Annotated in this window: 96 protein-coding genes and 1 pseudogene (2 of these 97 running past the window's edge); 53 read left to right on the top strand and 44 right to left on the bottom strand. The window is 68.2% G+C overall.

Going from position 1 to position 115343, the window contains the following annotated elements; genetic code table 11:
• The 4 genes from AC1Q6V_RS11710 to AC1Q6V_RS11695 all read right to left on the bottom strand — a co-directional run.
• Positions 1 to 491, bottom strand: partial view of an amidase family protein gene (locus tag AC1Q6V_RS11710; RefSeq protein ID WP_454749937.1) — the 5' end (the start) only. Its footprint begins 865 nt before the window's first position; the window shows 491 of its 1356 coding nt (coding positions 1-491); the start codon lies at positions 489 to 491; its stop codon lies off the left edge, out of view.
• The gene (locus AC1Q6V_RS11705; protein WP_454749936.1) at positions 481 to 660 is read right to left on the bottom strand and encodes a hypothetical protein; all 180 of its coding nucleotides are present in this window, start codon (positions 658 to 660) and stop codon (positions 481 to 483) included. Before AC1Q6V_RS11705 ends, AC1Q6V_RS11710 begins: the two co-directional genes overlap by 11 nt.
• Before the next feature lie 18 nt (positions 661 to 678).
• Entirely contained in the window at positions 679 to 2004 is a 1326-nt protein-coding gene (locus tag AC1Q6V_RS11700) for an MFS transporter (protein WP_011617665.1), read from the bottom strand.
• Between the two features lie 181 nt (positions 2005 to 2185).
• Positions 2186 to 3274 (bottom strand): helix-turn-helix domain-containing protein, encoded by a 1089-nt coding sequence (locus tag AC1Q6V_RS11695; protein ID WP_454749935.1) that lies wholly within the window; start codon positions 3272 to 3274, stop codon positions 2186 to 2188.
• 235 nt (positions 3275 to 3509) lie between these two features.
• On the opposite strand from AC1Q6V_RS11695, the gene AC1Q6V_RS11690 reads away from it, so the two are divergent.
• From AC1Q6V_RS11690 to AC1Q6V_RS11620, 15 genes are all read left to right on the top strand, one after another.
• Positions 3510 to 4631: an aromatic ring-hydroxylating oxygenase subunit alpha gene (locus tag AC1Q6V_RS11690; RefSeq protein WP_454749934.1), complete on the top strand. Its 1122-nt coding sequence runs from the start codon at positions 3510 to 3512 to the stop codon at positions 4629 to 4631.
• 28 nt (positions 4632 to 4659) lie between these two features.
• On the top strand, positions 4660 to 6126 hold the full coding sequence (locus AC1Q6V_RS11685) for an aldehyde dehydrogenase family protein (RefSeq protein WP_010811006.1): 1467 nt from the start codon (positions 4660 to 4662) through the stop codon (positions 6124 to 6126).
• Positions 6127 to 6211: 85 nt separating this feature from the next.
• Positions 6212 to 7948, top strand: coding sequence for a choline dehydrogenase (betA, locus tag AC1Q6V_RS11680; protein WP_454749933.1), 1737 nt, complete (start codon positions 6212 to 6214; stop codon positions 7946 to 7948).
• A gap of 169 nt (positions 7949 to 8117) precedes the next feature.
• Entirely contained in the window at positions 8118 to 9008 is an 891-nt protein-coding gene (locus tag AC1Q6V_RS11675) for a TorF family putative porin (protein WP_058696601.1), read from the top strand.
• Positions 9009 to 9047: 39 nt separating this feature from the next.
• The gene (locus AC1Q6V_RS11670; protein WP_010811003.1) at positions 9048 to 9350 is read left to right on the top strand and encodes a CBU_0592 family membrane protein; all 303 of its coding nucleotides are present in this window, start codon (positions 9048 to 9050) and stop codon (positions 9348 to 9350) included.
• Between the two features lie 361 nt (positions 9351 to 9711).
• The gene (locus AC1Q6V_RS11665) at positions 9712 to 11334 is read left to right on the top strand and encodes a trimethylamine N-oxide permease (RefSeq protein WP_454749947.1); all 1623 of its coding nucleotides are present in this window, start codon (positions 9712 to 9714) and stop codon (positions 11332 to 11334) included.
• 79 nt (positions 11335 to 11413) lie between these two features.
• Positions 11414 to 12367, top strand: a complete 954-nt coding sequence (locus AC1Q6V_RS11660; RefSeq protein ID WP_454749932.1) for a PDR/VanB family oxidoreductase — start codon at positions 11414 to 11416, stop codon at positions 12365 to 12367.
• Between the two features lie 103 nt (positions 12368 to 12470).
• Positions 12471 to 12935 carry an SRPBCC family protein gene (locus tag AC1Q6V_RS11655; protein WP_010811000.1) on the top strand — a complete coding sequence of 155 codons (465 nt, stop codon included), beginning with the start codon at positions 12471 to 12473 and terminating at the stop codon, positions 12933 to 12935.
• Positions 12916 to 13272, top strand: coding sequence for an ArsR/SmtB family transcription factor (locus tag AC1Q6V_RS11650; protein ID WP_010810999.1), 357 nt, complete (start codon positions 12916 to 12918; stop codon positions 13270 to 13272). The genes AC1Q6V_RS11655 and AC1Q6V_RS11650 overlap by 20 nt, the downstream gene beginning before the upstream one ends.
• Before the next feature lie 107 nt (positions 13273 to 13379).
• A complete protein-coding gene (locus AC1Q6V_RS11645) occupies positions 13380 to 14594 on the top strand; it encodes an efflux RND transporter periplasmic adaptor subunit (protein WP_454749931.1) in 1215 nt (404 codons plus the stop codon).
• A gap of 10 nt (positions 14595 to 14604) precedes the next feature.
• Positions 14605 to 15297 (top strand): ABC transporter ATP-binding protein, encoded by a 693-nt coding sequence (locus tag AC1Q6V_RS11640; RefSeq protein WP_011617668.1) that lies wholly within the window; start codon positions 14605 to 14607, stop codon positions 15295 to 15297.
• Positions 15298 to 15303: 6 nt separating this feature from the next.
• Positions 15304 to 16458, top strand: coding sequence for an ABC transporter permease (locus AC1Q6V_RS11635; protein ID WP_010810996.1), 1155 nt, complete (start codon positions 15304 to 15306; stop codon positions 16456 to 16458).
• A 15-nt stretch (positions 16459 to 16473) separates the two neighbouring features.
• Positions 16474 to 17640 carry an ABC transporter permease gene (locus tag AC1Q6V_RS11630; RefSeq protein WP_010810995.1) on the top strand — a complete coding sequence of 389 codons (1167 nt, stop codon included), beginning with the start codon at positions 16474 to 16476 and terminating at the stop codon, positions 17638 to 17640.
• A gap of 239 nt (positions 17641 to 17879) precedes the next feature.
• Positions 17880 to 19070 (top strand): sodium/glutamate symporter, encoded by a 1191-nt coding sequence (gltS, locus tag AC1Q6V_RS11625; RefSeq protein ID WP_439672098.1) that lies wholly within the window; start codon positions 17880 to 17882, stop codon positions 19068 to 19070.
• Position 19071: 1 nt separating this feature from the next.
• Positions 19072 to 20634 carry a TAXI family TRAP transporter solute-binding subunit gene (locus AC1Q6V_RS11620; protein WP_011617670.1) on the top strand — a complete coding sequence of 521 codons (1563 nt, stop codon included), beginning with the start codon at positions 19072 to 19074 and terminating at the stop codon, positions 20632 to 20634.
• A 22-nt stretch (positions 20635 to 20656) separates the two neighbouring features.
• On the opposite strand, the gene AC1Q6V_RS11615 is transcribed toward AC1Q6V_RS11620, so the two are convergent.
• Positions 20657 to 21466: a CDP-diacylglycerol diphosphatase gene (locus tag AC1Q6V_RS11615; RefSeq protein ID WP_439672099.1), complete on the bottom strand. Its 810-nt coding sequence runs from the start codon at positions 21464 to 21466 to the stop codon at positions 20657 to 20659.
• Positions 21454 to 21687: a hypothetical protein gene (locus AC1Q6V_RS11610; protein ID WP_010810991.1), complete on the bottom strand. Its 234-nt coding sequence runs from the start codon at positions 21685 to 21687 to the stop codon at positions 21454 to 21456. The genes AC1Q6V_RS11615 and AC1Q6V_RS11610 overlap by 13 nt, the downstream gene beginning before the upstream one ends.
• 153 nt (positions 21688 to 21840) lie before the next feature.
• Between AC1Q6V_RS11610 and AC1Q6V_RS11605 the strand changes: the two genes are divergently transcribed.
• A complete protein-coding gene (locus tag AC1Q6V_RS11605) occupies positions 21841 to 22326 on the top strand; it encodes a DM13 domain-containing protein (RefSeq protein ID WP_010810990.1) in 486 nt (161 codons plus the stop codon).
• 210 nt (positions 22327 to 22536) lie between these two features.
• Here the strand turns inward: AC1Q6V_RS11605 and AC1Q6V_RS11600 are convergent, their stop codons facing one another.
• Positions 22537 to 23607 (bottom strand): porin, encoded by a 1071-nt coding sequence (locus AC1Q6V_RS11600; RefSeq protein WP_439672100.1) that lies wholly within the window; start codon positions 23605 to 23607, stop codon positions 22537 to 22539.
• A 310-nt stretch (positions 23608 to 23917) separates the two neighbouring features.
• Here AC1Q6V_RS11600 and AC1Q6V_RS11595 point away from each other — a divergent pair, with 310 nt between their 5' ends.
• Positions 23918 to 26497 (top strand): penicillin-binding protein 1A, encoded by a 2580-nt coding sequence (locus tag AC1Q6V_RS11595; protein WP_454749930.1) that lies wholly within the window; start codon positions 23918 to 23920, stop codon positions 26495 to 26497.
• Between the two features lie 29 nt (positions 26498 to 26526).
• On the opposite strand, the gene AC1Q6V_RS11590 is transcribed toward AC1Q6V_RS11595, so the two are convergent.
• Together AC1Q6V_RS11590 and AC1Q6V_RS11585 are read right to left on the bottom strand one after the other, a co-directional pair.
• Complete coding sequence (locus AC1Q6V_RS11590) at positions 26527 to 27849, bottom strand: DUF1501 domain-containing protein (RefSeq protein WP_058696605.1); 1323 nt, start codon at positions 27847 to 27849, stop codon at positions 26527 to 26529.
• A 13-nt stretch (positions 27850 to 27862) separates the two neighbouring features.
• Positions 27863 to 29452 carry a DUF1800 domain-containing protein gene (locus AC1Q6V_RS11585; RefSeq protein ID WP_454751067.1) on the bottom strand — a complete coding sequence of 530 codons (1590 nt, stop codon included), beginning with the start codon at positions 29450 to 29452 and terminating at the stop codon, positions 27863 to 27865.
• Between the two features lie 198 nt (positions 29453 to 29650).
• On the opposite strand from AC1Q6V_RS11585, the gene AC1Q6V_RS11580 reads away from it, so the two are divergent.
• The 3 genes from AC1Q6V_RS11580 (at position 29651) to AC1Q6V_RS11570 (ending at position 32200) form a co-directional block, all read left to right on the top strand.
• Positions 29651 to 30574 (top strand): DMT family transporter, encoded by a 924-nt coding sequence (locus AC1Q6V_RS11580; protein ID WP_010810985.1) that lies wholly within the window; start codon positions 29651 to 29653, stop codon positions 30572 to 30574.
• Positions 30558 to 31322, top strand: a complete 765-nt coding sequence (locus AC1Q6V_RS11575; protein WP_454751065.1) for a helix-turn-helix domain-containing protein — start codon at positions 30558 to 30560, stop codon at positions 31320 to 31322. Before AC1Q6V_RS11580 ends, AC1Q6V_RS11575 begins: the two co-directional genes overlap by 17 nt.
• 257 nt (positions 31323 to 31579) lie before the next feature.
• Positions 31580 to 32200, top strand: coding sequence for a hemerythrin domain-containing protein (locus tag AC1Q6V_RS11570; RefSeq protein WP_454751064.1), 621 nt, complete (start codon positions 31580 to 31582; stop codon positions 32198 to 32200).
• Between the two features lie 263 nt (positions 32201 to 32463).
• On the opposite strand, the gene AC1Q6V_RS11565 is transcribed toward AC1Q6V_RS11570, so the two are convergent.
• The 5 genes from AC1Q6V_RS11565 to AC1Q6V_RS11545 form a co-directional block, all read right to left on the bottom strand.
• Positions 32464 to 33072: a TetR/AcrR family transcriptional regulator gene (locus AC1Q6V_RS11565; RefSeq protein WP_231881459.1), complete on the bottom strand. Its 609-nt coding sequence runs from the start codon at positions 33070 to 33072 to the stop codon at positions 32464 to 32466.
• A gap of 240 nt (positions 33073 to 33312) precedes the next feature.
• Positions 33313 to 34275, bottom strand: coding sequence for a tripartite tricarboxylate transporter substrate binding protein (locus tag AC1Q6V_RS11560; protein WP_010810981.1), 963 nt, complete (start codon positions 34273 to 34275; stop codon positions 33313 to 33315).
• Positions 34276 to 34320: 45 nt separating this feature from the next.
• A complete protein-coding gene (locus tag AC1Q6V_RS11555; RefSeq protein WP_454751063.1) occupies positions 34321 to 35121 on the bottom strand; it encodes an enoyl-CoA hydratase/isomerase family protein in 801 nt (266 codons plus the stop codon).
• Positions 35093 to 36238, bottom strand: coding sequence for an acyl-CoA dehydrogenase family protein (locus AC1Q6V_RS11550; protein ID WP_231881461.1), 1146 nt, complete (start codon positions 36236 to 36238; stop codon positions 35093 to 35095). Before AC1Q6V_RS11550 ends, AC1Q6V_RS11555 begins: the two co-directional genes overlap by 29 nt.
• A gap of 8 nt (positions 36239 to 36246) precedes the next feature.
• A complete protein-coding gene (locus AC1Q6V_RS11545) occupies positions 36247 to 37386 on the bottom strand; it encodes an acyl-CoA dehydrogenase family protein (protein WP_011617680.1) in 1140 nt (379 codons plus the stop codon).
• 90 nt (positions 37387 to 37476) lie between these two features.
• Here AC1Q6V_RS11545 and AC1Q6V_RS11540 point away from each other — a divergent pair, with 90 nt between their 5' ends.
• The gene (locus tag AC1Q6V_RS11540) at positions 37477 to 38682 is read left to right on the top strand and encodes a CaiB/BaiF CoA transferase family protein (RefSeq protein WP_454751062.1); all 1206 of its coding nucleotides are present in this window, start codon (positions 37477 to 37479) and stop codon (positions 38680 to 38682) included.
• Positions 38683 to 38782: 100 nt separating this feature from the next.
• A complete protein-coding gene (locus AC1Q6V_RS11535) occupies positions 38783 to 42196 on the top strand; it encodes an adenylate/guanylate cyclase domain-containing protein (protein ID WP_454751061.1) in 3414 nt (1137 codons plus the stop codon).
• Between the two features lie 64 nt (positions 42197 to 42260).
• Here AC1Q6V_RS11535 and AC1Q6V_RS11530 read toward each other — a convergent pair whose 3' ends face one another.
• Entirely contained in the window at positions 42261 to 43382 is a 1122-nt protein-coding gene (locus AC1Q6V_RS11530) for an alkene reductase (RefSeq protein ID WP_010810975.1), read from the bottom strand.
• A gap of 7 nt (positions 43383 to 43389) precedes the next feature.
• Positions 43390 to 44193, bottom strand: coding sequence for a 2,5-didehydrogluconate reductase DkgB (gene dkgB / locus AC1Q6V_RS11525; protein WP_010810974.1), 804 nt, complete (start codon positions 44191 to 44193; stop codon positions 43390 to 43392).
• Between the two features lie 103 nt (positions 44194 to 44296).
• Between dkgB and AC1Q6V_RS11520 the strand changes: the two genes are divergently transcribed.
• The 5 genes from AC1Q6V_RS11520 to AC1Q6V_RS11500 all read left to right on the top strand — a co-directional run bounded on the left by AC1Q6V_RS11520 (position 44297) and on the right by AC1Q6V_RS11500 (position 50329).
• Entirely contained in the window at positions 44297 to 45199 is a 903-nt protein-coding gene (locus tag AC1Q6V_RS11520; protein WP_010810973.1) for a LysR family transcriptional regulator, read from the top strand.
• A gap of 108 nt (positions 45200 to 45307) precedes the next feature.
• Positions 45308 to 46417 (top strand): alkene reductase, encoded by a 1110-nt coding sequence (locus AC1Q6V_RS11515; RefSeq protein ID WP_454751060.1) that lies wholly within the window; start codon positions 45308 to 45310, stop codon positions 46415 to 46417.
• Positions 46418 to 46727: 310 nt separating this feature from the next.
• Positions 46728 to 48107 (top strand): amino acid permease, encoded by a 1380-nt coding sequence (locus tag AC1Q6V_RS11510; protein ID WP_010810971.1) that lies wholly within the window; start codon positions 46728 to 46730, stop codon positions 48105 to 48107.
• A gap of 80 nt (positions 48108 to 48187) precedes the next feature.
• On the top strand, positions 48188 to 49177 hold the full coding sequence (locus tag AC1Q6V_RS11505) for a hypothetical protein (RefSeq protein ID WP_011617686.1): 990 nt from the start codon (positions 48188 to 48190) through the stop codon (positions 49175 to 49177).
• A 9-nt stretch (positions 49178 to 49186) separates the two neighbouring features.
• Positions 49187 to 50329, top strand: coding sequence for a glycosyltransferase (locus AC1Q6V_RS11500; protein ID WP_454751059.1), 1143 nt, complete (start codon positions 49187 to 49189; stop codon positions 50327 to 50329).
• Positions 50330 to 50344: 15 nt separating this feature from the next.
• Here the strand turns inward: AC1Q6V_RS11500 and hpnA are convergent, their stop codons facing one another.
• Positions 50345 to 51352: a hopanoid-associated sugar epimerase gene (gene hpnA, locus AC1Q6V_RS11495; protein WP_010810968.1), complete on the bottom strand. Its 1008-nt coding sequence runs from the start codon at positions 51350 to 51352 to the stop codon at positions 50345 to 50347.
• 208 nt (positions 51353 to 51560) lie between these two features.
• Between hpnA and ispH the strand changes: the two genes are divergently transcribed.
• The 6 genes and pseudogenes from ispH to AC1Q6V_RS11465 all read left to right on the top strand — a co-directional run bounded on the left by ispH (position 51561) and on the right by AC1Q6V_RS11465 (position 58406).
• Complete coding sequence (ispH, locus tag AC1Q6V_RS11490) at positions 51561 to 52574, top strand: 4-hydroxy-3-methylbut-2-enyl diphosphate reductase (protein WP_010810967.1); 1014 nt, start codon at positions 51561 to 51563, stop codon at positions 52572 to 52574.
• A gap of 21 nt (positions 52575 to 52595) precedes the next feature.
• Positions 52596 to 53765 carry an adenosyl-hopene transferase HpnH gene (gene hpnH / locus AC1Q6V_RS11485; protein WP_010810966.1) on the top strand — a complete coding sequence of 390 codons (1170 nt, stop codon included), beginning with the start codon at positions 52596 to 52598 and terminating at the stop codon, positions 53763 to 53765.
• A gap of 11 nt (positions 53766 to 53776) precedes the next feature.
• Positions 53777 to 54859 (top strand): annotated as a pseudogene (gene hpnI / locus AC1Q6V_RS11480) (bacteriohopanetetrol glucosamine biosynthesis glycosyltransferase HpnI); the annotation flags it as partial.
• A gap of 266 nt (positions 54860 to 55125) precedes the next feature.
• Positions 55126 to 56550, top strand: coding sequence for a hopanoid biosynthesis associated radical SAM protein HpnJ (gene hpnJ, locus AC1Q6V_RS11475; RefSeq protein WP_010810964.1), 1425 nt, complete (start codon positions 55126 to 55128; stop codon positions 56548 to 56550).
• Positions 56551 to 56588: 38 nt separating this feature from the next.
• Positions 56589 to 57392 carry a hopanoid biosynthesis-associated protein HpnK gene (hpnK, locus tag AC1Q6V_RS11470; protein ID WP_081050141.1) on the top strand — a complete coding sequence of 268 codons (804 nt, stop codon included), beginning with the start codon at positions 56589 to 56591 and terminating at the stop codon, positions 57390 to 57392.
• 9 nt (positions 57393 to 57401) lie between these two features.
• Complete coding sequence (locus AC1Q6V_RS11465; protein ID WP_037024770.1) at positions 57402 to 58406, top strand: lysylphosphatidylglycerol synthase domain-containing protein; 1005 nt, start codon at positions 57402 to 57404, stop codon at positions 58404 to 58406.
• 13 nt (positions 58407 to 58419) lie between these two features.
• Here AC1Q6V_RS11465 and AC1Q6V_RS11460 read toward each other — a convergent pair whose 3' ends face one another.
• Complete coding sequence (locus tag AC1Q6V_RS11460) at positions 58420 to 59064, bottom strand: MlaC/ttg2D family ABC transporter substrate-binding protein (protein WP_011617691.1); 645 nt, start codon at positions 59062 to 59064, stop codon at positions 58420 to 58422.
• A gap of 171 nt (positions 59065 to 59235) precedes the next feature.
• On the opposite strand from AC1Q6V_RS11460, the gene hpnN reads away from it, so the two are divergent.
• Together hpnN and AC1Q6V_RS11450 are read left to right on the top strand one after the other, a co-directional pair.
• Positions 59236 to 61872: a hopanoid transporter HpnN gene (gene hpnN, locus AC1Q6V_RS11455; protein WP_454751058.1), complete on the top strand. Its 2637-nt coding sequence runs from the start codon at positions 59236 to 59238 to the stop codon at positions 61870 to 61872.
• 40 nt (positions 61873 to 61912) lie between these two features.
• Positions 61913 to 62707: an MlaA family lipoprotein gene (locus AC1Q6V_RS11450; RefSeq protein WP_454751057.1), complete on the top strand. Its 795-nt coding sequence runs from the start codon at positions 61913 to 61915 to the stop codon at positions 62705 to 62707.
• Positions 62708 to 62716: 9 nt separating this feature from the next.
• Here the strand turns inward: AC1Q6V_RS11450 and AC1Q6V_RS11445 are convergent, their stop codons facing one another.
• Entirely contained in the window at positions 62717 to 63151 is a 435-nt protein-coding gene (locus AC1Q6V_RS11445) for an FKBP-type peptidyl-prolyl cis-trans isomerase (RefSeq protein WP_010810958.1), read from the bottom strand.
• 217 nt (positions 63152 to 63368) lie between these two features.
• Between AC1Q6V_RS11445 and AC1Q6V_RS11440 the strand changes: the two genes are divergently transcribed.
• From AC1Q6V_RS11440 to AC1Q6V_RS11430, 3 genes are all read left to right on the top strand, one after another.
• Positions 63369 to 64697: a tetratricopeptide repeat protein gene (locus AC1Q6V_RS11440; protein WP_454751056.1), complete on the top strand. Its 1329-nt coding sequence runs from the start codon at positions 63369 to 63371 to the stop codon at positions 64695 to 64697.
• Between the two features lie 61 nt (positions 64698 to 64758).
• Complete coding sequence (locus AC1Q6V_RS11435) at positions 64759 to 65130, top strand: DUF6152 family protein (RefSeq protein WP_454751055.1); 372 nt, start codon at positions 64759 to 64761, stop codon at positions 65128 to 65130.
• 15 nt (positions 65131 to 65145) lie between these two features.
• Entirely contained in the window at positions 65146 to 65658 is a 513-nt protein-coding gene (locus tag AC1Q6V_RS11430) for a DUF6644 family protein (protein WP_010810955.1), read from the top strand.
• A 12-nt stretch (positions 65659 to 65670) separates the two neighbouring features.
• Here AC1Q6V_RS11430 and copD read toward each other — a convergent pair whose 3' ends face one another.
• From copD to AC1Q6V_RS11410, 4 genes are read right to left on the bottom strand one after another with little or no spacing between them, the layout of a single operon-like run.
• The gene (gene copD, locus AC1Q6V_RS11425) at positions 65671 to 66603 is read right to left on the bottom strand and encodes a copper homeostasis membrane protein CopD (protein ID WP_010810954.1); all 933 of its coding nucleotides are present in this window, start codon (positions 66601 to 66603) and stop codon (positions 65671 to 65673) included.
• On the bottom strand, positions 66604 to 66990 hold the full coding sequence (gene copC / locus AC1Q6V_RS11420; protein WP_010810953.1) for a copper homeostasis periplasmic binding protein CopC: 387 nt from the start codon (positions 66988 to 66990) through the stop codon (positions 66604 to 66606).
• Positions 66991 to 67025: 35 nt separating this feature from the next.
• Positions 67026 to 68024, bottom strand: coding sequence for a copper resistance protein B (locus tag AC1Q6V_RS11415; RefSeq protein WP_143010641.1), 999 nt, complete (start codon positions 68022 to 68024; stop codon positions 67026 to 67028).
• A 26-nt stretch (positions 68025 to 68050) separates the two neighbouring features.
• Positions 68051 to 69895 (bottom strand): copper resistance system multicopper oxidase, encoded by a 1845-nt coding sequence (locus AC1Q6V_RS11410; protein WP_454751054.1) that lies wholly within the window; start codon positions 69893 to 69895, stop codon positions 68051 to 68053.
• A gap of 165 nt (positions 69896 to 70060) precedes the next feature.
• Here AC1Q6V_RS11410 and AC1Q6V_RS11405 point away from each other — a divergent pair, with 165 nt between their 5' ends.
• Positions 70061 to 70756 (top strand): heavy metal response regulator transcription factor, encoded by a 696-nt coding sequence (locus AC1Q6V_RS11405; protein WP_010810950.1) that lies wholly within the window; start codon positions 70061 to 70063, stop codon positions 70754 to 70756.
• Positions 70753 to 72132, top strand: a complete 1380-nt coding sequence (locus AC1Q6V_RS11400) for a heavy metal sensor histidine kinase (RefSeq protein ID WP_439669364.1) — start codon at positions 70753 to 70755, stop codon at positions 72130 to 72132. Before AC1Q6V_RS11405 ends, AC1Q6V_RS11400 begins: the two co-directional genes overlap by 4 nt.
• Here the strand turns inward: AC1Q6V_RS11400 and AC1Q6V_RS11395 are convergent.
• Entirely contained in the window at positions 72122 to 73168 is a 1047-nt protein-coding gene (locus AC1Q6V_RS11395; protein WP_439669365.1) for a LysR family transcriptional regulator, read from the bottom strand. The genes AC1Q6V_RS11400 and AC1Q6V_RS11395 overlap by 11 nt on opposite strands.
• Before the next feature lie 144 nt (positions 73169 to 73312).
• Between AC1Q6V_RS11395 and AC1Q6V_RS11390 the strand changes: the two genes are divergently transcribed.
• Positions 73313 to 74497, top strand: a complete 1185-nt coding sequence (locus tag AC1Q6V_RS11390) for an NAD(P)/FAD-dependent oxidoreductase (protein ID WP_058696617.1) — start codon at positions 73313 to 73315, stop codon at positions 74495 to 74497.
• A gap of 43 nt (positions 74498 to 74540) precedes the next feature.
• Here the strand turns inward: AC1Q6V_RS11390 and AC1Q6V_RS11385 are convergent, their stop codons facing one another.
• Positions 74541 to 75155, bottom strand: coding sequence for a helix-turn-helix domain-containing protein (locus AC1Q6V_RS11385; RefSeq protein ID WP_454751053.1), 615 nt, complete (start codon positions 75153 to 75155; stop codon positions 74541 to 74543).
• Positions 75156 to 75305: 150 nt separating this feature from the next.
• On the opposite strand from AC1Q6V_RS11385, the gene glnT reads away from it, so the two are divergent.
• Genes glnT through AC1Q6V_RS11365 form a run of 4 tightly spaced genes read left to right on the top strand, consistent with a single transcriptional unit; the run spans position 75306 to position 79661 of the window.
• Positions 75306 to 76700 carry a type III glutamate--ammonia ligase gene (glnT, locus tag AC1Q6V_RS11380; protein ID WP_454751052.1) on the top strand — a complete coding sequence of 465 codons (1395 nt, stop codon included), beginning with the start codon at positions 75306 to 75308 and terminating at the stop codon, positions 76698 to 76700.
• A 15-nt stretch (positions 76701 to 76715) separates the two neighbouring features.
• Positions 76716 to 77624, top strand: a complete 909-nt coding sequence (locus tag AC1Q6V_RS11375) for a class II glutamine amidotransferase domain-containing protein (RefSeq protein WP_454751051.1) — start codon at positions 76716 to 76718, stop codon at positions 77622 to 77624.
• Positions 77612 to 78304 (top strand): GltB/FmdC/FwdC-like GXGXG domain-containing protein, encoded by a 693-nt coding sequence (locus tag AC1Q6V_RS11370; protein ID WP_010810943.1) that lies wholly within the window; start codon positions 77612 to 77614, stop codon positions 78302 to 78304. Before AC1Q6V_RS11375 ends, AC1Q6V_RS11370 begins: the two co-directional genes overlap by 13 nt.
• Before the next feature lies 1 nt (position 78305).
• Positions 78306 to 79661: an FMN-binding glutamate synthase family protein gene (locus AC1Q6V_RS11365; RefSeq protein ID WP_010810942.1), complete on the top strand. Its 1356-nt coding sequence runs from the start codon at positions 78306 to 78308 to the stop codon at positions 79659 to 79661.
• 181 nt (positions 79662 to 79842) lie between these two features.
• Here the strand turns inward: AC1Q6V_RS11365 and AC1Q6V_RS11360 are convergent, their stop codons facing one another.
• The 10 genes from AC1Q6V_RS11360 to AC1Q6V_RS11315 form a co-directional block, all read right to left on the bottom strand.
• Positions 79843 to 82266: a CHASE2 domain-containing protein gene (locus AC1Q6V_RS11360; RefSeq protein ID WP_454751050.1), complete on the bottom strand. Its 2424-nt coding sequence runs from the start codon at positions 82264 to 82266 to the stop codon at positions 79843 to 79845.
• Entirely contained in the window at positions 82241 to 83932 is a 1692-nt protein-coding gene (locus AC1Q6V_RS11355) for a FecR family protein (protein WP_454751049.1), read from the bottom strand. Before AC1Q6V_RS11355 ends, AC1Q6V_RS11360 begins: the two co-directional genes overlap by 26 nt.
• Positions 83925 to 84653 (bottom strand): response regulator transcription factor, encoded by a 729-nt coding sequence (locus AC1Q6V_RS11350; RefSeq protein ID WP_010810939.1) that lies wholly within the window; start codon positions 84651 to 84653, stop codon positions 83925 to 83927. Before AC1Q6V_RS11350 ends, AC1Q6V_RS11355 begins: the two co-directional genes overlap by 8 nt.
• 309 nt (positions 84654 to 84962) lie before the next feature.
• Positions 84963 to 86333 (bottom strand): exopolysaccharide Pel transporter PelG, encoded by a 1371-nt coding sequence (gene pelG / locus AC1Q6V_RS11345; RefSeq protein WP_010810938.1) that lies wholly within the window; start codon positions 86331 to 86333, stop codon positions 84963 to 84965.
• A gap of 2 nt (positions 86334 to 86335) precedes the next feature.
• A complete protein-coding gene (gene pelF / locus AC1Q6V_RS11340; protein ID WP_010810937.1) occupies positions 86336 to 87934 on the bottom strand; it encodes a GT4 family glycosyltransferase PelF in 1599 nt (532 codons plus the stop codon).
• On the bottom strand, positions 87931 to 88917 hold the full coding sequence (locus tag AC1Q6V_RS11335) for a tetratricopeptide repeat protein (protein WP_010810936.1): 987 nt from the start codon (positions 88915 to 88917) through the stop codon (positions 87931 to 87933). Before AC1Q6V_RS11335 ends, pelF begins: the two co-directional genes overlap by 4 nt.
• Complete coding sequence (locus tag AC1Q6V_RS11330; RefSeq protein WP_454751048.1) at positions 88910 to 90349, bottom strand: PelD GGDEF domain-containing protein; 1440 nt, start codon at positions 90347 to 90349, stop codon at positions 88910 to 88912. Before AC1Q6V_RS11330 ends, AC1Q6V_RS11335 begins: the two co-directional genes overlap by 8 nt.
• 66 nt (positions 90350 to 90415) lie before the next feature.
• Entirely contained in the window at positions 90416 to 90982 is a 567-nt protein-coding gene (locus AC1Q6V_RS11325; protein WP_340530739.1) for a penicillin-binding protein activator LpoB, read from the bottom strand.
• Between the two features lie 59 nt (positions 90983 to 91041).
• Positions 91042 to 95136 (bottom strand): tetratricopeptide repeat protein, encoded by a 4095-nt coding sequence (locus AC1Q6V_RS11320; protein ID WP_439669371.1) that lies wholly within the window; start codon positions 95134 to 95136, stop codon positions 91042 to 91044.
• Positions 95099 to 98005 carry a bifunctional glycoside hydrolase/polysaccharide deacetylase family protein gene (locus AC1Q6V_RS11315; protein ID WP_454751047.1) on the bottom strand — a complete coding sequence of 969 codons (2907 nt, stop codon included), beginning with the start codon at positions 98003 to 98005 and terminating at the stop codon, positions 95099 to 95101. The genes AC1Q6V_RS11320 and AC1Q6V_RS11315 overlap by 38 nt, the downstream gene beginning before the upstream one ends.
• A gap of 1016 nt (positions 98006 to 99021) precedes the next feature.
• Here AC1Q6V_RS11315 and AC1Q6V_RS11310 point away from each other — a divergent pair.
• The 4 genes from AC1Q6V_RS11310 (at position 99022) to AC1Q6V_RS11295 (ending at position 103084) form a co-directional block, all read left to right on the top strand.
• A complete protein-coding gene (locus tag AC1Q6V_RS11310) occupies positions 99022 to 99225 on the top strand; it encodes a cold-shock protein (protein WP_010810931.1) in 204 nt (67 codons plus the stop codon).
• Positions 99226 to 99453: 228 nt separating this feature from the next.
• The gene (hpnD, locus tag AC1Q6V_RS11305; protein WP_041688204.1) at positions 99454 to 100323 is read left to right on the top strand and encodes a presqualene diphosphate synthase HpnD; all 870 of its coding nucleotides are present in this window, start codon (positions 99454 to 99456) and stop codon (positions 100321 to 100323) included.
• A gap of 59 nt (positions 100324 to 100382) precedes the next feature.
• A complete protein-coding gene (gene shc / locus AC1Q6V_RS11300; RefSeq protein ID WP_010810929.1) occupies positions 100383 to 102401 on the top strand; it encodes a squalene--hopene cyclase in 2019 nt (672 codons plus the stop codon).
• A complete protein-coding gene (locus AC1Q6V_RS11295) occupies positions 102398 to 103084 on the top strand; it encodes a phosphorylase (RefSeq protein ID WP_011617714.1) in 687 nt (228 codons plus the stop codon). Before shc ends, AC1Q6V_RS11295 begins: the two co-directional genes overlap by 4 nt.
• A 43-nt stretch (positions 103085 to 103127) precedes the next feature.
• On the opposite strand, the gene AC1Q6V_RS11290 is transcribed toward AC1Q6V_RS11295, so the two are convergent.
• Positions 103128 to 104384 (bottom strand): Hsp70 family protein, encoded by a 1257-nt coding sequence (locus tag AC1Q6V_RS11290; RefSeq protein ID WP_439669373.1) that lies wholly within the window; start codon positions 104382 to 104384, stop codon positions 103128 to 103130.
• Positions 104385 to 104557: 173 nt separating this feature from the next.
• On the opposite strand from AC1Q6V_RS11290, the gene AC1Q6V_RS11285 reads away from it, so the two are divergent.
• Both AC1Q6V_RS11285 and AC1Q6V_RS11280 read left to right on the top strand, forming a co-directional pair.
• Positions 104558 to 105757 (top strand): CaiB/BaiF CoA transferase family protein, encoded by a 1200-nt coding sequence (locus tag AC1Q6V_RS11285; RefSeq protein WP_454751046.1) that lies wholly within the window; start codon positions 104558 to 104560, stop codon positions 105755 to 105757.
• Positions 105754 to 106629 (top strand): citryl-CoA lyase, encoded by an 876-nt coding sequence (locus AC1Q6V_RS11280; RefSeq protein WP_010810925.1) that lies wholly within the window; start codon positions 105754 to 105756, stop codon positions 106627 to 106629. The genes AC1Q6V_RS11285 and AC1Q6V_RS11280 overlap by 4 nt, the downstream gene beginning before the upstream one ends.
• Positions 106630 to 106634: 5 nt before the next feature.
• On the opposite strand, the gene AC1Q6V_RS11275 is transcribed toward AC1Q6V_RS11280, so the two are convergent.
• Positions 106635 to 107888 carry a GGDEF domain-containing protein gene (locus AC1Q6V_RS11275; protein ID WP_454751066.1) on the bottom strand — a complete coding sequence of 418 codons (1254 nt, stop codon included), beginning with the start codon at positions 107886 to 107888 and terminating at the stop codon, positions 106635 to 106637.
• Positions 107889 to 108100: 212 nt separating this feature from the next.
• Positions 108101 to 108850: an IclR family transcriptional regulator gene (locus AC1Q6V_RS11270; RefSeq protein ID WP_011617719.1), complete on the bottom strand. Its 750-nt coding sequence runs from the start codon at positions 108848 to 108850 to the stop codon at positions 108101 to 108103.
• Between the two features lie 447 nt (positions 108851 to 109297).
• Between AC1Q6V_RS11270 and AC1Q6V_RS11265 the strand changes: the two genes are divergently transcribed.
• Together AC1Q6V_RS11265 and AC1Q6V_RS11260 are read left to right on the top strand one after the other, a co-directional pair.
• Positions 109298 to 109531, top strand: coding sequence for a hypothetical protein (locus AC1Q6V_RS11265; RefSeq protein ID WP_010810922.1), 234 nt, complete (start codon positions 109298 to 109300; stop codon positions 109529 to 109531).
• 161 nt (positions 109532 to 109692) lie between these two features.
• Positions 109693 to 110061 carry a helix-turn-helix domain-containing protein gene (locus tag AC1Q6V_RS11260; protein ID WP_454751045.1) on the top strand — a complete coding sequence of 123 codons (369 nt, stop codon included), beginning with the start codon at positions 109693 to 109695 and terminating at the stop codon, positions 110059 to 110061.
• 2 nt (positions 110062 to 110063) lie between these two features.
• Here the strand turns inward: AC1Q6V_RS11260 and AC1Q6V_RS11255 are convergent, their stop codons facing one another.
• From AC1Q6V_RS11255 to AC1Q6V_RS11230, 6 genes are all read right to left on the bottom strand, one after another.
• Positions 110064 to 110834, bottom strand: a complete 771-nt coding sequence (locus tag AC1Q6V_RS11255; RefSeq protein ID WP_454751044.1) for a class I SAM-dependent methyltransferase — start codon at positions 110832 to 110834, stop codon at positions 110064 to 110066.
• 67 nt (positions 110835 to 110901) lie between these two features.
• Entirely contained in the window at positions 110902 to 111783 is an 882-nt protein-coding gene (locus AC1Q6V_RS11250) for an ABC transporter permease (RefSeq protein WP_454751043.1), read from the bottom strand.
• 16 nt (positions 111784 to 111799) lie between these two features.
• The gene (locus tag AC1Q6V_RS11245; protein ID WP_058697305.1) at positions 111800 to 112636 is read right to left on the bottom strand and encodes an ABC transporter ATP-binding protein; all 837 of its coding nucleotides are present in this window, start codon (positions 112634 to 112636) and stop codon (positions 111800 to 111802) included.
• Positions 112637 to 112638: 2 nt separating this feature from the next.
• Positions 112639 to 113649, bottom strand: coding sequence for an ABC transporter substrate-binding protein (locus tag AC1Q6V_RS11240; protein ID WP_010810917.1), 1011 nt, complete (start codon positions 113647 to 113649; stop codon positions 112639 to 112641).
• Between the two features lie 80 nt (positions 113650 to 113729).
• On the bottom strand, positions 113730 to 114659 hold the full coding sequence (locus tag AC1Q6V_RS11235) for a TauD/TfdA dioxygenase family protein (RefSeq protein WP_010810916.1): 930 nt from the start codon (positions 114657 to 114659) through the stop codon (positions 113730 to 113732).
• Between the two features lie 151 nt (positions 114660 to 114810).
• A protein-coding gene (locus AC1Q6V_RS11230) for a c-type cytochrome (protein WP_454751042.1) crosses the window boundary here: on the bottom strand, positions 114811 to 115343 show its 3' portion. 55 nt of this gene lie beyond the right edge of the window; the window shows 533 of its 588 coding nt (coding positions 56-588); its start codon lies beyond the right edge, outside the window; it ends in the stop codon at positions 114811 to 114813.

Below are 115343 nucleotides of genomic sequence, written 5' to 3'. Positions count from 1 at the left end.
GCAGCCACCAGCGCCGCGGTGCCGGCCGACGAGCCGCCGGTGATGCGCGACGGATCGAGCGGATTGCGCACCGGACCGCCGATCACGTTCTCGCCGGTGGCGCCGCACGCGTATTCGTCCATCGCCGCCAGCGCAACGGGCACCGCGCCCGCGGCGACCAGCGCCTCGACCGTATCGGCATGGCGCAGTGCCGGCGGCTCCTGCGCGCGTGGCGCGGCGCCGGCCAGCGTGGCGTGGCCGCGCACGTCCAGCAGGCTCTTCACCACGAACGGCACGCCCGCCAGCGGCGGCAGCGGCCGGCCCTGCGCGCGCAGCCGGTCCAGCGCGGCGGCCTGCGCCAGTGCGCTGTCCGCCAGCAGCGCCGAGCAGGCATTGAGCGGCGCGGCGGCTTCGGCGCGCTGCAGGGCGTCTTGCACCAGGTCGAGGGCAAGCCGCTCGCCGCTGCGTACTTGCGCGGCCATGGCGGCGGCGGTCGGCGTGTCAGCAACCATGCTGCCCCTCCGCTTGCGCCAGCGCCTGGCGCAGGCCCGCCACCATGGCCGCCATGCCGGCCAGCAGCGCGGCGGCCTGCTCGCAATCCTGAGGTGCCACCGGCACCTGCAGGCCCGCGGCGGCTTGTGCCACCAGGCCGGCGGGATCGTCATCGCTTGCTTGTGCCATGGTTGCTTGCGCCATCCCTCAGCTCCGCGATTGCATCAGCTGGCGTGGAATCGCCAGGATCAGCACCGCCGCGGCCAGCATCAGCCCGGCCAGCGCCAGCACGCCCAGCGAGATGCTGCCGGTGCTCTGCTTGATGCCGCCCATCAGCACCGGGCCGATCAGGCCGGCCAGGCTGGCCGCGCTGTTGATCATGGCAATGCCGCCAGCCGCGGCGGTGCCGGCCAGCACGCGGCCCGGCAGGCCCCAGAACATCGACAGCGTGGCCATCAGGCCGGAAATGCCGATAGTCAGGAACACCATCGCCATCACCGTGTTGTGCGGGAACAGCGTGCTCGCCCACATGCCGACGGCGGCCACCAGCAGCGGCAGCGCGGAGTGCAGGCGGCGCTCGCCGGTGCGCTCGGCGTGCGCGGCGTTGACGTTCATCGCCACGCACGCGACCGCATACGGGATCGCCGTCAGCATGGCGATCTCAAGCGGCGACGACATCCCGGTCGACTGGATGATGGTGGGCAGCCAGAACACCAGGCCGTAGTTGCCGATATTGAACAGCAGGCAGATCGCCATCAGCATCCACAGGACCGGCGACTTGAGCGCGGCGATGAAGCGGGTGTTCTTCTTCGCGTTCTCGGTGGTCAGCGTGTGGGTGATGGCGCCCGCCTCGGCCGGCGTGAGCCATGGCGCGGCCTCCGGCGACTCGGGCAGCATGCGCAACAGCAGCAGGCCCAGCACGATGGCCGGCAGCGCCTCGATCAGGAACATCCACTGCCAGCCTTGCAGCCCGTGCAGGTCATGCGTGGCTGACATCAGCGCGCCGGAGATCGGGCCGCCCAGCACCATGCCCAGCGGCATCGCCAGGAACAGGATCGACATGATGCGCGACTGCCGGTCGGCCGGGTACCACTTGTTCAGGTACATCACCGCGGCCGGGAAGAAGCCGGCCTCGGTCACGCCCAGCAGGAAGCGCGCCGCGTAGAACTCCATCGGCGTGGTCACGAACATGGTCGCGGCGGATACCAGCCCCCACAGGATCATGATGGCCGCCATGCTGCGGCGCATGCCGAGGCGGTAGATCAGCAGGCTGCTGGGCACCTGGCACAGCATGTAGCCCCAGAAGAAGATGCCCGCGCCCAGGCCATAGACCACGTCGCTCAGCCCCAGCGCCTGCTGCATCTGCAACTTGGCGAAGCCCACGTTGACCCGGTCCAGGTAGCTGAAGAAGTAGCACAGCACGATAAACGGCACGATGCGGCGCGTGACCTTGGCGAACGCGGCGGCGGCGGCGTCCGGCAACACCGCGGCGTGGCCCGGGGACTGCGGGATGGCTGGCTTGGCCAGGGACATGATGGATCTCCTCCTTGTACGGGCGCGCGGTATCCGGCGCCATGGAGATGCCATCATAGCGGAATATGAAACAAACGTTCCACTAACGTTTACACTGAAACAAACGGTTTTATGCCTTCACGTGACGCGGAAGACCCGCCCAATGAAAAAGGGCGGCAATGCATGCCGCCCTGTGGCGCTGTCAGGCTGGTGCGCGCGGCTTGTCCGCCGCACGCTTGCGCGGGGCCTTGCCGCCGCCTCTTGCCGGCGGCGCTGCCGGCCCGGTGACATCCTGCGAGGCGCCGACCATGGTCAGGGCGTTGCCGTGCTCGTCCAGCGTGACCTCGCCTTCCTCATGGATGTCGCGATGGCTGCCGTCGGGCAGCTGGATGCGGTAGTCGACACTGTACGGCGCCTTGTCGACGATGGCCGCGCGGATGGCCGCCTGCACGCGCGCGCGGTCCTCCTCGACGATCGACGCCAGGTAGCGCTCCATGGTCACCTTGAACGCCTGCGGGGCCCAGCCGAAGATGCGGTAGGCCTCGTCGGTCCAGGCGCAGTCGTCGGTCTGGATATTCCAGTACCAGCCGCCCAGGTGGGCAATCTCCTGCGCCTTGGCCAGCAGCGCCTCGTTCTGGCGCAGCGCAGCCTCGGCGCGGCGCCGCTCGGTGATGTCCAGGCTGACGCCGATCATCTTGACCGGGCGCTGGTCGAAGTCGCGCACCAGCGTGGCCCGCGACGAGATCCAGCGCGTGGTGTCCCCGTGCACGACGCGGAACTCCCACTCGTGCATCTCCTGCGCGCCCAGCGTGCGCGCCAGCACCTCGCGCAGGCGCGCGACATCGGCCGGATGCACGCAGGCCCAGAAGTCGTCCATGTTGCGGATGTGGCGGCCGAACAGCGTGACGTCGTTGGACGAGTAGGTCAGGCCATCGGTCAGCACGTTCCATTCCCAGGTGACGATGCCCGAGACCTCCTGCGCGAACTTCATGCGCGCCTCGCTCTCCATGATCTCCGCCAGGTGCTTCTGGCGCAGTTCCTTGATGTGTGGGTCAGAGGCGGTGCTGGCCTCCAGGTCGGCGATGGCCTGCTCGCCGTAGCGCAGCCACAGCCAGTTGACGCCCAGGAAGCGCGCCAGCGCGAGCAGCCGCTCGTATTCGATCTCGCCGCCGCGGGTCCACTTGTGCACCGCCGACGGCGATACCGACAGCGCCTCTGCCACCTGCTTGAGCATGATCCTTTTGCCTTCCAGCACCCCCTTCAGGCGCGTGGCAAAAGTGCCTTCCGTCATGGGCATCCCCTCCACTTTTTTTCAACCGATGGTGAATTGAGTAACTCGAACCTTACACCATCACCGCAAATCGCGCGAATTGATAGCTATGGACCATCAAGCGAGCAGATTTCATCGGTTTTTTGAATTGCAATACCCCTGCGCTCCTCACTAGACTCCACTTCACATCACCAACAGTAATTTAATTAACTGCTAGTGAATCGATAAGGCAACGAGACCAACAAGGAGACAACCCATGCAAGAGACCACCGCCCCCGCCTGCGGCACCACCCCGCCGCTGGCCTATACGCTGCCGGCCCACTACTACACCTCGCAGGAAGTCTTCGAGCAGGAGAAGAAGACCATCTTCGCGCGCAGCTGGGTGTGTGTGATGCACAAGAGCCAGGTGGCCGAGAACAACCAGTACGCCACAGTGAAAGTGGCCGGCGAGAACGCGTTCGTGGTGCGCGGCCGCGACGGCGTGTTGCGCGCGTTCTACAACGTCTGCCCGCACCGCGCCCATGAGCTGTTTGCGGATGGCGCGGGCAAGGCCAAGAATGTGATCACCTGCCCGTATCACGCCTGGTCGTTCGGCCTGGACGGCAAGCTGATCCACGTGCGCAACGCCGAGAACGTGCCGGGCTTCTGCAAGGACAACGCCGGCCTGACGCCGGTGCGCGTGGAAGAATTCTGCGGCCTGGTCTTCGTCAACCTGGACATGGACGCGAAACCGCTGGCCGAGCTGGCAGGCGGCCTCAACGACGAGATCCGCGCGCGCTGCCCGGATGTCGACAAGCTGGTGCCCGCGCACAAGCTCACCTACGAGATGAAGGCCAACTGGAAGGTGGTGGTCGACAACTACCTGGAATGCCTGCACTGCCAGACCGCGCACCCGGCGCTGGTCGAGTCGATCAGGATGGAGACCTACAAGCACGAAGTGCGCGGCCTCTACACCAGCCAGGTCGGCCAGACGCGCTCGGGCAGCGACGCCTTCACCTATGACAGCGACGCCCCCAACACCGACTTCGCCGCCTACTGGCTGTGGCCCAACGTGACGCTGAACGTGCTGCCGGGCGATGGCAACTACGGCGTGTTCTACATGTTCCCGGTGGATGCCGACACCACCATCCAGCACTTCGAGTTCTACTTCCGCGACAGCACGCCCACGGCCGAGCAGGAGCAACTGATCGAGTACTACAAGAACGTGCTCAAGCCCGAAGACCTGAGCATCGTCGAATCGGTGCAGCGCGGCCTGAAGTCGCGCGGCTACCGCAACGGGCAGGGCCCGCTACTGGTCACCGACGACAAGACCTCCGCCATCGGCGAGCACGGCGTGCAGCACTTCCAGCAGATGGTGCTCGACGCCCTGGCCGCCTGAAACGAACCACCGAACCGGAACCGCAGCAATGATCCTGACCCAGCTCTATATCGACGGCCAGTGGCAGTCGCCCATCGACCAAGGCACGCGCGCCATCCTGAGCCCGGCCGACGAGTCCGTGATCGCCCAGGCAGCCGAAGCCACCCGCGCCGACGCGCGCCTGGCCATCGCCGCTGCGCGCAAGGCCTTCGACGGCCCGTGGCGCCAGACGACGATCCGTGACCGCGCCAGGCTGCTGAACAAGATCGCCGAACTGATTGACCGCGATGCCGAGAAGCTCGCCCGACTGGAGTCGCTCAACACCGGCAAGACGCTGACCGAGAGCCGCACCGACATGGGCGATATCGCCGCCACCTTCCGCTACTTTGCGGGGCTGGTCGCATCCGAGTCGGGCGCCGTCAACGAAGCCCCGCACCATGTGATCAGCCGCACCCTGCGCGAGCCGGTTGGCGTGTGCGGCCTGATCACGCCGTGGAACTACCCGCTGCTGCAGGCCGCGTGGAAGATCGCGCCCGCGCTGGGCGCCGGCAATACCGTGGTGATCAAACCCAGCAACCTGACGCCACTGACCACGCACCACTTCACGCAACTGGTGGCCGAGCTGGACCTGCCGCCGGGCGTGTTCAACCTGGTGACCGGCGGCGCCGAAGTCGGTGCCGAGCTGGCCGAGAGCCTGGACGTGGACCTGGTGTCTTTCACCGGCGGCGCCTATGCCGGCGAAAGCATCATGAAGGCCGCCACCGGCAACTTCAAGCGCATCGGCCTGGAGCTGGGCGGCAAGAACCCGAACATCGTGTTTGCCGATGCCGACCTGGACGCAGCGGTCGACTACGCGCTCAATGCCGCGTTCTTCCACGCCGGGCAGGTCTGCTCCGCCGGCTCGCGCCTGATGATCGAGGACGGCATCTATGATGCATTCATCAGCCGGCTGGCCGAGCGCCTGCCGCGCATCGTGATCGGCAACGGCTTCCACGGCGAGACCCAGATGGGCCCGGTGCAGTCGGCGCAACAGCACGAGAAGATCCTGGGCATGGTGCAGGCCGGCATTGCCGAGGGTGCACGGCTGGTCCACGGCGGCAAGCGGCCGGCTGGCGACGTCTTCAAGACGGGCTACTGGCTGGAACCGACGCTGCTGGCCGACGTGACGGCAGACATGAAAATTGCGAAGGAGGAAATTTTCGGGCCGGTGATCACGGCCGAGCGCTTCCGCTCCGAGGAAGAGGTGCTGCGTGCCGCCAACGACACCCCGTACGGCCTGGCCGGCGCGGTCTGGACCCGCGACCTGGACAAGGCCAACCGGATGTCGCGCGGGCTGCGCTTCGGCACGGTGTGGGTCAACGACTACCACCCGTACTTCCCGGAAGCGCCGTGGGGCGGCTACAAGGCGAGCGGCATCGGCCGCGAGCTGGCCCGCATCGGCCTGGACGAGTACACCGAACTCAAGCACAGCTATATCAACCTGGCCCCCAAGGCGATGGGCTGGTTCGGCGCCTGAGCGCAGCTGACTTCGCAATCGCGCGCGCGGCAGGCCCGCCCCCGGGCCGCCACGCACGGCGTCAAGCAAACAAGGAGATTGCACCATGCAGGCAATCCATGAGTACGACTACATCATCGTCGGCGCAGGCTCGGCCGGCTGCGTGCTGGCCGCGCGGCTGACCGAGGATGCCGATGTCTCGGTGCTGCTGCTGGAAGCGGGCGGCCCCGACTGGCGCCTGGACTGGCGCACCCAGATGCCGGCCGCGCTGGCGTATCCGCTGCAGGGCACCACCTATAACTGGGCCTACGTGACCGAGCCCGAGCCGCATATGAACAACCGGCGCATGACGCAGGGCCGCGGCAAGGGGCTGGGCGGTTCGTCGCTGATCAACGGCATGGTCTATATCCGCGGCAACGCGATGGACTACGACGGCTGGGCCGAAAACCGTTCGCTGGAGAACTGGAGCTACGCCGACTGCCTGCCCTATTTCCGCAAGGCCGAGACCTATGACAAGGGCGCCAACGACTACCACGGCGGCAACGGCCCGCTGCACGTGACCACGCCCAAGGCCGATATCAGCCCGCTGTTCCGCGCCTTTATCAAGGCCGGCGAGCAGGCCGGCTATGGCCAGACCGATGACCTGAACGGCTACAAGCAGGAAGGCTTCGGCCCGATGGACCGCACCACCACCGCGCGCGGGCGCCGCTGTAGCACCTCGCTGGCCTATCTGGACCAGGCCAAGGACCGGCCCAACCTGACCGTGCATACGCGCGCGCTGGCGGACCGCATCCTGTTCTCCGGCCAGCGCGCCATCGGCGTCTCGTACATCCAGGGCGACCATGTGCGCGAAGCGCGTGCGCGCCGGGAAGTGATCGTCAGCAACGGCGCGATCGCCTCGCCGCAACTGCTGCTGCGCTCGGGCGTGGGCAATGCGGACGAGCTGCGCGCATTTGGCATCGAGTCGGTGGCAGACCTGAAGGGCGTCGGCGAGAACCTGCAGGACCACCTCGAGATGTACCTGCAGTACGAATGCACCAAGCCCGTATCGCTGTACCCGGCGCTGAAGTGGTGGAACAAGCCCGCGATTGGCGTCGAATGGTACCTGCGCGGCACCGGCACCGCGGCCTCCAACCACTTCGAGGCGGGCGGCTTTATCCGCAGCAGCGATGACTTTGCCTGGCCCAACCTGCAGTACCACTTCATCCCGCTGGCGATGAACTACGACGGCAGCAACCCGGTGCAGTCGCATGGCTTCCAGTGCCACGTGGGCTCGATGCGCTCGCCCAGCACCGGCTTTGTCAAGCTGGCCAGCCGCGACCCGCGCGTGAAGCCGCGCCTGCTGTTCAACTACATGGCGCACGACGTCGACTGGCGCGAGTTCCGCGCCGCGGTGCGCCTGACGCGCGAGATCATCGGCCAGCAGGCGATGGACCAGTTCCGCGGCCGCGAGATCAAGCCCGGCATGATGATCCAGAGCGATGCCGAGATCGACGCCTTCGTGCGCGAGCATGCCGAGACCGCGCTGCACCCGTCCTGCACCTGCAAGATGGGCGACGCTTCCGACCCGATGGCGGTGGTCGACAACCAGGGCCGCGTGCACGGGCTGTCTGGCCTGCGCGTGGTCGATGCCTCGATCATGCCGAAGATCATCACCGGCAACCTGAACGCGCCCACCATCATGATGGCCGAGAAGCTGGCCGACGTGATCCGCGGCCGCGCACCGCTGCAACGCTCGACGGCGCCTTACTACAAGGCCGCCACCGCGCGCGGCGGGGCGCAGGCAGACGCGGTGCGGCATCCGCCAGCCACTGCGCGAATGCCGATGCCGATGCCCGCCTGACCAGGCGGCGCGGCGCGCGGGCTTCCCGCCAGAACCCCTGACCGACGCATGTGCTGCCGGGACTTCGGTCCCCGGCGGGCAGCGTGCGTCCGGTCGGCGCGCCGCGCACCCACACCACAAAGCCGGCTACCCAGAACAAACCCAGACCGGCTGCAAGGAGGAGACTTCCATGCTGCGCAAATGCTTTGATTCAAGACGGGCCCTGCAAGGCGCCCTGCCCCTGCTGCTGTGCCAGGCGCTGAGCGCGCAGGCGCAGACCAGTGCCGAGGCCGAAACCAGGCTGGCCGTGGCGCCGGTGCCGCAGGTCACGGCGACCGTGCCGCCGGCCGAGGCCGCATCGCCAGCGCCGCTGAGCGCCAACCTGACCCTGACATCGCAATACGTATCGCGCGGCTTCCGCCAGACCTGGGGCAGGCCTGCGGTGCAGGGCGGCATCGACTACGCCCACCCGAGCGGCTTTTCCGCGGGCACGTGGATGTCGAGCATCAGCGACAAGTTCATCGAGGGCGGCACCGTCGAATGGGATCTGTATGCCGGCTACACCGGCACCATTGGCGACTTCACCTATGCCGGGCAGGTCTACTACTACCTGTACCCGGGCGCGAAACTGCAGTACGCGCAGACCAAGTACAACTACGGCGAAGCCGTCGCGTCGCTGACGTACAAGTGGTTCAACGTCAAGTACTGGCTGACCTATACGCCCGACTACTTCGGCTACAACAGCGCCTCGCTGCTCGCCGGCAATGACCTGCACAGCCGCGGCTCCGGCTACCTGGATATCAACGGCACCTTCGACCTGGGCCACGGCGTCACGCTGCTGCTGCACTACGGCCAGGAGCGCGTGCGCAACTTTGCCGCCTACAACTTCCGCGACGTGCGCGTGGCGCTGTCCAAGGCCTTCGAGGGCAGCTGGACCGTGACCGGCGCCTATACCCGCGGCTGGGGGCGTACCGACGTCTACGACAAGTACACCACCGGGGCGCTGGATTCGTCCGGCAACCCGTCCGTTTCCAACCCGCTGAAAAGCACGTTCCTGGTCTCGGTGACCAAGACGTTCTGACGGCAATCTTCAACCGCTGTTTTACCGCTTCCTACCACCATGGCCTCCCTGGGTCTTACCGACGCGACCGGACTTGTCGGCGTTGCCGCCTACGTTGCCGCGCATTTTGCCGTGCAGGTCCTGCACAAATCCCCGACCGGCAGGCTGGCCGTCGTCCTCAACGTGATCGGGCCGAGCTGCATCCTGATCTCGCTGACCGGCGCCTTCAACCTGGCGTCGTTCCTGACCCAGTGCTTCTGGCTGGGGCTGACGCTGCTGGGCTGGTGGCGCAACCGGCGGGCGGGGCATGCGGTGGTGGAAACGCTGGGCGGACCGCGCCCGGGACAGCCCGTGCAGCAGTAACGAAGAGACGGCCAGGACGCTTGGCAACGACGATACAAATCTTCCGTTGCCTTGGCTCCCAGCCGTTTCTATACTCACCCCGAAACACTATTGGTAATCTAATTAACCTACAGTGAATCGACAAGAAACCCGAAAGCCTGAGACCCGTAACGGGCCGCATGGCAACCCCGGGATGACAACAGGAGACAAGGATGAGAAACGCCCCCAGAATCCCCGCCAGCCATTCCCGACCGTCGTAACCCCCGGCAGGCAGTACCGCAACGTACCCACCCAGACCGCAGACGGCAGACCGTGACGGAGCGCAGCTCCAGATAAACGGCAACCCGGGAAGCAAGGAGACATCGTGTATTCACAGAAAGACGTGCTGTCGATCGGCGCGCAGGCGCCGATCGCCCCCGCCCAACCGCAGCAAACCCAATCGCATGAACTGCAGCGCACCCTGACCTGGAAGGATGCCTTCTGGGTCACCAGCGGCGTGCCCGCGGGCGTGCTCTTCACCATCGGCGGCGTGTCCGCCACCATCGGCAACCCGGCCTGGGTGATCTGGATCCTCGCCATCCTGGTCGGCTTTGCGCAGTGCTTCGTCTATGCCGAGATCTCGGGCCTGTATCCGCACAAATCCGGCGGCGCCTCGGTGTATGGCGCGCTCGGCTGGGTGCGCTACAGCAAGTTTGTCGCACCGGTCTCGGTGTGGTGCAACTGGGTGGCCTGGTCGCCGATGCTGGCGCTGGGCACCAGCCTCGCCGCCGGCTACATGCTGAGCGCGCTGTTCCCGCCCGATTCGGTCATCAACACCTGGCAACTGACACTGGTGGACCTGGGCTTTGTCAGCAAAGGCCTGACGCTGCGGGTGAACTCCACCTTCATCCTGGCCACCGCCTTCCTGCTGGTCACCTTCAAGCTGCAGCACAGCGGCGCCTCGGCCGCGGCCACCACGCAGCGCATCCTGGGCATTGCCTCGCTGACGCCGCTGGTGCTGATCGCGCTGGTGCCGATGTTCACCGGCGACATGCCGTCCACCAACTTCCTGCCGCTGCTGCCGCTGACCCATGACGGCGCCGGCGCCCCGGTGCTGGGCGGCTGGAACGCCGCCGGCATCAGCACCGCCATGGGCGCGATGTTCCTGGCGTGCTGGTCGACCTTCGGCTTCGAGACCGCGGTCTGCTACACCCGCGAGTTCAAGGATCCGCAGAAGGACACCTTCAAGGCGATCTTCTGGTCCGGCGTGCTGTGCCTGTTCATGTTCATCGCGGTGCCGATCGCCTTCCAGGGCTCGCTGGGCCTGTCGGGCATGCTGGAACCGGCCATCGTCGACGGCTCCGGCGTGGGCGCGGCCATGGCCAAGTTCGTCGGCGGCGGCGCGGTGGTGTTCAACGTGATCGTGGTGATGCTGGTGCTGGCGATCCTGCTGATCGTGATGACCTCGATGATGGGTTCGTCGCGCACGCTGTACCAGGCCTCGGTCGACGGCTGGCTACCGCGCTACCTCTCGCACGTGAACGAGCACGGCTCGCCCACGCGCGCGATGTGGACGGACCTGGTGTTCAACCTGTTCCTGCTGCTGATGTCGAACTACATGGCAGTGCTGTCGATCAGCAACGTCTGCTACATGATCTTCGTGTTCCTGAACCTGCAGTCGGGCTGGATCCACCGCATGGACCGCCCGGACTGGGCCCGCCCGTACAAGTGCAAGAACTGGCTGCTGGCACTGGGCGCGTTCTTCGGCTTCTTCGACCTGGCCTTCGTCGGCGCCGGCGCCAACTTCCAGGGCGAGCACACGCTGCGCAACGGCCTGATCGCCGCGCTGCTGATCGTGCCGGTGTTCGTGTACCGCCACTACATCCAGGACAAGGGCCGCTTCCCCGAGTCGATGCGCCGCGACATGGAGCTGCCCAATGCGCGCGCCGGCGTGCTGCCCTACGTGGCGCTGGTCGTCGGCGGGCTGGTGGTGTGGATCGCTGCCAGGCTGACGGTGATCACCTGACGGCTCCGGCAGGCCGGCCCGGTGCCGGCCTGCCCCCCTTCCCGATTTCCCTGCTTTCCCTGAATTCCGAGGTACCGCCATGACTGACACGCTCCGCGTGCGCGTCGGCCGCGTCGAGCCGCTGGCCGCCGGCATCAAGCGCTTCACCCTGCAACCCTGCGACGGCGGCGCGCTGCCCGCCTTCGACAGCGGCAGCCACGTGGTCGTCCATATGGACGGCGGCCGGCTGCGCAACGCCTATTCGCTGACCAGCACGCTGGGCGAGCCCGGCCACTACCAGATCGCAGTGCGGCTGGAAGAGGCTTCGCGCGGCGGCTCGCGCTATATGCACGAGCAGGTCGGCGAAGGCGACGAACTGCATATCGGCGCGCCCGGCAACCTGTTCAGCCTGGACCACGGCGCCGGCCGCCACCTGCTGATCGCCGGCGGCATCGGCATCACGCCGTTCATGACGCATATCCAGGCGCTGGCCGCGCGCGGCGCGGCGTTCGAACTGCACTACTGCTTCCGCAACGCCAGTTCCACCGCCTTCCTGGACGTGCTGCCCGCCACGCTGCAGCCCGGCCAGCTTCACCTGTACGAGAGCGACAGCGGCACCATGCTCGACCTCGCCGCGCTGATCGCCGCGCAGCCTGCCGACACGCACGTCTATGTCTGCGGCCCGGCGCCGCTGAACGACGCCGTGGTCAACGCCGCGCGCGCTGCGGGCTGGGACGCGGGCCGCATCCACTTCGAGCAGTTCCGCAACGAGGTCGACGCCACCGGCGGCGCCTTCGAGGCCGTGCTGCAGAAAAGCGGGCTGACGCTGCAGGTCGGCGCCGACGAGCCGCTGCTGCGCGCCATCGAGAAGGCGGGCATCAAGGTGGACTGCATGTGCCGCGAAGGCATCTGCGGCTCCTGCGAGACCACCATCCTGGAAGGGCAGGCCGATCACCGCGACCAGTACCTGTCGGATGCCGAAAAGGCTGCGCAGAAGACGATGATGCTGTGCGTGTCGCGCTGCAAGGGCCAGCGGCTGGTGCTGGATCTCTGACCATACTGAGGCCATTCGCAACCTTTCGGTTGCGCTTCCCCGTCCGGTCTCCTAACATGCAACCACAACGTTGCCCATTAATGCCTGAACAAGGAGACCGGACATGGCTTCATCCACCGACCGCATCGAGCGCAGCATCCTGCTGGCCGCCCCCATCGAACGCGTCTGGCATGCACTGGCCGACGCCGACACCTTCGGCAGCTGGTTTGGCGTGAAATTCGACGGCGTGACCTTCGCCCCAGGCCAGCGTGCCGTGGGCAGCATCACCTATCCCGGTTATGAATACCTGAAGTTCGACGTAGAGGTCGAGCGCATGGAACCACCGAGGCTGCTGTCCTGGCGCTGGCATCCGGCGCCAATGGAGCGCGGCCGCGACTATTCGGCCGAACCGCCCACGCTGGTGGTGTTCGAGTTGAAGGAAGCCGAAGGCGGCACGCTGCTGACCGTGGTCGAATCCGGCTTCGACCAGATCCCGCCCGAACGCCGCATGGAAGCCTTCCGCATGAACAGCGGCGGCTGGGACGGTCAGATGGAAAACATCCGCAAGCATGTCAGCAGCGCAGCCTGAAACCCCGCCCGCGCTCGAACTGCGCGATGCGGCGACCGTCTTCGCCGCGCTTGGCGACGAAACCCGGCTGCGGCTGGTGGCAGCGCTGTGCGCGGGCGGCGCGCTGTCGATCGCGCAGCTGACCGCGGGCAGCGCCATGACGCGCCAGGCGGTCACCAAGCACCTGCAGGTGCTGGCGCAGGCCGGGCTGGTGCGCGACAGCCGCGCCGGCCGCGAGCGCCTGTGGCAGTTCGAGCCCGGCCAGGTCGAAGCCGCGCGCCGGTCGCTGGAAGCGATCGGGCGGCAATGGGATTTTGCGCTGGCAAAGCTGAAGCTGGCGGTGGAAGCCGAGCATTGACCTCCCCCCGCACGCCAGCGGTTTGCTCCCCTCTCGCAAGCAATGGACACCCTTTCACTCGCCGCTATACTGGGAGCCCCGCCCATCACAGCGAGAGGAAGCGCGCAGTGGCTGACCACGACCTGTCCAGGCTGAAAATCGACCGGAGCGCCGCCGCGGCCGGCGCCGGCATCCGCCCCCGGCGCAGGTGGCTGCGCTATGCAGTGATCGCGCTGGCCGCGCTGGCCCTGGCCGGCATCGCCATGAAGCTGGCCGGGCCGCAGGCGGTGCAGACCGCCACCGTCACCTCCGCCTATCCCACGCAGAATTTCACCGTGCTCAATGCCACCGGCTATGTCGTGCCGCAGCGCAAGGCGGCGGTCGCGTCCAAGGCGCAGGGCCGGCTGGAATGGCTGGGCGTGCTGGAAGGCTCGCGCGTGAAGAAGGACGAGATCATCGCGCGGCTGGAGAGCAAGGACGTCGCCGCCTCGTTCGCCCAGGCCCAGGCACAGGTCCAGGTGGCGCAGGCCAACCTGGCGCTGCAGCAGGCCGAGCTGAAGGACGCCGAGGTGAACCTGCGCCGCTCGAAGATCCTGATCGTGCCGAACGCCATCTCGCGCACCCAGTACGACGCCGACGTGGCGCGCTTTGACAAGGCGCGGGCCTCGGTCAACAGTTCGCGCGCGGCGATCGCCTCGGCCCAGGCCAATGCCCGCGCGGCCGAGGTCGCGGTGGAGCAGACCGTGGTGCGCGCGCCCTTCGATGGCGTGGTGCTGGTCAAGCATGCCAACGTGGGCGACAACATCACGCCCTTCTCTGCCGCCGCCGACACCAAGGGCGCGATCGTGACCATCGCCGACATGGAGACGCTGGAGGTGGAAGCCGATGTCGCCGAATCCAATATCGGCAAGATCCGCGCCAACCAGCCGTGCGAGCTGCTGCTGGATGCGCTGCCGGGATTGCGGCTGGCGGGGCAAGTGTCGCGCATCGTGCCGACGGTGGACCGCTCCAAGGCCACCGTGCTGGTCAAGGTGCGCTTTGTCGACCGCGATGCGCGCGTGCTGCCGGACATGAGCGCCAAGATCGCCTTCCTGTCGCGCACCGCCTCGGCGCAGGACCGCCAGCCGGTGGTGGCGGTGCAGCCCGCCGCCGTGGTCACGCGCCAGGGCCGGGAGCTGGCCTATGTGGTGAAGGACGGCCGTGCGCATGAGGTGCAGGTCAAGACCGGCGACAAGCTGGGCGAACTGGTGGCCGTGCAGGGCGTCAAGCCCGGCGACGTGCTGGTGCTGTCGCCGGCCGACAATCTCGGCGACGGCGACCGCATCACCGTGGCCAAGCCGTAGAGAGGACCACATGAGCGCAGCACCGCTGGTGCAGATCAGCCACCTCGCCAAATCCTACCGGCGCGGCGTGCAGACCGTGCCGGTGCTGACCGATATTTCGCTCGATATCGGCGAAGGCGAATTTGTTGCGCTGATGGGACCGTCGGGCTCGGGCAAGAGCACGCTGCTGAACCTGATCGCCGGCATCGACCGGCCCGACAGCGGCACGCTGCACGTGGCGGGGCTGGACATCACGCGGCTGCCGGAGGCCGAGCTGGCCGACTGGCGCGCCGCCAATGTCGGCTTTATCTTCCAGTTCTATAACCTGATGCCGGTGCTGACCGCGTTCGAGAACGTGGAGCTGCCGCTGATGCTGACCAGCCTGCCACGTGCGGAGCGTCGTGCGCGCGTGGAACTGGTGCTGGACATGGTCAACCTGGCCGACCGCATGAGCCACTACCCGTCGGAGCTGTCGGGCGGCCAGCAGCAGCGCGTGGCGATTGCGCGCGCGCTGATCACCGACCCCGCGCTGATCGTCGCCGACGAGCCCACCGGCGACCTCGACCGCACCTCCGCCGCCGAGATCCTGGCGATGATGCAGCGGCTCAATGCCGATGCCGGCAAGACCATCATCATGGTCACGCACGATGCCCACGCCGCGGCCGCGGCCGGGTCGCTGGTGCACCTGGAGAAGGGAGAGTTGATCCGTGGCGAGATTGCCTAAGTCGTCATGTACGCACTCAAGCTGATCACCCGCAACGCGCTGCGGCACAAGCTGCGCACCACGCTGACGGTGTTCGGGCTGGTGATCGCGGTACTGGCGTTCGGGCTGCTGCAGACGGTGATCGATGCCTGGTATGCGGGCGCGTCTGCAGCATCCAGCGCGCGGCTGGTCACGCGCAATGCGATCTCGCTGGTGTTTCCGCTGCCGCTGAGCTACGAAAGCCGCATCAGGGGCGTCGACGGCGTGACCTCGGTGGCGCGCTCCAACTGGTTCGGCGGCGTCTACCGCGATCCCAAGAACTTCTTCGCGCAGTTCGCGGTATCCGATAACTACCTCGACCTCTATCCGGAATTCATCGTGCCCGACCAGCAGCGCGCCGACTACCAGCGCGACCGCAAGGGCGCGCTGGTCGGGCGCCAGCTGGCCGACCAGTTCGGCTTCAAGCTTGGCGACGTGGTCCCGATCAAGGGCACCATCTACCCCGGCACCTGGGAGTTCGTGGTGCGCGGCATCATGGAAGGGCGCGACGAGAGCACCATCACGCGCCAGATGGTGTTCCACTGGGAATACCTGAACGAGACCGTGCGCAAGCGCACCCCGCGCCAGGCCGACCAGGTCGGCGTCTTTGTGCTGGGCGTGGACAACCCCGACAACACCGCCGCGATCTCGCGCAATGTCGATGCGGTGTTCCGCAATTCACTGGCGGAGACGCTGACCGAGACCGAGCAGGCCTTCCAGCTGGGCTTTGTCGCCATGTCCAACCAGATCATCGCGGCGATCCGCGTGGTGTCCTACGTGGTGATCGTGATCATCATGGCGGTGATGGCCAATGCCATGGCGATGAGCGCACGCGAGCGCACCGTGGAATACGCCACGCTCAAGGCGCTGGGCTTCGGCCCCGGCTTCCTGGCGCTGCTGGTGTTCGGCGAGTCGCTGGCGATCTGCGTGGCCGGCGGCGCGCTCGGCATGCTGGCGACGCCGCCGGTGGCAAGCGTCTTCAAGCAGGCCGTTGGCGGCGTGTTCCCGGTCTTCACCGTGTCGCCCCAGACCATGCAGCTGCAGGCGGCCTGCGCGCTGGCGGTGGGCGTCTTTGCCGGCATCGTGCCGGCGGTGCAGGCTGCGCGCGTGCGCATCGTCGAGGGCCTGCGGGCCATCGGCTAGCGCGCGGAGGCTGATGTGGCGATCCCGCTGACCTATATCGCGCGCAACCTGTGGGCCAGGCGCCTGACCACCGCGCTGACCGCGGGCGGGCTGGCGCTGGTGGTGTTCGTCTTTGCCACCATGCTGATGCTGGACGCCGGCCTGAAGAAGACCCTGGTCACCACCGGCGAGCAGAACAACGTGGTGCTGATCCGCAAGGGCGCCGAGACCGAGATCCAGAGCTCGGTCAACCGCGACCAAGCCAGCATCATGGAGATGCACCCGGCCGTGGCCATGAGCGGCGCTGGCCGGCCGCTGGCCTCGCGCGAGGCGGTGGTGCTGATCTCGCTTACCAAGACCAGCACCGGGCAGCCGTCCAACGTGGTGATCCGCGGCATCTCGCCGCCGGGCATGGACCTGCGCCCGCAGGTGCGGCTGGTGACCGGACGCATGTTCCGGCCGGGCTCGTCCGAGATCATCGTCGGCAGCAGCATCGCCGGCGGCTTTGCCGGGGTGCAGATCGGCGAGCACCTGCGCTTTGCCCAGCGCGACTGGACCGTGGTCGGCCACTTCGACGCCGGCGGCAGCGGCTTCGACTCCGAGATCTGGGGCGACGTGGACCAGCTGATGCAGTCGTTCCGGCGCAATGCGTATTCGTCGATGGTGGTGCGGCTGGCGGATTCGGCGCTGTTCGACCGCTTTCGCGCCGATATCGACGTCGACCCGCGGCTGGCCGACGAGGCCAAGCGCGAGCAGGCCTTCTACAGCGACCAGTCCAAGGCGCTGTCCAGCTTTATCAAGATCCTCGGCTTCACGCTGTCCACCATCTTTTCGGTCGCGGCGATGATCGGCGCCATGATCACCATGTACGCCTCGGTGGCCAACCGCGTGGCGGAGATCGGCACGCTGCGCGCGCTGGGTTTCAAGCGCGTCAACGTGCTGACCGCCTTCCTGATCGAAGCCGCGCTGCTGGGGCTGGTGGGCGGCATCGCGGGCCTTGCGTGCGCCACGCTGATGCAGTTCGCGTCGTTCTCGACCACCAACTTCCAGACCTTCGCGGACCTCTCGTTCCGCTTCATCCTGACCCCGGCTATCGCGCTGCAGACGCTGGCGTTCTCGATGGTGATGGGGCTGGCGGGCGGATTCCTGCCGGCGGTGCGGGCGGCGCGAATGAATATCGTGGACGCGTTGCGGGCGCGCTGAGCGAGGGTTCGCTCCCCTCTCCCGCAAGCGGGAGAGGGAGCACGGCATCGGCATTCACGGCCCGGTAGTCGCTGCGCCCCACCCCCAACCTTTCCTTGCCTTATTCCACCCGCGCGTCTACAACCCGTAGTGATGCATGCTCCCCGTCAGGCATTGCCGGCGGCCAGTGCACCCCCGGCACGGCCAGCGGCGCCCGATGGCAAGGTACCCCCGCAACCCTCTCCGCCAGGACGCCCCCGATGAACCTCGACCTGCTGGGCTCGCTGCTGACTGCCGTCGTGGTGCTGCTGATCGGCACGCTGGTCAACCGCAGCGTCGGCGTGCTGTCGCGCTACAACATTCCCGACCCTGTCACCGGCGGCCTGCTGTTCGCGATCATCGCCTCGGTGGCGCTGGCGGCAGCGAACTTCCGCGTGGTGATCGATCCCGGCATGAAGCCGGTGCTGCTGCTGATGTTCTTCGGCGGCGTCGGGCTCTGCGCCGACCTGCGCATGCTCAGGCGCGGCGGCAAGGCGCTGGTGATCTTCCTCATCATCCTGCTGCCCTACATCCTGGTGCAGAACGTGGTGGGCGTGGCCATGGCCAGGACGCTGGACCTGCATCCCATCTTCGGGCTGGTGAGCGGCTCGATCACGCTGGTGGGCGGCCACGGCACCGGCGCCGCCTATGCCGAGCGTTTTGCCGAGGTCAACAACCTGCAGGCGGTGATGGACCTGTCGATGACGGTGGCCACCATCGGCCTGATTGTGGGCGGCATCATCGGCGGCCCGGTGGCGCAGTACCTGATCTCGCGCTACAAGCTGCGCTCGACCGCGCGCGAGGCCGGCGACACCGAGGAAGAAGCCGCCGCGGTTTCCCCCATCACCACCGTGGGCGCGCTGGCCTCGCTGGCCGGCATCCTGGCCGCGGTGATCGGCGGGCGCTGGATCGCCGCGCAGATGCCCACCGGCGCCATCACCATCCCCGGCTTCCTGTGGTGCATGATGCTCGGCATCGCCATCCGCAACCTGCTGCCCTTTGCCGGCGCGCGCTTTGACGACCGCGCCACCGACCTGATCACCAATATCTGCCTGTCGCTGTTCCTGGTGATGACCATGATGGCGCTGGACCTGGCCGAGGTGGCGCTGTCCGCCGGCCCCTTCCTGCTGATCATCGCCATGCAGGTGGTCTTCATCATCCTGTATGTGGTGCTGGTGTGCTTCCGCTTCATGGGGGGCGATTACGAGGCCGCGGTCACCTCGGCCGCCTTTATCGGCTTCAACATGGGGTCGACCGCCACCGCCATGGCCAATATGCGCGCCATCACGTCCCGCTACGGGCCGGCACCCACCAGCTATTTGATCACGCCGCTGGCCGGCGCGTTCTTCGTCGACCTGATGAACGCCTTCGTGCTGACCATGCTGCTGGCGTTGCCGCTGATCGGAGGCTGACATGCGCCGCGCCCTCTTCACCCTCCTCATTGCCTTGGTGGCCAGCGCCTGGCTGGCAGGCTGCGGCGGCGGCCCGCCCGCCGACGGCATCCGCGCCGGCATCAACGAGCGGCTGGCGCAGGCGCTGCCGCCGGGCACGGTGGAACTGGCCGGCCTGGACCGGCGCGGCTCGCAGGCAGACACCAAGGCCCCGGCCGGTGAAACCCGCCGCGTGGTGTACTTCGATGCGGAACTGAAACTGCTGCGCGACTACGACTTCGGCGCCTGGGACTCGCCCGGCGTGGCCGGGCTGGTGTCGGCGCTGGGCGCGGGCCCGCGCGGCATCACCGGCATCACCAGCGGCGGCAACAAGGCCGGCGACATCATCCGCGCGCATGGCACGGCGCTGTACCGGCGCGACGGCGAGCGCTGGGTCGGCGTGCTGCCGGCCGGCTACCGCCCCGCTGAAGCCCCGACCGTCGCCACCGATGCGCAAAGGGGCCCGGCGGCGATCCTGGACGCGATGCGCAAGGTGATCGAGTCCGTGCAGAAGGATGCCTCGCCGGCGCAGCGCGCCGTGATCGAGCAGGAGCTGACCACCGCGCACGCCAACATCCGCGCGCGGCTGGCACGGGTCAACGAGGGCTATGCCATTGCCGCCGGCGCCGAACACGGCCAGTACCTGCGCTTCGCGAAGGCGCTGGTGGACGGGGCACGCGTGCGCGCGATGCCGCTGGTCACGCACGGCGGAGAAGAGAACCTGCGGCTGCTGCGCGCCGGCAAGGTCTCGGTGGCGCTGGCGCAGGGCGATGCGGCGCTGGAAGCCTACGAGGGCAAGGGCGTGTTTGCCGCCGACGGCCCGCAAGCCTCGCTGCGCGCCATCGGCAGCCTCTACCCCGAGCCCGTGCACGTGCTGGTGCGCGACGCCGATCCCGCCCGCTCGGTGTCAGAGCTGCGCGGCAAGCGCATCGCCGTGGGCGAGCGCGGCTCAGCCTCGCGCGTGACCGCGCTGCGCGTGCTGGCTGCGCATGGCCTGACCGACAAGGACTTCAAGGCCGAGGAAGTTGGGCTGGGCACCGGGCTGGTGGCGCTGCGCCAGAAGCAGGTCGACGCGGTGATCCAGGTGATCGGCGTGCCGGCCGACAGCATCCGCGACGCGCTCGGCGAAATGCCGCTGCGGCTGCTGCCGCTGGACGAACGGGTCATCACCGCGATGGTCGGGCAGAAGGCGGGCTATTTCCGCGCCACCATCGCGCCGGGCACCTATCCCGGCCTGCACACGCCGGTGCGCACCATCGCCACGGCGGCGATCCTGGTGACCGGGCCGGACCTGTCCGATACCGAAGTGGCCGAGCTGACGCGGCTGGTCTACCGCCACGGGCGCGACTTTGTCGCCCGCGGCAGCGCCCAGGGCGCGCAGATCGCCGTGGCAACGGCGCGTGAAGGGCTGATGATCCCGCAGCATCTGGCGGCGGCCAAGGCGCTGGACGCGCTGGCGACACCCGGCATTCCGCCCGCCAAGCCCGGCGGAACGCCCGCGAAGCCCGTTGCAACGCCTGCGGCTTCGGGCGCCCGTGCGCAGTAAGGCCCGGCGGGCGGGCCGCCGATCAGCCCGCCGCGCTCGCCAGGCCTTCAGCCAGCCGGCAGCGCCGGTCCAGGAAATCGCTGGCGTGGCCGTTGCTGCCGGCCACGCTGTCGACGGGCTGGTCGATCACGACAAAGCCTGCCCCGCCCTGCCGCTCCCGCACATAGGTGACAAAGATGCCGCGGTCCGGCGGCGCTGCGGCGGCGCCCCCCTTGGTGCCGTCACGCACGAGCTGGAAAGGGTCGACCGCCAGCACCGGCGCGCTGGCTGGCACAAAGATCGCGCGCACCGGCTTGTCCTCGAGCCGCAGCGTGGTCCAGCCGGTGCCGATCGGCCCGGCCGCGCCATTGACCACGGCGCGCGCGGCCGAGCTGATGCAATCGAGATGGATATGCAGCTGGTCCTGGCTGCGCGAGGCGCGGGAATTGATCGCGAGGCCTAGCATGTCGTCGGGCACGGCCTTGCCAAGCGAACGGCCAACGATGCCGCGCGCGGCCCAGCCGAAGGCCCAGGGGTTGGCGCCTGCGCCGTCCCAGGCTCTGGCGTCGTCGATGCCGGTCATCGTCCGTGCCGGGATCACCAGGTAATGCGACTTGCCGATCGCGTCCTTGTAGAGCACCAGTCCCTGGGACCGATCCACTTGCGCGCAATCGGGATGAGCCGCCGCGGTACTGCCAAGGCAGCGCTGCTGCACGTTGCGCCACAAGCCATCGCGGCCGCCCGACAGGACGCCGACGACGCTTTCGGCGGTGCAGCCGGCCAGGGCCAGGATGGCCGCCAGCCACAACGCGGGGGCACCGCGCCAACCGCGGGCCGGCTTCAGCGCCGGCACGAAACTCCGTAGAAAGTCCCGGCGCGTGGATTAGACACCACATAGGCGTGGCGCTGCGCCCAGAACTGCGCGGTACGGAAGGCTTCGGCCTCGCGCTCGCTCCAGTCCGTTGCAAGCAACGGCAGGGCTTCGGCATCGGTGGTGAGATAAACCCGCGCCTGATAGCGGGCGGATTGCAGCGTGCCGGTACGGATGGTGCGGATCGTGACGTGGAGGGTCATAGGCAGCTTCTCGACTAGGCGACTACCAAATCATAACCACTTCCGTGTGTTGGATTGGTGAAACCGTTGAGAATGTGCTAAGGCACCACAGATCTGTCAGGATCCGGCCCCGGCACCGACATACCCGCATCCTCATGCCTTCGGGAGAAAAACATGCCGCCCAACCCGCTCCGCAAGTCCGCCATCCTTGTGCTGACCCACCTTGCCGCGCTGGCCGTGGGCTTTGCCGCGGGCATCTATGTCCTGCCGATCCTGACGGAGCAGGCCGGTGCCAGTGCCGAGCAAGTGCAGGCTGTGTCACAACAGGCGCGCTATACCGGCACCTTTCGCAAGGACCTGGCGGGTAGCGACGCACTGCACTGGGCCAGCGGCCGGCTCCATGTTTCGCCGCAGGCGCTTGCCTTTGAAGGCAGCGTTGCGCCGGGGCCGGACTATCGGATCTACCTGGCGCCGGAGTTTGTCGACAACAAGGAGGCCTTCCTTCGGATCAAGGACCGGTCGCTGCAGGTTGGTGAGCTGAAGACCTTTGGCAACTTCACCGTGGCGTTGCCGGCTGGCGTGGATCCGGCACGGTATGGGGCGGTGGTGATTTGGTGTGAGAGGTTTGGGCAGTTTATCGGGGCGGCGGGGTATCGGTAGTCATCGCCATGCCGCCGGATATCGCGATGTCGCGCTTGGCAACAACAAGAACACCCCGCAACCAAAGGGCGAAGACCAGAGAAAAAGAGGCCGATCAAATCAACCGGCCCAACGACCCCCCGCAATACCAGCCGCAGGTGTCGATATGACAGTCAAGCGCCCGCCCATGCAGGCATCACAACCTGCCAGGCGGGCATCAGGCAGTTACGCTCAGAAGCGATGACGCAGGCCAACGGTAGCACCGGTCTGGTTCTCACCAGCCACCACCGTGCCAACCCCATTCAGGCCCAACGCCGAACCCGACTTGTTCTTCGAGTACCCAACATTCAGGTACACATCCGTACGCTTGGACAGCGAGTAGTCCGCCGACAGCACGAACATCCACGGATCCGCATCGCTATTGCGGGTGTCGTTGTAGTAGGCCGCGCCGGTCAGCTGGAAGGCAGGCGTGAAGCGGTACTGCGCGCCAGCCCAGTACACGTTGCTGCGGGTCGAAATGGCGCTGGCGCTCGACACGCCGTCGTCCTTCAGCCAGCGGTAGCCGGCAAACACCTTGGCGCCGCCAAAGGCATAGGCCGTACCCACCGCGGCGCGCTTGGCGGCACGGTCCTGCAACGCCACGGTGGCGCCCTGGTACTGGTCGTAGGCAGCGCCGACCGAGAAGCCGCCCGCGGCGTACGACAGGCCGCCGCCGAAGTTGCGCGCGACCTTGGGCTCGCCCGGGACTTCGCCGTTGTTGTCGCGACCGAAGCTGTAGAAGCCGGTGGCGGTCAGGCCGCCGAACTTGCCGGTGTACTTGATGGCGTTGTCGGCGCGGCCATTGAAGGCCGAGTCAACGCTGTTCAGCGAGTAGCGCGGGCCCACGCCCATCGGGTCGAAGGCGCCGAACAGGTCGTACAGCGCGTTCTGCTGGCGGCCCAGCGTGACCGCGCCCCAGCCGCCCTGCAGGCCGACGTAGGCCTGGCGGCCGAACAGGCGGTTGCCCTGGCCCGAGGTGCCGGTATCGATGTCGAACCCGCTCTCCAGCACGAAGATACCCTTCAGGCCGCCGCCCAGGTCTTCGGTGCCGCGCAGGCCCCAGCGCGAGCCGGACAGGTTGCCAGAGTTCAGGCGCGTTGCCGTACCCTGGGCGCCGTTGCTGCCCGGCACGTGGCTGATCACTTCGACGCCGGCATCGACGATGCCGTAGAGCGTCACGTTCGACGCGGACTGGGCCGACGCCACCCCGGATACGGCCGACGCGGCCGCTGCTGCCGTCATTGCAAGGAGAGCTTTCTTCACTGTAATTTCTCTGTGTTCTGTTTGAGGCACGACACCGCGCCGGACCCAGGCCGGGTCGGCAAGGCCAACCAGGTCCAGCCGGGCAACCCGGCAACGGCGCATCGTCCGCACAAGTTGCGGCCTCGGCATTGTCGCGGCGCAATATGTAACCTTTGTGACCCATGCTTCGTAGCAGGAAGTGACGGATAGCCCCAAATGGGGGTTTTCCCTGTAACCAAGGGGAACGTTTTGGTACGATGCATGCTTTTCCGACGACGGTAATGCCAGTGCCCCGTGCCGCCATGTGCCTGTGCCTCGACCGCTTCGCCTCATGAGGCTGGCTGAGATCAAGACCCGGCTTGCCCCGCTGCTCGCCTCGCTGCAGGCTTCATTGCCTGCCCCCCTCCAGCAACGCCTGTCAGGCATGGCCGCGCGCCTTGCACGCGCCGGCCTGACCCGGCCCGGGTCGCTGCGCCCCACGCGGCGCGGCGTGCTGGTGGGCCTGGCCGCCATCCCGGCGGCCCTCCTGCTCTATGTGCTGGTCCTGATCCCGTTCACGCCGGGCATCAGCGATATCCGCAAGGCCAAGTCCGAGCAGCCGGCCCAGGTGCTGTCCGCCGACGGCAAGGAGCTGGCGGTGTTCAAGTGGGCCAACCGCGACTGGGTGCCGCTGTCGCAGATTTCACCCAATGTGGTGGCTGCGCTGATCTCCACCGAAGACCACCGCTTCTACCAGCACCACGGGCTGGATTGGCGCAGGCTGGCCTCGGCCGCGGTGCATACCTTCTCCGGCGACCGCCAGGGCGGGTCCACCATCACCCAGCAGCTGGCCCGCAACCTCTATCCCGATGAAATCGGCCGCGCGCCCACGCTGACGCGCAAGCTCAAGGAAGCCATCACCGCGCTGAAGATCGAGGCGCTCTATACCAAGGACGAGATCCTCGAGACCTATCTCAACACCGTGCCGTTCCTGTACAACGCGTTCGGCATCGAGATGGCGGCGCGCACCTACTTCGACCGCCCGGCGCGCTCGCTCGACGTGCTGCAGAGCGCCACGCTGATCGGCATGCTCAAGGGCAACAGCTACTACAACCCGGTGCTCAACCCCGAGCGCGCGCTCGACCGGCGCAATATCGTGCTGGCCCAGATGGTCAAGCGCGGCAAGCTGGATGCGGCGCGCTACGAGCAGCTGAAGAAGCGCCCGCTGCGCATCGACTTCGAGCGCCAGACCGAGCCGCCAGGCCCCGCGCCACATTTCGCGCAGCAGCTGCGCAAGTGGCTGATCGGCTGGGCCGACCGCAATGGCTACGACATCTACGCCGACGGCCTGGTGGTGCATACCACCATCGACGCCCGCCTGCAGGCCATGGCCACGCAGGCCGTGGTGCAGCAGGGCAACCGGCTGCAGGCCATCGCCAACGCGGCCTGGGCGCCGCGCGCGGGCTGGGCCGCCAACCTGCCGCTGGTGCAGGCCTTCGTGCGCGAAACCCCGGAGTACCGTGCCGCCATCGCCGCCGGCACCGCGCCGGAAGAGGCGCTGCGCCATCTGATGTCCGACCATGCCTTCATGCGCGCGCTGCACCAGCAGAAGACGCGCATCCAGGCGGGCTTCATGGCCATCGATCCGCGCAACGGCGAGATCCGCGCCTGGGTCGGCAGCCGCGACTACACCCAGGACGCGTTCGACCACGTGCAGCAGGCGCGCCGCCAGCCGGGCTCGACCTTCAAGCCCTTTGTCTACGGCGCGGCCTTTGAAGAAGGCAAGACCCCCGACGACACGCTGGTGGACCAGCCGGTGGAAATCGAACTGGCTGGCGGCGAGGTCTGGCGCCCCACCGATGAAGGCCGCCCCACCGGCCGCGCCATGACGCTGCGCGACGGCCTGGTCTATTCGCGCAACACCATCACCGCGCAGCTGATGCACGAAGTGGGGCCGACGCGCGTGGCGCGGCTGGCGCGCGACATGGGCGTGCGCGACAGCCAGCTCGACGTGGTGCCGTCGCTGGCGCTGGGCACCAGCCCGGTCACGCTCAAGGAGATGGTGGCCGCCTACGGCACCATCGCCAACGCCGGCGACTACATCGCGCCCACCATGGTGACGCGCATTGAAGACCGCCAGGGCAATGTGCTGCAGGTGTTCCGGCCGGCGCGCGCCGAGCACGCGCTGCCCGCCGCCACCACGCAAACCCTGCTCGACGTGATGCGCGACGTGATCGACCGCGGCACCGGCGCCAGCATCCGCTCGCGCTTCGGCATCCGCGCCGACGTGGCCGGCAAGACCGGCACCACCCAGGACAATGCCGACGGCTGGTTCATCCTGATGCATCCGGAACTGGTGGCGGGCGCCTGGGTCGGCTTCAACGACAGCCGCGTCACGCTGCGCAGCGACTACTGGGGCCAGGGCGCGCACAGCGCGCTGCCGATGGTGGGCGACTTCTACCAGCGCGCGCTGCGCTCGCGCATCGTCGACGGCCGCGCGCGCTTTGCCGAGCACGAAGAGACCAGCCTGTTCGCATCGCTGGGAACGCAGCTGCGCGGCTGGTTCAGCCAGCTGTTCACGCGCGACAAGGCCAGCGAGACCCCGGCGCCGCGCCCGGCACCGCGTCGGCCGGCGCTGCCCACGCCGGAGGCCGAGGTCGCGCCGCCGGCCGGCGCGGCATCGTCTGCCGCGGTGGATGTCGGCCCGGATGAGTCCAGCCTGGCGCTGGATCGGGGGGAGACGGTGATTGCGGTGCCGCAGGACATGAGCGCGGGCAGCGCTCCGGTTGCGCCACCCCCTCAGGCCGAACCAGCGCCTAACGCCGCCCCTGCCTCCCCGGCTTCCGCAAATCCGCCCGCACCGCCTGCGCCCCCAGCGCCCATCACGCCCCTCGCGCCAACCATCATCACCCCAGCCAACGGCAGCAACTGAACGCCCCTCCGGACAGCGCGGCGCGGGGGCTACACCAACCCGATATCCCGCCCCCGCACCCCCGGAAACACCTGCGCCAGCCGCGCCTCATCGAGCCCGTACAGCCTGCGGAAGACCCCGCCCAGCACCGCCCGGTACTCATTGCGCACCGGCCAGTCGCGGTTCTGGTTGAGCGTGGCTTGTTCCACCGCTACCTGCTCACCAATGATGCGGCCGCCACGCACGGTGCCGCCCGCGACCCAGTAGACGGTGCCGTGGCCGTGGTCGGTGCCGCGCGTGCCGTTCTCGCGGAAGGTGCGGCCGAACTCGGACAGCACCACCACGGTGGTCTTGTCCCACACAGGACCCATCTCGGCGGCGAAAGCAGACAGGCCGCGGCCGAGGTTGTCGAGCAGGCCGGCCAGTTGCCCCTGTGCGCCGCCCTGGTTGACGTGGGTGTCCCAGCCACCCACGTCGATAAAGCCCAGGTTGAAGCGCTCGCGCATCAAGCCCGCCATGCGCCGGGCCTCGACCTCGAATCCGCGCGCGCTGAGCGAGCGGCGGTTGGCGGCCTGCATTTCCTGCATGCGCGCGGCCATGGTGCCGGCATCGTTGCCTGACATGCCGGGCTGCGGCTGCGCCTGGCGCGCCACCGTTTCGCGCAGCTCGAAGCCTTCATCGATCAGCGATTCAAAACGCGTGCCACGGTACATCTGCGCCAGCAGCTTCGCCTGGCGCGCATCGAACGGGGTGCGGCCGCTGCCCTTGAGCGAGACATTGGGCACGTCGCGCGGACCGGACAGCACCATCGGCAGGCCGTCGGTGAAGGCCACGGGCGCGGCCTGCCCGCCCATGGCCTGCGCCAGGCGGTTCAGGAAGCCGCTGCCGCGCAGCGCGGCCACGGACTTGCGGTCCTCGCCTTCGCCGGGCAAGCCGGCCTCGATCCCGTCCTGGGTCTCGAAGTGGCTGCGCGACAGGTCGTGCGTGCCGGCGAACGGCACGAAGGCCAACTGGCCGCGCTGCCATAGCGGCAGCATGGTCGCGGCCAATGCCGGGTGCAGCGCCCAGTCGCCGATGCCGCGCGCGGCGCTGTCGGCGGCAAAAGCCGGCGCCAGCGCCACTGCCGCGTTGGGGTCAGCGTCCGCACCGGCCGCGGGCGGGCGGCGAATGGCGATATTGGGCCGCGCGGCGTAATAGAAATCACTGCCGGCCGGCACCAGCGCGCTGGTGCCGTCATAGCCGCCGCGCAGGAACACCAGCAGGAAGCGCGCATCGGCCCGCGCCGGCAGCGCATAGACACGCGAGGCGATGGCGGGCAGGGCCAGCCCCAGCGTGGCGCCGCCCATCGTTTTCAGCCATTGTCGGCGTTGCATGGTCTGCTCCCTGTCAGCGCTGCATCCACTCGGGCGAGCCGAGCAGCACGGTATTCCATTCGGCCTGCGATTCCGCCTGGCCCAGCGCGGCGCGCGTGGCGGGGCCAAGGGTGGCTTCGATGGTGTCGAAGTACAGCTTGTTGCCGATCATCGGAAAGCGCGCGCCGCGCGGCCTCGCGCCATCGCCTGCAAACAATCCCGCCGGCCCCGAGCCGATCGCGCGCGCGATCTCGAAGCGCCGCACCATCTGGCCCGAGCTGGCCCACGCGCTTTCCGACGATGGATAGCCGTCCGGCGCCACGTGGCCGTAGAGCGGCTCGCCGAGCTGGTTCAGCCAGTTCATCACCGGGCGCAGGTTGGTCACGGGACGACCTTCATAGGCGAGCCGCATCGACGACACCACATAGACCATCGGATCCTTGAACTTGCGCGTGGGCGCCGCCAGTTGCCGGTCCAGTTCCGGCGCCAGGAACAAGGTGCGCAGCACCGCGGCGATATCGCCATCGGTGTACGTGAAGGTCTGCGCCATGCGCTCGACCAGCGCCGGCGGCGGGTTGTCGGCGATGAAATAGGCGGCCAGCTTGGCGCTGATAAAGCGCGCGGTGGCCGGCTCGCGCGCCAGGATCGACACCGCTCGCGCCACTTCGTCGAAGCCGGCCGGCTCGATGCGCTGGCCCAGCAGCGTCTTCGCACCGAAGTCATGGCGCGCGGGGTTGAATTCGAACAAACCCTCACTGCGGTACAGCCCCGCGCGCGCCGGCGGCAGCCGCGGCAGCGGCGTGCCGCGCAGGTTGACGCCCACGCCGGTCAGCACGCGCGCCAGCTCCTGCACGTCCTGCTGGGTGTAGCGGGAGCCGCTGGGGCCGCCCGATACGCCCATGGTATGCAGCTCCATCAGCTCGCGCGCGTAGTTCTCGTTGATGCGGTTGGCGCTGCTCTGGGCGTTGTCGAGGTAGACCAGCATGGCCGGCGCGGTCACGCTGGCCATCAGCAGGTCGCTGAAGCGGCCCAGCGCGTGCGGGCGGATGGCGCGCTCTTCGTAGTCGGCCAGCAGCAGCCGGACCTGGCCCTTGCCCGAGTAGACGTTGAAATGGTTCATCCAGAACCACGTCATTTGCTCGCGCAGCTGCGCCGGAGAATACAGCGCGCGCAGCAGGTGGCGCCGCGCGGCAGCGGCCACGATCTCGCGGCCCTGCGCGTTCAGCGCCTGGCGGGCCTGCTGCTTGCTGTCGTCGTCGGGCAGCGCGTCGATGCGCTGGCGGGCGTCGCGTGCGGACTGGATCTGCGCGGCGGCATCGGCCTGCAGGTTGGGCAAGGCTGCGATGACGGCCGCCAGTTCGGGCGGATCGGCCAGCGGCAGCGTCAGTTGCTGGTCGAGGAAGCCCTTGCGGCCCAGCCGGCGCAGGTCGCCAAGGGTGGTCTGGTCAGCGCCGTAGGTGACAGTGTTGAGCCAGCGCAGGTCGGTGGCGGCGGTGCTGCCGCCAGCCTCGGCCGGCACCTGGGCGCAGGCGGCCAGGCACGCTGCCAGTGCCAGTGCCGCGGCGGCCCGCCAGGCGGCGAGCGCGCCCCGGCCGGATTGTCTCGAATGCTGCGCCGGATTCATGCCTTGCTCCTCGCCCTGTTCGATCAACATCACTATGTTACGTGGCAAGCGCACATTGGTTGACCCGGAGGCGCCGCCGGAGTGTTACCAGTGCTTTCAGCACGCCGATTGCCGGAATTGCCAAGACAGCGGCGCGCTGCCTGGCTAGCCTTGCGCTCTGTCCCTCCGATCCCGCCCCCGGCGGAAACGCCTGCTTGCATGTCGCGCCCCCTGTCCGCTGCCGCCTGGCTGCCCACCGTTGGCTTTGTCCTGATCTGGTCCACCGGCTTTATCGTCGGCAAGGCCATCGTGCCGCTGGCCGATACCAGCCTGTTCCTGCTGGGCCGCTTTGCCGTGGCGGCGCTAATGTTCGTGGCCTGGTCGCTGGCGGCGCGCGCGGCCTGGCCGCCGCTGCGCGAGGCGCCGCGCCACCTGCTGGCAGGCGCGCTGATGCAGGGCATCTACCTGTGCGCCGGCTACGGCGCCGTGGCCAGGGGCCTGCCGCCGACGATCATGGCCCTGCTAGGCGCGCTGCAGCCGCTGCTGACCGCGCTGCTTGCCATCCCCCTACTGAAGGAGCTACCTTCCAGGCGGACGTGGCAGGGCCTGGCGCTGGGTGCGCTCGGCGTCGCGCTGGTGGTCGCCCCGGCGATGCAGGCCGGCATTCACCCGGCCGCGTCGGCCCTGTCGCCCTGGATCGTGCTGCTGGGCGTGCTGGCCATTGTCTCCATCACCATGGGAACCCTCTTGCAGAAGCCCGCCATCGCCGCCTGTGACTTGCGCGCCAGTTCCGCCTGGCAAAACCTGGGCGCCATGCTGGTAGCCGCCGCGATGGTGGCGATCCAGGCCGCCGACGCGCCGCTGCACTGGCATGGTGGCGTGGCGCTGTGGGCCGGACTGGCATGGGCGGCGATCGGCCTGTCGGGCGCCGGCACCTGGCTGCTGGTCAGCCTGGTGCGGCGTGGCCAGGCCGCCAATGCCGCGGCGCTGATGTTCCTGGCGCCGCCGCTGGCCGCGCTGCAGGCCTGGCTGCTGTTCGGCGAACGGCTGGATGCGGTGCAGGCGCTGGGCATGGCGGTGGCCGGCGCGGGCGTCTGGCTGTGCCAGACCCCTGGCAGGTTGCGGCATGCCGAAGCCCGCTGAACCCCAAGCCTCGCCGCTGGTCGAGCATCGGCGCTACCGCCCGCAGCCTGACGGCCACCAGCACGGCTACCACCAGTTGCTGTTCGGTCTGGCCGGCGCCACCGAGCTGGAGATCGACGGCCACGTCTATCGCGTGGACGACCGCACCGGCCTGATCGTGCCGGCCGGCAGCCATCATGAATTCCTGGGCTTGGACGGCAACCTGCAGCTGGTGGCGGACTTCCCGGCGCGCTCGGTGGCACTGCCCGCGCGGCTGATGACGCGCCCGCGCACGTTCCCGCTGGACGGCGCCTTCGGCAGCCGCGTGCGCGCGCTGGCGGCATGGCGCGCCGCCGCAGCAGCACGCGGGCCGCAGACCGACTGGCACCTGGCGGCAACGCTGGCCGCGGCGCTGGCGGACTGCCTCGGCATGCCCGGCGACGAGCAGGTATTCCCGCTGATGGCCGTTGATGCCTACCTGCGCGCCAACCTGGCCGCGCCACTGCGCGTGGCGGAAGTCGCCGGGCATTTCGGCTGGAGCGTGCGGCGCTTCCAGACCCTGTTTGCCGAGGCCTTCGGCGATACCCCGCACCGCTACCAGACCCGGCTGCGGCTGGACCGCGCGCTGCAGCTGCTGACGCAATCCACGCTGCCGCTGGCCGAGATCGCGCTGGCGTCAGGCTACCCGGACCAGACCACCTTCACGCGCAGCTTCGCGCGGCGCTTCGGGCAGCCGCCCGGGGCGTGGCGGGCGGCCGCACGCGGCTAGCCTGCCTGCGCGGTAGTCGATTCTGGCACCGGACTAACCGTGGTGACCCTCTCGCGTCGAGGCGAGTTAGAGGGCGGCGCAGGTTGAATGTGCGGCGTATAAGGCTTCCGCCCCTTGCAAGATCCGAGCGCTTAGCGCCGCATTGATCTGCGTCAGACTCAGATCATGCAGGGAAGCTATTGTGTCAATAGGGCCCCGCGAGTCCCGATATCGCATCGGACTCAACGGTCTGCTTCCCAGTTTCCCAGGAGGGCGCCATGGCCACCCCACTAGCCACCTCGCTTCCAACTTCACCTTCCGCCGCGCTTTCCACCCCGGGCCCGACACCGCTTGCCGCCTGGCATACCGACCATATCCATTTCGCCTCAATGCTCGACCTGCTGGAAAAGCAGGTCAGCACCTTCCATCAGGGCGAGCAGCCCGACTACGGCCTGATGGCCACGATCATCCAATACCTGCGCAACTATGGCGATTGCGTGCACCACCCCCGTGAGGATGTTGCCTACGCGCTGCTCGTGGACCGGGATCCCGGCACGCGGATCATCATCAGCCGGTTACTGCAGGAACATCGCGTGATCGCCACAGTCGGCGCGGAATTGCTCGACCGCCTGCGTGAAGCCCAGAGCGAGGTGGTCACCTCGCGAGCGGCACTGGAAGCGGCCGCCGCCATGTACCTGGTGTACTACCGCAACCATCTGTCCACCGAGGAGAAACAGGTCATGCCGCGCGCCGCCCGGTTCCTGACCGAAGCGGACTGGGCGGAGGTCGCCGCCATCGATCCGGCCAGTGCCGATCCGCTATTCGGCGCCAATATGGAGAGGCGCTTCGCGACTTTGCGCAAGCAGATCGACAGTGAAGCGAACGCGTCCATGCACTGAACGTCGGTCGCTTCGCGGCACTGCCGGGCCTCGGCTCAGAACTTATGCCTGCGGCGAGTGTCTTGGCCCTGGCAGAAACCGTCCCGGGCTTTTTAACGGCATCCGGCAACAGCAATGACGGACAGGTATTGCAGCCTATTTGCCGCTCTGGCGGCCCAGCAGCACCGTCTCGCCGGTCTCGCTCGAGTGCCGGCGCAGGGCGTCGCGGACCGAGGCGCCGGTGCCCTCAGCCCACCCTCAGCATCGCCATGACGATGGTTCTTCTATAGCAACCACTCCCCGATCATCCGCAGGATTTCCGCCTTCACGGCTGCAGGGTCCATGGAAGCCCGGTTCAGGCGGTGCACGGAGATACCGCGCAGCAGGCTCATCAGGATGAAGGCCGCGGATTTTGTGTCCACGTCCGCCCGGATCTGCCCAAGGGTCTTCGCCTCGTTGAGCTTGTACTCGACGTAGGCCATGTTCTTTTCGTTGTAGTCGTGGACAAAGCCATGCAGCGGCGAGTCGGCAACGGACGAGTCAAGCACGATGAAAAACATCGCGCGGATACTGTTGACCGCGTTTTCCGGCCGCTGGGTGTAGGCGTCCACCAGCGAATAGATGCCGTGAATGCCGCGGGTATCGCTGCCGTCCTTCTTGCGCTGGGCATTGAATTCACGCGAGAGCTGTTCCAGACATTCCTCCAGCAGCTTTTCCTTGGAGCCGAAGTGATTGTGCGCCAGGCCGCGGCTATAGCCCGCCTTGGTGCCGACTTCATTCATCGTCAGCCCGGCGAGGCCTTTTTCAGAAATCAGCTCGATTGCGGCCTGCACCATACGGCTGACAGACTCCTCACGCCGTTGCTCCTGGGTGCGACTGGTTTGCTGTTTCATAGGTAGTGAGCGATATGTCGCCTGCGGCGCGCCGACCGATGCATGGATCGGCCGGCTATGTCTCGAAGCAGTGGTAATGGTCCATGGCGCCGTTGTGGCTGCGTTGAACAGGATATGGGTCTGTTCACGCGGAGCTGCACGGCGCCCAAATTGTACCGAAGCGAACGGGCCACTTTTCAGAACTGCGTCGACACAAGGCCCTGCGTGCGCAGTTTCCGGCGCAGCAGTAAGACCAGGCGCTCAACTCGGCCGGATATTGGCTTTTTCCGCCACACCCTTGAAGCGCAGGTATTCCGCACGCTGGAATTCCCCCAATTCGCCGAGCGCCTTCTTCAAAAAGGTACCCGCGCGCTTGGACTGGTATGCCTTTGCCGCCTCGGTCCCTTGCGCGGCGGAAATCGCTGCGGCAAGCTCCTTGAGCTTGTCCTGCGGGGTGCCGGCCTTCATCGAGAAGGACGACCACACGTAGGATTCAAAGTCCGCATAGCCCAGTTCCTTCATCGTCGGGACATTCGGCAACAGCTTGTCGCGCGCCCCGCCGGTAATCGCGAGCACGCGGAGCTTCTTGGCCTTTTCCATGGGGGCGATGCCGGTGATGTCGTTGAGGGCGATGTCCAGCCGGTTGCCGATCAGGTCCGTCACCATGGGCGCTCCGCCCTTGTACGGCACGGGCGTGGTCTTGATACCCGTTACCTGCGCCAGCCACTCGCCTACCAGGCGATAGCCTTCGGAATAATTGCCGATCGAGATCGGGTTGCCCGTGGCCTTGTAGCGGGCCACCACATCCGCAATGCTGTTGTAGGGTGAATCGTTGCCGGCCACAAAAGCGGCGGCGGAGATCGCCAGGCCGTGCAGCGGCACCAGGTCCTTGAACGGGTCGTAGCCCAGGTCCTTCACCATCACCGGGTTCACCGCGATCAGCGAGTTACTGCCCAGCAGGATGGTGTTGCCGTCCGCCGGCTCCGCCAGCACAGTGCGCACGGCGATGAGGCCGCTGGCCCCCGGCTTGTTCTCGACCACGATGGAGCGTCCCAGCGCCTTGCCGATCAGCTCCGCGTAAAAGCGCGCGCCCTCGTCCGAGCCGCTGCCCGCCGTGAAGGGCACGATGACGCGAATCGCCTTGCCCTGCGCCCGGGCGATGTAGGGGAAACCCAACGCTGCCGCGCCCGCCAGCAGCGTGGCGCCAAATTGTCTCCGTTGCATGGTGCTTGTCTCCTGTATATCGAAATGGTTTGGCCTTGGCCGGATTCAGTCTTCAAAGACCGGCAGCCGCCTTTCGGCCATGGCCTTCACGCCCTCGGCCATGTCCGGCCCCGCAAACTGGGTAGCCTGCTCCGCGCTCTCGCGCGAGATGGCGTTGCGGATGTGGCTGAGCGAGTCCGCTTTCAAGGTTTGGCGGGTGGACTGCAACGCACGCGGCGATGAAGTGGCCATTTCCCGGGCCAGTGCCATCGCGGCGGTGCGCACCTCCGCCTCGGGGACGATGAAGTCCACCAGCCCCAGCTCACTGGCGCGGGCGCCATCTACGCGGGCGCCGGTGTACAGCAACCACGCCGCCATCTGCTTGCCGATCAGCGCCGGCAGGGTGTAAGAGAGCGCGAAGCCAGGGTGAATCCCGAGCCGGTTGAAGTTGGCCGAAAACCGGGCCTTTGCGCATGACACCCGGAAGTCCGCCGCGAGCGCCAGGCCAAGGCCGCCACCCACGGCCGCGCCCTCGATGGCGGCCACAATCGGCTTGCTGAAACTGAAGATGCGCAGTGCCTCCAGATAGATGGGATTAATGCGCGAGGCGCTGCGCCCCTCCGCGCCATTGCGCCGCGAAAAATCCGCCCCCGCGCAGAACGCGCTGCCGCCCGCCTGCAGCAGCACCGCACGGCAGGTCTTGTCGGCCTGCAGCCGGTCCAGCTCGTCGGCAATCCGGGCAATCATCTCCACATCAAAGAAATTGTGCCGCGGGCGGTTCAGCTCGATGATGGCAACATGGCCGTCGCGGCTGGTCAGGATGGCCTGGTTCGGCGTCTCAGACATGGGTGGCGGTCCTTTCTGCATGCGTGGGTTGGGCTTGGTGGTCAGCCGGCGTTGCCGGGGCATCCGCCGACGGCAGGGTGCGCGCGGTCAGGTGCGGCCAGAACTGGTCCGAGCCTGCCTGGATGAACGCCTGGCCGAGGCGCTCTGCCCATTCGGTGCTGCTGCCGGCCTCGGCACGCCAGGCCCACAGGCGCCGCGTGGCAAAGTTCAGCGGGTATTCGTAGGTAAAGCCAATGGCGCCATGCACCTGGTGCGCAATCGAGGCACCCGTGCGCACCGCGTCGCTGGCCGTCACCTTGGCGACCGCGGCGCTGAATTCAGCCTGGGGCGCGCTGTCCTCCTGCATGGCGGGCAGATCGCGCAGTGCGGTGGCCGCAGCCGCGTAGCTGCAGGCCACCTCGCCGGCCAGCACGGCAATCTGCTGCTGGATAGCCTGGTTCTTGCCGATGGGCTTGCCAAACTGCACGCGGTCCTTCACATACTGCACCGCCAGGTCCAGCGCGTAATCCAGCGCGCCGGTCAGCTGCGCGGCGGTGGTGGCGGCGTAGAACACTTCCAGCGGCCGGCTCAGCCCGGAAATGCCAGCAGGCAGCACATGCGCCACGGGGGCATGGTCAAGCACCACCGTGTCGGCCGGCAGCGATGCGGCATCGGCCTTTGGCTCCACCCGCACGCCAGTCCCCTTGGCATCCACCAGGCAGACGTGGCCTGCCGCCTCCACCACCAGCCAATGGGCATGGCGCGCCCACTTCACCGCTGTCATCGTGCCGGTGAGGGTGGCGGGCGTCCCCGCCTCATTGCCGGTCAGTGCCAGTGCCCGCGTCTGCGCGCCGGCGGCCAGCGCAATCACGCTGCCGGCCGCCAGGTCCAGCCCGCTGCGCGATGCCAGGTACTGCCCCACCACCGCCTGCGACAGCGGCACCGGCGCCTGGGTATAGCCGACCTGGTAGAACAGGGACAACGCTTCCGGCCACGAGGCCTCGATGCCGCCATGCGCCTCGCGGCAGAGAATCTTGGTCATGCCGGCGTCGGCGATGGCTTGCCACAGTGCGCCGGCAAATTCACCGGTCTCGACAGCGGTCAGCAGCTCGCGGCTCACCTCGTTGGCCAGCAGTCGCTTGACGGTTTCTTCAATCATGTTGTCGCTCATCGCAGCCCCAGTCCTTTCGCAATAATTCCGCGCAAAATCTCTCTCGTTCCCCCGCGCAGCGAGAACGATGGCGCCGCCAGCGTCACCAGGTTCAGCACCTGGTCGAACTCGCTTCCATCCCCCAGTCTGTCGGGGAATACCTCGTAGGCAATGTCGGGCAGCGACTGCTCCAGCAGCGCCCCCTGGTCCTTGACGATGGAGGCGGCCAGCGACGGGTCCTGCCCCTCGGCCATCATCAGTGCGATGCCCTGCGACATCTGGCGCAAGGTGGCATAGCGCGCGATCACCTTGCCGATGGCCACGGCCTGCTGACGGTTGCCTGCCTGCGCCGCATCGAGCATCTCCAGCAGCAGTTGCGTGCTGCTCAGGAAGCGCTCCGCGCCCGATCGCTCGTACTTCAGTTCATTGATCACCTGGCTCCAGCCCTTGCCCTCCTCGCCCACCAGGTGGTCGTCGGGCACGAACACGTCGTCGAGGATCACTTCGTTGAAGATGCGCGTGCCGAGCTGCGAGACGATGGGCCGCACCGTCACGCCGGGGCGGTCCATCTCGATGAAGATCTGGCTCATGCCGGCGTGGCGGTCATCGCCACGTTCCCTGGTGCGCACCAGGGCCACCATGTAGTGCGCATGGTGCGCGCCCGAGGTCCACACCTTGCGGCCGTTGATCTTCCAGCCGCCTTCGACCTTGGTGCCGCGGGTCCGGATGGAAGCGAGGTCCGAGCCCGAGTCCGGCTCGCTCATGCCGATGCAAATGAACGCCTCGCCCCGGCGGATCTGCGGGATGATTTTGGGAGCAAGCTGGTCGCGGCTGTAGCGGATGAGCAGCGGCCCCATCTGGCGGTCGGCGGCCCAGTGCGCGCCCATCGGGGCACCTACGGCCAGCAGTTCCTCCAGCATCACATAGCGCTCCAGCATGCTCTTTCCGCCGCCGCCGATGTCGGTTGGCCAGGTCATGCCGAGCCACCCCTTTTCGCCCATCTTCCTGGAGAAATCCGGGTCGCGGCCGGCCCAGTTGTATGCCCGCTCGACGCGTGAATACTTTGTGATGTGCTCCCTGGCAAAGGCTCTTGCCTCCTCCCGGAGCGCCTCGCATTCGGGTGGCAGGTCCCCGACCGTGACGTGCAACGTATCCATGTTTATCCTTACTTGCTTGCGAACAAGCAACACTATAGAGTGGATACAACGAATCTGCTCTAGGTAATAACGATGAGAAGCGAGGCAACCATGAACGCAAGCGACATGACGAACGACCAGAAGAAGCCGGACGCCACCGCTCCCCGAGGCCCTCTTGCCGGTATCCGCGTGCTGGATCTGACCGCGGTGGTACTGGGTCCCGTCGCCACCCAGGTGCTGGCGGACTATGGCGCCGAGGTGATCAAGGTAGAACCGCCCGAGGGCGACCTGATGCGTGCAAACGGCGTGAGCCGCACGCCCGGCATGAGTTCCACCTTCATGAATATCAACCGCAACAAGAGTTCGGTGTGCATCGACCTCAAGGCGGAAGAAGGCAAGGCACAGCTACGCCAGCTGATCGGCCGCTGCGACGTGCTGGTGCACAACATCCGCATCAAGGCGATCGAGCGGCTGGGGTTCGGCTACGATTCGGTGGCGCAGATCAACCCGGGCATCGTCTACTGCGCCGCCACCGGCTTTGGCGAGGGCGGCGCCTTTGCCGGCCAGCCCGCATTCGACGACATCATCCAGGGCGCCTGCGGCCTGGCCCATCTGGTGGGACACGAAAGCGGCGTCCCTGACTACCCGCCCACCCTGCTGGCCGACAAGATCGCGGGCCTGGCCACGGCCAACGCCATCCTGGGCGCGATCGTCCACAAGGTCCGCACCGGCGAAGGCCAGTACGTCGAAGTGCCGATGTTCGAGACAATGGTCGCCTTCACGATGACGGAGCATCTGGGCGGCCACGGCTTTCAGCCGCCCATTGGCGACGCCGGCTATGCGCGCCTGCTCAAGGGCGGCCGCAAACCCTCGCCCACCAAGGACGGGTACATCGCCCTGCTGCCCTATACGGAGCAGCACTGGAAGGCCTTCTTTCACCGCTTCGGGCGCGGCGAATTCATCGAACAGTTGAACATCAGCAGCCGGATCGAGCGCAACAAGAACATCCAGGCGATCTATGCGGAGCTGCGCAACATCACCGCGCGGTACACCACAAAAGAGATGATGGACGTGTGCCGCGAGATGGATATCCCGGTCGCGGAAATGTATTCCATCCACACCATCCAGACCCATCCCCAGGTACAAAGCACCGGGCTGTTCCAGACCATGACGCACCCCACCGAAGGCGACGTGGTAACCACCCGCCCGACGGCCCTGTTCTCCAGGTCGCCTGCTTCCATCTATAAGCCTGCCCCTCGTCTCGGCGAGGATACTGAGCGGGTCTTGGGTTCCAGGTCCGTGAAATGTTCGAATTGAAGCCGAACCTGAAAAACACGGCCAAGCAGCCGCCCATTGATCCCAAAGTGGAGAAAGCGTCTAATCATCAAGAGAAGGGACCTGAAGTGACGAGGTCTGTATGCACTGCACAAACTGCGGATCCGAGAACCCTCCTGACGCGAGGTTCTGCAAGGATTGCGGATCACGACTGGGCCGACGCTGCCCGCACTGTGGCCACGACTCGGGTTCGGCCGACAGGTTTTGTACCGCATGCGGCGCATCGCTGGCCTTACCCACTGTCGGCCCTTCCGATGAAAACCAGCTGACGGCGGCGCCCGCTCCCATCGACTACACCCCACGCCACCTGGTCGAACGCATCCTGGCGCAGCAGGCGGCGATGGAAGCCAGGGGCGCGACCGCCGGCGAGCGCAAGACCATCACGGCGCTGTTCGCCGACATGGCGGGTTCCACGGCGCTGATCCACGACCTGGACCCGGAAGAAGCGCGCCGCCTGATCGATCCCGTGATCGCGCTGATGATGGAGGCCGTGCACCACTACGAAGGCTATGTCGCCAAGTCGCTGGGCGACGGCATACTGGCCCTGTTCGGTGCGCCCATCGCGCATGAAGACCACCCGCAGCGCGCGCTGTATGCGGCGCTGCGGATGCAGGAAGCGATGCGCCGCCACGGCGACCGCATCCGCCTGGAGCAAGGCATACCGCTCCAGATCCGGGTGGGCATCCACACCGGCGAGGTGGTGGTGCGGTCCATCCGCCGCGACGACCTGCATACCGACTACGATCCGGTAGGACACACGATCAACATTGCCTCGCGGATGGAAAGCATCGCCACGCCGTCGTCCATTCTGGTCAGCGAGGCGACCTGCAAGCTGACGGAGGGGTATTTCGACTTCAAGGCCCTGGGCGCAACCCAGGTGAAGGGCATTAGGGAGCCGCTTGCCGTGTATGAAGTGCTGCGCCTGGGCGTGTTGCGCACGCGCCTGCAGGTGGCGCAACGCCGCGGCCTGGCGCAGTTCGTAGGCCGCGAGGGTGAGCTGGCGCAATTGCGTGACGCGCTGGAGCGGGCCAAGGCGGGACACGGGCAGATCGTGGGCGTGGTCGGCGAGGCCGGGGTCGGCAAGTCACGGCTGTTCCATGAGTTCAAGGTGCTGTCGCAGCGCGGCTGCATGGTGCTTGAGACCTTCTCGGTGTCGCACGGCAAGTCGTTCGCGTACCTGCCGCTGATCGACCTGGTGAAGAATTATTTCCAGATCGAGCCGCTCGATGATGAGCGCAGGTGCCGCGAGAAGGTCGCCGGCAGGATGCTGATGCTGGACCGCACACTGGAAGAGCTGCTGCCTTACCTGCTTTTCCTGCTGGGTATCAGCGAGCCGGGTTCGGCATTGCCGAACATGGATCCCCGCATCCGGCGCCAGCGCACCTTCGACGCAATCACGCGCCTGCTGGTCCGAGAGAGCCACAACCAGCCGCTCGAGTTGATCTTCGAGGACCTGCAATGGCTGGACAGCGAGACCGAGGCGTTCCTGGATGTCCTCGCCAGCCACCTGCCAGGTGCCAGGATCCTGCTGCTGCTCAACTATCGGCCCGAGTACCAGCATGGCCGACATCAGCCGGACCGCTACACCGAGCTACGGCTCGATCCGCTGGGCCAGGCCGAGGCCCAGGAACTGCTCGCCGCGCTGCTTGGCGACGATCCCGCGCTGATGCCGCTCAAGCGGCTCATCCTGGACAAGACCGAGGGCAATCCATTCTTCATGGAGGAAGTGGTGCAGACCTTGTCCGAGGAGAAGGCCCTGCTCGGCGAACCTGGCCACTACCGGATCGAGCAGACCCCGATCGCGCTGCATATTCCCACCACGGTCCAGGGCGTACTGGCCGCCCGCATCGACCGGCTGCCCCGCCCCGAGAAAGACTTGCTGCAGAGCCTTGCCGTGATCGGCAAGGAGTTTTCCCTGAGCCTGATCCAGCGCGTGGTCTCCCAGCCGGAGGAACAGTTGCAGCCGCTGCTGGCCAGGCTGGAGGCCGGCGAATTCATCTACGAGCGGCCCGCATTCCCGGATACGGAGTACATGTTCAAGCATGCGCTGACCCAGGAAGTCGCCGGCAGCTCGCTGCTGACCGAGGAGCGCACCGCGCTGCACCAACGCACGGCGCAGGCAATCGAAGCCCTGTTCCAGCATCAGCTGAAGGATCACTACAGCGAGCTGGCCCGGCACTACAGCCTGAGCGGCAATGAACCGAAGGCCGTCGAGTACCTGCAGTGCACCGGCCAGCAGGCAGTGCAGCGCTCCGCGTACCACGAAGCGATCCGCCACCTGAATGCCGCGCTGGAATTGCTCCAGCGCCAGCCCGATTCGCCCGAACGCGCCCGCCAGGAACTCACGCTGCGCCTTGCCATCGGGCCGGCGCTGATCGCCGCCAGGGGCTTTGCCTCGTCCGAGGTCGAAACCACTTACAGCCGTGCCCTGGCGCTGTGCGGCGAGGTCGGGGAGACCCCGCAGCTTTTTCCCACGCTGGTCGGCCTGCGCACGTATTTCTCCCTGCGCGCCGAGCATCGCAAGGCTTACAAGCTGGGCAAGCAACTGCTTGCCCAGGCCAGGAAGACGCAGGACCCGGAGCTATTGGGCGAGGCCCATGTCTCGCTCGCCACGACCTTGTATTACTGCGGGAAGTTCAGGGCCTCCGATGGCCACCTGCGAGATGCGCTCGCCCTCTATGGCGCCAAACCGGATCACGTCCATGTGAATATGCATGGCGTCGACCCGGAGTCACGGGCGCTATCCTTTTCGGCATTGGTCCTGTGGAATCTCGGCTATCCGGACCAGGCCTGCAAGCGAGCACAGAGTTCGCTCACGCTGGCCCGGCAGCTGTGCCATCCCTTCAGTCTCGCGCATGGCCTCTGCCTGGCGGCCGAGCTGCACCAGTTCCGCTGCGACCCAAGGCTCACGCTCGAGTGCGCCGACGCGGCCATCGCGCTCTCAAGCGAGCAGGGCTTCCCCGTGTGGCTTGCCTGGTCGACCTTCCTGCGCGGTTGGGCCCTGGCCGAGCAAGGGCAGCATGAGCAAGGCATCGCGCAGATGCGCCAGGGGCTGGCGGCGTACCACGCTACCGGCGCGGCGCTGGGGCATTCGCACTTCCAGCAACTGTTGGCGCAGATCTACGCACGCATGGGACAGGTGGATTCAGCCCTGGACGCGCTAGCCGAAGCGCAAGACGCGGTGCAAAGGACCGGTGAGCACTATTGCGAAGCTGAGTGGCATCGGGTCAAGGGCGAGATGATCCTTCACGGCTGCCGTTCTGATGGCCTTCTGTCTGAAGATGACGCGCAAGCGTGTTTTCACCAGGCGATCACGGTAGCCCGCAAGCAGAATGCCAGGTCGCTGGAGTTGCGGGCCTCACTGAGCCTTGCACGGCTCTGGCAACGCCAGGGCAGGCCCGAGCCGGCCAGGCAACTGCTGGACCAGATCCGCGGCGCATTTACCGAAGGGCTGGACAGCGCGGACATGCGCGACGTCGTGGCGGCATGCCGTTGATGACGATTTCGCCGCCAGCGGCGATTTGCGCCAGTGTTTACATTCTGAATCTCCTGATTTCCACTCAGGCCGCCCTGGCGGCCAGTGCGGGATAGTCGGTCAGCCCGCGTGCGCCACCACCAAACAGCGTGTCGCGGTCATGGGGGTTGAGCGTCGCGCCAGCGCGCAGGCGCTCCGGCAGGTCGGGGTTGGCCACGAACGGCCGGCCGAAGGCAATCAGATCGGCCCATCCCTCGTTCAGCGCGGCCTGCGCACGTTCCGCGGTGTACTTGCCGGCGTAGATCAGCGTGCCCCGATACACCTCGCGCAGCCGCTGCTTGAATGCGGCGGGCATATGCGGTGCATCGTCCCAGTCGGCCTCGGCGATATGGATGTAGCCCACGCCCAGCTCGCCGAGCAGCTTTGCCGCGGCCGCATAGGTGGTTTCCGGATCGGCGTCGACGCAGCCATTGAGCGTGGTCAGCGGCGCCAGGCGGATACCGACCCGGTCCTTGCTGCCCGTGCCCTCGATCAGCGCCTGCGTCACCTCGCCCAGGAACCGCAGGCGGTTTTCTAGCGAGCCGCCATATTCGTCGGTACGGTTGTTGGCTTCCGAGTCGATGAACTGGTTGACCAGATAGCCGTTGGCCGCGTGCAGTTCCACACCGTCGAAGCCGGCCGCCATCGCGTTGCGCGCGGCCTGGCGGAATTCGTCGACGATGGCGTGGATCTCTTCCACCTTGAGCGCGCGCGGGTGGGATGCCTGCACGAAGCCCGGCTTGCCATCCTGATCGGCGACGAACACGTTCACACCGTGCGCCTGGATGGCGGACGACGACACCGGTGCGTGGCCATCGAGCAGACTGACATGGCTCAGGCGGCCCACGTGCCAGAGCTGCGCGAAGATGCGCCCGCCCGCTTCATGCACGGCAGCGGTGACCTTGCGCCAGCCGGCGACCTGCGCCGGCGTGTGGATGCCGGGCGTCCACGCATAGCCCTTGCCGAGCGGCGAAATCCAGGTGCCCTCGCTGACGATCAGGCCGGCGCTGGCGCGTTGCGCGTAGTACTCGGCCATCAGTTCGTTCGGCACGTCGTCGGGCTGGCTTGCGCGCGAACGCGTCATCGGCGGCATCACGATGCGATTGGGCAGCGTGAGGGCACCCAGCGAATGCGGCTGGAACAGCGGATCGTGTGTATCGGACATCATGGCCTCCTCAGTCCCAGGCCGGGGCCAGGCCCTCGGGGCTGACCTCGCGGCCGTTGCGCTCCAGCGCGGCGATCTGGGCCATGTCGTCGGCGTCGAGCTTCAGGTCGCGCGCCAGCAGGTTGCTGGCCAGGTTCTCGCGCCTGGTCGACGACGGAATCACCGCATAGCCGAGTTGCAGCGCCCATGCCAGCGCAACCTGCGCGACGGTGGCGCGGTGCTTGTTCGCGATCTGCGCCAGCACCGGGTCCTTCAGCACCTTGCCGTAGGCCAGCGTCATGTACGACGTCACGGCGATGCCCTGCTCCTTCAGGAACGCGGCGAGCTTGTGGTTCTGCAGATAGGGGCTCAGTTCGATCTGGTTGGTGGCGATTTCGCCCTTGCCAACCGCATCGAGCGCCTGCTTCGTCAGTGCGATATTGAAATTGGAAACACCGATCTGCCGCGTCAGGCCCAGCGCCTTGGCTTCGGCCAGCGCCGCCATGTATTCGGGCAGCGCCACGCCATTGCCCGGCGCCGGCCAGTGGATCAGGGTCAGGTCGACGTAGTCGGTGCGCAGCTTGTCCAGGCTTTCGCGCAGGCTCGGCACAAGCTTGCCGGCGGCGTAGTTCGCCGTCCAGATCTTGGTGGTCACAAACAGTTCATCGCGCTTCACGCCGGCCTCGGCGATAGCCTGGCCGACGTCGGCCTCGTTGCCGTAGATCTGTGCCGTATCGACGGCGCGATAGCCCAGGTCCAGCGCGTTGCGCACCGAATCGATCACGGCCTGGCCGGTCAGGCGGAAAGTCCCGACACCAAATGAAGGAACGCTCATGGTGCAACTCCTATGAAGGAAACTCGAATGCACGCAGTTTGCCGCCCTTACCTTTGCGGATAAAGCCGTGTATAAGGGAAATTCATTTGATTTGAAATCAATAATGAAGACGACCATCGACGAACTGCTGGCCTTTGCCGCCGTGGTGGACACCGGCTCGATCACGGCGGCCGCCGAGCAGCTCAAGCTGACGGTCTCCGCCGCCAGCCGCACCCTGGGCCGGCTGGAGGAGAAACTGCAGACCACGCTGCTGCGGCGAACCACGCGGCGGCTGGAGCTGACCGAGGAAGGGGCGGCATTCCTGGAACACGCCCGCGCCATCCTGGCGATGGTTGACGAGGCGGAAGAGCAGATCGCGGCGCGCCGCCTGCGGCCGGTTGGGCGCTTGCGGGTGGATGCGGCAACGCCGTTCATGCTGCATGTGATCGTGCCGCTGCTGGAGGGCTTTCGCGCCAGCTACCCGGAAGTGGAACTGGAACTCAACTCGAACGAAGGCATCATCGACCTGATCGAAAAGCGCACCGATGTGGCGTTCCGCATCGGCCAGCTGAAGGACTCAACGCTGCATGCGCGCCCCATCGGCACCAGCCGAATCCGCATCCTGGCCAGTCCCGGCTACCTGAAGCGCCACGGCACGCCCACCAAGCCGGCGCAGCTCGCGCAGCATGCGCTGCTGGGCTTCACGCAGCCGGAATCGCTGAACGACTGGCCGCTGCGCGACGACGACGGCAGCGTGCTGCATATCAAGCCAACCATCGCCTCGTCCAGCGGCGAGACCCTCCGGAGCCTGGCCCTGAACGGCCAGGGCATTGCCTGCCTGTCGGACTTCATGACGCGCGACGATCGGCAAGACGGGCGGCTGGTGCAGCTGTTTGCGAAACAGACCCTCGATGTGCGCCAGTCGATCAACGCGGTCTACTATCGCAACACCGCGTTGGCGTCCCGCATCACCTGCTTTGTCGAGTATGTGGTCAAGGTGCTTGGCCAGAAGCCGTTCGAGAGCTAGTTTTCATATTTGATGCCAGATCAAAAGTATTTGACCGATACACGGCTTAATCTGCAAAGATGAACCGGGCAAACTGCGCTCCATCGAAACCCATTCCCTGGAGCACAAATGAGCCCCCTCTTCAAGCCCTTTGCCATGGCCGAGCAAACGCTATCCAACCGGATCGCCATGGCGCCGCTGACCCGTTCGCGCAACCCGGACGGGGTGCCCAACGATCTCAACGCGCTCTACTACGGCCAGCGTGCCGACGCCGGCCTGATCGTGACCGAAGGCACGGTGATCTCGCCCAGCGCGCAGGGATTCCTGTTCAATCCGGGCCTCTACACGCCGCAACAGGTTGAAGGCTGGCGCAAGGTGACCGACGCGGTGCATGCGAAGCGCGGAACGATCTTCACGCAGCTCTGGCACGTCGGCCGGGTGAGCCACGTCTCGATCCAGCCTGGCGGCATCCAGCCGGTCAGCGCAACCGACCAGGTTGCGAAGAACACCAAGGCCTGGGGCTATACCGCCGACGGCACGCCCGGTGCGGTCGATGTATCCGCGCCGCGCGCGCTGGCCAGCGGTGAGGTCTACGGCGTAATCGCCGATTTCGCGGAAGCCGCGGCCAATGCGATCGCCGCCGGCTTCGACGGCGTGGAACTTCACGGTGCCAATGGCTACCTGATCGAACAGTTCCTGAACCCGACGGTGAACGACCGCACCGACGAATTCCGTGGCGACACGCTGGAAGGCCGTACCCGCTTTGTACTGGCTGCCATCGACGCCGTGGCAGCCCGGATCGGCGCGCATCGCACGGCCATCCGCCTGTCTCCCTATGGCGGACTGGGCGACATGGGCGAGTACCCTGAGCTGGAGCAGACCTATCTCCATCTGGCCGACGAGCTCTCGAAGCGGAACATCGCCTACGTCCACCTCATGGACCAGAGCACGCGCGGCAGCTCGGCCACGCCGGGCGACTTCCTGGCAAGGTTCCGACGTCGCTTCACGGGTGCGCTGATCCTTGCGGGTGGCATGACACGCGCACGCGCCGAGCAGCTGATTGCCGATGACCTGATCGACATTGCCGCCTTCGGCGAGCCGTTCATCGCCAACCCCGACCTGGTTGCCCGGCTTGAGAACAACTGGCCGCTGGCCTCGTCGGACCGCGCGCACCACTACGGTGGCGGCGCCGAGGGCTACACGGACTATCCCGCCTACGACGGCGCCGCCGCAGCCTGAACTGCGCCAGACCACCTCGCGCAGCTTCACGCGGCGCTTCGGGCAGCCGCCCGGGGCGGGTGTCCGCACACGGATAGCAAGGCTGCACTCAGTCCACCGAGCCACACGCTTGCGCGCGGGGGTGTCGCCGCTCAGGTCGTCAGCAATTTTTCCTGATTTTCACCACGAATTCAGCAACAAATACCCGCGTTATCTGATTAACCTGCCCGCTATTTTCCGTTTACGGCCCGCCGCGGACGAGAAAATAGCTGCTCCCGCCGGCCCCACGAAGGCCGGCGCGGCCTTTCTGATGACACGGAGACAACGACACATGAGTGCAAGCGCAGAACATCTGCAACGCGGCCTGGGCGAACGGCATATCCGGCTGATGGCGCTGGGTTCGGCCATCGGCGTGGGCCTGTTCCTGGGCGCCGGCAATGCCATCAAGATGGCCGGCCCCGCCATCATGCTGGGCTACCTGATCGGCGGCGCGGTGATCTTCCTGATCATGCGCGCGCTGGGCGAAATGGCCGTGCACAACCCGGTGGCCGGCTCGTTCTGCCGCTACGCGCAGGACCACATGGGCCCGCTGGCCGGCTACCTGACCGGCTGGAACTACTGGTTCCTGTGGCTGGTGACCTGCGTGGCGGAGATCACCGCCGTGGCCATCTACATGGGCATGTGGTTCCCCGACGTGCCGCGCTGGATCTGGGCGCTGGCCGCGCTGGCGGCAATGGGCTCGGTCAACCTGATGGCGGTCAAGGCCTATGGCGAGTTCGAGTTCTGGTTCGCCATGATCAAGATCGTCACCATCGTGCTGATGCTGATCGGCGGCGGGGCCATGATCGTGTTCGGCTTTGGCAACGGCGGTATCGCCACCGGCATCTCGAACCTGTGGGCGCACGGCGGTTTCATGCCCAACGGCGCCTCCGGCGTGCTGATGTCGCTGCAGATGGTGATGTTCGCCTACCTCGGCGTGGAGATGATCGGCCTGACCGCCGGCGAGGCGCGCAACCCGAAGAAGTCGATCCCGGACGCGATCAACTCGGTGTTCTGGCGCATCCTGATCTTCTACGTGGGTGCGCTGTTCGTGATCCTGTCGCTGTACCCGTGGAACGAGATCGGCGCCCAGGGCAGCCCCTTCGTGCTGACTTTCGAGCGGCTGGGCATCAAGACCGCCGCCGGCATCATCAACTTCGTGGTGCTGACCGCGGCGCTGTCGTCGTGCAATGGCGGCATCTTCAGCACCGGGCGCATGCTGTACAACCTGGCGCAGCAGGGCCAGGCGCCGCAGGCCTTTGCCAAGGTCGACCGCAATGGCGTGCCGCGCCGCGCGCTGCTGGTGTCGATCGCCGCGCTGCTGTGCGGCGTGCTGCTCAATTACCTGGTGCCCGAGCAGGTCTTCGTCTGGGTGACGGCGATTTCCACCTTCGGCGCGGTCTGGACCTGGGCCATCATCCTGGTCACGCAGATCCAGTTCCGCCGCAGCCTGTCGGCGGCCGAGCGCAAGGCGCTGGCCTTCCGCATGCCGTTCTGGCCCTATGGCTCCTACATCGCGCTGGCCTTCCTGGCGCTGGTGGTGGCGCTGATGGCCTACTTCCCGGAGACCCGCGTGGCGCTGTACGTGGGCCCGGGCTGGCTGGTGCTGCTGACGGTGTGCTACTACGCGCTGGACATGCGCTCGCGCGGGCCAGTCAGCTACCGCGCCTGAGCTTGCCGTAGCCAGCGGGGTGCGCCGGCCGGCGCGCCTCGCTACAATGGCTCCCGGGCAATCCAACGCCAGGGGGCCGAATGTCCGAGACCACTGAGGTTGCTGGCAACGCGGCGGCTGCGCCGCCGCGCAACAGCGCCGCCGATGCCGAGGCCCGCGCCATCGCGGTTGCCGATACGGTCGCGCGCACTGCCGTCGAGCAGGCCGACCATGCCATGCGCCACTGGACCGACCCCACCGCGGGGCCGGTACGCATCGGCTCCGCGCAGCACCTGCAGATGTTCTGCAATATGCTGCTGCAGACCCACAACCCCTACAAACCCGCCGTGATCGACTGGCCGAAGCTGTCGCCGGAGGCCCTGCACCGCGTCACCTCGCTGCCGATCTGGGATATCGCCGTGCAGACCGAGGGCCGCGCCTCGATCCGAGTCAAGACCTTTGCCCAGACCGTCAGCGATCCGCTGCTGCGCATCGCGCTGGAAATGGACGGCGGCGAAGAGGCGCGCCACAAGGTGGTGCTGTCGAAGCTGGTCGAGGCCTACGGCATCGCGCTCGCGCCCGAGCCTGACTACCCGCCCCCGGACGATCCGGAATGGGGCTGGCTGGTTACCGGCTACAGCGAGTGCATCGACAGCTTCTTCGCCTTCGGCCTGTTCGCCGCGGCCAGGCGCTCCGGCTTCTTCCCCGCCGAGCTGGTCGAGACCTTCGAGCCGGTGATCCAGGAGGAAGGCCGGCATATCCTGTTCTTCGTCAACTGGGCCGCCTGGTACCGGCGCACCCTGCCGTGGTGGCGCCGTCCGCTGTTTGCGCTGAAGGTGGCGCGGGTGTGGGCCTTCCTGGTCTGGGAGCGCATCGGCATCGCGCGCGGCATCGACACCGACGGCGTGGCCCAGGACGCCAACTTCACCATGAACGGCTCGGCGGCGCTGGGCGAAGCCCTGACGCCGGGCGCGATGATCGACCTGTGCCTGGCCGAGAACGACCGGCGCATGGCCGGCTACGACGCGCGCCTGCTGCGCCCGGAAACCGTGCCGCGGCTGGCCCGGCTGGCGCGGCGCTTCGTCAAGTAGGGCCGGCCCATGCACCTTGCGTTGGCATTGTCGCTGCTGTCGCTGGCGGTCTGGCTGGTGCTGATCTTTGCCCGCGCGGGCTTCTGGCGCGTGCGCAAGCCGGCTGCCGCACCGGATCCCGCAGCCTGGCCGGAGGTGGTCGCGGTCATCCCCGCCCGCAACGAGGCCGACGTGATCGGCCGCGCCGTGGCCGGCGTGCTGGGCCAGCGCTACCGGGGCCGGCTGGCGCTGGTGGTGGTGGACGACCACAGCCAGGACGGCACCGCCGATATCGCCCGCGCCGCCGCCGCGGCCACCGCGCGCCCGCGGGGGCTGACCGTGATCGGCGCTCGCGAGCTGCCGGCCGGCTGGAGCGGCAAGGTCTGGGCGCAGTCCGAAGGATTGGCCGCGGCCGACCGCATCGCCCCGCAGGCCCGCTACGTCTGGCTGACCGATGCCGATATCTGGCACGGCCCCGGCGTGCTGGCCGGTCTGGTGGCGCGCGCCGAGCACGAACGGCGCGACCTGGTCTCGCTGATGGTCCGGCTGCGCTGCGAATCCGCCTGGGAACGGCTGATCGTGCCGGCCTTTGTCTTCTTCTTCGCCAAGCTCTACCCCTTCGCCCGCGTGCGCGATGCCCGCTGCCGCGTGGCGGCCGCGGCCGGGGGCTGCATGCTGGCCAGCCGCGCGGCGCTGGCGCGCATTGGCGGCTTTGCCGCCATCCGCGGCGAGCTGATCGACGACTGCAGCCTGGCCGCGCGCATCAAGCCCGGCGGCGCGATCCGGCTGGACCTGGCCGACGACAGCGTGTCGTTGCGGCCCTACAACGACTGGCGCAGCCTGTGGGACATGATCGCGCGCAGCGCCTACACCCAGCTGCGCTACTCGCCGCCGCTGCTGGCCGGCGCGGTGGCGGGCATGGTGCTGACCTACCTGGTGCCGCCGGTGCTGGCGCTCGGCTGGCGGCTGTGGCCGGCATGGCTGGCCTGGGGCGCGATGACCCTGGCCTACCTGCCGATGCTGCGCGAATACCGGCAGCCGGCGTGGCTGGCGCCGCTGCTGCCGGTCACGGCGCTGTTCTACCTGGGGGCAACCATCGACTCGGCACGGCGCTACTGGCTGCGGCGCGGCGGGCAGTGGAAGGGCCGGGCGCAGGCGCCGGTGCAGTCCTGAGCGCTCCCTGCCAGCTTAGCGCTTGTCGAGATACCCCTGCGCCCGGAACCACTCCAGCGCGTCCCGCAAACCCTCCTGGTATGGCCGCGGCTGATAGCCCAGCACCTTGCGCGCCTTGTCTGATGTAAAGAACATCCGGTACCGGGACATATTGAGTCCATCTACAGTGATGAACGGCTCCTTGCCGGTAAAGCGTGCCGCCGCCTCCGCCCCGTACGCCAGCGGGTACAGCGGCCAGCGCGGCAGCTGCATGGTCGGCGGGCGCCGGCCGCACAGCTGCGCGATGTCACGCAGCATCTGCTGCAGCATCACGTCCTGGCCGCCCAGGATGTAGCGCTCGCCGGCCTGGCCGCGTTCCAGCGCCAGGAAATGCCCTTCGGCCACGTCATCCACATGCGCCAGGTTCAGGCCGGTATCGACAAAGGCGGGGATCTTGCCCGTGGCCGCCTCGACGATGATGCGCCCGGTCGGCGTCGGCCGCACGTCGCGCGGGCCGATCGGAGTGGACGGGTTGACGATGACCGCCGGCAGGCCGCGCTCGGCCACCAGTTTTTCGACCACGCGCTCGGCCAGCACCTTGCTGCGCTTGTAGGCGCCGATGGCCTCGTGCGGGCGCAGCGCCGCGGTCTCGTCCACCGGCGCCCGCGCGCCGGCCACGCGCAGCGTCGCCACGCTGCTGGTATAGACCACCCGCTCGACGCCGGCCTGCTGCGCGGCCTCCATCACGGCCAGGGTGCCGTCGACGTTAGTGCGCACGATCTCCTCGGGGTCCGGCGCCCACAGCCGGTAGTCGGCGGCCACATGGAACAGGTAGCGCACGCCCTGCAGCGCGGCAGCCACCGCGCCGGCGTCGCGCATGTCGCCTTCCGCCACGCTCACCGGCAGCCCGGCCAAGTTGGCGCGCGGGCTTTGCGGGCGCACCAGCACGCGCACCCGGAAGCCGCGTGCCAGCGCCCTGCGCGCCACCGCCGAGCCCAGAAAGCCCGAGGCGCCTGTCACCAGCACGTCATCGTTTTTCGTCATAAACCCGTTTTCCCGTGAGGCGGAGTCGCCCCGGGCCAGCCTCGCGCTGGCCAAGGCGACTCCAGACAAAGCCGGCGTGTCGGGTATATAGTAACCACCGTGCGACGGAAATGTGATCTGCGGTGGATCTCCGGTGGATGCCGGTGCATTTCCTGTCCCGCCATCCCAAACACTGAAACCCGTTGCAAAGGGTCGGGGGGCTTACTCTATGCAGGTGATTCTTGCTCAGCCCCGGGGCTTCTGCGCTGGCGTGGTGCGCGCGATCGAGATCGTCGACCGCGCCCTCGTCAAGCATGGCGCCCCGGTGTTCGTGCGGCATGAGATCGTGCACAACAAGCACGTCGTAGAGGGACTGAAGGACAAGGGGGCGCGCTTCGTCGAAGAACTGGACGAAGTCCCGACCGGCGCCGTGACGATCTTCAGCGCGCACGGGGTCTCGCGCGAGGTCATCGCCGATGCCAGCCAGCGCCAGTTGCATGCCATCGACGCCACCTGCCCGCTGGTGATCAAGGTCCATACCCAGGGCCGCCAGTACGCGGCCAGCGGCCGCACCGTGATCCTGATCGGCCATGCCGGCCACCCGGAAGTGGAAGGCACCATGGGCCAGATCCCGGGCAAGGTGATCCTGGTGCAGAACGAGGCCGAGGTCGCGCAGCTGGACCTGCCCGCCGACACCCCGGTCGCCTATGTCACGCAGACCACGCTGAGCGTGGACGACACCCGCAATATCATCGCCGCGCTCGGGCGCCGCTTCAGCAACCTGGTCGGTCCCGATACGCGCGATATCTGCTACGCCACGCAGAACCGCCAGAGCGCGGTGCGCGACCTGTGCAAGCTGGCCGACGTGATCCTGGTGATCGGCGCGACCAACAGCTCCAACTCCAACCGCCTGCGCGAGATCGGCACTGAAAGCGGCGTGCCCAGCTACCTGATCGCCGAAGGCGCCGAGCTGGACCCCGCCTGGGTGCGCGACGCCAACGTGGTGGGCATCACCGCCGGCGCCTCCGCCCCCGAGGAAATGGTCGAGGACGTGATCAACGCGCTGCGCCGGCTGGGCCCGGTGGATGTCACCACCATGGCCGGGCGCGAGGAACATGCCGAGTTCCGGCTGCCGCCCGAACTGGCCGACGTAAAGCCGCAATCGGCCCCGCGCAAGGCCGGCAAGGAACCCGCCGCAGTCGCGGCCGCACCGGCCACCGCCAACGAGAATATCGCCGGCTGAACCCAACCAGAGGAAGCTGCCTTGGCTATTCCGCTACTGCAGGTCGCCCGCGTGGGCGCCTACATCGTCGGCAAGCATCTGTCGCGACAGAAGCGCTATCCGCTTGCCCTGATGCTGGAACCGCTGTTCCGCTGCAACCTGGCGTGCTCAGGCTGCGGCAAGATCGATTATCCGGATCCCATCCTGAACCAGCGCCTGTCGGTGCAGGAATGCCTGGAGGCGGTGGATGAATGCGGTGCCCCGGTGGTGTCCATCGCCGGCGGCGAGCCGCTGCTGCACAAGGACATGCCGCAGATCGTGCAAGGCATCATCGCGCGGCGCAAGTTCGTCTACCTGTGCACCAATGCGCTGCTGATGGAAAAGAAGCTGGACCAGTACCAGCCCAGCCCGTATTTCATCTGGTCGGTGCACCTGGACGGCGACCGCGAGATGCATGACCGCTCGGTGTGCCAGGAAGGCGTGTACGACCGCTGCGTCGAGGCAATCCGGCTGGCCAAGCAACGGGGGTTCCGCGTCAATATCAACTGCACGCTGTTCAACGATGCCCAGCCCGAGCGCGTGGCGAAGTTCTTCGACTCGGTCAAGGCGCTGGGCGTGGACGGCATCACCGTGTCGCCTGGCTATGCCTATGAACGCGCGCCGGACCAGCAGCACTTCCTGAACCGCGGCAAGACCCGCCAGCTGTTTCGCGACATCCTCAGCCGCGGCCGCGCCGGCAAGAACTGGGCCTTCAGCCAGTCGACGCTGTTCCTGGACTTCCTGGCCGGCAACCAGACCTACCACTGCACCCCGTGGGGCAACCCGGCGCGCACCGTATTCGGCTGGCAGCGTCCGTGCTACCTGGTGGGCGAGGGCTATGCCGCCACCTTCCGCGAGCTGATGGAAGAAACCGACTGGGACGCCTACGGCACCGGCAACTACGAGAAGTGCGCCGACTGCATGGTCCACAGCGGCTATGAGGCCACCGCCGTGGCCGACACCTTTGCCCATCCGCTCAAGGCGCTGGGCGTGAGCCTGCGCGGCGTGCGCACCAGCGGGCCGATGGCGCCCGATATTGCGCTGGACCGGCAGCGGCCGGCGGAATACGTGTTCTCGCGCCACGTCGAGATCAAGCTCGAGGAAATCCAGCGCGCGAAACCGCGCGCCAACCGGCCGCGGCCGGCCGAGGCCAACGCCGCGGCCACGCACTGACCGCACTACCGATGGCCGCGGAACTTGCCGCCACCCTCCCAGGCGCTGCGCTGACCTGCGTGTCGGCGGCCTATGCGCTGGCCGCGGCCTGGCTGTCGCATCGCGCGCCGGCGGCAAGCGGCGGCACCGCGACGACGCCGGTCAGCGTGCTCAAGCCGCTGTGCGGCGCCGAGCCCCGGCTGTACGAGAACCTGGCCACGCTGTGCCGGCAGCGGCATCCGTCGTTCCAGCTGGTATTCGGCGTGCATGCCGCGGACGATCCCGCCATCGCCGTGGTCGAACGGCTGCGCCGCGACTTCCCGGCGTGCGACATCGCGCTGGTGGTCGATCCGCAAGTGCACGGCACCAACCTGAAAGTCAGCAACCTGGTCAACCTGTTCGCACAAGCGAAGCACGATGTGCTGGTGATCGCCGACAGCGATATCGCCGTGCCGCCCGACTACCTGGCGCGCGTGACCGCGCCGCTGGCCGACGCCGGCGTGGGCGTGGTCACCTGCCTCTACCGCGGCAATCCGACTGGCGGGCGGTGGTCGCGCATCGGCGCGCAGTTCATCAACGACTGGTTCGCGCCGTCGGTGCGCATCGCCCACGCGGGCGGCTCGCAACGCTTTGCCTTTGGCGCGACGATTGCGCTGCGGCGGGATGCGCTGGTTTCGGTCGGCGGGTTCGAGGTATTGGCGGACCGGCTGGCGGATGACTTCTGGCTGGGCGAGCTGACGCGGCGACAAGGGTTGCGCACGGTGCTGTCAGACGTGGTGGTCAGCACCGATGTCACCGAGGAACACTTTGCCGACCTTTGGCGGCATGAGGTGCGCTGGCTGCGCACGATAAGGTCGCTCAATCCGCTGGGTTTTGCCTTCACCTTTATTACCTTCACCTGGCCGATGCTGGTGCTGGGCGTATTGCTGGCGCCGCTCCCTGCTGTTCTTGCCCTGGCGACCCTCGGCGTGATCGCGCGCAGCATGATGGCGGGCAGCGTGGCCGCTGCGTTGCGCGCGCCGTTGCGCGATGCGATGCTGCTGGCCGGCTGGGCCGTTGCGCTGACGGGCAAGCGCGTGCGGTGGCGCGAGCAGGTGCTGCCGGTACATGATGGGCAGCACTCCGGGCGAGCGCCTGCCCTCTCCCCCGCCCCTCTCCCGCAAGCGGGCGAGGGGAGAAAACAGGCGGACGGGGAGCCGCCATCGCGTTATTCCGCACGCCGTCCTGCGGCAGCGTCCGTTGATGTGACGACGTTGAACGCAGCGGCGGTTCGCTCCCCTCTCCCACCTGCGGGAGAGGAGCCGGGGGAGAGGGCCGGCGTATCCACGAAGTCCCCACCCCCAACCCCACCCTTCACCGGCATCCATCCCCAGAGGCCGCAATGAAAAAAACCCTGTTCCTCCAGGCCCCTTCCTTCGACGGCTTCGACGGCGGCGCGGGCTCGCGCTACCAGGCCAAGCGCGAGATCAAGTCGTTCTGGTACCCGACCTGGCTGGCGCAGCCCGCCGCACTGGTGCCGGGCAGCCGCGTGCTCGACGCACCGGCCGACGGCCTGACCGTGCAGCAGACGCTGGATATCGCCGCGGACTATGAACTGGTCATCATCCACACCAGCACGCCCTCGTTCCCCACCGACGCCAAGTTCGCCGAGGAACTGAAGCAGCGCAAGCCGGACGTGATGATCGGCATGGTCGGCGCCAAGCCCGCAGTCGATCCGGGCGGCACGCTGGGTGCCAGCGAGGCCATCGACTTCGTCTGCCGCGAGGAGTTCGACTACACCTGCCAGGACGTGGCCGCGGGCAAGCCGCTCCAGGACATCCTGGGCCTGTCCTATCGCTTGCCGGACGGCTCGCTCGAACACAACGGGCAGCGCCCGATGATCGAGAACATGGACGAACTGCCCTTCGTGGCGCCGGTCTACCAGCGCGACCTGAAGATCGACAACTACTTCATCGGCTACCTGAAGCACCCCTATGTGTCGATCTACACCGGCCGCGGCTGCCGTTCGCGCTGCACCTTCTGCCTGTGGCCGCAGACCGTGGGCGGGCACCGCTACCGCACGCGCTCGGCCGAGAGCGTGATCGCCGAGGTCAAATGGATCAAGGAGAACATGCCCGAGGTCAAGGAGATCATGTTCGACGACGACACCTTCACCGACTTCAAGCCGCGCGTGGAAGAGATCGCGCGCGGGCTGGGCCAGCTGGGGGTGACGTGGTCCTGCAATGCCAAGGCCAACGTGCCGTACAGCACGCTCAAGATCATGAAGGAGAACGGCCTGCGCCTGCTGCTGGTGGGCTATGAGTCCGGCGACGACCAGATCCTGCTGAACATCAAGAAGGGCCTGCGCACGGACATTGCGCGCCGCTTCACCGAGGACTGCCGCAAGCTGGGCATCCAGATCCACGGCACCTTTATCCTGGGCCTGCCGGGCGAGACGCGCGAGACCATCGAGAAGACCATCGAGTACGCCAAGGAAATCAACCCGCACACCATCCAGGTGTCGCTGGCCGCGCCCTACCCCGGGACCACGCTGTACCGGCAGGCGGTGGAGAACGGCTGGCTCGAGGAAAACAAGGTCATCAACCTGGTCAACGACCAGGGCGTGCAGCTGGCCGCGATCAGCTATCCGCACCTGTCCAGGGAAGACATCTACCACGGCGTGGAGACCTTCTATAAGCGCTTCTACTTCCGCCCCGGCAAGATCTGGGAAATCGTGCGCGAGATGCTGGGCAGCTGGGACATGATGAAGCGGCGCCTGCGCGAAGGCGTGGAGTTCTTCCGCTTCCTGCGCTCGCACGAGGCCTGATCCTGGCCCACGCGCTTTCCTGTGCCTCGCAACGCGCGCTGATCGTCACCGCCGACGACTTCGGCCTGCACCCCGCCGTCAATGAGGCGGTGGAGCTGGCCCACCGCGACGGCGTGCTCAATGCCGCCAGCCTGATGGTGGGCGCGCCCGCCGTGGCGGATGCGGTCGAGCGCGCGCGCCGGCTGCCGTCGTTGCGCGTGGGGCTGCACGTGGTGCTGGCCGACGGCCCGGCCACGCTGCCGCGCGCGCGGATCCCCGACCTGGTCGACGCCGAAGCCCGCTTCGGCTCGGCCATGGCCCTGGACGGCTGCCGCTTCTTCTTCCTGCCGCGCGTGCGCCGCCAGCTGGCGGCGGAGATCCGCGCGCAGTTCGAAGCCTTTGCCGCCACCGGCCTGCCGCTTGACCACGTCAACACGCACAAGCATTTCCACCTGCACCCCACGGTGCTGTCGCTGATCCTGTCGATCGGGCGCGACTACGGCCTGCGCGCGATGCGCCTGCCGCGCGAGCAGGGCGCGCCGTTGCCGCTGCGCCCCTGGCTGGCGCTGCTGCGCCGGCGCCTGGACCGCGCCGGCATCGCGCACAATGACTACGTGGTCGGCATCGCGCGCAGCGGGCAGATGGACGAGGCAGCCCTGCTGCAGGCGCTGGCGCAGTTGCCCGCGGGCGTGGGCGAGATCTACCTGCATCCGGCCGTGGTCTCTGGCGAGGCCATTACCGCATCGATGCGCGGCTATCGCCACGCCGACGAGCTGGCCGCGCTGCTGTCGCCGCGCGTGCGCGCCGCGCTGGAGCGCGCGGCCAACCGGCGCGGCGGCTTTGCCGACGTGCTGGTGCCCTGATTGTTCAAGATGAAACGCATTGCTTACCTGACCGGCCTGATCGGGCTGCTGGCGCTCACCGCACTGGTGATCCACCAAGGCGCCAGCGACATCGCCGCCATCGTGGCGCAGGGCGGCTGGCTGCTGCTGTTGCTGGTGCCCCTGCATGCACTGCCGCTGCTGCTCGATGCGCAAGGCTGGCGCGTCCTGCTGACCTCGGCCGACCCCGAGGAGAAGGCGGGGCTCGGTTTCCTGTGGTGGGTCGCCACGGTGCGCGAAGCGGTCAACCGCCTGCTGCCGACGGTGGGGGTCGGCGGTGAACTGGTCGGCATCCGCCTGACGCGGCTGCGCATCCGCGACACCACCGCCGTCACCGCCAGCATCGTGGTTGAAGTGATGCTGACACTGTTCTCGCAGTACCTGTTCTCGGCCATGGGGGTGCTGCTGCTGGTGGCCGCGCTGCAGGACAGCGGCGGGGCCTGGATCATCCTGGCCGGGCTGCTGCTGTCATTGCCGGTGCCGGTGCTGTTCGCGCTGTCGCTGCGGCACACCGCGATCTTCGAGAAACTGGAAGGCGCGGCGCGCAAGCTGTTTGGCGAAGATCACCGCATCGTCGCCTTGATCGACGGTGCGCGGCTCGATGCCCATATCCGCGCGCTCAACCGGCGCCGGCGCGAGCTGCTGGCGGCACTGGGCTGGCAACTGGCAGGGCTGGTCAGCGGCACGCTGGAGATCTGGCTGGCGCTGATGCTGCTGGGCCATCCGGTGCCGGTCTGGCAGGCGCTGGCGATCGAATCGCTGACCCAGGCCGCGCGCCACGTGGCCTTCTTCGTGCCGGCCGGGCTGGGCGTGCAGGAAGCGGTGGTGATGCTGCTGGGGCAGGTGCTGGGGATGGATGCGCAGGTCTCGCTGGCGCTGGCGCTGGTCAAGCGCGCGCGCGAGATCCTGTTCGGCGTGCCCGCGCTGCTGTCATGGCAATGGGTGGAGCTGCGCCACTGGCGGCGCAGCCGGCACACGGGCCACGCCTCGCCCTGATGGCGTGCGGCGCTCAGGCGTCAGACGCCTGGCGCGCGTTATGGGTGGTCAGGTACTTCACCAGCCCGTCGACCCCGCTGCGCGCGACGATGTCCGCAAACTGCTTGCGATACACCTCGATCAGCCACGCCCCCATCATATTGATGTCATAGATCTTCCAGCCGTTGGCTGTGCGCTGCAGCCGGTAATCGATCTGCATCTCGTCGGCATTGTTGATCACACGCGTCTGCACCACCACATCGGTGGCGCCGCTGCCGGACTTGACCGGCTGGTAGCGGAACTTGACGCTCTGCTCGCGCAGTTGCGCCAGCGACACCGCATAGCTGCGCACGAGCAGCATCTGGAACTGCTCATGGAGCTGTTGCTGCTGCTCCGGCGTGGCCGTGCGCCAGGCACTGCCCAGCGCCAGCCGCGTGGTGCGCTGGAAATCCGTGTAGGGCAGGAACTGCTTCTGCACCACCGCGGTAATCTTGGCGAGGTCGCCGGCGCGGGTGTCGGGATTGGACTGGATGGTGCCGATCACGCCCTCCACCGCGGCCTGCACCAGCCGCTCGGGGCTGGCGCGCAGGTCGCCGGGCTGGACTGCCTGGGCGTGCGCTACGGAAACCATGGCCACCGCCGCAAGCGGCGCCAGGGGAAGCAAACCGTGAATCGTCATCGATATGAGAACCAGGAAGGACGGTGAAGCGGCGCCGGCGCTGCAGCGCCGATGCCAGGCTGACAGTTTATAGCGGATCGGCCTGAATCGCGGATGCCCGGGCCGCGCATGCCGCATGCGCCACGCTGCCAGCCGATATACTCGCGGTTCGTGCTCCTTCCGGATCCGCCCATGCTGACTTCGCTGCTGACACGCATTGTCCGGCTTGCCACTGCCTGGCCGTGGCGCGTCATCATCCTGGCGGCATTGCTGACCGCCGTCAGCGGCGTCTACGTGGCCCGCAACTTTGCGATCAACACCGACATCGGCCGCCTGCTGGAATCCGACGCCCCCTGGGCGGTGCGCGATGCCGCCATCGGCGACGCCTTTCCCCAGCGCAACCAGTTGATCCTGGCGGTGGTGCAGGCGCCCGCGACCGAGCTGGCCGATGCCGCCGCCGACGCGCTGGCCGAGGCGCTGCGCCGCCAGCCGGCACGCTTCACCGCGGTCAGCCAGCCCGGCGGCGGTGCGTTCTTCGCGCGCAACGGATTGCTGTTCGCCAACACCGATGAAGTGCGCCAGCTCACGCAACAGCTGATGCAGGCGCGCCCGCTCGTCAACGCGCTCGCGCATGACCCGACCCTGCGCGGCCTGTCCGATCTCCTCGCCACCACGCTGGCGCTGCCGCTGCAGATGGGGCAGGTAAAGCTGGGCGACATGGCCAGGCTGCTGGGCAGCAGTGCACGCACACTAGACCAGGTGCTGGCCGGCAAGCCCGTCGCGCTGTCCTGGGCAGGGCTGCTCGACGACAGCCTCAAGCCCGGGCCCGATGGCCAGGTCTACAGCTACATCGCGCTCAGCCCCGTGCTGGACTACAGCGACCTGCAGGCCGGGGCCGCCGCCTCGCGCGCGATCCGGCAGGCGGCGGCCGAGCTGCAGCTGGCGCAGCGCTACCAGGCCACGGTGCGGCTGACCGGCCCGCAGGCGCTGGCCGACGATGAATTCGCCTCGGTCAGCGACGGCGCCGTGCTCAACGGCGTGCTGACGGTGCTGGTGGTGGTGCTGATCCTGTGGCTGGCCTTGCGCTCGGCGCGGCTGATCGTTGCGGTGCTGGCCAGCCTGTTTGCCGGGCTGCTCCTCACCGCCGCGCTGGGGCTGGCCATGGTTGGCGCGCTGAACATGATCTCGGTGGCGTTCGCGGTGCTGTTCGTCGGGCTGGGGGTGGACTTCGGCATCCAGTTCGGCGTGCGCTACCGCGCCGAGCGCCATGACCGCGACCATATCGTCGAAGCGCTGGGGCTGGCCGCGCGCGCGGTGGGCGCTCCGCTGGCGCTGGCGGCCGCGGCCACGGCGGCGGCGTTCTTCTGCTTCCTGCCCACCGACTACCGCGGCGTGGCCGAGCTGGGGCTGATCGCCGGCGTGGGCATGATGGTGGCATTCGCCACCACCTTCACGCTGCTGCCGGCGCTGATCTGCGTGCTCAAGCCCGGCGGCGAGCCCGAGGCGCCGGGCTTCGCGTGGCTGGCGCCCGCGGACCGGTTCTTCGACCGCTATCGCAAGCCGGTGCTGCTGGTCACCCTGCTCGCGATCCTGGCAGGCGCGCCGCTGCTGCCGCACCTGCGCTTTGACTTCGACCCGCTGCACCTGAAGGACCCCAGGTCCGAATCGATGGCCACGCTGCTGGCGCTCAAGGACGCGCCGCAGGCCGGCACCGACGATGTCAGCGTGCTGGCGCCTTCGCTGCCGGCCGCGCGCGATCTGGCCGGCAAGCTGGCGGCGCTGCCCGAGGTGGCGCGCGCGGTCACGCTGCAGACTTTCATCCCCGCAGACCAGCCGCCCAAGCTGCAGGCCATCGGCCAGGCCTCGGCCGCGCTGATGCCGGCGCTGACGCAGCCCACCGCCACGCCCGCCACCGACAGCGCGCGCGTCAGTGCGCTGCGCAATGCCGCGCGGCAGCTGGCCATCGCCGCCGACGAGCATCCCGGTCCGGGCGCGGCCGAAGCCGCGCACCTGTCCGCCACGCTGAAGCAGCTGGCGGCCGCCGACGCCGCCACGCGCGACCGCGCCGAGCGCGCCATCGCCGTGCCGCTGCAGCTGGCGCTGGCACGGCTGAAGCTGGCGCTGGGCCCGCAACCCGTCAGCGAGCAGACGCTGCCGCCCGAACTGGTGCGCGACTGGATCACGCCGGACGGGCGCGCGCTGGTCAACGTCAGCCCGAAGCTGCCGCCGCCCGCCAGCGCACAGCGCGAGGCCGCGCTGGACCGCTTCATCACCGCGGTGCAGCGCGTGGAGCCGACCGCCACCGGCGGGCCGATCGCGATCCGCGGCTCGGCCGATACCATCATGGCCGCCTTTGCGCAGGCCGGCATCTGGGCGGTGGTGTCGATCACCATCCTGCTATGGATCACGCTGCGCCGCTTCGGCGATGTGCTGCGCACGCTGATACCGCTGCTGGTTTCGGCCATCGTCACGCTGGAATTGTGCGTGCTGTTCGGCATTGCGCTGAACTTTGCCAACGTGATCGCGCTGCCGCTGCTGCTGGGCGTGGGCGTCGCGTTCAAGATCTACTACGTGATTGCCTGGCGGCACGGCAAGACCCAGCTGCTGCAGTCCAGCCTGACGCACGCCGTGCTGTACAGCGCGGCCACCACCGCCACCGCTTTCGGCAGCCTGTGGCTGTCGCAGCATCCCGGCACCGCCAGCATGGGCAAGCTGCTGGCGCTGGCACTGGCGTGCACGCTGGTCGGCGCGGTGTTCTTCCAGCCGATCCTGATGGGCCGCCCGCGCGAAGGCGCCCATCACAAACATGACAAGGCCGCCCGGTCATAATCACAAACCCGATGCGGCCGACCCCGACCCCCTTCGTACAATGCCTTTACGCCAGCGCGCTACATCCGTTGCCACCACCGCCATTGCCGCCGCCCTGCTCGCCGGCTGCGCCACCGGCCCACAAGCCAGTCCCGACGATCCGCTCGAGCCGATGAACCGCGCGGTCTTCACCGTCAACGACAAGCTCGACCAGTACGTGGCCGTGCCGGTGGCCAAGGGCTACAAGGCGGTCACGCCGGAGCCGGTGCGCACCGCGGTCACCAATTTCTATTCGAACATCGCGGACATCGGCAACTTTGCCAACAACCTGCTGCAGGGCAAGGGCGTTGAGGCAGCGGAGAGCTTCATGCGGGTCGCGATCAATTCCGTGCTGGGTATCGGCGGACTGATCGACATCGCCACGCCCGCCGGGCTGCAGAAGCATTCGCAGGATTTCGGCCTGACGCTGGGCACGTGGGGCGTGCCGTCCGGACCCTACCTGGTGCTGCCGCTGTTCGGCCCCAGCTCATTCCGCGACGGCGTGGGCCTGTATGTGAATTTCCAGTTCGACCCGACCACCTATGCCGAGCCGGCGGTGCGCAATTCGCTGTTCGGGATGAACGTGGTGGACGTGCGCACCAACCTGCTGGGCGCCACCGACCTGCTGAAGCTGGCGGCGCTGGACAAGTACGCCTTTGTGCGCGATGCCTACCTGCAGCGGCGCCGCTACCTGCTGGGAGAGAACACGTCGCTGCCGGACTACGACGAAGACGACGACGACAGCACGGCCGCAGCACCCGCCGCGGAGGCGCCGGCGGGCACGCCTGCGCCCGCGCAGCCGCAGGCGCCGCGCTGACGCGGGGTCTTAGCCGCCGATCCCCAGCAGCACCACCTCGAAGGTAAGCGTGGCGTTCGGCGGAATCGTGCCCGGCACGCCGCGCGCGCCGTAGGCCGTGGCCGGCGGGCAGGTCAGCTTGGCCTTGCCGCCCACCTGCATCGCCTGCACCCCTTCGGTCCAGCACGGGATCACGCGGTTGAGCGGGAACGAGATCGGCTGGCCGCGCTTGTACGAGCTGTCAAACTCGGTGCCGTCGGCCAGCGTGCCGCGGTAGTGGACCTGCACCGAGTCGGTGGCCTTGGGCGAGGCGCCATTGCCCTTGATCAGGTGCTGGATGGTCATGCCCGACGCCAGCGTCTGCGGCGCCGCAGCGGGTGCGGCCGGGGCCGAGGCGGCCGGGGCGGCAGCGGAGGCGGCGCAGGCCAAGGTCAGGGTGCCGAGGAAAAGCGCAAGTGTTTTCATGGGAAACCTGGTCGTGAGGTCGTGATTGGGGATGCGGCAGTTTAACCGACACACGGCAACGATATGGCGGCAGCGGCATATAGCGCACAACGCACCCCGGCCGTGCGCCTTGCGGCAGGCATGGTGCGGCGCACCCCGCCGCATCCGTTACACGGGGCGTTTTGCCGTCTACGATGGTTCGTGACAGCCCCGCTGCCGCGGGCGCACGGAGATTGCCATGGCACTCACGGATTCACGGGACCTTCCGGTCTCGACCCAGAACGCCCGCTCGGTCGAGCAGTATGAGACCGCCCTGCAACTGCTGAACGGCTACTACGGCGACCCGCTCGCCGCCATCGACACGGCGCTGGCCGCCGACCCCGACTTCGCCATGGGCCACGCGCTGCGCGCCGCGCTGATGGTCACCTCTGGCGACGGCACGGCCGAGCCCATGCTGCGCCAGAGCGTCGAAGCCGGCGAAGCCCGGCACGCCCGCGCCAACGACCGCGAGCGCCGCCACATCGCCGCGGCACGGGCCTGGCTGGACGGCGAGTTCGAGCGCTCGGTCCGGCTCTACGGCGATATCGTGATCGACTATCCACGCGACCTGCTGGCGATCCAGACCGCGCATCTCGGCGACTTCCTGCTGGGGCAGTCATCGATGCTGCGCGACCGCGTGGCGCAGGCGCTGCCGCACTGGGATGCCGGCATGCCGGGCTACGGCTACCTGCTCGGCATGCATGCCTTCGGCCTGGAAGAAACCCAGCTCTACGAGCGCGCCGAGGAAAGCGGCCGGCGCGCGCTCGAGCTCAATCCGCGCGACCCGTGGGCCGTGCACGCGGTGGCGCACGTGATGGAGATGCAGGGCCGGCTGGACGACGGTATCGCCTGGCTGGACGGGCGCCGCGACGACTGGTCCGACGACAATATGCTGGCCGTGCACAACTGGTGGCACCTGGCATTGTTCCAGCTGGAAGCGGGCAGGACCGACCAGGTGCTGGCGCTGTACGACCGCTATATCAAGCGCCCCGCGCCGGCGATCGCGCTGGACCTGGTGGATGCCTCCGCGCTGCTGTGGCGGCTGCACCTGCGCGGCGTGGACGTGGGCCGGCGCTGGCAGCCGGTGGCGGACGACTGGCTCGGCCGCGGCGCGGCCGGCTACTACGCCTTCAACGATGTCCATGCCGTGATGGCCAGCCTGGGCGCGCACCGGCCCGCTGCCGCCGACCAGGTCCGCGCCGCGCTGGAGCGCGCCGCCCTGGGCAACGGCACCAATGCCATGATGTCGCGCGATGTGGGGCTGCCGGTGGCCGATGCCCTGATCGCGTTCGACCAGGGCGATTACAGCACCGCCATCGACCTGTTGATGCCGGTGCGCCTGATCGCCCACCGCTTCGGCGGCAGCCATGCACAGCGCGACATCGTCAGCCTGACCCTGCTCGAGGCGGCGCTGCGCGGCCGCCGCAGCAACCTGGCGATCGCGCTCACGGCCGAACGCGCCGCGCTCAAGCCCATGAGTCCTAGCCTGCACCGGCTGGTGCAGCGCGCCGACTCGTGCCGCGCATAAGTCTCCCTGCCGCGGCCGGGATCGGCGCCTATACTGCACCTGTCCTGACCGGAGACCACCCATGCCCAGCTTCCGCGCCCTGTTCCGCCTCGCCCTCTTTGCCGCCAGCGCCGCGCTGGCGCTGGCGGCCGTGCCGGCCATTGCCCATCACGGCTGGTCCACCTACGACGAGACCAAGCCGCTGACGCTGACCGGCAAGATCGTCGAGAGCCACTACGAGAACCCCCACGCGCATATCCGCATCGATGCCGGCGGCAAGCGCTGGCTGGCCGTGCTGGCACCCGTGTCGCGGATGGAGGCGCGCGGCGCCACCGCCGACAAGGTGGCCGTGGGGCGCGAGGTCACGCTGGTCGGCTACGCCAGCAAGGAAAAGGCCGACGAGCTGCGCGCCGAGCGCATCACCGTGGACGGCAAGACCGTCGAGTTGCGCTGAGCGGGCGCGCGCCGCATGTCGGTGCTGTTCGCGCAATGGACGGAATGGGCCGGCGCGCTGGCGCGGCTGCCGTTCCCGATGGCCCTGCGCAGTTCGGCCTGGGCCTATCCCGCGGTAGAGATCGTCCACCTGGCCGGCATGGCGCTGCTGTTCGGCTCCATCTTCGTGGTCGACATGCGCCTGGCCGGGCTCGGCCGGCGGCTGCCGGTGAGCCTGCTGTTGCGCCATGCGCTGCCCTTCACCGTCGGCGCCTTCATTGCGGTCGCGGCCAGCGGCGTGCTGCTGTTCCTGGCCCATGCCGATGAGCTGGCCGCCAATCCCGCGTTCCTGGCCAAGCTGTGCCTGATCGCACTGGCGCTGGCCAATGTGCTGTGGTTCCACTTCGGTCCCTATCGCAGCCTGCATGCCGGGCAACCGGGCTGGGACAGCGGCGTCGCGCCGCCGGCCGGCGCGCGCGTCAGCGCCATTGTCTCGATGGTGACGTGGTCGCTGGTGATCTGCGCCGGGCGTCTGATTGCTTATGTCTGATGGCCGCGGGACTCACGGCGGCGCCGGAGACAGCATCCCCAGCATGGCTACCAGGGCCATCACCAGCGCGGCGGCGCACGCCTCCAGCAGCAGGCTGCGCCGCAACGCCAGCGTCGCCGCCCGATGCTCCCCGGCCTGCACCGCCAACGCCAGCCGCGGGCTCAGGCGGAAGCGGTTCGCGGCAGCCAGGCCAAGCATCGCCACGAACAGCGCGAGTTTTGCGACAAGCAGCCCGCCATAGGACATCGGCGCAAGATCCGGCAGCGCCGGGCCCACGATGAACCAGTAGTTGAGCGCGCCGGTCAGCAGCAGCGTGGCAACAATGATGGTGCCGATACGGGCAAACCCGTTCGAGGTGCGGCTCAGCAGCACCACCGCCGCCCGGTCCGATACCGGCCGCGCCAGCGACAGCAGCACGAACGCGGCCAACGCGCCGACCCAGGCGCCGGCGGCCAGCAGGTGCGCCACGTCGGCGCTCAGGTGGAGATAGCGCAAGGCGCCCTCATGCATCGCGCCGTGGCCGCCCCAGGCCAGCGTCGCCAGCGCAATCCCGCCGAACCCGGCCAGCGCAGTGAAGCGCGCGCCCGGCCGCCTGCGCCAGGACACGCAGGCCAGCACGAACAGCAGCAGGGCCGCCAGGCGCACCGACCACGCCAGCCCGAAATCCGTCCCTGTGACGATCATGGCGAAGACGTGGGCCTGCAACGCGGCGTAGTCGGACTCCCCTGTCATGGCCAGCGCCATCACCACAAGGGCAGCCAGCGAAAGCCCGATGCCGGCGATGGCGCAGCCCAGCGCAAGCGCCTGGCAACGCTTTGCAAAGCGTGAGGCCCGTTCCCCCCGATGCAGCGCATAGGTGCAGAACAGCGGCAGCCCGAACAGCAAGGCCAGGTCGAAATAGAGCGCCAGGCGCAGCCCGGCGGCCACCCAGTCCGGCTGCTGCAATCACTTCACCGTGAAGGCAATCTTGCCGTTGACGGGATGGGTATCGGACGACACCGCCCGCCAGTCCACCCGATAGCTGCCCGGCGGCAGCGGCTGCGTGGGCGTGATCACCATGGTCTTGGGGTCGTCGCTGCCGGAGACTTTCACGGCCATTTTCATCGGCGCATGGTCAGCCATGCCCGGCATGCCGGTCATCACCAGGTTGGCGCCGGAAAACTGGGTGACCAGGCTCTCGGAGAACTGCAGTTCGATCTTCTGCGGCGCGGCCACCTCGGCCTTGTCCGCCGGCGTGGACGACACCAGCTTCGGGTGCGCGAAGGCGATGCTGCTGGCCAGCGCGGCGGTTGCGGCAAGCAGGGTCTGGATCAGGGGGCGATTGGCATGCATGGTTGTCTCCGCTTGGGGATGATGAAGTTGTGGTGTCAGAACCAGACCCGGACACCGGCGACGAAACGCGTTTCGCCCGCCTTGCCGCCAGAGGTCCGGATCATGTCGGCGGTATTGCCGAAGGTCTGGTAGCGCTCCACGCCGATATACGGCGCGAACTGCCGGCTGAACTCATAGCGCAGCCGCAGCCCCACGGTGCCGTTGGACAAGCCGCTGCCGATGCCCACCTCCGGGTCGTTCTTGCCATAGAGGTTGGCTTCGATGACTGGTTGCAGGATCAGGCGCTGCGTCAGCAGCAATTCGTATTCGGCGGACAGCCGCAGCGCGGTGCGGCCGCTGGTGCCGACATAGGCAGTGGCATCGACCTCGAACCAGTACGGCGCCAGCCCCTGCACCCCGAACGCCAGCCAGTTGCGCGCCGGGCGCCCGCTGCCGGTGTCGTTGCGCAGGCCCAGTTGCGTATCCCAGTAGCTGGCCACGGCGTGTCCCCACAGCAGCTCGGTGCGGGCCTCGTGCAGCTTGCCCTTCGACGCTTCGCCCTCGGCCTTGAGCACCAGCTTGTCGTAGCTGTTGCCGAACCACGCCTGCGCTTCATAGGCGGCGGCATTGCTGCCATTGGCGTGGGCCCACTCCAGGCGGTCGACCAGCACCGAGGCGAACAGGTGCTCGTCGGCCATCACCAGCTGGCGTTTGTCGCCCAGCGCGTACTTGCCGACGCCCAGCTGGTAGCCGCCGGAATAGGCATGCGGATCGCGGGCGTCGGGCGGCGCGCTGCCGCCCTGCATCTTCATGTCGCCGTGGTCCATGGCAGGGGCGGCCATGCCCTGCGTGTCCGGCATCGGCGCACCGCCACCGTCCATGGTCTGGATCCCGTCCTGCTCCATGCCCTGCATCTGCCCATGGTCCATGCCCTGCATGGCGGCCGGGGCATCGTGCTGGTGCGCATGGCCGGCATGCGGGTCCTGCGCCTGGGCTGCGCCGATTGCGGTCAAGGCCAGCGCCACGGCCAGTATCGTCTTCTTGTGCCTGTGCATGGAGATTGCGAATTCAGGTTGAACCATCACGCCACCACCACTTCGCGGAACATGCCCGCATCCATATGCAGCATCAGGTGGCAATGCCAGGCCCAGCGTCCCAGCGCATCGGCGGTGACCAGGAAGCTGATGCGCTGCGCCGGCTGCACCGGGATGGTGTGGCGCCGCGCCTGGAAGCTGCCGTCCGGCGTTTCCAGCTCGCTCCACATGCCATGCAGGTGCATGGGGTGGGTCATCATGGTGTCGTTGTGCAGGATCACGCGCAGCCGTTCGCCGTGCTTGAAGTGGATCGGCGTCGACTTGCCGAACTCGACGCCGTCGAAGGACCAGGTGTAGCGCTCCATATTGCCGGTCAGGTGCAGCTCGACCTCGCGCCCGGGGCCGCGCGCATCCATGGCGCCGCCGATGGTGTGCTGGTCGGCCAGGGTCAGCACGCGCCTGCCGTTGTTGCGCAGGCCGATGCCGGGATCGTCCAGGTTGGTGCGGGCCATGTCGACGCGCATGTCGGTGCCCGGACCGTATTCGGTGCGGGCGTGGCGGGCGGTCTTGCTGGGGACCTTGAGCGGGTCGGCGGCGGCCATGGCGTGCTGGCTGTGGTCCATGCCGGCGTGGTCCATGCCCTGCATCGGCGTGGCGCCGTGCTGCATGCCGCCGTGTCCCGCATGACCGCCATGCCCGCCGTTGCCCGTCATCGCGCCCATCATGTCGGTCATGGTCAGCCATTCGGCCCGGTCTAGCGCGGGCACCGGCGCCGCCAGCCCTTCCCTGACCGCCAGCGTGCCGCGCGCATAGCCGGTACGGTCCATCGATTGCGCGAACAGCGTGTAAGCGTCGTCGCGCGGTTCGACAATCGCATCGCAGGTCTCGCCGGGGCCGAAGCGGAATTCATCGACCGTGACCGGTTCGATATCCTGGCCGTCGACCTGCACCACCCGCAGCTTCAGCCCGGGGATGCGCACGTCATAGAAGGTGTTGCCCGAGCCGTTGATAAAGCGCAGGCGCACGGTCTCGCCACGCCGGAACAGCCCAGTCCAGTTGCCGGCCGGCGTGACGCCGTTGGCCAGGTGCGTGAGCGTGGCGCTGGACAGGTCGGCCAGGTCGGTCGGGCTCATCCGCATCTGGTTCCACATGCTGCGCTTGTCCAGCGCCTGCTTCAGCCCGTCGCGCGAGACGTCGCGGAAGAAGTCGACCACGGTCGGCTGGTTGTAGTTGTAGTAGTCGCCCTGGACCTTGAGCTTGGTCAGCACCCGCATCGGATCTTCGTCGGTCCAGTCCGACAGCAGCACGGTGTGGTCGCGGTCGGCCCGCACACTTTCCTGGCCCGTGGCCGGATCGATGACGATGCCGCCGTACACACCGGTCATTTCCTGGAAGCCCGAATGCGAGTGGTACCAGTAGCTGCCGGTCTGCGCGACCTTGAAGCGGTAGGTGAAGGTCTCGCCGGGCGGGATGCCGGCAAAGCTGATGCCCGGCACGCCGTCCATCTCAAACGGCAGGATGATGCCGTGCCAGTGGATCGAAGTGGCCTCGCGCAGGCGGTTGGTCACGCGGATGGTGACCGTGTCGCCCTCGCGCCAGCGCAGCGTCGGGCCCGGCAGCATGCCGTTGATGGTGGTGGCAATGGCCGGCTTGCCGGTAAAGTTGACCAGCGACTCGCCGATCACCAGGTCGAACTCGGTGCCGCGCAGGACCGGCGCCGAGCCGGAGCCGGCCGGGGCAGCCTGCCCGGCGCGCTGGCCCGCATGCTGCGCCCACGCGCTGCCGCCGACGCCAGCAAGGCTGGCCACCACGCCGCCGGCAACCAGCCCTTGCACGAAGCGGCGGCGGGGTAAATCGGGCAGCACAAGGCCGGTACTGGGGTGGCGTCGCATGTCATCAGTCCTGGTAGAAAGCATGCCAAGCGTAGCCAAGGCCACCCTACGCACGTCTGACCGGAACATGACATTGCGGTAATCTTCCGGTCATGTTGGCGCCCGCGTTGCCGGCGTAGAGTTGCCGGACCCTGCCCAAAGGGCCGATCGATCAAGGAAAGTGCTGTGAAACTGCTAGTGGTGGAGGACGAGTCCAAGACCGGCGAATACCTGCGCCAGGGGCTGACCGAGGCGGGCTTTGTCGTCGACCTGGTGGCCAACGGGCTGGACGGCCAGCATCTGGCGATGACCGAGCCCTATGACCTGGTCATCCTGGACGTGATGCTGCCGGACGTAGATGGCTGGCGCATCGTGCAGGCGCTGCGCGCGGCGGAGATCGCCGTGCCGGTGCTGTTCCTGACCGCGCGCGACAGCGTGGCCGACCGCGTCAAGGGGCTGGAGCTGGGTGCGGACGACTACCTGGTCAAGCCCTTCGCCTTTTCCGAGCTGCTCGCGCGGGTGCGCACGCTGCTGCGCCGGGGCACGGCGCAGATGGCGCTGGACCGCATCCAGGTGGCCGACCTGGTGCTGGACCTGGGCCGCCGCCGGGCCACGCGCGCCGGGCGCCGCATCACGCTGACCAGCAAGGAGTTCGCCTTGCTGGAACTGCTGGCGCGCCGCCGCGGCGAAGTGCTGCCGCGCTCCTTGATCGCCTCGCAGGTGTGGGACATGAACTTCGACAGCGACAGCAATGTCATCGACGTCGCCATCCGGCGCCTGCGCGCGAAGATCGACGATGAGTTCGAGCCCAAGCTGATCCAGACCGTGCGCGGCATGGGCTATGTGCTGGAAGCCCCCGAGGCAGCGGAGAACGCTGAATGAAGGGCCGGATGTCGCTGACGGCACGGCTCACCATCCTGTTCTCGCTGTCGTCGGCCGCGGTGCTGCTGGGGCTGGGCGTGCTGATCTGGCTGGCGATCGACAATCATTTCGCCGACGAGGACTACGCCGTGCTGGGCGACAACGTGCGGCTGATCCAGAAGATCGCGGCCGAAGGCCCGGCGGCGTCGCTGGCGCAACGCCTGGGCCCGGTGCTGGAACACCATGCCGGCTTCGTCGCCGAGGTGCGCGCCGCGGACGGCAAGCGCCTGTATGCCACGCAGGACTTCGATTTCGGCATGGCCCTGGCCGCCGCCGCGCAACTGCCGGCGCAGCGGCATGCCTTCACCTGGGAACAGGGTGGCCAGACCTACCGCGGCATGCGTGCGCTGGCGCAGGTGCCGCCCGGACAGCCGGGGCCGCTGCAGGTCGTGGTCGGCATGGACACGGCACTGCATGCCCACTTCATGCACGCCTTCCGCCAGTCGCTGGCCTTCTACGCCGCGCTGGCCGCGCTGGCGAGCGGGCTGCTGGGCTGGTGGGCCGCGCGCCGCGGGCTCTCGCCATTGCGCACCATGGCCTCGCGCGCGCGCACCGTCACCGCGCACAAGCTCGACGAGCGCATGCCGGTCGATGCCGTGCCGGTGGAAATGGCCGACCTGGCCGCGACGCTCAACGCCATGCTGGAACGCCTGCAGCGCGATTTCGCGCGCCTGTCGGAGTTCTCATCGGACCTGGCGCACGAGCTGCGCACGCCGATCACCAACCTGATGACGCAAACCCAGGTGGTGCTGTCGCAGCCGCGCGATGCGGACAAGTACCGCGACGTGCTGGCATCCAACGTGGAAGAGCTGCAGCGGCTGTCGCGCATGGTGTCGGACATGCTCTACCTGGCGAAGATGGAGCACGGCATCACCCTGCCGAACGCCGAGCCGATCGAGGTCGCTGATGAGGTCGCTGCGCTGTTCGATTTCTACGATGCGTTGGCTGAGGACAAGGGTGTGCGCATGGCCGTGCGCGGCAGTGGCCGCATCACCGGAGACCGGCTGATGCTGCGGCGGGCGCTGAGCAACCTGCTGTCGAATGCGCTGCGGCATACGCCGGCGGGCAAGGGCATTGTGGTGGAGATCTTGCCCGCTGCCGAACGGGTGACGGTGGTCGTCGAGAACGAAGGCGAGACCATCCGGCCTGAACTGCTGCCCTCGCTGTTTGACCGGTTCTTCCGCGCGGACAAGTCGCGGGCGCGGCCCGAGTCCGATGGTGCGGGGCTGGGGCTGGGTCTGGCGATCACGCAGGCGATTGTGGCTGCGCATGGCGGGGGCATTGGAGTGGAGTCGGAGGGGGGGCGGACGCGCTTTGTCCTGACGTTCAGGGCGTAGGGAGTGAGGGAGACTGCGCCGTGCCAGCGCTGATCGCATCCGCCGGCAACCCAGGCAGCATGGCGCGTATCGCGGGGACGAGCTCCCGCGTGAGCACCGTCCGCGTGATCCGGGCAATGTCTTCGGCAAGGTCGGACCATTCCGCCATTCGGCAAAGCAGGTAAAAATCGCGCTGGCCCAGCCGCGATGGCGGGATCGGCACCAGCTCGACCTGATCCAGCCACACCCGCGATTGCCAGAGGCAAAGGGGCGTGCTGACGGCCCACCCAAGTCCCGCAGCCACCAGGCTCAGCAGCGGATCGGTCGCATCGAACTCGAATCGACGTGCCGCTTCCACGCCGATGTGGCGCAGGTATCGCTCGACTTGCTGGCCGATGACCGAGCGCTGCGTGTACCGGATCAGCGGCAGATCGCCGACACGGTCGGCGAGGTCTTGCGCCTTGGACAACGGCAGTACATGGCTGCCTTTGGGAAATACGGCCACCCAGCTTTCGGAAAACAGAAGTCGCTGGGCAATGCGTGCTTCGGCTACCGGCACTTCGGTGCAGATCGCCAGGTCCAGCTCCCGGCCCAGCAGCTGGGCATTCAGGCCCGGGGTCAGGCCAGACCATAGCTGCATTTGCCTGGCAGACCCTGACAGCCCGCGAATCAACGCCGGCCCCAACGTCGCTGCAAAGGAGTCCACACAACCGAGCCGTATCTGGGCGTGGTCCAGCCGCACGCGCTTGCGCAACTCCTCATCCACATGCCGGGCCTCGGCCAGCAGGCGGTCCGCCATCTCCAGCAGGATGTTCCCTGCGCGCGTGGGCCTGGCAGGCCGCACTTCCCTGTCGAACAGCTGGATCCCGTATTCGACTTCGAGTGAGCGGATCATCTGGCTGACCGCGCTTTGGCTGACGCCGAGCCCTTGTGCGGCAAGGGCCATGGAACCGGATTCACAGACAGCCATAAAGACCTGTAGCGCGTGCAGGTCGGGCACGCGCGCGCGGCGCCGGGTCGGGGAAATCGCGGAGGGCATGGGAGCGGACTTGGCCATGTGCTTGCCTGCAACAGGGAGCGGTGTCGGCCACTATAACTTAAGCAAATCTAAATTTTTCTATAAATATCTCTTCAACTAAGGCTCCGGGGCTGCCGTCGCTCCTAGGCTTGCATCCAGTTCTGATCCCACCAGGAAATCTCCATGCAAAGCTACGACGCGATCGTTATCGGAGCCGGCGTGATCGGCAGTTCCGTCGCCTGCCATCTCGCCCGCCAGGGCTGCACTAACGTGCTCGTGCTCGAGCGCATGCAGATCGGTACAGGAACCACCTCCCAATCCAGCGGCATTCTGCGGACGCACTACTCGGTCATCGAGAACGTCCGGCTGGCGCAAGCGTCGTGGCAGGTGTTCAACGACTTTGCCGCTTACCTGGGCGACGAAGAGGCCTCCGCGGGCATGGTCAAGTGCGGCTACCTGATCGCCGCGCCGGATGGTCCCAGGCTGTCCCCGCTGCGTGCCTCGCTGGAAGCCCAGCAGGCACAGGGGATCGAAGTGCGGCTGCTCGATGCAAAGGAAGCGCAAAGCCTGCTTCCGATTGCCCGCTTCGACGACGCTGCGCTGATCGGCTACGAGCCGGAAGCCGGCTTTGCCGACGCTTACCTGGTCGCCACCGGCTTTGCGCGGGCGGCACGCCGCCTCGGGGTCAGGATCCTCGAAGGCGTCGGAGTCGAACGGTTGTTGCTCGACGGCGGCAAAGTCGCCGGCGTTGAAACCTCGCGAGGAACCTTCCTCGCCGGCACCGTCATCAGCACCCAGAATATCTGGGCGACCGAAATCGAGCGCTGGACCGGCATCGCCAGCCCGGTCGTCCCCGAGCGCCATGCCGTGCTGGCACTGGAAGCGGCATCGCCCTATACGTTCCAGATGCCGGTGTACAAGGACCTCGGCTCTCCCGGCATGCTGTATTGCCGCAGTTACGGCGGCAGGCAGATGCTGGTCAGCGAGGGCACCGTCGGTGAGACGCTGTCGTCGCCGGACAACGAGCAAGGCGACATCAGCATGAATTACATGGTCGAAGTCGGCACGCAAGTCGCCAAGCGCTTCCCCACCTATGCGGACGCCGGGATTGCTTCGTCCTGGACCGGCGTCTACGACGTGACGCCCGACTGGAACCCGGTGCTCGGGTGTCTGCCCGAGGTACCGGGTCTCGTGGTGGGTTACGGCTTCTCGGGCCACGGCTTCAAGCTGGCTCCCGCGGTCGGACGCGTGCTGGCCCAGGCAGCGCTGGGCATCGAGACCGAGATTGACATCGCCCCCTATTCCCTGGAGCGCTTCCGCAATGGTGCGCTGCTGACTGGCAAGTACGGTCTCGGCGCGGTGTCCTGAGCCCCGCGTTTGCAGTGCTGCCGATCCGGGTCGCAGGGCACCATCACTCCCCTTGTCGCGGATAGATGGTGATGGACAGGAACCTGATCGGACACCTGGTCAGGCCTACCGGGCCATGCGGTATCTCGCCGGCGAAGGTCAGGGCATCGCCGGGTCCGAGCGTATAGGTTTGCTGTCCGCAGCGATACTCGACCACGCCCTCCAGCATGTACAGGAATTCGGTGCCGGGGTGCTGGAAGGTCGGGTAGCGCTCGGTGTCGTCCTCGATCGTGATCAGGAACGGCTCAAAGGCTTTCACGGGGCCCTGGTCATAGGCCAGCAGATGATAGGTATGACCGCTCCTGGTGCCGCGCCGCACCACCTCCATCCCCGCTCCATGCCTGACATGCTGCGCGGCAGCCGACGCGCCATCGTACTTGCTGAACAGCACCGCCATTGGCACGCCCAGCGCGCGGGCGATACGGGCAAGCGTATCCATGCCGGCCATGGTGCTGCCGGTCTCGATCTTCGACAGCATCCCGCGGCTCAGGCCTGCCTGTTCCGCGACCTGGGCAATCGTCAGCCTTTCCCGCAGCCGCAGTTCGCGAATGACCATGCCCACCGATTCCTCAATGTGGGGCACTTGGGCTTCAAATGGGGGCTCGGCATGGGTCTTCATGTGGGTCTCTCAGTCATTGACGCACCAGGAGGATAATTCCTGATGGGCACACTTGTTGCTCCACATGAATCATCGCAGATTTGCGTCCCAGCGAGCAAGTCATGCGCCTGGCGCTGCGAGGCGCATTCCAAAGTCGGAAGGAGCCGATCCATGAAGTCAGAGTTGAGTGCGCATCTTGCGGCGCCAGCCGGGGCGCTGACCCCGGCTCCGCGGTTCAACACCGTCGAAGACGCTCAAGACTATCTGCTGGCGCGCGGCGTCAGCTACGTCCTCGCGCAGTTCGTCGATATCCACGGCGTCGCCAAGGCCAAATCGGTGCCAGTGGCGCATCTTGGCTCGGTCCTGGCAGAGGGTGCGGGCTTTGCCGGCTTTGCCATCTGGGGCGTCGGCATTGAACCGCATGGCCCGGACTTCATGGCTCGCGGGGATCTCGACACCATCGGGCTGGTGCCATGGCAGCCGGGCCTGGCCCGGATCGTATGCGAAGGGCATGTCGATGGTGCGCCATGGCAGTACGACAGCCGGGTCGTCCTGAAGCGGCAGATCGCCAGGCTCTCGCAAGGTGGCTACACGCTTTATACCGGCCTCGAGCCTGAGTTCTCGCTGCTGCGCCGTGACGACAAAGGCGGCATCGGTCCGTGCGACCCGAGCGATACGCTGGCCAAGCCTTGCTACGACTACAAGGGGCTGTCGCGCACGCGTACTTTCCTGGAGCGTCTGTCCAACGGACTGCGCGCCGCGGGAATCGATGTCTACCAGATCGACCATGAAGACGCCAACGGGCAATTCGAACTGAATTACACCTTCACCGACTGCCTGACGTCTTGCGACCATTTCATCTTCTTCAAGATGGCGGCATCGGAAATCGCCAACGAGCTGGGCCTGGTGTGCTCCTTCATGCCGAAGCCGTTTGCAAACCGCCCCGGCAACGGCATGCATATGCACATGTCGATCGGCGATGGCCAGCGCAACCTGTTTGCTGACAAGAGCGACCCGCGCGGGCTGGACCTGTCCCAGCTGGCCTATCACTTCCTTGGCGGGCTGCTGGCCCATGCGCCGGCGCTCACGGCGCTTTGCGCGCCCACCGTCAATTCCTACAAGCGGCTCGTGGTGGGCCGTTCCCTCACCGGCGCCACCTGGGCTCCCGCGTATATCAGCTATGGCGACAACAATCGCTCGAGCATGATCCGCATCCCCAAGGGCCGGCTGGAACTGCGGCTGCCCGATGGCGCCGCCAACCCGTATCTCGCCACAGCGGCCGTGATTGCGGCGGGGCTTGACGGCATCGACCGGAAGCTCGATCCCGGCGCACCGCGCAACACCAATCTCTATGAGTGGAGCGAGGCGCAGCTGGCCGAAGCCGGCATCGGCCTGCTACCCCAGAACCTTGGCAGCGCGCTGGATGCCCTCGAAGCCGATGCGCTGATAGCCGACGCACTGGGACCCGTTGCGCAAGAGTTCCTGAAGCTCAAGCGCATGGAGTGGCTCGAATATCAACGGCATGTCTCGGACTGGGAAGTGAAGCAGTACCTGGAATTCTTTTGAAGAAGGAATCACGCTATGTGCGGAATTGTTGCATTGTTAGTCAAGACATCTTCGCTGCGGGAAAAGCTTGGCGAGCTGATGGTGCCCATGCTGATCGGCATGACCGAGCGCGGCCCGGATTCAGCGGGATTGGCGGTGTTCTCGGCGCCTGTGGAAGAACGCCACAGGAAGATCAGCGTCTATGCCGGCTACACCGATGACGGCGAACGCTATGACTGGAATCGCCTGGCCGACGCATTGAATGCGGCCCTCGACGTGCACGCAACCGTGCAGGCACAGGGAAACCATGGCATCGTGACCTTCCGCGGCGGGCCAGAGCGCGTCAAGGACTGGATCGCCGCGAACGACCCCAAGCTGCATGTGTTCTCGACGGGCCGCAGCATCGACCTCTACAAGGACATCGGCACCCCGGCTGAAGTGGCAGCCCGTTACCGCTTCGCCGAACTCCAGGGCAGCCACCTCGTCGGCCATACCCGCATGGCCACCGAATCTGCCGTCACGCCCGATCGCGCACACCCGTTCACCGCCGGCGAGGACTTTTGCCTGGTGCATAACGGCTCCCTGTCGAATCCCAACGGCATCCGGCGCATGCTGGCGCCCCATGGCATCCACTTCGACACCGACAACGACACCGAGGCGGCAACGCGTTTCCTGGAATGGCGGCTGCGCGAAGGCGACACGCTAGAGCAGGCGCTGCAGGCAGGCTTTGATGTCCTGGATGGCTTCTACACCTTCCTGATGGGAACGCCGACGGAACTGGCGCTGATCCGCGACCCCTTCGCCTGCAAGCCCGCGGTAGTGGCCGAAAGCGACGACTACGTCGCCATCGCGTCGGAATTCCGCTCGCTGGCCCACCTGCCCGGCGTCAGGCACGCCCATGTTTTCGAACCAGCACCCGAGGAGATGTACGTATGGAAAGCGTGAAGTTTGACCTCGCGGTCACGCCGCTGCGCGAAGTCAACCAGTACCTGCACAAGGACGTGCCTGCGCAAGGCGGCTTGCGCGTGCAGATCGACAACCCGAACGGCGCGCACGCGATCGCCGCCGGATTGAATGCGCCTGTCGACGTGGTCATCGAAGGCCATGCCGGCTACTACGCCGCCGGGATGAATCAAGGCGCCACCGTGACCATCAACGGCAGCGCCGGAACCGGCGTCGCCGAGAACATGATGAGCGGCAAGGTCCACGTCAAGGGCTTCGCCTCCAACGCCGCAGGCGCCACTGCCCACGGCGGGCTGCTGGTGATCGACGGCGATGCCGGCCTGCGTTGCGCGATTTCGCTGAAGGGCGCCGATATCGTCGTCGGCGGCTCCGTCGGCAGCTTCTCGGCGTTCATGGCACAGGCGGGCAACCTGGTGGTGCTCGGCGACGCCGGCGAAGCGCTGGGCGACTCGCTCTACGAAGCCGCCATCTATGTGCGTGGCAAGGTGAAGAGCCTGGGCGCCGATTGCGAAGAGAAGACCATGGGCCCGCGCGAACGCGTGGTGCTGGCCGGCCTGCTCCACCGCGCCGGCCATGTGGATGTCGACCCGTCGTCGTTCAAGCTGTACGGGTCTGCCCGCACGCTCTACAACTTCCATGTCGATAACGCAGGAGCCTATTGATATGAATGCCCCGACCCAACTGCAGGACCTGGCATCAAGTTCCACCCAGACTCCACCGCGCTATTCCGCGACGTTCGACCCGGCTACCCTGGCCGAAATCCGGCGCGCCGCGGCCACCGGCATCTACGATATCCGCGGCGGCGGCGCCAAGCGCAAGCTGCCGCATTTCGATGACTTGCTGTTCCTGGGCGCCTCGGTCAGCCGCTATCCGCTGGAAGGCTACCGGGAGAAGTGCGGAACCGACGTCGTCCTGGGAACGCGCTACGCCAAAAAGCCGATTCACCTGAAGACGCCGGTCACCATTGCCGGCATGAGCTTCGGCGCGCTGTCCGCCCAGGCCAAGGAGGCACTGGGACGCGGCGCCACCATCGCCGGCACGAGCACGACCACGGGCGACGGAGGCATGACACCGGAGGAGCGCGGCCAGTCGCAGACGCTGGTGTACCAGTACCTGCCCTCACGCTACGGCATGAACCCCGACGACCTGCGCAAGGCTGACGCCATCGAAGTCGTGATCGGACAGGGCGCGAAACCCGGTGGCGGCGGCATGCTGCTGGGACAGAAGATCAGCGCGCGCGTGGCAAGGATGCGATGCCTTCCCGAAGGCATCGATCAACGCTCGGCATGCCGGCATCCGGACTGGACCGGCCCCGACGACCTCGAGATCAAGATCCTCGAACTGCGGGAAATTACCGACTGGGAGAAACCCATCTACGTCAAGGTTGGCGCCACCCGCCCCTACTATGACGTGGCCCTGGCGGTCAAAGCCGGCGCCGATGTGGTGGTGCTCGATGGCATGCAGGGTGGCACCGCCGCGACGCAGGAAGTGTTCATCGAGCACGTGGGCATCCCCATCCTCGCGGCCATCCGGCCCGCGGTGAAGGCGCTTCAGGACCTGGGCATGCATCGCAAGGTTCAGCTGATCGTCTCGGGCGGCATTCGCAACGGCGCGGACGTCGCCAAGGCCCTCGCCCTTGGAGCAGATGCCGTTGCCATCGGCACGGCTGCACTGGTCGCGCTGGGGGACAACGACCCGCGCCATGCCGGCGAGTACCACAAGCTCGGGACCGTTCCGGGGGCTTACGACGACTGGCATGAGGGCAAGGATCCCGCAGGCATTACCACGCAGGATCCGGAACTGGCTTCTCGCCTGGATCCGGTACAGGCCGGGCGGCGCCTGGCAAACTACTTGTCGGTCATGACGATGGAAGCGCAGATCATCGCGCGTGCCTGCGGCAAGTCGCACCTGCATAACCTGGAGCCCGAAGACCTCGTTGCACTGACCATCGAGGCGGCGGCGATGACACAGGTGCCGCTTGCCGGGACCGCGTGGGTGCCCGGGCAAGGTGGGTACTGAGTTCAAGTGGCACCCAAAAAAGCCGCCCACGCCAGTTACGGCCATTGGGGGAGCTGGCGTGGGCGCGAAGACCACCGGATGCGGCTCCAGCGGCAATACGATGCTACGCAAATCCGCCTGTGGCGACTGCCAACAATTGTGTCGGCGGCCGTAGCATGGCTTGCGGCCGATGCTGTGCCGCTCAGGCCACCGGCAATTCGATACGGAACTCCGCCCCCGCCCCAGCCGCACTGCGCACGCTGGCCTTGCCGCCATGCCGCTCGGCCACGGCCCGCACCAGCACCAGCCCCAGACCCGCGCCTTCCGGCGCGCCCTGCTGCCCCTCATGCAAGCGCGCGAACGGTTCGAACAATCGTGCCTGGTCCGCCTCGGCAATCCCCGGCCCATGGTCCTGCACGGCAACGACAAAGCTGCCCGGCTCACGCGTGAGCGAGACCGTCACGGTCCCCGCTTGCGGGCTGAACTTGATCGCATTGCTGACCAGGTTGGCGATGGCGCGCGCCAGCAGCGTCGGTTCACCCTGCAGCACCGCGGGCTCGTCAGGCAGGTCGATCTGCAGCGTCACGTCGCGGGCCTTGGCCAGTGCCCAGAGCTGGTCCGTCGCATCCAGCACCAGGCCACCCAATTCCACTTCCATGAACGCCAGGGTCTTCGACTCCGCGCGCGCCACGCTGATGAAGTCGTCGGCCAGCGTCATCGTGCGGCGTGCATGGGCGGCGATGCGTGCCAGCACGCCGCTGTCCGTGGCGACGTCGCCGGCGGCTGCCCCATCGCGCCGCGCGCGGCGCTCATGCAGCTCGATCAAGGCCAGGATCGATGCCTGCGGCGAGCGCATGTCGTGCGACAGGAAGCGCAGCATCTGCTCGCGCTGGCGCTCGGCAATGCGGATCGCGGTGATGTCGATCACGCTGACGATCAGGCCGGCCACGGCGCCGGCCTCGGCGTGCAGCGGCGCGCCATGCAGCAGGTAGCGGCGGTCGCCGCGCCCGGCCACCTCGATGCCGCCGTCGGGAACCGGGACCGGAGCGATGCGGGCGCCGGCGTGGCGGTCGTGCAGCGACTGCCAGTACGCCAGGGCCGGTGCCGGCGCGGGAAAGATTGCCTCGATCAGCGCGCGGATGGCGGCCCGCGGCGGCCCGGCCGCGCCCGGCGCATGAGCGGGCTCGCCGTCCAGCACCGCGGGCGCCAGCGCCACGCAGCGCCGGTTGGCCAGCATCACGCCGCCATCCAGGTCGCAGATCGCGGTGGCATCGGGCAGGCTTTCCAGGCCATCGGACAGGAAGCGGCGCGTGCCGCGCAGCTGCGCGCTCATGCTGTAGACGGCGCGCATGCGGCTGTCGAGCGTGGCGCCGGTATGGCGCGGCGCGGCAATCAGGCCGGGTTCGCGTTCCAGCCGCGCCAGTTCGTCGGTAAGGAAGCGCAGGGCCGCCTCCTGGCGCAACCAGCTCCACAGCGGGTAGAACAGCACGCAGCCCAGCGCCGCGGCGGCGGGTGCAAACCATAGCCGCGCCAGCGCCAGCAGCAACAGCGAGCCGCCCAGCAGGGCCGCCAGCAGCAGCCCGGTGGCCACCAGCGCGCCGCGCGGGGGCAGGCGCAGCGCGGCCAGTGCGGCCAGCAGCACCGCCAGCAGCGTGCCGCCGACCTGCCACGCGCGCGGCACCGCCACAATGGCATCGCCGTCGGTCAGCGCCTGCACGGTATTGGCCAGGATCTCCACCCCGCTCATGCCGCGGCCATCGCGCGACACCGGCGTCGGCAGCACGTCGCCCATGCCGGTGGCGAGCGCGCCGATCAGCACGGCCTTGCCGGCAAAGATGGCGGGGTTGGCGCGGCCATCCAGCACGTCGCGCGCCGACACGCGGGCAAAGGTGCCGGGCGGGCCGGCATACGGGATACGCAGGCGGCCGCTGCGCTCCCAGCCGTTGGCTTCGGTGATCCGGGCCGGCTCCTGGCGCGCGATGCCGGGCGGCTCGGCGGCGCGACCGAACGCCGCCATCACCGCGGCCAGGTGCGGCACGCCGGCGGCGGCCACCGGATGGGGCCCTTCGCTCAGATAGACCTGGCGCGCCACGCCATCGGTATCGACCACCATGTTGATATGGCCCACCGCGGCGCCCAGCCCGGCCAGCGGGTAGCGCACCAGCATGCCGGCGGGGCCGGATTCGGCCACCACCGGCAGCACCACGTTGCCGGCCCGGGCCAGGCTGCGGGCCAGCACGGCGTCGTCTTGCGGATAGCGGGTGTCGCGCTCGGACAGGATCACGTCCATGCCGATCACGCGCGGCCGGCCGGCGGCGATGCGCTCGACCAGCTGCGCCAGCACCGCGCGGCGCCACGGCCAGCGGCCGATGGCGGTGATGCTGGCGTCATCGATGCCGACGATGACGATGTCGTCGCGGGCCGGATGGTGCTGGGCGCTGATGGCGATGTCGTAGGCGGCCAGGTCGGCGCGCTCGGCCCAGCCCTGGCGCGCGGCCAGCACCACCAGGGCCAGCACGGCAGCAAGCAGCAGGCACCATTCGATCAGTGTGCGCTGCCCGAAAGCGTGCCCGGGCGCGGCCGGTGCCGGGCCTGGCGCGTCAGTTGAGCCGGATGCGGCCACCACCGTCCGGCCGGTCGCCCGACCCGATTGCGCCGCCCTGCGAGTCGCGCAGGAGGGCATTGACTTCAATGCGCTGCGGCGCGGAGAACGCCGCCGGGTCAGGTGTCACCCCCGGCGCCGCACGTGCCACGCGGATGAAATAGACGCCGGGCGCGGGGCGCGGCAGGTCAATGGCATTGGTGGTGGTGTGCTCGTCGGCCAGCAGTGTGGCAAAGCCGGCATCGGCCGACACCTGGACCCGGTAGCCCGCGCCGGCGCCGCTGCCCTCGGGCCAGCCGATATGCAGCGCGCCGCCGTCGTCCTGCAGGGTCGGCACGGGCGGCTTGGGTTCGACGCTGAACGGGACCGCGTCCGACCACGGGCCCGGCCGGCCCGCCGCATCGACGCTGCGCACGCGCCACCACCAGCGGCCCGGCACCAGCGCTTGCGTGGCGGCGGGCTCGGAGGCCGCCTGCACCACGGCGTCGCGCGTAAAGGCCGAATCGGCGGCCAGCGCCAGTTCGTAGCGCGCCGCGCTCGGCACGGTGGCCCATTCGAAGGCGACGGCTTCGGCATAGCGCACCGCGTCGGCGGCAGGCTGCTGCGTGAACGGCGCCGGCGGGTTCAGCCGCACCGACACCGGTGCCTGGGCGTCATGGCCGGTCAGCTGGTGCTTGTCGATGGCACTGACGCTCAGGTACAGCGTGCCCTCGGGCAGGCCGTCGACGCGCGCGGTCGTGGCAGTGGCGCCACTGGCGGTGCCGGTCCAGACCAGTTCGCTCAGCGCCGCATCGCGCGCCACCAGCACGCGGTAGGCGGTGGCGCCCGGCACCGGCTGCCAGGCGGCTTCGAAGGACGGGCCCAGCACGGTATCGGCCGGGGGCAGCAGGGCCGGCGCCGGCAGCAGCGCCACCGGCTGCGACAGCTTGCCGCCGGCCGACACGCCGATGCCATAGCCGGCACCGACCGAAGCCGCCGCGGTCATGGCACGCTCTGCTGCCGGCCTGGCGCGGGCACCCCGCGCCGCACTGACGCCGACGCGCCCTTCCAGCACCTCGCTGCGGCTTCCTGCCGTGTCGGCCGAGACCCGGTAGCGGGTGCCGCGCACGCCGGTCACCATCATCGGCGTATGCAGCTCGAAGCGCCCGACGCCGCCGCCCTGCGGTGCCACGCGCGTATCGGCGGCACCCTTCTCGATGCGGATCACGGTGTCGGTCAGGCCGCTGCGCGCGAACATGCGCAGCCGGCTGACCGAGAGCGTGGTGGCCGGCGGCACCGTGACGCGGCTGCGGTCCGGCAACTCCAGCGTGACCGAGCCGCCCGCGGGGGTCTCGATGCGCGTGGTTTCGTCCAGCGTCATGCCGGCCTGCACCGGCCGGCCATTGGCGCGGACCGCGCCGGCCACATGGACCACACGCGCCGACGCGGCCTGCTCGGGAATCTGGCTGAGCGGGATGCGCAGGCGCGAGCCGGGCACCAGCCGGTACGGATCGGCCACGCCGTTCAGGCGCTGCAGCGTGCGCCACCCCTGCTCGGACGCCATGTAGCGCGAGGCCAGGCCGATCAGCGTATCGCCCGGCTCCACCAGGTAGATAAAATCGGCGCCTTCCGCGCCCGCGGGCCCGGCATGCGCCGGAACCGCCATGCCGGCCAGCAGGGCCAGCGCGGCACCACCGATCACCTTACGCATCCGCCCCGGCCTCATCCGCCTCCACATCTGCCGCGGAAGCCTCTTCAAAGCGATAGCCGTGCGAGTACACGGAGGTCAGCCGCACGCCGTTCTCGGGGCGCAGCGCCAGCTTGAGGCGCAGCCGCGAGATATGCGTATCCAGCGTGCGCGAGCCCGCGCCCATGGCGCGGCCCCAGACGGCCTGCTCCATCACCTCGCGCGCCAGCAGGCGCCCGGTATTGCGGAACAGGAACAGGGCCAGCTCATATTCTCGCGGGGACAGCAGCGCCGGCTCGCCGCCGACGGTGATGGTGCGCGCGTGGGTATCGACGATGTAGTTGCCGCGCCGGATCAGCTCCACTTCCTGCGCCGCCTCGGGGTAGGCACGGCGCAGCAGCGAACGCACGCGGGCGATCAGCTCGCCGGCGCGGATGGGCTTGAGCATGTAGTCGTCGGCGCCCACGGTGAGGCCGTCGACGATGTCGGATTCGGCAGTGCGGCTGGTGACGAACAGGATCGGCGGCATATTGCCGGACTTCTGCCGCACCCAGCTGACCAGCTCATAGCCGCTGGTGCCCGGCAACTGCCAGTCGACCAGCAACAGGTCATAGGCGCGCTCGCGCAGCGCGCGCAGAAAATCCGCGCCGTTGGCGTAGGACTCGCACTCGAAGCCGGCTTCGCTCAATATCTGCCGGATCAGTTCGGCCTGATCCGGATCATCCTCCACGGAGGCAATTCGCATACCTCTACATCCTTCTGCCAGCTTCCGACTGCAACTGCGGTCTCTGCCACGGCATGTCGACGGCTCGGCCGGCAAGTCATTCCTCATATTCACCCCCAGGGGGCGCGGCCGTCGATCTGATCCGACGGGCCAGGCCGAAGCCCGCCGGCTGCCGCCATGTTACCCAATCGCAGGCCCTTCCGTCGAGATGCCCCGACGAGGGGTGGTGGCGGCAACTGCGCCGATCCCTCCGCGATCGTCTTTCGATCTGCATCATCCTTGCCGCCATCGCGCCGCCCGGGGAGCCGGCCGGCGCGGCCCCGGCAGGGCCTATTGCAGCATGTAGGTCTCGTACTCCAGCCGGTCCAGCTTGCGGTCCAGCAGGTACAGCGCCAGCGCCACCACCACCAGCAGCGACACCGCAAAGCCGTAGCCGTACCAGGCCGGCCCCAGGTGCAGCGTCAGCAGCGTCAGCGCGAAGTTCAGCACCACGAAGGTCGCGGTCAGCAGCAGCACCTCGCGGCGGCGGTCCAGGTAGAAGTAGATGTTGAGCACCCCCAGCAGCACCACCTGCAGGCTGGCGCCGATCACGTCCACGTAAAGCAGCGGCAGGTACAGCTCGGAAATGCCCAGCAGCCGCAGCACCCACACGCCCACCGCGAACAGCAGCAGCGCGGCGATGGCCTGCACCTTGACGATCTCGTACAAACCCAGCCGGATGGTCTGGACCATGGTGTTGCGCATGTCCTCGATATGCTCGAGCGAGCTGCCGCCGCGCACCGCGTTGTAGAACGCGTCGTAGTACTCGACGAAATCGGTCTCGATGCGCACCAGGAACACCGCCATGCCCGGGATGATTGCCAGGTAGGCCAGGAACACCGGGATGTCGTAGATGATCGACGCATGCAGCGGCCCGATCACCTGCTGCCCGGTGGAGGGCGCGTACCAGAACATGAACTTGTCGATCCAGATGCCCAGGTTGTAGAGCAGGCCGATCGCGACCAGGCTGGGGTAGGCATGGCGGCGCTGGAACACCTCGAACGACATGAACTGGCGGCTGGTGTAGTTGCGGTAGATCAGCGTCACCATGCCGGTCAGCAGGCACAGCTGGCCGGCGGCGAAACCGCCCAGCAGCCCTTCCAGCCCGTGGCCGCGCAGCACCAGCGCGGCGCCGACCGAGATCGCGTAGCCCAGCAGGAAGGTCCACACGATGGCCTTGTACTGCTTCATGCTCGACAGGAAGATCGCGGCAATCCAGATATTGCTCAGCACCACGAAGCCCGCCACCATCAGCAGCCGGTACAGCACCGACTGCTCGCCGAAGCTGAATACCGCGCACGCCACGCCGATGCCGCCCGACAGCACCGTCGCCAGCAGCGCCACCGCGTGGTAGTTGCTCAGGACCAGGTGGTCGCGCTTCTCGAACAACCGGTCCGAGGTGAAGCGCGTGAACGCCAGCTGCATCGGCCCGGTCAGGATCAGGCTGCCGGCGATCAGGTAGGTCACCGACACCTGGAACTGCGTGATCAGCGAGCCCGGCACCACGAAGGGCAGGCTCAGCATGCCGATCAGCAGGATGCCGACGATCGACAGGATCCATGGCCCGGAGCTGATGATGCCGGCATACGCGTAGGCGCTCAGCATGCCCGACAGGTTGTCCCGCCGCAGCATCTTGCGCAGCTCGAATCCAATGCCAGCCATGCTCAGGCTCCTCCGTGGACCGGGCAGCGCGCGGGGTTGCCGCCGCCCTGCCGCTCAGGTCCGCCATGCCCGGCGCCGTCTGCCTGCGCCATCAGCCGTTGATACAGTTCGCGGTAGCTGCCCACCATGCGGTCCTGGGTGTAGTAGCGCTCCACGCGCGCCACGCCGGCGGCCTGGGCCGCCTGCCAGCGCGCCGGGTCCTGCAGCAGCCCGAGCGCCGCCGCGGCCAGGGCCGCGGGGTCGGCAATGCGCACCACCTCGCCGGCCGAGCCCAGCGCGGCGTCGTCGCCGGGCAGGCCGAACAGCAGCTCGCGGCACGAGCCCACGTCGGTGGTCACGCACGGCACGCCGGCGGCAAAGCCTTCCAGCACCACCAGCGGCAGCGCCTCGCTGATCGAGCTCAGCACCAGCACGCCCACCTGCGGCAGCAGCGCGTCGATGCGCTGGAAGCCCAGGAACTTGACCTTCTGGCCCAAGCCCAGGCTCTCGGCCAGGCTGCGGCATTCACGCGCGTAGTCGGGATCCTCGTCCTCGGGGCCGGCGATCCAGCCTTCGGCGTCGGGGTACTCGCGCACCACCGTCAGCATGGCGCGGATAAAGGTCTTGACGTCCTTGATCGGCACCACCCGGCCAATCAGGCACAGCACCGGCGGCACGCCCGGCTTGCGGCGGGCGCGCAGCGGCGCCAGGCGCGGCAGGTCGATGCCATTGGGGATGCTGCGCGTGCGCACCTCAGGCGCGCCGTCCTGCACCTGGCGGCGGCGATTGCCCTCATACAGCGCGACGATGTCGTCGCCGGCGTCGTAGCAGACCCGGCCGATGGTCTCGAAGAAGCGCACCCACAGTTCGCGGAAGTAGCTGATCTGGGAGATGTCGCGCTCGAACACATTGCGGTTGTCGCGGATCCACTGGCTCTGGAACAGGTCGATCTTGCGTTCCTTGGTGTAGATGCCGTGCTCCGACACCAGCAGCGGGCGCTGGTTGCGGTGGCGCAGCAGCGCCCCGAGAAAGCCCGCATAGCCGGTGGAAACCGTGTGGTAGACGCGCGCCGGGATCAGGTTGTCGGCAATGCGCACCAGCTGCCACAGCGGCTTGTGCATGATGCGCACGGTCCAGAAATAGTCCGTGAACGACGGGTCCGTGCAGAAGCGCCGGTATTGCTCGGTGATGGTCTGCCAGGCGCGGCGGCTGTACAGGAAGGCGTCCTCGCCCAGCGCCCCACCCTCGCGCAGCGCCGGCATCAGCTCGCGCATCATGGCGCCGGCCTCGGCCTCGCGGCCCGGGTCGCGCAGCAGCTCGTGCAGGCGGTCCGAGGCGTCGAACGCCTTGGCATCGCCGGTGCTGCCCTGGACCAGCGGCGGCGGCGGGAAGTCGTACAGGTAGTGCGTTTCCAGGTGTACCACGTTGGGCGGCAGCTGGTAGGCCATGTCGCCATAGTCCTCGCGCCGGCTGCCGATAAAGACGATGCCGAAGCGCAGGTCCGGGAACGCGCGGATCATCTGGTTGACCCAGCTCGACACCCCTCCGCTCACATACGGGAAGGTGCCTTCGAGCAGCAACATGACGTCGGCCGACGTCGCTTTTACCAGGATCTTGCTCATGATTGCCAGTACCGCAGCAGGGGCCGCACCAGCGGGAGCGGCGAGGGGCTGTCAAACGATGCCATCAGCTGGCGCACCGCGGCATAGTCGCGTTCCAGGTAGGCGGCCTCGGCCAGGTGCGGCAGCACGCGTTCGCGCGCGAAGCCGAGGGATTCGGCGCGCTGCAGCCATTCACGCGCCTCGCGCGGGGCATTGCGCGCCAGCGCCAGGCGTCCGCGCATGTACCACAGCGAGGCATTGCTGTCGTCGTACTGCAGCGCCGCGCTGGCGTAGCGCTCGACCTGGCTGGCAGTGTAGCGGTAGACGTCGCCCTGCACCAGGTTCTGGTAGATCAGTTCCCAGTACAGGTCGGCCAGCCGCTTGCTGATCTCGGCGCGCTCGCTGGCGCTGTTGGCGCTCTCCAGCCGCGGCAGCTCGGCCAGGATCTGCTGGGTCAGCTGCTTCTCGGCGCCGTCCAGCATGCCGTAGGCCAGCAGCCGCACGTCGTCGACGCTGTCGGCCAGCAGTTCGCGCAGCACCGGGCTGGCGGTGCGCGCCGGCATCGACTGCATCGCCACCAGCGCGGTCATGCGCTCGGGCAGGGGCGCGCGCGCATTGCCCAGCTGCGCACGCAGGCGCGCGCCGCCGCCGTGGGTGACGCGCGACATCAGGTGCGTGACGAACTCGGGCAAGCCCACGGTGCCGATGCCGCTGGTGTCCACGCGCCGCGGGAACAGCTTCGAGAACAGGTAGCTGCCCAGGCACACCAGCGCGCCGCCCAGCGGCACGAAGAAGCAGAACAGCGCGAGAAAGCCATAGCTCCATCCGAACGGCACGCGAAAGCGCCGCGGCAGCAGGCGCCACAGCAGCAGCGCCGTCAGCGCGGCGGCCACCGCCTGCATGCCGAAGAAGGCCAGCAGCAGCGCGGTGCTGTTGCCGGCGCGCGCCAGCAGCGCCAGCGCGGCGATCTGGGCGACGAGCCCGCTGGCGCCGAGCTTAAACATGAGGCGCTTCCCCGGCCGGCAGCGTGGCCGGCGCGATCGCGCCATCCACCTGGGCCCGGCGCAGCAGCTTGACCAGCGCGTCTTCCGAGCCGGCGCCGGGCACCGCCAGCGTATAGACGCCGATGCCCGCACTGGTGAAGTCGGTGCCGAACTGCGCGCGCAGCATGTCTTCGATGCGCACCAGGTAGGCCGCCACCGCCTGCGCATCGGACAGCGGCATCAGCGTCAGCATCGCGCGGTGATGGGCGTTGACCACCGGCCACGCCACATCCAGCGCGCGCCGGCTGCGCACCACCTGCTCGAACAGCGCATCGCGCTCCGGATCCGCGTCGAACACCAGCGCCACAACCGAGCTTTCGATGCCGGTCTCGCGCCGCAGCCGCGACAGCCGCGCATAGTCCAGCGCAAACGGGTATGGGCAGGCCGGCAGCGCCGCCTGGATGGTGCGGGTGGCGCCGGCGTGCTCCACGCCGTCGGCGTAGTAGCCCAGCAGCACCATCAGCATCTGCAGGTTCTCGTAGGTCAGCGACAGGAACGGCATGCGCTCGACCACCAGCAGGCCGATCAGGTGGTCGGAGCCGGCCAGCACCGGCGCCACCGCCACGTAGCGCGTCTGCGCGCCATGCTGCAGGCCGTCGGCGCTCAGGTGCGCCAGCTGGCGCGTGTCCAGGCAGTGGCGCACCAGCGGGTCGGTGGTGTCGAGCGTGAATTCCGGGCCGATGCTGGCGACCGGGACGCCACCCACGTGCTCGCCATCGCAGGCATGGAGCGCGGCTGCCTCAAGCTGGCAGGCCTGCGCCACCACCTGCAGCATCGGCTGCGCACCGGCCAGCACCTGGCCGGTGCGCGCGGCCTCGTCCAGCGCCACGCTGCGCAGCTGCGACAGCGTGTCGCGCAGCGTGGTGGGCCGCGCCAACAGGTCGTTTTCCAGCCGCTCATGCGAGATGCGCAGCAGGTAGTGGTTCTTGGTCAGCGCCGCCAGGCGTTCGTCCAGGTAGCGGTTCACGGCGCGGGCGCGCGCCAGGCGCGTGCCCCAGATATCGCCGAACTGTCCGGCCACCAGCACCAGCAGCAGCCCGCCGAGGAAGAACAGGCGCGGGAAGGGCCCTGCCATCACGCCGGTCTGCTGGTAGAAGTACCAGCCGCCCAGCAGCATCAGCACGCTGCCCACGCCGATCAGCGTGCCATAGCGCAGCGCCAGGATCACCGGCAGCAGCCAGGCCCACGGAAAGCCCATGCCGAGCAGCAGCGGATTCTGCGGCAGCACCAGCCACGCCAGCCCCATTGCGGCCAGCATGGCCACCACCAGTTCCACCACGGCCGCGCGCCCGCTGACCGCCGGCGCCAGCAGGCGCGCATAGCGCCCACCCAGGCCGATGCCCTGTCCTTGCCGCGCGCGATATGTCTTGTCAGCCGTATTGGCCACGCTCATCCCCTTGCTTCAACCATTGCATCGCCGCATCGGTGTGCAGCCTCTTCCTGGTGGCTTGCCGCCGCCTCAGCCTTGCATCAGCGGCGCCAGCAGGCGACGCAGCAGCTTCTGCGCGGTGCCCGACAGCGAGGCGCGGCTCCAGCCGCTGTCGCTGCCGGTGGCCGACCACACCACTTCACCGCTGTTCACGTCCAGCAGCTGCAGCGAGATGCCGACCGCAGGCTCGCCGTCCACGCCCACCTTGTAGCGCCATTCCTGCACCGCGCCGGTCAGCGCGTAGCGGGCCTTCTCGGCACGCGCCCATTCCAGCGCCTTGCCCACGGCTTCGCGCTCGGCCGGCTCGAACAGCGTTTCCGGGTTCAGGCTGGCCGGATAACGCTTCAGGCTGGCCACGCCGCCGGTCTTCAGCAGGCTCTCGGCAATCGCCTCGGCGCGCAGGCCGGCCTGCGGCGTCTCGGTGTAGTTCACGATCGGCAGCACCGCGATGGTCTCGCCGCGGGCCAGCGCCGGCGCGCGGCCGACATCCGTCACCGCACAGCCTGCCAGCCACAGGGCCGCGCCCAGCGCGCCGCACCATGCCGCCAGCCGCCTGGCCACTGTCTTGCCCGTCATTGCCGTGGTTTGCTTGTTCATCTTCATCCCCTTTTCCATGTCCTGTTGTTACCCGATCCCTGCCATCCGCTGCCGCCGGCTCAGTACAGCCAGCGATAGCGCATTCCCAGTTCCGTCAGCGGCCTGCCACCGTTGCGCGCCGCGGTCTCATGCGAGATATACAGCGCCAGGTGGTCGTTGCCGAATACCGATCCGGCCACCCCGCCCTGCACGCGGAAGTTCTGCCGTGCGCGCGTGTCGCGCAGCAGCCCCACTTCACCGAACGGCCGCCACTTGCGTGTGTATTCGTCCAGCAGCTCAGTGCCGAAGCCGAACAGCACGCCGGCCTGCGTGAAGCCCTGCGGCATGTAGAACGCCGGCGTGGCTTCGTCGCCGACCGGCACCAGCGACGCCATGCGCGGCGTCAGGCTGCCGCCGTTGGCACTGTAGTTGGCATGCGTGCCGACCACGCGCACGGTGTAGTCCGGATACGAGGTGCGGATCCTGTAGCCGGCCTCGACGTCATAGACCATGCCATGCCCCAGCGCGCTGCGGTCCTGCCCGCGGAAGCTGCTGTACTCGATGCGCGCGCCGACGAACTCGCGCAGGCCGAGGCGCCAGGTTGCGCCCAGCCCCACGACGTCCTTGGCCCCGCCCACGCGCAGCGGCGCCGATTCGTCGGCCGGCTGGTTCAGCCCGGCCAGCGTGCTGAACTGCAGCCGGCCCTGCTGGTTCCACTCGCCGAAGAAGCGCGCGGTCGCCATTGTGTCCAGCCCCTCGCGGTAGCCTGCCGTGGCACGCCAGCGCTTGCTGTTGTCGCGATAACCCAGCGACAGGTCGGCGCGCCGGTCGGACGACGGCACGTTCACCAGCTGCTGCGGATCGGTGCTGCGCTGGTCGCGCCAGGTGCCGCGCAGGTTCAGGTCATACCCGTCCCACAGGCGCACGCCACCCGCGAGGCTGCCTTCGGTATATTCCAGCGGCTTCTGGTGCATGAAGCTCACGCGCGGCTCGATCGCCTGGGCGTTGTAGAGCAGCGTCTCCTGCAAGGAGTCCTGCAGCGTGTCATCGGAACGGGCCCGCTCCTGGGTTTCGAAGGCCAGCGTCTGCGCGGCGCTGATGCGGTTCAGTTGCTGGTTGGCCTCGATCTGGTTGGCCACCGGCACGCGGCCGGCCTGGCGCTCCAGGATACGGTCAAGGCTGTTCATGTCCTGCCGGTCCAGCGCGATCGCCACCTCGGCATAGGCCGGTCGCTGCAGCCGGTTGACGTACTGGCGGGCCAGCCAGCTTCGCGCCAGTTCATTGGATTCCGCGGACATCGCCCATGCCAGCGCGGCATCGCGCCCGGCAGCGGACAGCGCGGCATCGCGGCGGGCCGCATTGCGCGCGACCTCCGCGGACGCGGGCGCGGTTGCCGCCTCATGAAGCGGCGGCAGCCCGGCCACCTCGCCCAGCTGCGACGGCGCGCCCGCCATCGGCGGCACCAGTTCGCGCGCCGCCGTGGAAGCGCGGTCCGCGCGCAGCATCTGGATCACCAGCGCGCGCGAGACATCGCCCGAGGCAAAGATCTGCCCCAGCGCCACGGTCTGGCGGCGCAGGTCCGCGCGCGAAGGCGCGCCGGACTCGTTCTCGTACTCTTCGTCGCCGTCGGTGTTGTCGGGCCGCAGCCGGGCATAGCGCACCCCGCCCTGGGACCAGCCATGGTGCAGGTCGATCCAGGCCTGGCGGCGCACGCGCCAGGCCATGTCGGTCTGGCCGATGGCTTCATAAGCATCGGCCATCAGGCTGAGCCAGAGCGGATCGGCGCTCTTGCCGTCGTTGAGCTTGCGCAGGTAGTGCATGGCCGCGCGCCCGTCCTGGAAACGCATATGGCCCGCGGCGAAGGCGCCCCACAGGTCGGGGTTGTCTTCCGCGTCGTCCTTGACGCGGCGCATCACCGCGCGCACTTCGGTATCGCTGCCCTGGTCGACCAGCGTCCACAGCAGCGCCGCCAGCGTTTCGCTGTCGGCATCGCGCAGGCCCGCGGCGCGGCGCAGGTCGGCCAGGGCGTGGTCGCGCTGGCCGGTCACGCGGTAGTACTCCGCGCGCCGCATCAGGAAGCGGCTCGACTGCGCTGCCGCCTGGCGCTGCTCGGGCGTCATGTCCTGCAACAGGCGCCCGATACGCCGGTAGGCGTGGGCACGCGTGTAGTAGTACAGAGCCAGTTCCAGCGATTCCGGCTTGCCGCCGCGGCGCCAGTCGGCCTCGGCGATGCGCCCGGCGTCGATCGGGGTCTTGTCGTAGTAGGCGATCAGGTTGGAGAAATCCGCCTCCTGCGTGTCGCGGACCTCGTCCAGGCAGTCGTTGCGCGCCGGGCCCGCCGGCCTCTCCATGCAGTGCTCGTCCTGCGTCTGCGCCGCCGCCAGCATCAGCTGGCGATAGCCGTCCTTGAGCAGGTCGTCGCGCTGGTTCAGCCGCGCCAGCTCGGTAAAGGTGCGCCAGTAGAGGATGTCATCCTTCCCGGCCGTGGCACGCGCCGGCAGCATGGCGTCCAGCGCCTGCGCCAGCTTGCCGCGCACATAGAGCAGGTTGGCGAGCTTCAGCGCATAGGCGGGGCGCGGGCCGAAGCGCTGCTGCATCTGCGTATAGATCTGGAACGCGCGCTCGTCCTTGCCGGCGCGCTCGGCCAGCGCGGCGTGGCGTTCCATGATGTCGCGAGCCCTGGGGCCGTGGCTCAGGCCTTCGAGGAAGCGCATGGCCTCTTCCGGCTCGCCCAGGCGTTCGTACGCAGCCACCACCTCGTCCACGGTCTTCAGGTCCGAGCCGCCCGCGCGGTGGCGCAGCGCGGCCAGGTAGGCGCGATCGTCGGACAGGCCCGGGGCGAGCCGCATCACTGCATCCCACGCGCGCTCGTCGTTGGTGGCGCGGGCATAGTCGAGCCAGCTCTTCAGGGCCACGGCCGGCTGGCGGTTCCATTCGGCCACCTGCGCCAGCCGTTCGCGCCAGATCGCCTCGCCCGGCAGCCGGCGCACCGCGGTCTCGGCCACGCGCTGCGCCTGGTCGAGCTTGCCGGCTGACAGGAACACGCGATAGGCGAGTTCGTAGTCGTCGGCGTTGAACGGCTTGTCGGCTGGCTCCGCCGGCGCCTGCGCGGGCGCAGCAGCTTGCGCCGCAATCTTGCGCGTACCCAGCTGGCCGGAGGCGGCCAGCGCTTCACGCAAGGCCAGGCCGCGCGGCCCGTCGAGGAAGACCAGGCCGCGCTCGGCCCACGGCTGGCTGGCGGCGATACGCCGCGCCTCGGCCTGGCGTGCGGCCAGCGCCGCCGGGCCGGCATCGCGCGTGCGCGCCGAAACCTTCAGCAGCCGCTCGACATAGCGGCTGGCCTGCTCCGGCTTGTTGGCCGCCAGCGCCAGCTTCGTCAGATAGCGCAGCACCTCCGGATCGTCCAGCAGCTTGCCGCCGTGGCGCTCGGCCTGCGCCAGCGCTTCGTCCAGCAGGTTGCCTGACTGCAGCGTCTGCACCGCCTTCAGGAACAGCGCGCGCCGCTCGGCCAGCGTGGTGGCGGCCGCCTGCTGCGCGAACAAGGCGTTGGCGGCGTTGCGATAGTCGCCGCCCGCGATCGCCATGTCGGCCAGCTGGCGGTTCCAGAAGGCCGCGTTGTTGCGGTCCTGGCTGGCCAGCGCCGCATAGAACTTGCGCATCGCGTCCTGGGCGCCGGCCTGGCGCGACTGCGTGGCCAGCGTTTGCAGGTCGGCCAGCCCCCAGCTGCGCCCGGCAGCCTGGTCCAGCAGGCTGCGCAGCTGCACCAGGTTCTGTTCGCGCTCAGGCGTATCCGGCAGCGCGGCCCAGGCGCGCTGCTGCGCGATCTCGATGCGCGTGCGCAGGATCTGGCCCGACAGGTCGGTGCCCTGCACCGCCTGCATGCGCGCCAGCATGGCCTGCGCCTCTTCCAGCCGGCCGGTGCGCGCGTATTGTTCGGCCAGCACGCCCATGAAACCGGGGTCGTCGGGCGTGACCTTCCACCAGGCTTCCAGGTAGGCCATGGTCAGCCCGTCGATGGTGCGGCCCTGGCCCAGCAGGCGCTCGCGCAGAGTCTCGCGCGGGAACATCAGCGCCAGGCCGATCCCCACCATCGCAGTGAAAGTCAGCACCAGCGCCGGCGGCAGCAGCCGCTCGCGCTCAACCGGCGCAGCGGACTTCGACTTGTTGCCTGGCATGGTTCGGATCGGTGACGGGTGCGGTATCCACGCGCAGCGTGTTGCGCTCGCGGACGGCCTGTACGGGCTTGCCATCGACGCTCACACGGCAGTTGCCGGCGTTGGCAAGACGGAAGAATGGCTTGAAGTAGCCGCTGAAGGCGAAGCGCGTGACGCCATCGCGCTGCGACCATTCGCGTACGATGCCGTTGGCTTCGGCCAGCTGCGGCGCGGCCGGGGCGGTGACTGTGTCGCGCACGGCGAAGCGCGCATCGCCGCCATCCAGGTGCAGGTAGACGCCGCCGCCCGGTGCCGGCGAGGTGCCGGTCACGCCGTGCGCCGCGCCCACGTCGGGCATGCCCGCGCCGCTCCAGCGCAGGTTGCGCAGGTTGCCGTCGCCGCGAACGATCCATTCAGCACCGGTGCCGCCCGGCTGGCCGTCGCCCACATCCCGCGCCACGGCCATGTCCTGCCAGTCGAGCACCTTGCGCACGTAGTCGGTGGAGTGCAGCGGCAGCAGCGGCTGCGCCAGCACATAGTCATAGACCTTGCGCAGCGCCTTCAGCGACGCGGCCTTGGTGCCCGAATAGCTGTGGTAGTAGATATTGACCGGCTTGAAGCGATAAGGCTTGTCGGTCAGCTCGTAGGTCTCGATCACGCGCTCGAAGCCGTAGAACGGGCCGTGCCAGAGGTTGGTGTAGACGTTCTCGTTCTGGTTGGGCGCAAACACCTGGAAGGTGCCGCCGGGCTTGTTGATGCCTAGCGGCGCGATCGCGGTCCAGCTCGGGTTGCTGCGCGTGATCAGCGTATCGCCGCCGTTCATGTTGAGCACGCGCGCCTTCTCGGTGAGCCGCAGCGCCTCGGCCGGCGGCTGGCAGTCGCCCGACCACAGCAGCATGCTGACCGGCTTGCCGGCCGGCGCCAGCGTGCGGTTGATGTAGTCGATGGAGCCGCCGATCTCGCGGTTCAGGTCCATGCTGTAGCCGGGGATGCTCAGGTGGAAGGCCTCGTCGCCCTCGACCACCGCGGCGCCGCTGGATTGCGTTGGCTGCCCTGGCTGGGCCGGCACGGTGCGCGACCACTCGAACGGATGCGAGAAGGTATGGCTGGCCACCTCGACATAGGGCTGCGCGAAGATCTTGCGCGCGATCGGCTCAAGCTCGGCGCTGAGCCTGGGGTACATGCCGTCCTTGCTGACTTCGCCCTGGATCACCGACATCGTCATCGGCAGCCGGTAGCGGTCGAAGATCTCCCGGAACAGCACCTCGCCGGAGAAGCCGCCGCCGGGAATCTCGGCGCGCGAGGCAAAGCCGTCGCCGTCGATATGGATGGTCAGCAGGCGCCGGCCGTTCTCGGTGGTGACATCGGGCACGGGCATGGCGGGCAGGCGCAGCGCCGCGCGCAGGAAGTCCAGCGGCTGCACCACCCAGCGGCTCTGGCCGTTGCCGTTGCCGCTCTGGCGCACCGCATACGGCCCCAGCACATAGCCGCCCCACGGCGTGATCGCGGCGGCGTCATAGGTCAGCGTGCCCGAACGCAGGCGCAGCAGCGAACGGTAGCCGGCGCCGTCCGGCACCTGGATCGCTTCGGCCTGGGTGCGGTCGGGGGCCACCGGCATCTCGAAGCCCATCATCCGGTCCTTGGCCAGCACCTCGACCGGGCCCGACACGCGGCCCTTGACTGCCTTCAGCCCGAAGCTGCGCGCCACCGTGCCGCTCACGCTGGTGCCGAAGTCGTTGAGGAACACCACCGGCATGCCCTGCGCCATGCGCGCCTGCACCCAGGCATGGAAGCGTCCCGGCTGCGCCGTGACATTGCCTGACAGGTACACCACCACGCCGGCGTAGCGGTCCGGCCCGATCTCGGGCAGGTCCTCGCTGGTCTCGGCGAAATCCACGCGATAGCCAAGGTAGTTGAGCGGCATCGAGACAAAGCGCACACCCTCGGAATCATCGATCGACACCCCGGGGCGGCGCTCCTGCACCACCAGCACGCGCCGGGGCAGCACCTCGACCTTGCCGATGCCGACCGTCTGCAGCCCGGGATCGGCCACATAGGGCGTGATCCCCAGCGCGCGGATGCGCTGCGCGGTTTCGCGTGCGCAGCGGCGGTCCGCCGGCGGACAATAATCGATCGAGATCACCGGCAGGCGGTATTGCTCGCGGATGGTGCGCGCCTGCGCCAGCAGCCAGTCGCGGTCAGCCTGCGCAACGTCGACATAGCGGCCCTGGGCCTGGTTCCAGCCGCGGAACAGCGACTCGAAGGCAACGGCATAGGCCAGGTCATGCACCTGCGGCAGGATCTCGAAGCCGCGGTTGAAGACCAGGCGCGCCTCGGGGTAGCGCGCCTTGATCGCGCGGATCACGCGCACCAGCCCCGCTTCCTGCCGTGCGCGCTCGGCGTCGGTCCTGGCGGCAAGCTGGTAGGAATCGAGGGTATCGAGGAAAAAGCCACGGAAGCCGCGCTGCCACAGCGGCGCGATCACCTTGTCGACATAGAAGGCGGGCCAGCCGTCGGCTGCCTGGTCGATGACCGGCGCGTTCCAGGCGTCATTGCGCCCGACGAACCAGGCCTTGGGGATGTCCTTGAAGTAGGCGCGGCTCTCCAGCACCTCGCCCACGCTGACATAGGCAAACCAGGCCGTGGCCGGCGTCGCCGCCTGGCGCGGGTCGAAGCCGCTGTCGGGCTCGACCACGGCGATGTCGAAGGCTTGCAGAGCGTCAACCGGCGGCTTGGCGCCGTAGTGCAAGGCGATCGACGGCATGGATGGCGCCTGCGCCGCGGGCGCCGGCGCGGCCGCAGCCGTCGCCGCCCCGAGGGCCAGCGCCAGCGCGATGCCGTGCACCCGCTGCGCCATGCGCATCCCTACCCACCCCGATCGGAACGGCATGCGGCCGCCCCGGTTCCCTTGTGCTTCCTCCAGCTGCTTCACAGGCTTACTTCCCCTTGTCTGCGCACGCCGGCAAGTGCCTCACGCACGACATTCCCTGAGGCGGTCGCTGCCGCCTTGTGTCCGACTGTGGATCTCAGAATCGGAAAAATCTGATGGTATCCGGAAACGAATGCTAGGACAGACGCATGGATCACATTGTCAACAATTGTCCCAACACTGAGACATTGAGCCGGCTCGCGCGTTAACGCGCGCCACCGTGCTGCGGGCGCACGTCAGCCGCGCTTGCGGTACGGGCGTACGGCGGGCGCGGCTCGGCTCGGCTCAAATGCAAACAACGAAAACAGTCCAGGTCCCGTGCGCGACGGGTGGTGGGGCTGTCCGCAACCGAAATTCCGGACAGCTAGGTTTGAAACGCCATGATGTTCCCCGTTCCGAGCTTTTATGTATGGGCCCGCATACAGTGGGCGCGCTCATGTATGTCTATGCACGACGCGAGCGCGGCCACCGGCCTGGCCTTTATTGTCAGCATAATGATATATCCGGGCCGCGCCGGCTTCCCCCGAACGCGGTAGGGATTGGGTGCCGTAAGAATTTGTAAAAAAGATGGCACGCCCATGCACCGGACGACAGCCATTATGCACGGCGGTGTGGCATCGCGCTCGCTGGCGGTGCACGCACAACCAAACCCGCGATAAAAAAATCAGGGAATTCACTGAACTGAAGCTGAAGTAGAAAACGCTAATATCTCCTATCGGAACCTCTCATCATGATTAGGCGCTTAGCCTGATTGACACGCCGGGAAAATTCGGCAGAATGATTCCCACTTGTGCAGCGCCCATGCGGTGTGTCTTTTGGTGTTGTCGTTCCGTGACGTTTTCGGTTGTCACGACAGCGACATATCGAAGTCATATGGAATGCGCTGGCGGGGAACATAAAAAGGATCCGCTGGGTGCGTTGCACACGGTGTATAACGAGCGTTTTCGCTCATTTTGAAATTCAAGGTTGAGATAGATATGGAAACCGGTACCGTTAAGTGGTTCAACGACGCCAAGGGCTTCGGCTTCATCACGCCGGATGAAGGCGGCAACGATCTGTTCGCGCACTTCTCCGCAATCGAAGGCAATGGCTTCAAGTCGTTGAAGGAAGGCCAGAAGGTACGCTACGTCAAGGCCATGGGCCAGAAGGGCGAGCAAGCCACCAAGATTCAGGCCCTCTGATACCGGTGGATTCCGGGCCGGTCCAGCGGACCGGCCGGAAGGAAAGCCCCGCAGCTCCGGCGCGGGGCTTTTTTTATTGGCGCGCCGGCACCGGGGCCGCCGCTGCGGCAGTCTTGCGACGAGTGAAATTGCTATAATCGGCCGACCCACAACCGCCCTCCCGCCAGTGGGCGCGCACGGATGCTGCGCGATCAGTGCGGGACGGTATGCAGCGTGTCGAGGAGTTACGTGGCCGGTACTCAAATCGCAACGCAAGACACCCCTGTCGCCGCCGACCATGGCAGCCAGGCGGGCCCGGCGGCCTCGGCCGGCAGTTCCTTCCATGCCGCGCTGCGCATCCTGCCGCCAGCGCAGCGCCAGGCCATGTTCGAGATCTATGCGTTCTGCCGCGCGGTCGACGACATCGCCGACGGCAACGCACCGCGCGCCGAGCGCCTTGCCGCACTCGATGCCTGGCGCCACGACATCGCCGCCTGCTACACCGGCAATCCGCCTCGCGCCCTGCAGCCGCTGAGCGCGCAGATCCGCGCCTTCGACCTGCAGCAGCAGGATTTCCTCGCCGTGATCGACGGCATGACCATGGACGTGGTGCAGGACATCCGCGCCCCCGACGCGGCCACCCTCGACCTGTATTGCGATCGCGTCGCCAGCGCTGTCGGCCGGCTGGCGGTGCGCGTGTTCGGCCTGGAAGAAGCGTGCGGCATCGCGCTCGCGCACCACCTGGGCCGCGCACTGCAGCTGACCAATATCCTGCGCGATATCGACGAAGACGCTGCCATCGGCCGGCTCTACCTGCCGGCGGAAGCGCTGGCCGCGGCCGGCATCGGCGCGGACACGCCCCAGGCCGTGGTGGCCCACCCCGCCGTCGGCCAGGCCTGCGCGGCCGTGGCGCGCGAGGCCCAGGCGCACTACGACCAGGCCTACGCCATCATGGCGCGCTGCCCGTCGCGGCAGGTGCGCTCGCCGCGCATCATGGCCGAGGTCTACCACCGCATCCTGGCGCGGCTGCGCACGCAGGGCTGGCGCGCGCCGCGCCAGCGCGTGCGCCTGCCGCGCGCCCAATTGCTCTGGATCTTGCTGCGCCACGCCATTGGCTGAGCGCTGCCCCCGATGCATGCCGGGCGCGGCCGCGCCGTGCGCCGGCACAAGGAGTCTGCATGTCGATGAACGAGACCGCCTTTGCCACGGCAGTGCCACGGATCGCGCCGGCCAGCGCGGGGGACAGCCCCGCGCCGCGCGACGCCGCGCAGGCATTGGACCAGGGCATCGGCCGCGCGATCGACGCGCTGCTGCACCAGCAGCGCCCCGACGGCCACTGGGTCTACGAACTGGAAGCCGACGCCACCATTCCCGCCGAATACGTGCTGATGGTGCACTACCTCGGCGAAGCCCCGGACCTGGAGCTTGAAGCCCGCCTGGCCCGCTACCTGCGCCGCATCCAGAATCCCGATGGCGGCTGGCCGCTGTTCCATGAAGGCCGCTCCGACGTCAGCGCCAGCGTAAAGGCCTATTTCGCGCTGAAGATGGCCGGCGACGACCCCCAGGCCGCGCATATGCAGCGCGCGCGCCGGGCCGTCCACGCGCTGGGCGGCGCCGAGGCCAGCAATGTATTCACGCGCACGCTGCTGGCCCTGTACGGCGTGATGCCATGGTCGGCGGTGCCGATGATGCCGGTCGAGATCATGCTGCTGCCGCAGTGGTTTCCGTTCCACCTGTCCAAGGTCTCGTACTGGGCGCGCACGGTGATCGTGCCGCTGCTGGTGCTGAACAGCCTGCGCCCGCAGGCGCGCAACCCGCGCGGGGTCGGCATCAATGAGCTGTTCGTCGGCAACTGCCATACGGTGGGGCTGCCGCCGCGCGCGGCGCACCAGCACGCCGGCTGGTACACGGTGTTCCGCGGCCTGGACGCGCTGCTGCGCGTGGCCGAGCCGCTCGTCCCGCGCACGCTGCGCCGGCGCGCCATTGCCGCGGCGCAGGCCTTCGTGCGCGAGCGGCTCAACGGCGAGGACGGCCTGGGCGCCATCTTCCCGGCAATGGCCAACAGCGTGATGATGTTCGACGTGCTGGGCGTGCCGCCCGACGATCCGGCACGCGCGCTGGCGCGGCAATCCGTCGAGCGGCTGCTGGTCGAGCACGGCGACGAAGCCTATTGCCAGCCCTGCCTGTCGCCGGTGTGGGATACCGCGCTGGCCGCGCACGCGCTGCTGGAAGCCGGCGAGGCGCGCGCGACGGCCGCGGCCGGGCGCGGCCTGGACTGGCTCAGGCCGCTGCAAGTGCTGGACGTGCGCGGCGACTGGGCCGTGCGCCGCCCCCTGGTGCGCCCCGGCGGCTGGGCCTTCCAGTACGCCAATGCCTATTACCCGGACGTGGACGACACCGCCGTGGTGGCCGCCGCGATGAACCGCTACATGCGCGCGCACGATGTGCCGGGCCGCTATGACGAAGCCGTGGCGCGCGCCGCCGAGTGGATCGTCGGCATGCAGGGCGGCGACGGCGGCTGGGGCGCGTTCGAGCCCGAGAACACGCATCTCTACCTGAACAACATCCCCTTTGCCGACCATGGCGCGCTGCTGGACCCGCCCACCGCGGACGTATCCGCGCGCTGCCTGTCGATGCTGTGCCAGATCGGCGCCACGCCGGGCAAGAGCGAGCCCGCCGCGCGCGCCCTGCGCTACCTGCTGGCCGAGCAGATGCCCGACGGCAGCTGGTTTGGCCGCTGGGGCACCAACTATATCTATGGCACCTGGAGCGCGCTGTGCGCGCTGAACGCAACGGGCCTGACACCGGAAGCCCCCGAGATGCGCCGCGCCGTGGCGTGGCTCGAGCAGATCCAGAACGCCGACGGCGGCTGGGGCGAGGACGGCAGCAGCTACCGGCTCGACTACCGCGGCTACGAGCCCGCGCCGAGCGTGGCCTCGCAGACCGCGTGGGCGCTGCTGGCGCTGATGGCAGCCGGCGCCGCGCAGCATGCCGCGGTGGCGCGCGGCATCGACTACCTGCTGCGCACGCAGCAATCCGGCGGCCTGTGGCATGAGCCGCGCTTCACCGCCGTGGGCTTTCCGCGCGTGTTCTACCTGCGCTATCACGGCTATGCACGCTACTTCCCGCTGTGGGCGCTGGCGCGCTACCGCAACCTGCAGCGCGGCGGCGCGCACCAGGTGTCGTGGGGGCTGTGACGGCACCGTTCGTGCTGGTCGTCACCGGCATGGCGTTCGAGGCGCGCACCGCCGCCGGTCCGCATTGCCGCGTGGTGCACGGCCTGCGCGGACTTGCACTGGAACAAGGCGTTTCCGCGATGGCAAGCCGGCATTGCATGGGCATCCTCAGCTTTGGCGTGGCGGGCGGGCTGGATCCCGCGCTGGCGCCGGGCGCCCTCGTGCTGGCGGACTCGGTATGCGCGGCCGGCGAACGCTACGACACCGACATGACCTGGACCCGGGCGATGCACGCGGCGCTGCCGCATGCCAGGGTCGGGATACTTGCCGGCGCGGACCAGCCGGTGCTTTCGGTTGCCGCCAAGCAGATGCTGCACCGGGCCACGGGGGCGCTCTGCGTCGACATGGAATCGCACCTCGCCGCGCGCATGGCGGCGGCTTGCCGGCTGCCGTTCGCGGCCTGCCGCGTGGTGATCGACCCGGCCAGCCGCGCGGTTCCGGCTGCCGCGGCGGCAGGCATGGGTGAAGACGGCAAGACGGATGTCGGCGCGGTGCTGGGCGGGCTCTTGCGCGCGCCGTGGGAACTGCCGGCGCTGATGCGGCTGGCGGGCGATGCGGCGGCCGCGCGCGGCGCGCTGCGGGCGGCACGGCTGGCGCTGGGGGATGAATACGGCTTGCGCGATATGCGGACGCAGGCCGGCTGACGTCTGAGCTGGCCGCTGGGCTGCTCAGACGCCAGCCTGCCCCTCACCCAAACTTCCTCACCGCATCCAGCGCCAGCCCGCTGCCGATGCTGCCGAACCGGTCCCCTTCCACGCAACGCGCTTGCGGCAACAGCGCCGCCAGCCGCTGCCGCAGCAGCGGCACGCTGCTGGAGCCGCCGGTGAAAAAGATGGTATCGACCGCGGCGCCATCGACGCCGGCTTCCACCAGCAGCTTCTGCACGGTCTGCTCGGTCTTCACCACCAGCTTGTCGATCGACGCATCGAACTCGTCGCGCATGATGGTCAGCGTCAGCCCCTGCTCCAGCCGGTGCAGGTCCACGTCGGTGCTGCCGGCGTCGGACAAGGCGATCTTGGCGGCTTCCACCTGGATCGCCAGCCAGTGCCCGGCGCGCTCGCGGATCAGCCGCACCAGGCGGTCGAGCTTCACCGTATCGGCCGCGTCGCGGTAGTTGTCCATCACCATCGACCACGCCTTGCGCGTATAGACCAGGTTGATGGTGTGCCAGCTGGCCAGGTCGAAATACTGGCTGGAAGGCATCGCCTTGCCGTTGCGCAGCGCGCTGCCCAGGCCCAGCAGCGGCATTGCGCGCGCCAGGCTGAGCGCGCGGTCGAAATCAGTGCCGCCGATATGCACGCCGCCATTGGCCAGGATGTCGTCGCGCCGGTCGCTGCGCGCGGCGCGCTCGGGCGACAGGCGCACCAGCGAGAAGTCCGAGGTGCCGCCGCCGATGTCGGCCACCAGCACCAGTTCCTCACGCGTGATCCGGGCCTCATAGTCGAAGGCCGCGGCGATCGGCTCGTACTGGAACGCGATCTCGCCGAAACCCGCGTCGCGCGCGATCTCGGCCAGGGTGTCTTCGGCGATCTGGTCGGCGGCCGGGTTCTCGTCGATGAAGAACACCGGGCGGCCCAGCACCGCACGCGAGAATTCCGCGCCGGCGGCCTGCTCGGCACGCGTCTTCAGCTCGCGGATGAAGTGCGCCAGCAGCTTGCGGAACGGCATCGCCTGGCCCATCACCTCGGTGCTGTCGTCCATCATCGAGGTGCCAAGCAGGCTCTTGAGCGAACGCATCAGCCGGCCTTCATAGCCGGCCAGGTAATCGCCCAGCGCGGCGCGGCCATAGCTGACCAGCGGATCCTCCGCGTGGAAGAAGATCACCGAGGGCAACGTCACCTTGCCGTCCTCCAGCGGCAGCAGCGCCGCCGGCCGCGCCGGATGGCTCCAGCCGACCGTTGAGTTGGACGTGCCGAAGTCCAGGCCGCATGCGTTTGACATCATTGATTCCGTTTCCTGCAAGACACCACTAAAAAAGGCCCGCGCGCCAGCGGGCCGCGCGGACGGGGCGCCATTGTATGGCAGGTGCCGGCCAGGCGCCCGGCTTGACACGCCCAAACGCGGCTCCTATCCTCCGCATGTTCTCTGTTAAAGATCATCATTCTGTTGTACAGAACATGAAAAAGCCACTGCGCCATATCCGCGTGCTCGACCTGACCAATGTGCTGGCCGGGCCGTTCTGCTGCCACCAGCTTGCCCACCTGGGCGCCGAAGTCATCAAGGTGGAAACCCCCGGCACCGGCGACCTGGCCCGGCAGCTGGGCGCCGATGCCGAGTTGAACCAGCGCCTGATGGGCGTGTCGTTCCTGGCCCAGAACCCAGGCAAGCAGTCGGTCACGCTCAACCTGAAGCACGCGCGCGGCAAGGAGGTGTTCCGCAAGCTGGTGCAAAGCGCCGACGTGCTGGTGGAGAACTTCCGCCCCGGCGTGATGGACCGGCTCGGGCTGGGCTACGAGACCCTGAAGCAGGACAACCCGCGCCTGATCTACTGCGCGATCTCGGGCTTTGGCCAGGACGGGCCGCTGGCCGGGCTGCCGGCCTATGACCAGATCATCCAGGGCATGGCCGGCGTGATGAGCATTACCGGCGATGCGCAGAGCGCACCGTTGCGGGTCGGCTATCCGGTCTCGGACACCATCGGCGGGCTGACCGCGGCGCTGGCGGTATCGGCGGCGCTGGCGGACCACCAGCGCACCGAAGGCTATTTCGTCGACGTATCGATGCTGGAAGCCACGCTGGCCACCATGGGCTGGGTGGTGTCCAACCACCTGATCGCCGGCAAGGTGCCGGCGCCGATGGGCAACGAGAACATGACCGCCAGCCCTTCCGGCACTTTCCGCACCGCGGACGGGCTGCTCAATATCGCCGCCAACAAGCAGGAACAGTTTGAAGCCGTGTGCCGCGTGCTGGGCCGCCCCGAGCTGGCCGCCGATCCGCGCTTCGCGCAGCGCCAGGCGCGGCTGGCCAACCGGGGCGAACTGACACAGGCGCTGGAAGCAGAGCTGGCGAAGAAGCCGGCCACCGAATGGTGGCCGCTGCTGACCGAGGCCGGCGTGCCCGCCGGCCCGGTGCTGGACGTGCCACAGACGCTGGCGCATTCGCAGGTGCGCGAGCGCGGCATGATCGGCGAGTTTGCCGATGCGCCCGGCGTGGGCCGCGATATCCGCGTGGTGCGCACCGGCTTCAAGCTCAACTGCGAGGCCCCGGCCGTGGACACGCCGCCGCCGGAGCTGGGCCAGCATACGCGGCAGGTGCTGGCCAGCCTGGGCTACAGCGATGCGGACATCGACCAACTGAGCGAGGAGCGCGCGATATGAGCGGCATCGAAACCAGCGGCCAGCCCCGGGATGACGCCATGGACCCGGGCCAGCGCCTGTCGCAGGACTGGTGGCGCACCGGCATCATCGACATGCGCCCGGGCGAGATCCGCTACCGCGGCTACCCGATCGAACAACTGATCGGCCGGGTCTCGTTTGCGCAGATGATCTGGCTGATGCTGCGCGGCGAGCTGCCCGGCCCCGGGCAGGGCGAGCTGCTGGACGCGGCGCTGATGGCCGCGGTCGACCACGGCCCGCAGGCGCCCAGCATTGCCATCGCGCGCATGGCGGCCACCTGCGGCGTGGGGCTGAACAACGCCATGGCTTCCGCCGTCAACGTGCTGGGCGACGTGCATGGCGGCGCCGGCGAACAGGCGGTGGCGCTGTACCAGGACGTGGCGCAGCGGCTCGATGCGGGCGGCGCCATGGACGACGCCGTCACCGCCGCGCTGCGGCACTACCGCGACCTGCACGGCAAGTTCATTGCCGGCTTTGGCCACCGTTTCCACCCGGTCGACCCGCGTGCGCCACGGCTGCTGGCGCTGGTCGACCAGGCCGCGGCCGATGGCGTGGTCAGCGGGCGCTACGCGGGGATCGCGCGCGCGGTCGAGGCGGCGCTGGGTGCCGGCCGCGGCAAGCCCATCCCGATGAATATCGATGGCGCCACCGCGGTGATCTATGCCGAGCTGGGCTTTGCCGCACCGCTGGCGCGGGGGCTGTTCTGCCTGTCGCGCTCGGTCGGCATCCTGGCGCATGCCTGGGAGCAGACCTGCGAGGGCGGGCGCAACAAGGGCCCGATGCCGCGCCAGTTCCTGTGGACCTATGACGGTACGCCGCAGCGCGACGTGCCGGAGCCTGGCCGGCAGGCATAACCGGGTCAGCCGGCCAGGTCGGGCTCTGGCTCCAGCAGCGGCGCGGGCGATGCGCTCGCGGCCGCCGGCGCCGCCATGGACGAGGCCAGCACATAGCGGTCGCGCCCATGTTCCTTGGCGTGGTAGAGGGCGCGGTCGGCATCGGCAAACAACAGGCGCCACAGCGCTTCCTTGCTGCCCGGGCCGCCGCGCAGCTGCGCCACGCCAATGCTGACGCTGGCATGGCCGCGCCCGGCGGGCAGTTCAATCGCGCGCACCTTGCGCAGGATACGGTTGGCCAGCGCCGAGGCCTGCTGCTCGTCGGTATGCGGGCACAGGATGCAGAACTCTTCGCCACCGTAGCGCCCGGCCACGTCCGAGGCGCGGCGCGAGTTGTCCAGCGCATGCGCGACTTCGCGCAGCACGGCGTCGCCAGCGTGATGGCCGAAGGTATCGTTGACCTGCTTGAAATAATCGATGTCGATCACCAGGCAGGACAGCGCCTGCCCGTCGCGCTGCCAGCGCGCCACCAGCGACAGTGCCGACATCTCCAGCGCCCCGCGGTTGAGCAGCCCGGTCAGGGCATCCACGCGCGCGCCGCTTTCGTTGTGCGCGACGATCTGCTCCATCGCCATCACGGTGAAGCCGAACAGGCCCAGCAGCGTGGCCATCAGCGGCGCCAGCAGCCAGGCCGAGCCGGCCGGGCCGGCAAAGAACAGCGTCAGCGGCGCGGCGCCCGCACCGCCCGCCACGGGCAGGTTCATGGCATGGCTGAAGCCGGCCAGCTGCGTGGCCAGATGCACCAGGCTGGCCACCAGCACCAGCGGCGCGCCGATGCTGCGGCGCCCACGCCCGGCACGCGCCAGCGTGGCAAAGGTGGCCAGCGAGACCAGCGCCAGCAGGCCGTAGACGATGCGCAGCACCACCTGCTGCCCGTCGGGCATGCCGCTGGTGGCCGCGATCAGGCCAAGCCCGATCACGCCCGCGGCGGCCAGCGCCGCGGGATGGGCCGGCACGCCGTAATAGACCCGCACGCCGCGGTAGATCAGCAACCAGCCAGCCACGAACGCCAACGCTCCCAGCGTGCCCAGCTGGCCGGTGCCGCTGGCCGCGCTGATGGCCAGCGCCAGGCCCGCGGCCGACACCAGTACGTGCCCGAACGCCCACAGCCGCCCCGCCTCGCTCGCGCGCAGCGCGAACACCAGCCCCGCCGCAATAATCAGCGTGCTGCAAAAAAACACCATCATCACCACCGCAATGGTCTGCTGGTCCAGGTGCACGGGGATTTCCTCAAGGATGCCGTCTGCCGCGCCGTCATATCGAGCGGCGGGCATCAGGCCACAGGGGCGCGACGCAGGCATCTCTCGCACTTGTTTTCACAAAATGTGACATGCGTTGTTTTCAATGCCAGCCGCATGATAGCCCGCGCATGCAGGCGCGTGGCACCCCCGACAAGCCGGGTCGGGCCGGCTGCACACGCAAGCCCGGCGGCTCAGCCCGCGGAGGCATTGTCCGCAATGCTGTCCGGAAAGGTGCCGCCCAGCGCCTGGGTCAGCGCGCGCGCCGCATGCAGCACATCGACGCGGAAGTCTTCACGGTAGCGCGAGGCCGGGCAGGTCAGCGTCAGCGCGCCGCACAGCACATCGCCGGGACCGAATACCGGCGCCGACACCCCGGCAAGATCGGGGCTGCGGTCGCCCACCAGTGCCGCCACGCCCTCGTGCCGGATGCGCTCGTAGAGCGTGCCGGACTCGCCGGCAAAGGCGCGCAGCACGCGCGCGCCGGCGCCCCGGTCGCGCGGCAGCAGTTCGCCGGCGCGGACATGGTCTCGCACCGGCTGCGGCGAATCGACGCGGTACAGGCACAGCCGGTGCTCGCCCTGCTCGACATGGAAGGCCGCGCTTTCACGCGTGATGCGCACCAGCTCGCGCAGCGCCGGCATCACCACCGCCTCCAATGAGAACGACGCGGCGTAGACGGCATTGAGCCGCGCCACCTCGGGGCCCAGGCCATAGCGCCCGTCGGACTGGCGCCGCACCAGCCCGGCGTGCTCAAGCGAGGCCAGCAAGCGCAGCAGCGTGCTCTTGTACAGGCCGCTGCGTTGCGCCAGCTCGGCCAGCCCCAGCGCGGTATCGCCGAGACGGAACACCGACAGCACGAACAGCGCCCGGTCCACGGCGATGGCGCCGCCCGCGGCGGCGTGCTTGTCGGCTTCTGAAACCTGTGCGGCTTTGCGTGGCATGGCGGACGGCGGCGATCCTGGCTGGACCGGATGACGGAACGATGCGCCAACGTATAGAACGCACCCCGGCTTGTCAATCCGCCCTGCTCCGTGTCAATGACCCGGCACACGTGCGGCGAGCTCGCGCAACAGATGCCGCATGCGTCCACGTATCCGCCCGGCGCGCTGGCGTTTTTCTGCAACACCGTGGCCGGCCTCTGCCGCCGCCCGGGCCGCTGCCAAAGCGTCTTCGCCGCCCCCTCGGCTACCGCATGCGCCACATTGCTTGCGCGTACTCGCCACTCCCGGCTTTGCAAGCGGAATTAGAGGGAAAGTTACCTGCTTTTGATTCAGCAGCCGCTGCACGGGGTGGATAAAATCATGTGTTGCTGACCTTCGCGCAATCCCTGCGCTGCTTTCCGTACCCTCGCTGCAATGTCTCACCGCCGTGCTTTTCCCGACCCTGGTATGACCGTTCCCGCTCTCTCGCTTGGCGCCATCCTGGATGACCTGCGTAGTGCCCCGCGCCCGCTGACTTCCGCGGAGTACACATACCTGGCCCACCTGCGGCAGCGTATCGTCACCGGCGACGCAGACCTGTGGACCACGCTCGAGACCGCGGGCGTGCCATGCAGGGAACGCCGCCTGTCGCCCGAGGTGGTGCAGGCACTGACCGCGATCGGCCATTTGCCAATGCACTGAGCCCGGCGCACGCCACCCCACATTGCAGAAATTTCCCCGGATCATTTCGGAAAACCGCACCCTCCAGCCTGCCTGCGTCCCGCTACGATCGATTTCCTTTCGATTCGCCGGGCACCGTGCTTTCAGTCAACTGCCAAGCATGCCCCGGCCACGGCCCAGCCATGGCTTACCCATCCAGCAACCGGCGCGTCAGCTTCCTGTCGTTGCGCGCCTATGTCGCAGTGATGCAGCACCGTGATGCCGTCCGCGCCGCGCAAGCGCTGCGCATCCATCCGCAAAGGCTGTACTACCACATCCGCGGCCTCGAGGCCGCGCTCGGCAAACCGCTGTTCAGCACTTGCAGCCCGGACTGGCTGCCGACATCCATGGGCGTGACCGCACTGCCCAAGGTCGTCGCCATGCTGGCCATCTGGGATCAGATCGAGGCGGGCATCCGTGCCAGCCAGCCTGCCGCGGCGGCCCGGGAAGCCGAGCCCGGCGCCATTGCGCGCTACGGCGCCGCATTCTGGGTGCGGCAGGCGACGATGTAGCGTCAGGCCAGCCGTTCGCAGCAATAGGCCTCGGTGCGATAAGGGAAGGCAACCTCGGCACGGCCCGCCAGCGCGGGATGCCCGTCGATGACCGCCTGCAGCCGTGCGCGCACGCGGGCCTGCTCCGCCGCCGGCAGCGCGGCAATGAAGCTCACCGACATCACCCGGTCCACGATCACCTGCTGCGGCGCCCCCACATGCGCGTAGGGCTGGCACTGCAGCGCCAGCGGCCCAAAGCCCTCGGCGGGAAAGACCCGCTTCCAGTCACCCCTGTAGAAACGCGGCGCGTCGCCTTCATACGGCGTCATGATGGCTGTCAGCTGCGCCACCCAGTCCACGCTTTCATCGCGCACGTTCCATACCAACCCGAGCCGGCCGCCAGGGCGCAGCACGCGGCCGATTTCCGCCATCGCGCCCGCATTGGCAAACCAGTGGAAGGCCTGCGCGCAGACCACGGCATCGACGCTGGCATCGGCCAGCGGAATGGCCTCGGCACTGCCTTCCAGCGCCTGTACCGACGGCAGCGCCACGGCCAGCTGAGCGCGCATCTGCGCCACCGGTTCGACTGCGATCACCGTCGTGCCGGTCTCCGCCAGCCGGCGCGTGAACTTGCCGGTGCCAGCGCCCAGGTCCAGCACGGTGCGGCCGGCGCGCAGGCCCAGCGTGCCGCGCAGCCAGGCGTCGATTTCAGCGGGATATTCGGGGCGTCCGCGCGCGTAGGTATCGGCCTGGCTGGCGAATCCCTGTGCGGCGGCCTGGTGGATGGCGGTCATGGGCGAGCTCCGGTTGCGTACCGGAGGCGTAGCCTACGCCCCATGCCGGCACGGGGCAAGCGGGCGGCTAGTGCTGCATGCCCCAGCGGCGCACCGTCAGCCGTTCCAGCGTGGTGAACACCAGTCCCTCCACCAGCAGCCCGATCAGGATCACCGCGGCCAGCCCTGCAAAAACGCGGTCGGTGTAGAGCTCATTGCGGTTCTGGAAGATAAACCAGCCCAGCCCGCCCTGCCCCGACGACGCGCCGAACACCAGCTCGGCCGCGATCAGCGTGCGCCACGCAAAGGCCCAGCCGATCTTCAGGCCCGACAGGATCGCCGGCAGCGCCGCCGGCACCAGCACCAGCGCGACATAGCGCAGCCCGCGCAGGCCGTAGTTGCGGCCCGCCATGCGCAGCGTCGGCGGCACCGCCCGGAAGCCCGCGTACATGTTCAGCGCCAGCGGCCACAGCACCGAATGGACCAGCACGAAGACCAGGCTTTTGGTGCCCAGCCCGAACCACAGCAGCGCCAGCGGCAACAGCGCGATCGCCGGCAGCGGGTTGAACATGGCGGTGAGCGTGTCCAGCACATCGCGCCCGAAGCGCGTGGACACCGCCAGCGAGGTCAGCACGAACGCCAGCACGATGCCGGCCGCATAGCCGCGCAGCAGCACCGACAGCGAAATCGCCGCCTTGCCCGGCAGCTCGCCGCTGGCCACCGCGTCGCCGAAGGCGCGCATCGTGGCCAGGCATGACGGCAGCAGCAGGTCGTTGTCCTGTACGCGCGCCACCAGCTCCCAGATCAGCCCCAGCGCCAGCAGGATCACCGCCTTGCGCAGCCAGCCGTGTTGCCACAGGCGCTGGTGCCACGGCAGCGCGCGCGCAAGCGGGGCTTCGGTGAAGGGTTCAGGCTCGCGTTCGTATTCGGGCCGAAGCGTGTCGGCCAATGTCAGTGTCGGTTGCGTCATGATGCGATGTCCCGGTTCAGCGGCCCGCCGCGCTGCGCGCACGCGGCGCGGCCTCGGCGGCGGGCTCGTCGAACAGCAAGGTATGGATGCGTTGCGCGGCGGCCTGGAATTCGGCGCCGCCCTGGCTGGCCAGGCTGAACTGGTGGCTGTTGAGTTCCGCGCGCACGCGGCCCGGGTGCGGCGACAGCAGCAGGATGCGGCTGCCCACCACCAGCGCCTCTTCGATCGAATGCGTGACAAACAGCAGCGTGAAGCCCGCGTCGTCCCACAGCGCCAGCAGCTCTTCCTGCATGCGCCGGCGCGTGAGCGCGTCCAGCGCGGCAAAGGGCTCGTCCATCAGCAGCACCTTGGGGCGCATCGCCAGCGCGCGCGCGATCGCCACGCGCTGCTTCATGCCGCCCGACAGCGTATGCGGATAGGCATCGGCAAAACCGGCCAGCCCCACCTTGTCCAGGCTGTCCAGCGCCAGCTCGCGCGCCTCCGCCCGCGACAGCTTGCGCGCCTGCCGCAGCGGGAACATCACGTTCTGCGCCACCGTCTGCCACGGCGGCAGCTGGTCGAACTCCTGGAACACCACGATGCGGTCCGGGCCGGGCTGCAGCACACGCCGGCCTTCAAGCCGGATCTCGCCCTCGCTGGGCGGAACGAACCCGGCAACCGCCTTCAGCAGCGTGGACTTGCCGCAGCCGGACGGGCCCAGCAGCACGAAGCGGTCGCCGGCATGCACGTCGAAGCTGACACGATGGGTGGCGCGCACGATGCGCTCGGGCGTCCGGTATTCCAGCGACACGCCATCGACCTGCAGCAACGGCGTGGCGCGCTCCGACACCACGCGCAGGTTATGGGTGGCCATGCTCAGCTCCCCTGCGCGGTGACCGGGTCCTGGAAGAAGTAGTCCTGCCAGGACTTGGGCTGGTTGCGGATCGCGCCAACGCGGTGCATGAAAGCGGCCAGCGCAAAGGTGTTCTGCGGCGCCACGCGGAACTGCACCTGCGGATTCTTCAGCACGCGCAGCAGCAGCGCGCGGTCGGTTTTGGCCTTGCTCTGCCGCAGGTAGATGTCGGCGGCCGCTTCCGGATTGGCGGTGGCAAAGGCCGCGGCCTCGGCCAGCGCATCGACGAAGGCGCGATAGGTCTTGGGGTTGTCGCTGCGGAACTTCTCGGTCGCGTACAGCACCGTGGAAGAACTCGGACCGCCCAGCACGTCATACGAATTCAGCACGATACGCGCGTTGGGGTTGCCCGCCAGTTCCTGCTCCTGGAACGGCGGATTGCCGAAGTGGCCGGTGATCTCGGTGCCGCCGGAAATGATCGCCGCGGCGGCATCCGGGTGCGGCACCGCCACGGTCCACTTGTCGAGGCGGTTGTATTCCTTGTCGCCCCATTGCCTGGCCGCAGCCAGTTGCAGCACGCGCGACTGCACCGAAACGCCCACCGCCGGCAGCGCGATGCGGTCCTTCTCGGTGAAGTCGGCAATCGACTTCACCTTGGGGTTGTTGCTGACCAGGTAGTACGGGAAGTTGCCCAGCGATGCCACGCCCCGCACGTTCTGCTTGCCGTGGGTGCGGTCCCACAGCGTCAGCAGCGGGCCCACGCCGGCGCCGGCGATATCGATGGCACCGGACAGCAGCGCGTCATTGACCGCGGCGCCGCCCGACAGTTGCGTCCATTCGACCTTGATGTCGACACCCTGCTGCTTGCCGTGCTTTTCAATCAGCTGCTGGTCGCGCGCCACGTTGAGCAGCAGGTAGACCACGCCAAACTGCTCGGCGATGCGCAGCTTGCCTTCGGCGTGCGCGTTGCCGGTGATGGCCAGGCCGGCGCTCAGCGCCAGCAGGCCGAGCTTGCGGGAAAAACGAGAAAACATGACAGAACTCCGGGGAATACAGTGGATTGGCGCTCGCCGCTGCGAGCGCCCTGGGATGACTTGCGACACCGTTGCCGCCTTCAGCGCGGCACGTCGCCTTCGATGGTGGTGCGGTACATCACGCGCCGCTGTTCCGGCGGACAGCCCGCGGCAAGATGCAGCAGCGAGCGGTTGTCCCAGAACACCAGGTCATGTGGCTGCCACTGGTGGCGGTAGATGTGGGCGGGCTTGACGCTGTGCGCGAACAACTGGTCCAGCAGGTCGCGGCTTTCCTGCTCGGGCAGGCCGACGATGCGGGTGGTGAAGTGCTCGCTGACAAAGAGCGCCTTGCGCCCCGTCTCCGGATGGGTGCGCACCACCGGCTGCAGCACCGGCCTGACCTGCGCGATCTGCTCCGGCGTCAGGTCGGGCCGCCACGGGCTGCGCTGCTGCAGCTCGGCATAGCGCGCCAGGTAGGTGTGCTCGGCGTGCAGGCCATCGACGGCGCGTTGCAGCGCCGACGGCAGCGTGTCCCAGGCCAGATGCATGTTGGCGAACAGCGTGTCGCCGCCTTCGGCGGGCAGCTCGCGCGCATGCAGCAGCGAACCGAGGCTGGGCTTTTCCTTGTACGACAGGTCCGAATGCCAGAAGTGGCCGGCATCGCCGAGCCCGATCGGCTTGCCGTTCTCGACCACGTTGGACACCACCAGCACTTCCGCATGGCCCGGCAGCTGGAACTGGTGCAGCACGTGGATCTGCAACGGCCCGAAGCGGCGGCTGAAATCGATCTGCTGCGCGGGCGTGATCTGCTGGTCGCGGAACACCACCACGTGGTAGTCGAGGTGGGCGCGATGGATGCGGACAACATCCGCGTCGGACAGCGGCTGCGACAAGTCGAGCCCGATCACTTCCGCGCCCAGCGGCGCGTCCAGCGGACGGATCTCGAAGTTGCCCGCGTCTGCTGACAATGCGGTGGAAAGCGGCGCGCTCTGCTGGCGCGAAACACTGGCGTGGGCGGTTGCGGTCGTCATGGCAAGCTCTGGCACGGGGGAAACCGATGCGGCATCCGGGATGCCGCGTACAAGCTTGCACTGTAGAGAGCCGGCCATTGCACCGTCAACGAATCATATTGCTGGCCCTTATCCGCTTATCGCATATCCATGTCTCGCCATTTGCCAGCCATCAGGGCTTGCCGGGGCAAGCGCTGCGGCACGGCACGTTGGCCGTATCCGGGCGCGCGTCGGCGACAAAGCCATCGCGGTTCGGCATCTTCACCTGCGGCAGCGTGCGCGCGTCCAGCACCGCATCCGCGGGCAGGATGCCGTTCTTGTGCAGCAGCCACGCGGTGACGGCATAGACCTCGTCCGGTGCCAGGCTCTGCGGCGCGTTGTAGGGCATGGCACGGTTGATGAAGTCGAATACCGTGGTCGCATAAGGCCAGAAGCTGCCGATGGTCTTGACCGGGTCCTTGCCCCTGGCGGCGTCCTTCAGCGTGCCCTGCCCGCCCACCAGCGCATCGGCCGGCTTGCCTTCGCCATTGACGCCGTGACATGCGGCACAGTGCTGCGCATAGACCTGCTGGCCACGCGCGACCGTGCCGCTGCCCGGCGGCAGGCCCGTGCCGTCCGGGGTCACGTCGATATTCCACGCGGCAAGGTCGCGCTCGCTGGCGGGGCGGCCTATGCCGTAGGCCTGCGCAAGGACCGGTTGGGCCG

This window comes from Cupriavidus sp. GW823-FHT07B10, assembly GCF_058794355.1.
This window is presented reverse-complemented; position numbering and strand designations above follow the sequence as displayed.

Bases quoted from the DNA above. Each gene is read 5' to 3' on its own strand.
- AC1Q6V_RS11705 (WP_454749936.1), bottom strand. From the start codon at position 660: ATGGCACAAGCAAGCGATGACGATCCCGCCGGCCTGGTGGCACAAGCC.
- copC (WP_010810953.1), bottom strand. From the start codon at position 66,990: ATGCATGCCAATCGCCCCCTGATCCAGACCCTGCTTGCCGCAACCGCC.
- AC1Q6V_RS11410 (WP_454751054.1), bottom strand. From the start codon at position 69,895: ATGCGACGCCACCCCAGTACCGGCCTTGTGCTGCCCGATTTACCCCGC.
- AC1Q6V_RS11265 (WP_010810922.1), top strand. From the start codon at position 109,298: ATGACCGTTCCCGCTCTCTCGCTTGGCGCCATCCTGGATGACCTGCGT.
- AC1Q6V_RS11320 (WP_439669371.1), bottom strand. From the start codon at position 95,136: ATGCCAGGCAACAAGTCGAAGTCCGCTGCGCCGGTTGAGCGCGAGCGG.
- AC1Q6V_RS11690 (WP_454749934.1), top strand. From the start codon at position 3,510: ATGCAAGAGACCACCGCCCCCGCCTGCGGCACCACCCCGCCGCTGGCC.
- AC1Q6V_RS11515 (WP_454751060.1), top strand. From the start codon at position 45,308: ATGAGCCCCCTCTTCAAGCCCTTTGCCATGGCCGAGCAAACGCTATCC.
- AC1Q6V_RS11520 (WP_010810973.1), top strand. From the start codon at position 44,297: ATGAAGACGACCATCGACGAACTGCTGGCCTTTGCCGCCGTGGTGGAC.
- AC1Q6V_RS11370 (WP_010810943.1), top strand. From the start codon at position 77,612: ATGGAAAGCGTGAAGTTTGACCTCGCGGTCACGCCGCTGCGCGAAGTC.
- AC1Q6V_RS11550 (WP_231881461.1), bottom strand. From the start codon at position 36,238: ATGATTGAAGAAACCGTCAAGCGACTGCTGGCCAACGAGGTGAGCCGC.
- glnT (WP_454751052.1), top strand. From the start codon at position 75,306: ATGAAGTCAGAGTTGAGTGCGCATCTTGCGGCGCCAGCCGGGGCGCTG.
- AC1Q6V_RS11285 (WP_454751046.1), top strand. From the start codon at position 104,558: ATGAAAAAGCCACTGCGCCATATCCGCGTGCTCGACCTGACCAATGTG.
- AC1Q6V_RS11355 (WP_454751049.1), bottom strand. From the start codon at position 83,932: ATGCGTAAGGTGATCGGTGGTGCCGCGCTGGCCCTGCTGGCCGGCATG.
- AC1Q6V_RS11570 (WP_454751064.1), top strand. From the start codon at position 31,580: ATGGCCACCCCACTAGCCACCTCGCTTCCAACTTCACCTTCCGCCGCG.
- AC1Q6V_RS11400 (WP_439669364.1), top strand. From the start codon at position 70,753: ATGAAGGGCCGGATGTCGCTGACGGCACGGCTCACCATCCTGTTCTCG.
- AC1Q6V_RS11415 (WP_143010641.1), bottom strand. From the start codon at position 68,024: ATGCACAGGCACAAGAAGACGATACTGGCCGTGGCGCTGGCCTTGACC.
- AC1Q6V_RS11535 (WP_454751061.1), top strand. From the start codon at position 38,783: ATGCACTGCACAAACTGCGGATCCGAGAACCCTCCTGACGCGAGGTTC.
- AC1Q6V_RS11335 (WP_010810936.1), bottom strand. From the start codon at position 88,917: ATGTTTAAGCTCGGCGCCAGCGGGCTCGTCGCCCAGATCGCCGCGCTG.
- AC1Q6V_RS11395 (WP_439669365.1), bottom strand. From the start codon at position 73,168: ATGGCCAAGTCCGCTCCCATGCCCTCCGCGATTTCCCCGACCCGGCGC.
- AC1Q6V_RS11565 (WP_231881459.1), bottom strand. From the start codon at position 33,072: ATGAAACAGCAAACCAGTCGCACCCAGGAGCAACGGCGTGAGGAGTCT.
- AC1Q6V_RS11640 (WP_011617668.1), top strand. From the start codon at position 14,605: ATGAGCGCAGCACCGCTGGTGCAGATCAGCCACCTCGCCAAATCCTAC.
- AC1Q6V_RS11280 (WP_010810925.1), top strand. From the start codon at position 105,754: ATGAGCGGCATCGAAACCAGCGGCCAGCCCCGGGATGACGCCATGGAC.
- pelG (WP_010810938.1), bottom strand. From the start codon at position 86,333: ATGGCTGGCATTGGATTCGAGCTGCGCAAGATGCTGCGGCGGGACAAC.
- AC1Q6V_RS11610 (WP_010810991.1), bottom strand. From the start codon at position 21,687: ATGACCCTCCACGTCACGATCCGCACCATCCGTACCGGCACGCTGCAA.
- AC1Q6V_RS11465 (WP_037024770.1), top strand. From the start codon at position 57,402: ATGAAACGCATTGCTTACCTGACCGGCCTGATCGGGCTGCTGGCGCTC.
- AC1Q6V_RS11315 (WP_454751047.1), bottom strand. From the start codon at position 98,005: ATGCCGTTCCGATCGGGGTGGGTAGGGATGCGCATGGCGCAGCGGGTG.
- pelF (WP_010810937.1), bottom strand. From the start codon at position 87,934: ATGAGCAAGATCCTGGTAAAAGCGACGTCGGCCGACGTCATGTTGCTG.
- AC1Q6V_RS11605 (WP_010810990.1), top strand. From the start codon at position 21,841: ATGCCGCCCAACCCGCTCCGCAAGTCCGCCATCCTTGTGCTGACCCAC.
- AC1Q6V_RS11540 (WP_454751062.1), top strand. From the start codon at position 37,477: ATGAACGCAAGCGACATGACGAACGACCAGAAGAAGCCGGACGCCACC.
- AC1Q6V_RS11620 (WP_011617670.1), top strand. From the start codon at position 19,072: ATGCGCCGCGCCCTCTTCACCCTCCTCATTGCCTTGGTGGCCAGCGCC.
- AC1Q6V_RS11260 (WP_454751045.1), top strand. From the start codon at position 109,693: ATGGCTTACCCATCCAGCAACCGGCGCGTCAGCTTCCTGTCGTTGCGC.
- AC1Q6V_RS11435 (WP_454751055.1), top strand. From the start codon at position 64,759: ATGCCCAGCTTCCGCGCCCTGTTCCGCCTCGCCCTCTTTGCCGCCAGC.
- gltS (WP_439672098.1), top strand. From the start codon at position 17,880: ATGAACCTCGACCTGCTGGGCTCGCTGCTGACTGCCGTCGTGGTGCTG.
- AC1Q6V_RS11310 (WP_010810931.1), top strand. From the start codon at position 99,022: ATGGAAACCGGTACCGTTAAGTGGTTCAACGACGCCAAGGGCTTCGGC.
- AC1Q6V_RS11655 (WP_010811000.1), top strand. From the start codon at position 12,471: ATGGCTTCATCCACCGACCGCATCGAGCGCAGCATCCTGCTGGCCGCC.
- AC1Q6V_RS11585 (WP_454751067.1), bottom strand. From the start codon at position 29,452: ATGAATCCGGCGCAGCATTCGAGACAATCCGGCCGGGGCGCGCTCGCC.
- AC1Q6V_RS11575 (WP_454751065.1), top strand. From the start codon at position 30,558: ATGCCGAAGCCCGCTGAACCCCAAGCCTCGCCGCTGGTCGAGCATCGG.
- ispH (WP_010810967.1), top strand. From the start codon at position 51,561: ATGCAGGTGATTCTTGCTCAGCCCCGGGGCTTCTGCGCTGGCGTGGTG.
- AC1Q6V_RS11670 (WP_010811003.1), top strand. From the start codon at position 9,048: ATGGCCTCCCTGGGTCTTACCGACGCGACCGGACTTGTCGGCGTTGCC.
- AC1Q6V_RS11530 (WP_010810975.1), bottom strand. From the start codon at position 43,382: ATGATGTCCGATACACACGATCCGCTGTTCCAGCCGCATTCGCTGGGT.
- AC1Q6V_RS11555 (WP_454751063.1), bottom strand. From the start codon at position 35,121: ATGCAGAAAGGACCGCCACCCATGTCTGAGACGCCGAACCAGGCCATC.
- AC1Q6V_RS11510 (WP_010810971.1), top strand. From the start codon at position 46,728: ATGAGTGCAAGCGCAGAACATCTGCAACGCGGCCTGGGCGAACGGCAT.
- AC1Q6V_RS11270 (WP_011617719.1), bottom strand. From the start codon at position 108,850: ATGCCACGCAAAGCCGCACAGGTTTCAGAAGCCGACAAGCACGCCGCC.
- AC1Q6V_RS11590 (WP_058696605.1), bottom strand. From the start codon at position 27,849: ATGCAACGCCGACAATGGCTGAAAACGATGGGCGGCGCCACGCTGGGG.
- AC1Q6V_RS11545 (WP_011617680.1), bottom strand. From the start codon at position 37,386: ATGGATACGTTGCACGTCACGGTCGGGGACCTGCCACCCGAATGCGAG.
- AC1Q6V_RS11330 (WP_454751048.1), bottom strand. From the start codon at position 90,349: ATGAGCGTGGCCAATACGGCTGACAAGACATATCGCGCGCGGCAAGGA.
- AC1Q6V_RS11675 (WP_058696601.1), top strand. From the start codon at position 8,118: ATGCTGCGCAAATGCTTTGATTCAAGACGGGCCCTGCAAGGCGCCCTG.
- AC1Q6V_RS11650 (WP_010810999.1), top strand. From the start codon at position 12,916: ATGTCAGCAGCGCAGCCTGAAACCCCGCCCGCGCTCGAACTGCGCGAT.
- AC1Q6V_RS11560 (WP_010810981.1), bottom strand. From the start codon at position 34,275: ATGCAACGGAGACAATTTGGCGCCACGCTGCTGGCGGGCGCGGCAGCG.
- AC1Q6V_RS11250 (WP_454751043.1), bottom strand. From the start codon at position 111,783: ATGACGCAACCGACACTGACATTGGCCGACACGCTTCGGCCCGAATAC.
- AC1Q6V_RS11390 (WP_058696617.1), top strand. From the start codon at position 73,313: ATGCAAAGCTACGACGCGATCGTTATCGGAGCCGGCGTGATCGGCAGT.
- hpnN (WP_454751058.1), top strand. From the start codon at position 59,236: ATGCTGACTTCGCTGCTGACACGCATTGTCCGGCTTGCCACTGCCTGG.
- betA (WP_454749933.1), top strand. From the start codon at position 6,212: ATGCAGGCAATCCATGAGTACGACTACATCATCGTCGGCGCAGGCTCG.
- shc (WP_010810929.1), top strand. From the start codon at position 100,383: ATGTCGATGAACGAGACCGCCTTTGCCACGGCAGTGCCACGGATCGCG.
- AC1Q6V_RS11500 (WP_454751059.1), top strand. From the start codon at position 49,187: ATGCACCTTGCGTTGGCATTGTCGCTGCTGTCGCTGGCGGTCTGGCTG.
- AC1Q6V_RS11440 (WP_454751056.1), top strand. From the start codon at position 63,369: ATGGCACTCACGGATTCACGGGACCTTCCGGTCTCGACCCAGAACGCC.
- AC1Q6V_RS11375 (WP_454751051.1), top strand. From the start codon at position 76,716: ATGTGCGGAATTGTTGCATTGTTAGTCAAGACATCTTCGCTGCGGGAA.
- AC1Q6V_RS11255 (WP_454751044.1), bottom strand. From the start codon at position 110,834: ATGACCGCCATCCACCAGGCCGCCGCACAGGGATTCGCCAGCCAGGCC.
- dkgB (WP_010810974.1), bottom strand. From the start codon at position 44,193: ATGAGCGTTCCTTCATTTGGTGTCGGGACTTTCCGCCTGACCGGCCAG.
- AC1Q6V_RS11245 (WP_058697305.1), bottom strand. From the start codon at position 112,636: ATGGCCACCCATAACCTGCGCGTGGTGTCGGAGCGCGCCACGCCGTTG.
- AC1Q6V_RS11700 (WP_011617665.1), bottom strand. From the start codon at position 2,004: ATGTCCCTGGCCAAGCCAGCCATCCCGCAGTCCCCGGGCCACGCCGCG.
- AC1Q6V_RS11445 (WP_010810958.1), bottom strand. From the start codon at position 63,151: ATGAAAACACTTGCGCTTTTCCTCGGCACCCTGACCTTGGCCTGCGCC.
- AC1Q6V_RS11450 (WP_454751057.1), top strand. From the start codon at position 61,913: ATGCCTTTACGCCAGCGCGCTACATCCGTTGCCACCACCGCCATTGCC.
- AC1Q6V_RS11240 (WP_010810917.1), bottom strand. From the start codon at position 113,649: ATGTTTTCTCGTTTTTCCCGCAAGCTCGGCCTGCTGGCGCTGAGCGCC.
- AC1Q6V_RS11290 (WP_439669373.1), bottom strand. From the start codon at position 104,384: ATGATGTCAAACGCATGCGGCCTGGACTTCGGCACGTCCAACTCAACG.
- AC1Q6V_RS11235 (WP_010810916.1), bottom strand. From the start codon at position 114,659: ATGACGACCGCAACCGCCCACGCCAGTGTTTCGCGCCAGCAGAGCGCG.
- hpnJ (WP_010810964.1), top strand. From the start codon at position 55,126: ATGAAAAAAACCCTGTTCCTCCAGGCCCCTTCCTTCGACGGCTTCGAC.
- AC1Q6V_RS11685 (WP_010811006.1), top strand. From the start codon at position 4,660: ATGATCCTGACCCAGCTCTATATCGACGGCCAGTGGCAGTCGCCCATC.
- AC1Q6V_RS11580 (WP_010810985.1), top strand. From the start codon at position 29,651: ATGTCGCGCCCCCTGTCCGCTGCCGCCTGGCTGCCCACCGTTGGCTTT.
- AC1Q6V_RS11695 (WP_454749935.1), bottom strand. From the start codon at position 3,274: ATGACGGAAGGCACTTTTGCCACGCGCCTGAAGGGGGTGCTGGAAGGC.
- AC1Q6V_RS11595 (WP_454749930.1), top strand. From the start codon at position 23,918: ATGAGGCTGGCTGAGATCAAGACCCGGCTTGCCCCGCTGCTCGCCTCG.
- AC1Q6V_RS11635 (WP_010810996.1), top strand. From the start codon at position 15,304: ATGTACGCACTCAAGCTGATCACCCGCAACGCGCTGCGGCACAAGCTG.
- AC1Q6V_RS11430 (WP_010810955.1), top strand. From the start codon at position 65,146: ATGTCGGTGCTGTTCGCGCAATGGACGGAATGGGCCGGCGCGCTGGCG.
- AC1Q6V_RS11365 (WP_010810942.1), top strand. From the start codon at position 78,306: ATGAATGCCCCGACCCAACTGCAGGACCTGGCATCAAGTTCCACCCAG.
- AC1Q6V_RS11385 (WP_454751053.1), bottom strand. From the start codon at position 75,155: ATGAAGACCCATGCCGAGCCCCCATTTGAAGCCCAAGTGCCCCACATT.
- AC1Q6V_RS11350 (WP_010810939.1), bottom strand. From the start codon at position 84,653: ATGCGAATTGCCTCCGTGGAGGATGATCCGGATCAGGCCGAACTGATC.
- AC1Q6V_RS11460 (WP_011617691.1), bottom strand. From the start codon at position 59,064: ATGACGATTCACGGTTTGCTTCCCCTGGCGCCGCTTGCGGCGGTGGCC.
- AC1Q6V_RS11505 (WP_011617686.1), top strand. From the start codon at position 48,188: ATGTCCGAGACCACTGAGGTTGCTGGCAACGCGGCGGCTGCGCCGCCG.
- hpnA (WP_010810968.1), bottom strand. From the start codon at position 51,352: ATGACGAAAAACGATGACGTGCTGGTGACAGGCGCCTCGGGCTTTCTG.
- AC1Q6V_RS11660 (WP_454749932.1), top strand. From the start codon at position 11,414: ATGACTGACACGCTCCGCGTGCGCGTCGGCCGCGTCGAGCCGCTGGCC.
- AC1Q6V_RS11325 (WP_340530739.1), bottom strand. From the start codon at position 90,982: ATGAACAAGCAAACCACGGCAATGACGGGCAAGACAGTGGCCAGGCGG.